Consider the following 114,041-nt stretch of genomic DNA (forward strand, 5'->3'; position numbering starts at 1 on the left):
TCGCCTCAGGGCACCCAACACCCGACCGCGTCGGCTGGCCGCCGGCCATGCCGCGCCGGCTCAGCGTGGCCAGGCGGCCAACCTGGCCCGGATCTGTCGGACCCGGGCGTCGTCGCAACCGTAGCGGGCGAACCGCTGGTCGGGGAGGCGATCCAGGTAGCGGCCGACGGCGACCACATCCTCCGGCTCGATCGCCGGGTCGTACTCCCGGGCGAGCCGGAGCAGCTCGTCGATCGGGTACCGCTCGAGCGCGGCGGCGATGTCGATGTAGTCGCGCACCTCGCGGCGGTTGATCAGCGCCGCGGTCTTGCTGGCCACCAGATCCCGGACGTGCATGACCGGACCGAGGTCCATCACCACCGGGCTGTGGTGCCGGTCCAGCCGGCCCAGGCTGAGCCGCAGCTGCCGGCCGCCCCGACTCACCAGGAAGTCCTTCATGTCCAGGGCGAACCCGTCGAAGAGATCCGCGAGGTCGGCGGAGGGGTCCTCGTCGACGACGGTGAAGCCGGCCGCCTCCAGCGCGGCCCGGACCTCCGTCGCCGCGGTGGCCGCCGCCCCGTCCACGTCGGCGAAGAGGTCGACGTCCTCGGTGGGCCGGGTGATCAGGCCGTGGGCCGCCCAGGCGATCCCGCCGCCCAGCACGAACCCGTGTTTGTCGGCGACGGAGAGCGCGACCCGGGCGACCTGCCGGTAGAAGTCGTCGAGATGGCCGGTGGTCATGCCGCCCGGCGGTCGAGTGCCGGACGGTCGCCGACGGACCCGGACGACAGCGTCGCCGTCGACGAGGCGGGCGCGCGGAGCACCGGGTGGTGCCGCTCCCAGGCGGCCCGGACGGCGCGCGGCAGGTTGAGCGCCGGCCACACCCGGCAGAGGAGCCGGCCGTTGAGGTAGCGGCGCAAATCGTCGGAGCGGGTGGTCTCCCGCAGTACGTTCTCGTACATCCACAGCAGCTGGTCCGGATCGGCCAGGTCGAAGACCCGGTCCGGACCCCACATCAGCCGCAGCGGCAGGGTCACCCGGCCGTGGGTCGGACCGGCCAGCTCGGTCAGGGTCCGGGACACCACGGCGGGTCGGCCCGGTCGGGCCAGTGGGGTCACCCCGGACGGGGCCGCTCCGGCGGGTCGCATGGGCTCAGGGTAACCCCAGCCGGGCCGCCCGGACGATCAGTACCCGATTCTGCGCGCCTGTCCGGCTCACCAGATCGGCGGACCATATCCGGAATGCCGGACCCGCCGCCTCGGTTATGCCTCCCGGTACGCCCGCGAGCCCCGCCCCCTGGACCGCGGGCGTACCTCTTTGCGCTGGGACGTCGGCTCGGCGCCTCTCCCCGGTATCGAGATCGAAAGGGCAACCATCAGATGAACCCGATCTTCGGGCGATGGCTCCCCGCCATCGCGGAGACCACCGTCACGCGGTGGCTGCCGGCCATCGCACAGAACCGGGCGGTACGGCGCATCCCTGCCGTCGCGGAGACCGTCACCGCACGGTGGCTGCCCGCCCTCACACAGAGCCGGGCGGTACGCCACCTGCCCGCCCTCGCCGAGACGCCGCTCGTCCGGCGCAGCGCGCTCGCCGTCGCGGGACTCACCTGCGCGGCCGCCTGCTCGGCCGTCGCCGGTGGGCCACCCGGCACCGTCGCGGCCGTTCCCGGCCACCTCGCGCCGGAGTCGGCGGCGTACACCCAGCAGCTGCGGGCCGACGGGTCGGCGCAGGACCGCGGGTCGGACGCGCAGCAGAACCAGAACGACACGCCGAGCCGGGAGACGCTGGTCCCGTACGGCGTGCAGGGCGCCCAGTCGCACATCGCCCTCGACGGCGACCAGTGGGACAACGCCAGGGAGATCGTCCGGGTCGCCCGCGACGAGGGCGTGGGTCCACGCGGTGCCGTGATCGGCGTGGCGACGTCGCTGCAGGAGTCGAAGCTGCGCAACCTGGGTCACCTGGGCGCGTACAACGACCACGACTCGCTGGGGCTGTTCCAACAGCGGCCGTCGTCCGGCTGGGGCGCGCCTGACCAGCTCACCGACCGGGACTATTCGGCGAGGGCGTTCTTCGAGGGGCTGAAGCGGGTCGACGGGTGGCGGGACATGCCGCTGACCGACGCCGCTCAGGCCGTGCAGGTCTCGGCGTACCCCTTCGCGTACGCGCAGTGGGAGGACCAGGCCGCGGACATCGTCCAGCAGGTGTGGTCGGACGCGCACTGATCCGGAACGGTCCGGACGTGCCCGCCCAGACCCTGGCCGAAACACCCGCGCCGTCACGGCGTACCGGCTAGGGTCTGGGTAACGTCCGCGCTGCGTCCTCGTCCCTGGTCGCCGCCGGTTCCCATGCTCCGGCGGGGGTCCGCGCGGCCGTCGCCGGGTGTCGTCATGCGCCGGACCGGAAACGGAAGGAGAGCGTCCACGTGGACCAGCCGGTCGGGTCGCCGGCGCTGGTCGGTCAGGAGGTGCCGGGATGGGGATCCGCACCTGGATCGAGGGCTGGCCGGTGTACCGGCAGCTCACCGGCACCGACCCGCTCGGTCGCGGCGCCGCGGCCCGGTCGCCCCGGTCCGCCAGGCTGACGCCGCGCACCGACACCGCGGACGCGGTGTTCCGGTCCATCTGCCCGTACTGTGCGGTCGGCTGCGGCCAGCGTGTCTACGTCTCCGAGGGCCGGGTGACCCAGATCGAGGGCGACCCGGACAGCCCGATCTCCCGCGGGCGGCTCTGTCCCAAGGGCGCGGCCAGCAAGAGCCTGGTGACCAGCCCCCTACGTCAGCAGCGGGTGCTCTACCGCCGTCCGTACGCCACCGAATGGGAAGAGCTGGACCTGGCGACCGCCATGGACATGATCGCCGACCGGGTCATCGCCGCCCGGGACGCGACCTGGGAGGACGTCGACGACCAGGGACGTCCGCTGCACCGCACCCTCGGCATCGCCGCGCTCGGCGGCGCGACCCTGGACAACGAGGAGAACTACCTCATCAAGAAGCTGTTCACCGCGATGGGTGCGATCCAGATCGAGAACCAGGCCCGGATTTGACACTCCGCCACCGTCCCCGGTCTGGGGGCCAGCTTCGGTCGCGGTGGCGCGACGACATTCCAGCAGGATCTGATCAACAGCGACTGCGTCATCATCCAGGGCTCGAACATGGCCGAGGCCCACCCGGTCGGGTTCCAGTGGGTGATGGAGGCGAAGCAGCGCGGCGCGAAGGTCATCCACATCGACCCGCGGTTCACCCGGACGAGCGCGCTGGCCACCACCTACGTGCCGATCCGGGCCGGCACCGACGTCGCCTTCCTCGGCGGCATCGTGCGCTACATCCTCGAGAACGAGCTCGACTTCCGGGAGTACGTCCTCGCCTACACCAACGCGGCGACCATCGTGAGCGACGACTTCCGGGACACCGAGGACCTGGACGGGCTCTTCTCCGGGTACGACCCGACGACCGGCACCTACGACCGCACGAGCTGGCAGTACCGGGGCCACGAGGAGGAGAGCGGCGGACACCAGACCGTCACCGAGCGGAACAGCGCGGCCGGACTGCGCCACGAGTCGCACGGTGCGCCGATCTCCGGGCGCGTGATGCGGGACGAGACGCTCCAGCATCCGAACTGCGTCTACCAGATCCTCAGGCGGCACTACGCCCGCTACACGCCGGAGATGGTCGAGCGGATCTGCGGCGTGCCGCGCGAGAGGTTCGAGGAGGTGGCACGGGCCTGGACGGAGAACTCGCGCCGGGACCGCACCACCATGCTGGTCTACTCGGTGGGCTGGACCCAGCACACGGTCGGGGTGCAGTACATCCGCACCGGGGCGATCATCCAACTGCTGCTCGGCAACATCGGCCGGCCCGGCGGAGGCATCCTCGCCCTGCGCGGACACGCCAGCATCCAGGGCTCGACCGACATCCCGACCCTGTTCAACCTGCTGCCGGGCTACCTGCCGATGCCGCATCACGCCCAGCACGCGACGTTCCGCGACTGGTACACCAGCATCCAGAACCCCGGGCAGAAGGGGTTCTGGGCCAACGCCCGGGCCTTCGCGGTGAACCTGCTGAAGGCGTACTGGGGCGCGGCGGCGCGACCGGAGAACGACTTCTGCTACGACTACCTGCCCCGGATGACCGGCGACCACGGTACCTACCAGACCGTCTTCAACATGATCGACGGCAAGGTCAAGGGCTACTTCCTGTTCGGGCAGAACCCGGCGGTGGGCTCCGCGCACGGCCGGGCGCAGCGGCTGGGCATGGCCAACCTGGACTGGCTGGTGGTCCGGGACTTCTTCCTGACCGAGAGCGCCACGTTCTGGAAGCACAGCCGCGAGGTGGAGACCGGCGAGATCGTGCCGGAACGCTGCCGTACCGAGGTGTTCTTCCTGCCGGCCGCCACACACGTCGAGAAGGAGGGGAGCTTCACCCAGACCCAGCGGCTGTTGCAGTGGCGGGAGAAGGCCGTCGATGCGCCCGGCGACGCCCGCTCGGAGCTGTGGTTCACCTACCACCTTGGCCGGATCATCCGCGACAGGCTGATGGGCTCCACCCGGCCCCGCGACCGGGCCCTGCTCGAGCTGGTCTGGGACTATCCCACGCACGGTCCGCACGCCGAACCGAGCGCCGAGGCGGTGCTGCGGGAGATCAACGGGTACGACATCGCCACGCGCCGGCCGTTGGCCAGCTTCACCGAGATGAAGGACGACGGTTCGACGCTCGGCGGCTGCTGGATCTACACCGGGGTGTTCGCGGACGGGGTCAACCAGGCCGCGCGGCGCAAACCCGGCCGGGAGCAGAGCTGGGTCGCCCCCGAGTGGGGCTGGGCCTGGCCGGCGAACCGGCGCCTGCTCTACAACCGCGCCTCCGCCGACCCGCAGGGACGGCCGTGGAGCGACCGCAAGCGGTACATCTGGTGGGACGAGGAGTCCGGGCAGTGGGTCGGCGAGGACGTCCCGGACTTCGAGAAGACGAAGCCGCCGGGGTACCGCGCGCCGCACGACGCGACCGGTGTCGCCGCCATCGACGGCATCGACCCGTTCATCATGCAGGGTGACGGGAAGGGCTGGCTGTACGCCCCGGCCGGTGCGGTGGACGGCCCGCTGCCGACCCACTACGAGCCGGCCGAGTCGCCGATCCGCAACCCGCTGTACGGGCAGCAGGCCAACCCGGTTCGCAAGCTGTACCCCCGGCCGGACAACCCGACGAACCCGGGCCCGCCGGAGTCGCACGCCGAGGTCTTCCCGTACATCGTCACCGTCAGCCGGCTCACCGAGCACCACACGGCGGGCGGGATGAGCCGCACCGTGCGGTACCTCGCGGAGTTGCAGCCGGAGATGTTCGTGGAGGTCTCGCCGGAACTGGCGGTCGAGCGGGGGTTGACCCACCTGGGCTGGGCACACGTGGTGACCAGCCGCTCCGTGATCGAGGCACGGGTCGTGGTCACCGACCGGGTGGCCCCGCTCCGGCTGGAGGGCCGGGTCGTCCACCAGATCTGGCTGCCGTACCACTTCGGCTACGAGGGACTGGTGCGGGGCGAGCCGGCCAACGACCTCTTTGGCGTCACCCTGGACCCGAACGTCCTGATCCAGGAGAGCAAGGTCGGCACCTGTGACGTCCGGCCCGGACGGCGGCCGACCGGCCCCGCCCTGGCCGACCTCGTCGCCGACTACCGGCGGCGGGCCGGACTCGACGGCCACGGGCCACCGGTGGCCACCGCCGACGCTGCCCGACCCGGCGACGACCCCGACCCCGAGGAGTGAGGATGGCCGAGAGCTGGACGGCCGCGCCGGCGAATCCCGCCGAGCGCGCCGGGTACGTCGCACCGCCGCCCCGGATGGGGTTCTTCACCGACACCAGCCTCTGCATCGGCTGCAAGGCCTGTGAGGTGGCGTGCAAGGAGTGGAACCTCATTCCCGGCAGCGGGCTGGACCTGCTCGGCATGTCGTACGACAACACCGGGGCGCTGACCGCGAACTCGTGGCGACACGTCGCCTTCGTCGAGCAGTCCCGAACGGCCGGCTGGCAGGCCGTGCCGCCGCTGGCCGGCGCCCCGACCGGAGCGGCGGCCAGCCCGACCACGGCCGAGGCGGGTGGCGCGGCATCCCCGGAGCAGGGGACGCTACCGGGGGTGGCGCCGGCGCCGGATCCGGCACCCGCGGCCCGGATGGCCGGTGGGGGCACGTCCCTCGGCATGCCCGGCGCGGACCTGCCCGGCCGGGGCGACCGGGGCGGGCGCGGCGACCTGCGCTGGCTGATGATGTCGGACGTCTGCAAGCACTGCACCGACGCGGCCTGCCTGGACGTCTGCCCGACGGGTGCGCTGTTCCGTACCGAGTTCGGCACGGTGGTGGTGCAGGAGGACATCTGCAACGGCTGCGGCTACTGCATTCCGGCCTGCCCGTACGGGGTGATCGACCAGCGCCGGGGCGACGGCCGCGCCTGGAAGTGCACGCTCTGCTACGACCGGCTCAGGGCGGGCCGGATCCCGGCCTGCGCCCAGGCCTGCCCCACCGATTCGATCCAGTACGGCGAACTCGACGAGCTGCGGGAACGGGCCCGGGTGCGGGTGGAACGCCTGCACGCCGAGGGGGTGACCGAGGCCCGCCTCTACGGGCACGACCCGGGCGACGGGGTCGGGGGCGACGGAGCCTTCTTCCTGCTCCTCGACGAGCCCGAGGTGTACGGGCTGCCGCCCGACCCGGTGGTGACCACTCGCGACCTGCCCCGGATGTGGCGCCGGGCGGGGATCGCCGCGCTCGCCGTGGCGGCGGCCACCGTGGCCGCGTTCGTCGGGGGTTCCCGGTGACCGCGCCGGGTCGGGGCCTGCCCGGCGAGCCGGCGGGGGAGCGCTTCCGGCGGCTCCGGGACCGACTCGACCATCCGAACGGCGGCGGGCTGCGCCGCGGCGTCCGCCGGGGCGGGGGACCGGGGCCGGGCCTGGTGGACGGCGAGCCGCTGCCGGTGCCGCCGGCCGCGTTCGCCTCCTACTACGGCCGGCCCATCCTGAAGGCACCGGTGTGGCGGCACGACATTCCCGCGTATCTCTTCTGCGGGGGGCTCGCCGCCGGGACGGCGCTGCTGGCCGCCGGGGGCGACCTGACCGGTCGGGTCGTGTTGCGCCGGGCCAACCGGCTGGTCGCGCTCGGCGCGGTCGGGGCGGGCGTGTACTTCCTCATCAATGATCTCGGCCGTCCCGCCCGGTTCCACCACATGCTGCGGATGGTGAAGCCGACGTCGCCGTTGTCGATCGGCACCTGGATCCTCGCCGGATTCGGCCCGGCCGCCGGTGTGGCGGCGGTGTCCGAACTCGCCCCGGTGCTGCCTCGCCACGGGATACCGGGCCTGGTCGGCCGGCTCATGCCGCCGGTCGGCCGCGCCGCCGGGCTCGTCTCCGCGGCGGCGGCACCGGCCCTGGCCACGTACACCGGGGTGCTGTTGGCCAACACCGCCGTGCCGAGCTGGCATGACGCGTACCCCCACCTGCCCGCCATGTTCGCGGGCAGCGCGTTGGTCGCCGGGGGTGGTGCCGCGTTGCTCACCGCGCCGACCGGGCAGGCCGATCCGGCCCGGCGACTGGTCGTGGCCGGTGCCGTCCTGGAGCGGCTTGCCGAGTACCGGGTCAGACGGATGGGGCTGACCGCCGAGCCGTACCGGCGGGGACCCGGGGGCCGGCTGCTCGCCGCCGGCCGGTTGCTGCTCGCCGCCGGAACCGCCGGGGCACTGCTCGGCCGGCGTAGCCGGACGGTCTCGGCACTCTCCGGGGTGGCGCTGCTCGCCGCGTCGGTGCTGACCCGGTTCGGAGTCTTCGAGGCGGGGATCGCCTCCGCCCGCGACCCGCGGTACACGGTGCTGCCACAGCGGCAGCGGTTGGCGAACCGAGGGCGTGGCGCCGGCGCCTGAGCCGCAGGCGGTGGCCGTCCGTGGCCGGGCCGGCGCGGCGGGTGGGGAGCGCCCGGCCGACCGTGGACCCGGCGGGCCGGTCCTCGCGTTCCACCGGTGCCCGGGGTGACCCCGCGGTGAGCTGCTGCGAGACCACCCGATATGGTCCGGGGCAGCCGTCGCCGCTGGTGGCGGCGGGTGAGTGGACCGGCGGCACCGGCGCGCGGGTCGTGCGCGATCGGGTCCGGACCGTCCCGGTTGTGTCGTTGCTCTCGCCCACCGCCCCGAGGATCACCTCGGGGGACTCACTGGTATGCACCCATCCCACTACTTACCGTAGTTTCGGGTTGCCTCGGGCTCGTGCCCCCGATTAACGAGCCGGACATGGCCCCGACATCTTGCGAATCATCCTCGCCTCCAATAAGTTTCACGCGGCAACAAAACTGAGTCGGCGATGACGAGCTGCCCGGAGGCAACGATGATGTTGGTGACGTGGCGCGGCCATCGGCCGCCGGACGCGTCCGGACCCCTCCGGCGCCGCGGTGACCGGGACCACACGGTTCCGGCCGTCCCGCGCCCCCGCTGGGCACCGAACCCCGGTCGACCACCGCGTGCGGTCCGGCGGACCGCACGGTCGGACGCGTGGCGTGAGCGCCGCGCGGTTCAGGTGGCCAACGGCTCACCGACCGGCCGTCCGGTGCCGCGGCGGAGCGGGGAGCGCGTGTCATGAGCGACGCGCCCGTCCTGCTGGAGATGCGGGGCATCACCAAGGAGTTTCCCGGGGTCAAGGCCCTCTCCGACGTCAACCTGGTGGTCCGCAAGGGCGAGATCCACGCGATCGCCGGGGAGAACGGGGCCGGCAAGTCGACCCTGATGAAGGTGCTCAGCGGGGTGTACCCGTACGGGAGCTACACCGGCCAGATCATCTACCAGGGCGCGGAGTGCCGGTTCTCGGACATCCGGGCCAGCGAGCAGGCCGGCATCGTGATCATCCACCAGGAACTCGCCCTGGTGCCCGGCATGTCCATCACCGAGAACATCTTCCTCGGCAACGAGCCCGGCCGGGGCGGTGTGATCGACTGGAAGGCCGCCAACCGGCAGGCGCTGGAGCTGCTGGCCCGGGTCGGGCTCCAGGAGGACCCGGACACGCTGATCAAGGACATCGGCGTCGGCAAGCAGCAGCTCGTGGAGATCGCCAAGGCCTTCGCCAAGAACGTCAAGCTGCTCATCCTCGACGAGCCGACCGCCGCGCTCAACGAGACGGACTCCCAGCACCTGCTGGACCTGCTGCGCGGCTTCAAGCAGCGCGGGGTCACCTCGATCATCATCTCCCACAAGCTCAACGAGATCGCCCAGATCGCCGACTCGATCACCATCCTCCGGGACGGCCGGACCATCGAGACCCTGGACGTCAAGGCGGACGGCGTCGACGAGGACCGGATCGTCCGCGGCATGGTCGGCCGGGAGCTGCACAGTCGGTTCCCGGACCACACTCCCACGATCGGCGAGGTCTTCTTCGAGGTTCGCGACTGGACGGTCCGGCACCCGATCTCGCCCGACCGCCTCGTCGCCAAGGGTTCCAGCTTCACCGTGCGGCGCGGCGAGATCGTCGGCTTCGCCGGACTGATGGGCGCCGGCCGGACCGAGCTGGCGATGAGTCTCTTCGGCCGTTCCTACGGGACGTACGTCTCCGGGCAGATCATCAAGGACGGCAAGGAGATCGTCCTGAGGTCGGTCTCCGACGCGATCCGGCACGGCCTGGCGTACGTCAGCGAGGACCGCAAGTCCCTCGGCCTGAACCTGCTCGACGACATCAAGACCTCGATCGTCTCCGCCAAGCTCGCCAAGGTCTCCCGGCGCGGGGTGGTGGACCCGGTCGCCGAGCACCGCGCCGCCGAAGGCTACCGGACCAGCCTGCGGATCAAGACCCCCACCGTCGACGAGGGGGTCGGCAAGCTCTCCGGCGGCAACCAGCAGAAGGTGGTGCTGGCGAAGTGGATGTTCACCGACCCTGACCTGCTCATCCTCGACGAGCCCACCCGGGGCATCGACGTGGGTGCCAAGTACGAGATCTACGGCATCATCCAGCAACTCGCCGACCAGGGGAAAGGTGTCATCGTCATCTCGTCGGAGCTGCCGGAGCTGATCGGGCTCTGCGACCGGATTTACACGGTCTTCGAGGGGACGATCACCGGCTGCGTTGAGCGGCGGGACGCCGATCCGGAACGCCTGATGAAGCAGATGACCTCAGCGAAGAAGGCATGACGCCATGAGCCGCGTGAAAGAACTCCAGAAGTCCCTGTTCGCGGGGACGACCTCCAACGCCCGGCAGTTCGGGATGATCTTCACGCTGGTGGCGATCGTCCTGCTGTTCCAGATCCTCACCGACGGTCTGACGCTGAACTCCAGCAACCTGATCTCGCTGGTGAGCCAGTACTCGTACATCCTGATCCTGGCCATCGGGATGCTGATGGTGATCGTCGCCGGCCACATCGACCTCTCGGTCGGCTCGGTCGCCGCCGTCGTCGGCATCATCGTCGCCAAGGTGATGCAGGAGTACGACCTGGCCTGGCCGCTGGCCATCGTCCTCGGCCTGCTGGTCGGTGCCGTGATCGGCGCCTGGCAGGGCTTCTGGGTGGCGTACGTCGGAGTGCCCGCGTTCATCGTCACCCTGGCCGGCATGCTGCTGTTCCGTGGCATGAACCAGTACATCGGCAGCGCCAACACCATCCCGGTGCCGGAGGGCTTCCGGGAGATCGGCGCCGGCTTCCTGCCCGAGGTGGGCCCGGACACCGGGTACAACAACCCCACCCTGCTGCTCGGCCTCCTGGTCTGTGTCGCCGTCGTGATCCGTGAGTGGCGGGCCCGGCGGACCCGCCGGGAGATGGCGGCCGAGGTGTGGCCGATGTGGATCTCCGTGATCCGGGTCGTCGTCCCGCTCATCGTGATCGTCTTCGCGACCCTGCGGTTCGCCGGCGGACGGGTCGGTACCAGCTTCCCGATCTCCGGCATCATCCTCGGCGTCCTGGTGGTGATCTACTCGTTCATCACCCGGAACACCGCGGGCGGCCGACACATCTACGCGGTCGGTGGCAACGCCCGGGCCGCCGAGCTCTCCGGCGTGAAGCTCAAGCGGGTCAACTTCCTGGTGATGCTGAACATGTCGGTCCTGGCCGCGCTGGCCGGCATGATCTTCGTCGCGCGGTCCGCAGCCTCCGGTCCGCAGGACGGCCTCAACTGGGAGCTCGACGCGATCGCCGCGGTCTTCATCGGTGGCGCCGCGGTCTCCGGCGGTCTCGGCACGATCAGCGGCTCGATCGTCGGCGGCCTGGTGATGGCCGTCCTCAACAACGGCCTGCAGCTGATGGGCGTCGGCATCGACCGGGTGCAGATGATCAAGGGTCTGGTCCTGCTGCTGGCCGTCGCGCTCGACGTCTACAACAAGAACCGCGGACACTTCTCGATCATCGGAAGCCTGATGCGGCCGTTCCGCCGGGCGGCACCCGCCGCCACGACGACCCCGATCGAGTCGGGCCAGGAGCCAGCCAAGACCCCGGTGGCCGGCTGACGGCCCCCTCGCCATCCGGGACGGACACCCTGTCCGGACCGCTCACCGTGAAAGAAGGGCTACCTGAGATGCGTAAGTACCTCGCCAGGGGTGTGGCCGCCGGTGCCATCGCCCTCCTGGCCCTGACCGCCTGCTCCGAGCGCTCGGGCTCCTCGGGCGGCGACTCGGCCGACTCCGGCAAGGGCTTCCCCGCCGACGCCCTGATCGGCGTCGCGCTGCCCGCGAAGACCTCGGAGAACTGGGTCCTCGCCGGTGACCTGTTCGTCAACGGTCTGAAGGAGGCCGGCTTCCAGTCCGACGTCCAGTACGCCGGCGCCTCCAGCACCGTCTCCGACCAGCAGAACCAGATCCAGGCGATGGTCACGAAGGGCGCCAAGGTCATCGTGATCGGCGCCACCGACGCCTCGCAGCTGAGCACCCAGGTCAAGGCCGCGAAGGACGCCGGCGCCTACGTCATCGCGTACGACCGGCTGATCAAGAACACCCCGGACGTCGACTACTACGTCGCGTACGACAACTTCAAGGTCGGTCAGCTCCAGGGCCAGGCCCTGCTGGACGGTATGAAGGCGAAGAAGCCGAACGGTCCCTACACCATCGAGCTCTTCTCCGGCTCGCCGGACGACAACAACTCGGCGGTCTTCTTCGACGGCGCGATGAGCGTCCTCAAGCCCGAGATCGACAAGGGCACCGTGGTCGTCGGCTCCGGCCAGACCGACATCAAGCAGACCGCGATCGAGGGCTGGAAGGCCGAGAACGCCCAGCGGCGGATGGACTCGCTGCTGACCTCGACCTACAGCACCGGCAAGACCCTGGACGGCGTGCTGTCGCCGAACGACACCCTCGCCCGGGCGATCATCACCTCGGTGAAGGGGGCCGGCAAGCCGCTGCCGGTGGTGACCGGCCAGGACTCCGAGGTCGAGTCGGTGAAGTCGATCATGGCGGGTGAGCAGTACTCCACCATCAACAAGGACACCCGCAACCTGGTCAAGCAGACCATCCAGATGATCAAGGACCTTCAGCAGGGCAAGGAGCCCGAGGTCAACGACACCACCTCCTACAACAACGGGGTGAAGGTCGTCCCGGCGTACCTGCTGCCGCCGCAGATCGTCACGAAGGCGAACGCGGCCGAGGCGTACGCCAACGACCCGATCCTGGCGCCGCTGACGAAGTGACCTGTCGCCCGGCGCGTGGCCGCCGGGCACGACACGGGCCCCCGGGAGACCTTCCCGGGGGCCCGTTCGGCTCTGTGGTGCCGGCGCCGCTCAGCCCCGGACCATCAGGGTCACCCCGTCCCCCGCCGCCGGCAGCAGCTCGCCGATCACCGGATGTCCCGGCAGCTCCCCGGCGAGCAGCAGCCCTCCCGAGGTCTGCGCGTCGGCGAGGAGCAGCAGCTCCTCCTCGGCCACCCCGGACGCCACCAGATGCGGCCGGACCCAGGCCAGGTTCCGCCGGGTGCCGCCGCTGACGAAACCGGCGGCCAGCGCCGCCCGGGCGCCCTCCAGGTACGGCACCGCGGCGGCGTCGACCCGGGCGGTCAGCCCCGAGGCTCGAGCCAGTTTGTGCAGGTGACCGAGGAGACCGAACCCGGTGATGTCGGTACCGCAGCGGATCCCCGCCGCCACCGCCGCGGTCGCCGCGGCCCGGTTCAGCTCCGTCATCGCCGCCACCGCCTGCGGAAAGACCTCCCCGGTCTGCTTGTGCCGGCTGTTGAGCACGCCGACACCGAGCGGCTTGGTGAGCGTCAGCGGCAGCCCGGGACGGCCGGCGTCGTTGCGGATCAGCCGCTCCGGGTCGGCGAACCCGGTGACCGCCATGCCGTACTTCGGCTCCGGGTCGTCGACGCTGTGCCCGCCGGCCACGTGCGTGCCGGCCTCCCGTGCGACGTCCAGGCCGCCGCGGAGCACCTCGGCGGCGAGCTCCAGCGGCAGCACCTCGCGCGGCCAGGCGAGAAGATTCACCCCCACCACCGGGGTGCCACCCATCGCGTACACGTCGGAGAGGGCGTTGGCGACGGCGATCCGGCCCCAGTCGTACGGGTCGTCGACCACCGGCGTGAAGAAGTCGGCGGTCGCCACCACCGCCGTACCGGACTCGAGCCGCACCACCGCGGCGTCGTCGCCGTCGTCGAGGCCGACCAGCAGCTCACCGGGACCGGCCGGAACGACACCGCCGAGCAACCCGGCCACCATCGACTCCAGCTCACCAGGGGGGATCTTGCACGCGCAGCCGCCGCCGTGCGCGTACCGGGTGAGGCGGTACCGCTCCATCGTGGTCACCCGACCACTGTCCCATCGCACACGGCGAGATCGCAGCTCCCGCGCCACCGGCGGTCGGAAGTGCGGCTTTCGCCCGGCATGTGGTGATCAGGTGTGGTTTAGTGCCGAGGTGAGGGGTACGAGGTGGTGGCGATGAACGGGGCGGTGGACCCTCGGCGGCGAGTGCCGCGCACCGACGTACTGCTCGCCGACCCCCGGCTGGCCGCCGCCGCGGCCACCGTCGGGCGCGCGCGGCTCAAGGCGGTGGTCTGCGGCGCACAGGACCGCGCCCGGCGGGGCGAGATCCCGCCCGACGAGGTGCTCGCGACCGCCCTGGCCGAACTTCCCGACACCGCCGCCGGGCTCCGCCCGGTGCTCAACGCCACCGGCGTGGTCCTACACACCAACCTCGGCCGGGCCCCACTCTCGCCGGCGGCCGTCGCGGCGGTGGTGGCGGCGGCCGGGTACACCGACGTGGAACTCGACCTGCGGACCGGGCGGCGGGCGCGTCGGGGCCGCGGGGCCCTCGCCGCCCTCGCCGCCGCGGTTCCGGCGGCCGGAGCGGTGCACGTGGTCAACAACGGCGCCGCCGCGCTCGCGCTCGTCGCCACCGCCCTCGCCGGCCGAGGCCGGGAGATCGTGATCAGCCGTGGCGAACTGGTGGAGATCGGCGACGGCTTCCGGCTGCCGGACCTGCTGGTCAGCACCGGAGCCCGGCTGCGCGAGGTCGGCACCACCAACCGCACCGTGCTCGCCGACTACGCGGCCGCGGTCGGCCCCCGGACCGCCCTGGTGCTCAAGGTCCATCCGGCCAACTTCGTGCTCCGGGGCTTCACCGCTGCGGTATCGGTCGAGGACCTGGCCACCCTCGGCGTGCCGGTGGTGGTGGACATCGGATCCGGGTTGCTGGCCCCGGATCCGCTGCTGCCCGCCGAACCGGACGCCACCTCGGCGCTGCGCGCCGGTGCCACCCTGGTCACCGCCAGCGGCGACAAACTGCTCGGCGGCCCGCAGGCCGGGCTGCTCCTCGGCGACGCCGACCTCGTCGAGCGGCTGCGCCGGCATCCACTCGCCCGGGCGCTGCGGGTGGACAAGCTGACCCTGGCCGCCCTGGAGGCGACCCTCACCGGCTCCGAGACGCCGACCTGGCGGGCCCTGCGGGCCACCCCCGCCGCGCTGCGGCTGCGTACGGAGCGGCTCCGCGACCGGCTCGCCGAGCAGGGCGTCACGGCCGAGGTGGTGACCGCCGTGGCCGTGGTCGGCGGGGGCGGGGCGCCGGACGTCACCCTGGACTCGTGGGCGCTCGCCCTTCCCGAGTCGTACGCGGCACCCCTGCGTACCGGGAACCCTCCGGTCGTCGGCCGGCTCGACCGGGGCCGGCTCCTGCTGGACCTGCGGTGCGTGCCGCCCGACCAGGACGACGTCCTGCGGGCCGCGATCCTGCGGTGCCTCGACCGTGGCGGGCGGACTGAGATGTCGCCCCGGAGCTCCGCGCCCTCCCGGGAGCCGTGACGTGCAGGTCATCGCCACCGCCGGACACGTCGACCACGGCAAGTCCACACTGGTCCGGGCGCTGACCGGGATGGAGCCCGACCGCTGGGCCGAGGAGCGCCGCCGTGGGATGACGATCGACCTCGGCTTCGCCTGGACCACGCTGCCCTCCGGCGCGGTCATCGCCTTCGTCGACGTCCCCGGGCACGAGCGGTTCGTCCCGAACATGCTCGCCGGCGTCGGTCCCGCCCCGGCCGCGCTGCTGGTGGTGGCCGCGGACGAGGGCTGGATGCCGCAGTCTGCCGAGCACCTGGCCGCGCTCGACGCCCTCGGCGTCCAACACGGTCTGCTGGTGGTGACCCGCTGCGACCTGGCGGACCCGGCCGCCGCCACCGCCGAGGCCCGGGCGGAGCTCGCCGCCACCTCGCTCGGCGCGGTCGAGGCGGTCGCGGTCAGCGCCGTCACCGGCGCCGGCCTGCCCGAGCTGCGGTCCGCGCTGGACCGGCTCGTCGCCCGGATGTCGGTGCCGGACCCGGCCGCCCCGGTACGGCTCTGGCTCGACCGGGCCTTCACCGTCCGGGGCAGCGGCACCGTGGTCACCGGCACCCTCGGCGCCGGTGAGCTGCGCACCGGTGACGAACTGGAGCTGACCGGTACCGGCGAGCGGGTCCGGATCCGGGGCCTGCAGTCGCTCGGCACGCCGGTCGCCCGGGTGACCGGCGTGGCCCGGGTGGCGGTGAACCTGCGGGGAGTGCCCCGGGAGCGGGTCGGCCGGGGCGACGCGCTGCTCACCCCCGGCCGGTTCGCGCACACCGACCTCGTCGACATCCGGCTCGCCGGCGCCCCGGTGGGCGACCTGCCCACCGAGGTGATGCTCCACATCGGCGCCGCCGCGGTCGCGGCCCGGGTCCGTCCGCTCGGCCGGGACACCGCCCGACTGCGCCTGGCCCGGCCGTTGCCGCTGCGCATCGGCGACCGGGCGCTGCTGCGGGACCCGGGACGCCGGTACGTGGCGGGCGGGGTGACCGTGCTCGACGTCGTACCGCCCCGGCTCGCCCGGCGGGGCGCGGCGGCGGTCCGGGCGTCCGTACTGGCCGAACTGGACGGCCGCCCGGACGAGCGCGGCGAGCTGCGCCGCCGGGGACTCGTCCGCCGGCGCGACCTGGAGCGGATGGGGGTCACGGTGGCGAGCGCCCCGGTCGCCGGTGACTGGCACGCCGACCCGGGACACTGGCGGGAGCTGCGGCGCCGGCTCGACGCCGAGGTGGCCCGGTGGACGCGGGCTCACCCGCTGGAGCCGGGGGTGCCGGTCGAGACCCTGCGCCAGCTGCTCGGCCTGCCGGACCGGGCGCTGGTCGAGGCCCTGGTGACGCCGCCGCTGGTCGCCCGGGGCGGTCGGATCGGGGCCGGCGGGGAGTGCGGCGGGCTGCCCGACCCGGTCGCCCGGGCCGTCCAGCGGATCGGGGCGGAGCTGGCGGAGCGGCCGTTCGCCGCCCCGGAGGCGGCCCGGCTCGCCGAGGTCGGGCTCGGGCACCGGGAGATCGGGGCGGCTGTTCGGGCCGGTGTCTTGCTGCGGCTGGCCGACAACGTCGTCCTGCTGCCCGACGCGCTGGACGAGGCGGTGCGGGTGTTGGCGGCCCTGCCACAGCCGTTCACCCTCAGCACCGCCCGGCAGGCGCTCGGGACGACCCGTCGGGTCGCCGTACCGCTGCTGGAGCTGCTCGACCGACGCGGCGTCACCCGCCGGCTGCCGGACGACGCCCGGATCATGGTCGCCCGCGGGTAGCCGGCGATCCGGCCGGTCGCGGTCCGGAGCCCGCCCGACCGTGCTCGCCCGACCCGGCCGGCTCGGCCCGATCCCGGCTCACCACCGGGAAGTCGACCACCGCCGGCCGGCGGCGCACTAGCGTGGGGGTATGGATCCGTCCGCGGTGTGGCGGGACAAGAACCGCCGCTGGCGGATCGAGGCGTACCGGGCTCCGGACCTGCGATTCGCGATCTACGCCACCAACGGCCCCACCGAGTCGGCGCCGCTGTGGCTGTTCGGCATGCCGGCGCTGGCCCGCTGGCTGATGATCCAGCGAATCGAGCTGGGTGACCTCGAGGAGGCGTGACCGCTGCGTCGGCGGTCGCGGGCCTCCGCTGTAGCTTTCCTTCTTGACCGGCCTGCTGATGCGTAGGTAACTTCCGAGCACCCGTCCCTGTCCCGGATTCCGCCCCGGAGGTCGCCGTGCACCGCAGAAGCTTCCTCACCAGCACCGCCGCCGCGAGCGCCCTGGGCGCCACGACCACCGCGCTCGCCGCGTCCCCGGCCCTGGCCCGTCCGGACGACGGCCCCACGGCGGCCGGCGGCCGGGACCGGGGACGGCGGGTCAGCACCGGGCTCGACGTCCTGGTCGCGTCCCGCTTCGCCACGCTCCGCGGGCAGCGGGTCGGGGTGCTCTCCAATCCCACCGGCGTGGACGCGCGGTACCGGCACCTGGTCGACCTGATGTACACCTCCGGCGAGGTACGGCTGGTCGCCGCCTTCGGCCCCGAGCATGGTTTCCGGGGCTCCGCGCAGGCCGGCGGCAGCGAGGGGACCGGCATCGACGCCCGCACCGGGATCACCGTCTACGACGCGTACGGTGCCTCCCAGGCGAAGTGGGCCGAGATGATCACCCGATCCAAGATCGATACCCTGGTCTTCGACATCCAGGACGTCGGTGCCCGCTTCTACACCTACATCTGGACCATGTACGACTCCATGGTCGCCGCCGCCCGGACCGGCCGCCGCTACGTGGTCCTCGACCGCCCCAACCCGATCGGCGGCCGGGCGTACGGCCCGATGATGACCCCGCCGTTCACCTCCGGGGTGGGCAAGAAGGAGATCGTCCAGCAGCACGGCATGACGGTGGGCGAGCTGGCGCGGTTCTTCAACGGCGAGTTCCTGCCGGCCGAGGCCGGTCGCCCGGTCGACCTGACCGTCATCCCGTGCCGCCACTGGCGGCGGGACCAGTTCGCCGCCACGACCGGGGTGCCCTGGGTGCTGCCCAGCCCGAACATGCCCACCCCGGATACCGCGCTGGTCTATCCCGGAACCGGGATGTTCGAGGGGGTCGCCTCGATGACCGAGGGCCGGGGCACCACCCGACCGTTCGAGCTGATCGGCGGTCTGGCCACCGACTTCGACTACCACTGGGTGGACCGGCTCTCCGCCCGGGACCTGCCGGGGGTGGAGTTCCGCGAGGCGTACTTCACGCCGACGTCGGCCGGGCAGAAGCCGGACCTGCTCAACAAGCTCTGCGCGGGGGTCGAGGTGAAGGTCGTCGACCCGGCCCGGTTCGACCCGATCCGTACGGCGGTGGCGATGCTGGTCGAGGCCCGGAAGTATCCGGCGTTCGCCTGGCGGACCGACAGCTGGGACGCGGCTCGGCCGTACTGGATCGACAAGCTGACCGGTTCGACCCGGCTCCGGACGATGATCGACGCGGGCGCCGACGTCGACGACGTCGTGGGCGCGTGGTCGGCCGAGCTGGCGGAGTTCAACCGACGCCGCCGGCGCTACCTGCTCTACTGAGCGCCCACCCCGCCGAGCCCACCCCCGGTCCGGCCTCTCGACGGGCCGGACCGGGGCCCGGATCATCCGGCCCGGCCGTTTCGGGCCCGACGTGCGGCCGGCCGCGGCGACCCCCGCCCCGGCCGGCCGCCGTTCACAGGCCGGCACACGGCTCGTCCTGGACCACACAGCGCGACGGCCGGCGCGGTCCGAGCAGGCCGTCCTGCGTCACCTCGAACCGGATCGTCACCGACCGCCCGGCGGGCAGCGGGGGGCCGGTGAAGGTCACCTCCCGCTGCTCCTGCCGGTAGTCGGCGCCCTCGGCCGCCGAGACCCGGGCAACGCCGGGCAGGGTGAGCACGACGGTCCACCCCGTGGCCGGCGCCTCGCCCTCGTTGGCGACCACCACCTCGGCCTCGTAGCCGAGCAGGCCGGGGGTGACGGTGGCGTACCGCGCGGTGAGCCGGGCCCGGCCCGGTGCGCCGGTTCGCGCGGTGGTCGTGCTCGCGTTCGGGGTGCGGGGCGGCGACGGCCGGGTCGACCTGCTCGGCTGCACCGGGGCCGCGCCCGCGACGGGGGCCCGGCCGTCGGGGGTGGTGCGGCTCGGCGTGGCCGTGGGGCTTTCGTTGGCCGCCACCGGCGCGGTGGGCGGCTGCCGGTCGTTCCGGGCGCCGACCAGACCGACCGTCACGACCACGCCTCCGACGACGAGCGCGACGACGGCGAGCAGGACGCCCAGTCGGTACCGGGACCGCCGGGCAGCCACCGGCGTGACGACGCCGACCGACCCGGTGGCCGCGGCCGGGCCGGTACCCCGGTGCGGCTTGGACGTCGCCGGGAGGTCGACCTCGCCGAAGGCCAGCCAGTCGAGGACGGCCGGAAGCCGGGTGTCGAGGAGCTGCTGGTAGCACCGCTGCCGCCGGTCCGGGTCGGCGAGATCCCAGGGCTCCTCGCCGGCGGAGTGCGTGACGGCCAGCCGGCAGCCCTCGGCCGTCGGCGTCACCTCGCACACCAGCCGGGTGGCCCGGTCGGACTCCCGCCACCGCAGCTCCATCCGGTGGGGCGGGTCGAGGTCGACCAGTTCGACGGTGACCAGTTCGTCCAGTTCGGGCAGGTCGACGGGGCGCAGGGTGAACCGGCTGATCGACGTGGGGCGCGGCTCCACCGAGGCGAACCACTTGGCCAGCAGGTCACGGTCGGTGAGGGCCTGCCAGACCCGGTCCGCGGGGTGGCGCAGGTCGACGGCGGTCCGGATTTCGGTCACCGCGAAACTGTACGACGCGCCGTGACATTTCTCGTGCCCGGTTCGACCTGTCGCCGCCCCCGACCGGGCCGACCGGCGGACGCGCCACGCGGCTCCGCCCTGCCGGCTCGGACGGGGCCGGCCGCCCGTGCGTCACCCGGACCGGGAGTGGCATCACGACCGCTCCCCGCCACGAGTTGCGGACATTAGGGTGATTCGCGTGAAAAATACGGGGTTACGGTACGTGTTGTCGATCGGTGCCGCGCTGGCGGTCATCTATTTCGGCAGCAGGCCGGAGGACGGGCGCGGGGTCACCAACGGCGTTCTGCTGCTGGCGGCTCTGGTCGGGGTCGCCGTGTGGTACCTGACCCGGCCGAGCGCGGGCAAGCCGGTGAGCTAGTCCCGGCGGCGTCAGCAGGTCACCGGCCACCTGCGGCCCGGGTCAGCGCGCCGACCGACTCCTGCCCGAGCGAGACCCGGACCAGCGCGGAGACCAGGCGGGGAAAGTCGTTCCCGCCGACCAGCCGGGCCAGCCGGTCCGGTGCCGAGGGCAGGCCGAGCCGGTCCGCCGCCCCGGCCACCCGCCGGTCCGTGTACGGGCGCAGGTCCGGCCACACCGCCTGCGCCTCGCGCAGGAAGATGTCCGCTCCGGTCGGCCCGATGCCCGGGAACTCCGTCAGCAGGTGGCGCAGCCGCGCCCGGTCACCGTCGGCCTCGCGGTGCAGCCGGCGCAGGTCACCGCCCCAGCGTTCCCGGCACCACTCGGCCGACCTGCCCAGCATCGTCGCGGTCCGCTCGTCGTAGCGCCGGTAGTGCGCCCGGCCGAGGGCGTCCACCCGGTCCTGCCAGCTCATCCTCGCGGTGTCCTGCGGCGTACGACAGCCGGCGGCGAAGAGCTCACGGGCGGCGGCGACCGCCACCCCGGCCCGGATCCGGGTGCTGAGCAGGGTGGTCAGCACCAGCAACTGGTACAGCGGCCCGGGCTGGTCGGCGAGCCGGATGCCCGCCTCCTCGGCGTACGTGCGGCCCTGTCGGTCGAGCAGCACCCGGGCCAGGGCGCGGTCACGGTCCACCCACTCGGGTTACCCCGCCGCCCCGGTCCTATCCCGGTCCGCCTCAGAGCGGGGCCCCGGGGCTCGACGGCCGCGCGCGGACCGGGCACCGGGCCGGCGGCGCATGCCGCCACCGGCCTCCGGGTATCCAGACCGGTGGCGCGCCGGAGGGGCACCGCCGGGTTCCGGCCCGTGGTTCCCCGATCCGCCAGGGCGTCCCACCCACCGGGGACGCGCGGCCGGTGCGCCGGTGGAAGGGGATGACGATGACGAACGTGCAGCAGCCGGAGATGCGGCGCAACGGGTTGAACCCGACGGTGCAGGACAGCAAGGGACCACGGCCGGGCGATCCGACCCGGTCCCGGGGCGGCCGTGGCCGCCGGGTGCCGCCGGACCAGGTCTCCCCGTACGGTCCGTCGCCGCGTCCGGTGGCGGAAAACCCGAACCGCGGAGCGGCCGGCCGGAGTGCGGCGCGGCCGATAGCCCGCGGCCCCGAGTGACGTCGCGGTCCGGCCGATCGCCCGGGCCGGGGCGCCGGGCTACGGCGGTCGGTCACCGGCGCCGCCCGCGCCCGCGAGACGCAGCCCGGTCCGGACCACCCCGCCGGGCACCCAACTGGTGCAGGGTGGCGACGGCGGCCACCCCGTACACCAGGTGCGGTACCGCGTCGGAGATCCAGTCCGTGGGGCTCCACCGGCGGGGATCGGTCACCCCGAGCGCGGTCATCACCCCGTCGGTGGCGGCCATCAGCCCGGCGCCGAACAGCCCGGCGGCCACCGGCGCGGGCAGGCGCCGTAGCCCGACGGCGGTGAACACGGCGCCGCATAGCACCCCGGTGGCGTAACCGAGGAGGGGCCCGAGGCCGGAGCGGCGGTTCGCTGCCCGGGCCTCGGGCCCCAGACCGACGTGTAGCGCCGCGGTGAGGCGGCGGGCGCTCTCCTCCGGTGTGCTGCTCGCCGGCCGGGCACGCACCGTCATGTCCAGGTACGTCGCCATGTTCAGCGCGGCGCTGCCGACGGCGCCCGCGATGGCACCGTCGGCCACGAGGTCCCCGAGACGGCCGTCCGCGGCGACGGCCCGGGGGAGGCGCCCCAGCGTCTCCGCGATCACTTCGGCTCACCCGGCCCGCGCTCGCCCTTGGGTCCCAGTCCTCGCTCACCCCGGACGAATCCCGGGCGTCCCTGCTGCTCCCGCAGGTAGCGGTTGGCCGCCCTGTCGGCCTCTCTGTCGTTGGCGCGCCCCGAGTTCTCGATGCGCTTGCGCATCCGGGCCCGCTCCACGTCGTACGCGTTGCTGCCCGGTCGTGGTCCTGGCATCAGGCCGCCTCCGTCCCCGTCGTGCCGACGCCGTACCCGCTCGGTCTACCCGCCCGGCTCCGGGGCATTCGCCCGCCGCCGGTCGGGAACATATCGATCAGAATAAGTAGTCTCGACCGCGGTGCATCGGCGAGGGCTCCATGACCCGGCGAGGGGTATGGGTGTTATGGAAGCATTTGTACCGACCGGTATCCGCGGGCGGTTTCGGGCCGGGGAAGAGAACCGGGCGACGGCGGCAGGAGGGCGGCGTGGTGAACGGTCATGCGTGACGTGCTGGACGAGCTGGAGCGCTGGTGGCGGGCGGGGGAGCCGGCGGGGCTGGCGACCGTGGTCGGCACCTGGAATTCGGCGCCCCGGAGCGCCGGGGCGACGATGGCGGTCGGCCCGGACGGCACGGTGACCGGCAGCGTCTCCGGAGGTTGCGTCGAGGGCGCCGTCTACGAGCTGGCCCGGGAGGTCGCCCACAGCGGCGTGCCGACCCTCCGGCGGTACGGCGTCAGCGACGACGACGCCTTCGCCGTCGGCCTGACCTGCGGCGGAACCCTCGACGTCTACGTCGAACGCGTCGACACGGTCGCCTTCCCCGAGTTCGGCGCCGTGGCCGCGGCGATCCGCGCCGGACGGCCGACCGCGGTGGCCACCTGCGTCGCGGTCCACGGCGCCGACCCGGCCCGTCGACTCGGCCGGCGGCTGGTCGTCTGGTCCGATCGGACCGCCGGTTCGCTCGGCGACGACCGGCTGGACGCGGCGGCGACCGACGACGTTCGCGGCCTGCTCGCCGTCGGCCGCACCGGCGTGCTCCGCTACGGCTACGACGGCCAGCGCCGCGGGGACCGGCTGCACCTCTTCGTGGCGACGTACGCCGCCCCGCCCCGGATGATCGTCTTCGGGGCGATCGACTTCGCCGCCGCCGTGGCCCGGATCGGTGTGTTTCTCGGCTACCGGGTCACCGTCTGCGACGCCCGCCCGGTCTTCACCACCGCCCGCCGGTTTCCCGAGGCACACGAGGTGGTGGTCGACTGGCCGCACCGGTACCTGCGGTCCGAGGCGGAGGCGGGGCGTCTCGACGGCCGGACCGTGGTCTGCGTCCTGACCCACGAGCCGAGGTTCGACGTGCCGGTGCTCGAGGTGGCGCTGCGGCTGCCGCTGGCGTACGTCGGCGCGATGGGTTCCCGTCGGACCCACCGGGACCGGCTCGACCGGCTGCGTGCGGCCGGGCTCACCGACGCCGAGCTGGCCCGGCTCTCCTCGCCGCTCGGTCTCGACCTGGGGGCCCGGACGCCGGAGGAGACCGCGGTCAGCATCGCCGCGGAGATCGTGGCGCGGCGGTGGGGCGGCACGGGGGACCGGCTGTCGGTGCTCGACGGCCGGATCCACCACGACACGGCGGACGGCGACGGCGCCGTCGGGCCGAGCGTCCCGGCCGCGCCGGTCGGTCCACTTCCGTCTCCCCGCTGACCGCCGGCACCGCGGGGCCGGCCACCCACCCGTGCCGGACCGTCCGGCCGTTACCTGGTCGACGCCAGCGTCCGGCCCCGGCACCCGCCCCGGCGCGCGGTGCGGCCGGCGGTCACGCGGCGGCATCGACCAGGGTGACCAGCCCCGCCACCAGCAGCACCCCGGCCCAGAGGCGGTCGAGGTTGAACCAGGCCCGGCGAAGCACCCCGACGCCGACCACCTCGTACACCAGCAGCGCGCAGCCGGTGGCGACGGCGACCATCGCGGCGGTGTGCACCCCGGCGGCGGCGAGCCCGGCCAGTGCGCCGGCCGGTGCGGCGGCCAGGTGCCCACCGTGGCCCTCCACCGCCGGTGCCGGGCCGGCGAGCAGCACCGGTACCAGCATCAGTCCCGCGCCGTGCGCGGAGGAGACGAGGAACGACCAGCCGGCCAGCTGGCCCTGGGACAGCCGCATCCCCACCCACCGGAAGTGCCGCCGCGAGAGCAACCGCCACATGCCGAAGCCGACCAGCAGCATCCCGGCGGCGACCGCGACCAGCGTGCTGGCCACCGCCGACCGGGTCGCGGCCACTAGGGCGGCGACGATCGCCACCGAGGCGGCGTGGCCGACCACGATCGGCGGCAGCGCGGCCAGCAGCGCGCGACGGCTCCCCTCCTGCAACCCCCGGCCGACCGCGAACAGCCAGCCCATCGCCGGGTTGATCCCGTGGAAGGCACCGAGCGCGACCAGGCCCGCCAGGTGTGGCCAGTTCACCGGAAGCAGTACGAGTCGGACGAGGCGTCGCCGCCCTGGAGGCGGGTCTGGTGCACCCGCCGGCCCCGGAAGTCATCGCCGTGCGGGAAGAACCTCGGGTCCGGCGCGAGCCCTCCGGTCTCCGGGTCGACGTCGAGCTTCGCCATCCAGGCCCCGACCCCCTCCGGATAGAACTGGTCGTCCCAGGCGCCGTAGAGGGAGTTGGTCAGGTAGATTCGACGCCCGTCCCGGCTCACCTCGACCATCTGCGGGCCGCCGGACAGCGGAAGGTCGGGGCGGGCCGGGTGCGCCGTCCGCCGGACGATACCGCCCAGCCGTACCGAGCCGGTCTGCACCGGGTGGAAGGGGTCGCGGACGTCGTACTGCCGGAGCTCGCCGGTGCCCCAGCAGGAGACGTAGAGGAAGCGGTCGTCGACGGAGAGGGCGATGTCGGTGACCAGCGGCGGAACCGCGCCGAAGGGCTTGAGCAGGTCGGGCAGGGCGTCCGGGTCGGCCGGCTCCGCCGGGATGTCGATGACCCGGGTGGCGGCCCACCGCTCGCCGTCGCGGTGCCAGACCCAGATCGACGCGGAGAGGTCCTCGACGCTCACCACCACCCCGACGAACCCGTACGTCTTCGCCGGATCGTGTGCCGGCCGCAGCTCCAGCGGCATCTGGTAGGCGTCGCCCAGGTCCACCGTCTGGGTGTGGCGCCGCCGCCGCAGGTCCCAGAAGTGCAGCGCGTGGCCGTACTTCCTGCCGAGCAGCAGCTCGCCGACGATGCCGTCCTCGACCATCGACGGGGTGCCCCACTCGGAGGTGACCAGGACGTCGTGGTTCAGGTGCCACCAGAAGTCGTAGGCGAGGTACTGGGGTCCTCGGTCAGCCTCCCACGCGCCGCGTACCTCGAAGGTGTCGTGGTCGAGCACGGCGATCCCGCCGGGTCCGTCGGCGCCGCCCGCCCCACCCAGGGCCGAGACGTAGATGCCGTCGGGTCCGCAGTGCACGGTGTGCGGGCGCGAGTAGCCCGCCACGTCGGCGAGTTCCTTCGCCTCCACCACCTTCACCAGTGTGGGCCGTCGGGGATCCGGCCCGGTGTCCAGCACGTGGATCCGCGACGAACGTAGTCCGGGGACGATCAGGTACCGCCGTTCGACGTGCGGGTGGGGTGCGGTGGGGCAGAGCGCGCTGCTGCACGCGTTCCAGCCGAAGTGGTGCAGCTCGTCGCCGAGGTTCGGCAGGTCGGTCCAGCCCACCACCGTGCCGTAGTCGGTGGAGTCCGGGTCGACGTCCAGGACGGCGATCGCGTCGGGACGGGTTGCGGTGCGGTCGAAGGCCGCGACGTAGGCGAGCTTCTCCGGCGGCGCGCCGAGGGCGTCCCGGGGTGAGGCGTAGAAGCTGGGGTCGGGGGTCCACCGGGTCATCTCTCCTCCTGTCCGCCACCCTCGCGCGACCGTCCCCGGTGGTCGGGTCGGGCCGCGAACCACTTGCCCAACCTATCGACATGGTCGGATGTCTGACAGTGTGGTCCCGACCGGCGGACAGCCGCATGGGCGAGGGCGCTCTAGCGGCCGGTGTCGATGGTCTGGTAAGAATTCCTTCATCGCTCCCCGGTCGTAGCAAAGAATCCTTCATACCCCCTGGAGGTCTCCGTGACCGGCACACCCCTGTCCCGCCGCACCGTCGTCCGCGGCGCGATCCTGCTCGGCGTCGGTGCCGCCACCGGCGGTCTGTCGCTCGCCCGGGGCAACCCAGCCCTGGCGGCGCCGACCGACGTCACGACGTTCGCGGTCGATCCCCCGACCATCGCCAGCTGCGCCACCTGGGGAGCCCGCACCCCCGGCTCGCTCAGCGTGATCTCCTCGAACCCTGACAAGATCCTGATCCACCACACGGCCGGGGCCAACAGCACCGACTACAGCCAGGCGCACGCGTACGCGCTGGCGCGCAGCATCCAGAACTCCCACATGGACGGCAACGGCTGGTCCGACTCCGGGCAGCACTTCACGATCAGCCGCGGCGGCTACATCATGGAGGGCCGACACCACAGCCTCTCGCGGCTGCAGGCCGGCAGTGGCATGGTGGTCGGCGCACACTGCCCCGGTCAGAACGACAAGGCGATCGGCATCGAGAACGAGGGCACCTACACCTCCGCGACCCCGCCGGCGGCCCTCTACGACCGGCTCGTGCAGCTCTGCGCGTACATCTGCGACCAGTACGGCATCGCCCCGACCCGGATCTACGGCCACCGGGACTACTACGCCACCGCCTGCCCCGGCAACGTCCTCTACGGGATGCTCCCGCAGCTGCGTGCCGACGTGGCGGACGCGCTCGACGGAGGCAGCACCCCGCCGGCGTTCAGCACCATCATCGACAACGCCACCCCCGGGCGATTCACCGCCAGCGAGAACTGGCTGACCTCGTCGTACTCCAGCGAGCGGTACGGCGCCGACTACCGCTACGCGAACCCCGCGGCAGTCAGCGACGTCGCGTACTTCAAGGCCGACATCCCGGCCGAGGGGAACTACCGGATCGACGCCTGGTACCCCGGTATCGCCGGCTACAACACCGCCACGCCGTACCTCATCCTCGCCAAGAGCGGCATGCAGACCGTCGTCGTGGACCAGAGCACCGGCGGCGGCACGTGGCGGTCGCTCGGGACCTTCACCCTCACCGCCGGGGACAAGAACGTGGTCGGGGTGAGCCGGTGGAGCGGCGCCAGCGGGTACGTCATCGCCGACGCCATCCGGATCACCCGGGTCTGACGCCTCCGCCCCGCCTCCGGGGTGCCGCGCGCATCATCGCCCGCTGCGCGGGTAACGCGTTGCGGTAGGCGGTGAGCCCGGTTCCCCGGAGGACGGAGGTGGGGGAGTGCGGTACGACGAGTTTCTGGCCAGGGTGCGGGAGCGCGGCGAGTACGCGGATCCCGCCGAGGCGGAGCGGGTGACCCACCTGGTCCTCGGCATCCTGGCCCAGCGGCTGGACCCGGACGAGGCGGAGGACCTGGCCGCCCAGCTCCCGGGACCGCTGGCCGCGACCCTGATCTCGGCCGGCCAGGGTGCGCCGGGCAGCTTCGGGGTCCAGGAGTTTCTGGGGCGGGTGGCGACCGGCGCCGGCGCGACGGCGCGGACCGCCGAGTGGGACGCCAGCGCGGTGCTGTGCACGGTCGCGGAGGCGATCTCGGGCGGAGAGCTGAACGACGTCCTGACCCAGCTACCCTCCGGGTACGCCCCGTTGTTTGGCCGCGCCAACCTGGGCTGACCGGTATCCGGGCGGCCCACCACGTCCGCCGACACTCACACCGGCGCCTTCCGACGCGGGCCCGCCCCGCGTTTGTCTCTCTCCCATCCGTTGACGGCGCTGACTCGGCGCCGAACCAGCCGGTCCTGCCCGGGCGATCCATAACCTGACACCAGTGGGCTAGCTCCTAGCATCCTAGGATGCACTACGGGATGTGCACCCGGTCACCAACCGAGAACAACACCCACACCGACACCTCACGCACCCAGCGAACAAGACCAAGAAGCCGGCTATAGTGGCTCAGCGTTGAGCGGCCACGGACCTCCCGTCGTCCGGCAACCGACCGGCGCCGGGCAGACGGCGCACCGGATCGGCCCGCCGTCGGGGAGCCCGGCCGAAGCGGGCACCGGTCCGGTGGTCGTCGGACCGTGGCACGGAGGGAGGTTCGGTGACGCGTCGGCCGGCGCGGGCGGCAGCGGCCCGACCCACCGGTGACCGCGGCGCCGGGACCACCGAGACGACCGGCCGGATCCTCACCGTCCCCAACCTGATCAGCTTCGTCCGGCTGCTCGGAGTCCCGCTCTTCCTTTATCTGTTCCTGGTGGTCCGGGCCGATGTCGCCGCGGTCGTCGTCCTCGCGGTGGGTGGCCTCAGCGACTGGGTCGACGGCTACGTCGCCCGCCGCCTGCGGCAGGTCAGCCGGCTGGGGGAGCTCCTCGACCCGGTTGCCGACCGCCTCTACATCCTGGCCACGCTGGTCGCGCTGACCGCCCGGGAGGTCGTGCCCTGGCAGTTCACCGTCGCGTTGCTGGCCCGTGAGCTGGTGCTGAGCGGCAACCTCGCGGTCCTGCGGCGGTACGGCTACCGGCCACCCCCGGTGCACTACCTGGGCAAGACCGCCACCTTCGTGCTACTGACCGCCTTCCCGGTGCTGCTCCTGGCCCACGCGGTGCCGGCCGCCGCCGCGGCGTCCGGGGCGATCGGCTGGGGACTCGCCTGGTGGGGCCTGGGCCTCTACTGGCTGGCGGGCCTGCTGTACCTGAGGCAGGGAGCCGGGTTGGTCCGGGTGGCACGGTCGGTTCGGGTGGGGGCCGGATGACCGAGCGAGGCGGGCGGCCGTACGCTCCGGACTTCCTTACGGAGCTGTTCCGCAACCCGCTCGATCCCGGTTACGCGGCCGCGGCCGAGCGGCGCCGCCGCGCGGGGTCGCCGGCCGGGTGGCGTCGGTCGGCGATGCGCGGGGTCAGCCTGGTGACGCTGGTCGCGCTCGGTTTCCTGTTGGCCGTGGCCTATCGCCAGACGCTGGCGGCGGAGCCGAGCCGGAGCAAGGCGCGCGCCGGGCTGGTGTCCCAGATCAAACAGCGGGAGGCGGAGAACGCGGCGCTGGCGGCCCGGGCGGAGCGGCTGCGGGCCGAGGTGACCCGGCAGCGGGACGCCGCGCTGTCCCAGAGCGCGGTGGCCGAGTTGCGGGAGCTGGAGGCGGCGACGGGACTGGGCCGGGTCCGGGGGGACGGTCTGGTGGTGCGGGTCGCGGACGCGCCGTCGGACAAGGACGCCGTGACGGGCGCCGGGGAGACCAACCTGGGTCGGGTGCTCGACCGCGACCTGCAGGACATCGCGAACGCGTTGTGGAGCGCCGGCGCGGAGGCGATCGCGATCAACGGGCAACGGCTCACCGCGACGTCGACGATCCGGGCCGCGGGCGAGGCGATCCTGGTGGATTTCAAACCGGTCGTGGGGCCGTACGAGGTGTCGGCGATCGGTCCGAGGCAGCTGGAGCGCCGGTTCAGGGAGAGTGCCGCGGCACGGTTGTTGCGGAGTGTGTCCGAGGAGTACGGAATGTCGTTCGACTTCCGTGAGGTCGATGACCTGACGTTGCCGGCCGCGACGGAGCCGCAGTTGCGCTTTGCCACGCCCGCTGTCGATCCCACGCCCGGATCGTCCGGGCCGTCCTCGTCCCCGTCGACGGCCGGCGGGGCGTCCCCGAGTCCGTCCGGAGGCGGCCGATGATCGCTGTGCTCGCGTTGTTCGCCGGGGTGCTCCTCGGTGTCTGGTTGGATCCGACGGTGCCGTCGGCGCTTCAGCCGTACCTGCCGATCGCGGTGGTGGCGGCGTTGGACGCGGTGTTCGGCGGGGTACGGGCGAAGCTGGACGGGATCTTCGACGACAAGCAGTTCGTGGTGTCGTTCATCTCGAATGTGTTGGTGGCGGGGATCATCGTCTATCTCGGGGATCAGCTCGGGGTGGGTGGACAGTTGTCGACGGGGGTCGTGGTGGTGCTGGGGGTGCGGATCTTCGGCAATGTGGCGGCGATCCGGCGGCACCTGTTCCGGGCGTAGGTGGGGGCGATGGCAGGCACGGCGGAGGAGGACGGCACCGGCGTACCGGTGCCGGGGAGTGCCGGCGGTCCGGGTGACGGGCGGTCGGTGGAGCGCGCGTCGGGGAATTCGGCGCGGGCCGAGGCCACCGGCGCGGCGGCGGTGCGTGGCGGGGCGGGATCGGGTCGCGCCCCTCGGCCGACGCCGGAAGCGACGTCGGTGGAGTCCGGCCCGAGCCCGGACGGTGAGCCGACGGTGCCGGTCGGCTCGGACGAGCCGACCGTGCCGATCGGGTCGGATCGCGCCGGGGTCGGGGAGACGTCGCCCAGGGGCGGTGGCCGGTCCCGGTTCACGGCGGCGAACGCGATGATCGCGGTGCTGCTGGCGTTGCTGGGCTTCACGCTCGTGGTGCAGCTGCGGACGAATTCGAGCGACGCGTCGCTGGAGTCGGCCCGGCAGGAGGATTTGGTGCGGATCCTGTCGGACCTGGACGCGCAGGAGGAGCGGGTCCGACAGGACATCGCCGGGTTGGAGGAGAGTCAGCGTCAGCTGAGTTCGGGGGCCGAGGGCCGGCAGGCGGCGTTGGAGGAGGCACGGCGCCGGGCTGACGAGCTGGGCATCCTGGCGGGGAGTCTGCCGGCGCGCGGCCCGGGTCTGACGGTGACGTTCACGGCGGTGAGCAAGCCGGTGGCGGCGTCGCGGGTGCTCGACGCGGTGCAGGAGCTGCGGGGCGCGGGCGCGGAGGCGATGCAGATCATGGGCGGCAACGGTGTGGCGGTGCGGATCGTGGCGTCGACGTACTTTCTTGATGCCGACCAGGACATCTCGGTGGATGGGCGGCGGCTGACCGGGCCGTACACGATCACGGTGATCGGCGATCCGAAGACCATGCGGACCGCGTTGAACATCCCGGGCGGGGTGGTGGCGTCGGTCAGCGGCGACGGCGGTAACGTGGCGATCCAGGAGCGGGACGTGGTCGAGGTGACGGCCGTGAGCCCGCGGAGGGACCTGCAGTATGCGCGGCCGGTGTCGTGACTGGTGCCGCGGGCCGGGTCGGGTGGTCCGACCAGGCGAGGATCGGTGTGATGGAGAGGGACGCCCTGGTGATTCCTGACGACCTGCGGTATACCGCCGAGCACGAGTGGGTGGCGGGTGACGGCAGCGGGCCGGTGCGGGTGGGTATCACCCACTTCGCGCAGGACGCATTGGGTGACATCGTGTATGTCCAGCTGCCCGAGGTGGGCGCGGCTGTCGAGGCCGGGGAGTCGTTCGGCGAGGTCGAGTCGACGAAGAGTGTGTCGGAGATCTACGCGCCGGTGGGCGGCACGGTGGTGGCGCGGAATGATCAGCTGGTTGATACTCCTGAGATAATCAACACGGACCCGTACGGGGCGGGTTGGTTGGTGGAGATTGCGCCCAGTGATCCGGCCGCGGTGGCCGGACTGTTGACCGCGGAGGCTTATCGGGAGCTGACCGGCAGTTGATGGTGGTGAGGCCGGCGGGTGGTGTGTCCGCGCGTCCGGTTGCCCTGTTTTTCGGCGCTGGCTAGGCTCGCTCAGTCGACCGAGAACCAAATAGTTGCGCGTTGCGGAAATGCCTTCCCGGGCACGGGGGAGCCAGCCGCTGGGCCAGGAGACGGCTCGGCGGCAAGACCCGTCACACCCGACGCCGACCGAACAGATCCGTGAGGTGGTCCTAATGACGCGCCCAGACGACGAGTTCCCCCCACTCGACGTCACTTCGACGCTCAATCTTGGCTCGCTCGACGAGATGCTGGAGGGCCCGGACGCCGATGTGGTGCCGAGCCGGATGTCGGGTTCGCTGCCACCGGGTATGGCGCTGCTGGTGGTGCGGCGGGGGCCGAACGCGGGTGCCCGGTTCCTGTTGGACCACGACGTGACGACGAGTGGCCGGCACCCGGACAGCGACATCTTCCTGGACGACGTGACGGTGTCGCGCCGGCATGCCGAGTTTCACCGGGACAGCGGCACGTTCACGGTGCGTGACGTGGGGAGTCTGAACGGCACGTACGTGAATCGGGAGCGGGTCGAGGCGGCGACGCTCAGCAACGGTGACGAGGTGCAGATCGGGAAGTTCCGGCTGGTGTTCATCGCCGGGCCGCGTGCGGAGGAGGGGACCTTTCGGGGGTGAGTGAGCGCGCGGTGGCGGCGGTTCCCGGGGCGGGGACGGCCGCCCGGGGTCAGCCGTTGATGAGCATCGGTGAGGTGCTGGCGCAGCTACGGGTGGAGTTTCCCGACACGACGATTTCGAAGCTGCGTTTTCTCGAGTCCGAGGGACTGGTTCGGCCGCAGCGTACGCCGGCGGGTTACCGGAAGTACAGCTGGGATGACGTGGCGCGGTTGCGATACGTGCTGACCGCGCAGCGTGACCAGTATCTTCCGCTGCGGGTGATTCGGGAGCAGTTGGCGCAGGCGGACCGGGAGGCGGCGGCGGGCCCGGAGCGCCCGCGTCCGTCGTTGGTGGCGGTTGGTCCGGATGGTGAGGTTCCGGGCCGGAAGACGCCGGTCGAGTCGGTGGAGACCCGGCTCGGCCGGGCGGAGTTGGTGTCGCGGAGCGGCATCGACGAGGGCTTGTTGGCGGAGCTGGAGCGGATGGGGCTGGTGGTGTCCCGTCCGCCGGGGTGGTATGACACGGACGCGTTGGTGATCGCGCAGGCGGTGGCGGGTTTGGCGGCGTACGGCCTGGAGCCGCGTCACCTGCGGGGCTTTCGAACGGCTGCGGACCGGGAGGTGGGGTTGTTCGCCCAGTTGCTGGCGCCGTTGGCCCGGCAGAATGATCCGGCGGCGCAGGCGCGGGCGGCGGAGGCAGCCCGGGAGCTGGCCGGACTGTCGCAGCAGTTGCACGCGGCGCTGGTACGGGTGGGGCTGCGCGGGACGCTGGGTCGCTGATCTGCCGGGTCCGGGCACGGCGGGAAAGATCTGCGGTGGTGGGCGTGGCGTAGGCTTCCCGGGGTAACCCTTGTCGGGTGCGGCGGGTGTGGGCGGCGCGCGTGGGGCGTCGTTATCCGGGTCCGTGTACCGTGCAGGCAGGGGCATGCCGGCGGACGGTGGTGAACTGTCGCCGTATCGTCGGTGGTGGGAAGAAGACGACGACACGGAGGCGGCGGTGCGCGAGCTGAGCGTGGTCGGGGTTCGGGTGGAGCTGCCCACCAACCAGCCGATCGTGTTGCTCAGAGAGGTCGAGGGCGAGCGTTACCTGCCGATTTGGATCGGCGCGGTGGAGGCTACCGCGATCGCGTACGAGCAGCAGGGGGTCAAGCCGGCCCGCCCGTTGACGCATGATCTGCTGCGGGACATTCTCGCCGCCCTGCGGGCACCGTTGCGGGCGGTGGAGATTGTCGAGCTGAAGGAGAACGTCTTCTACGCGGATCTGTTGATCGGCGACGGGGTGCGGGTGTCGGCCCGGCCGAGTGATTCGATTGCCCTGGCGTTGCGGGTGGGTGCGCCGATCCGTTGTTCGGAGCAGGTGTTGTCGGAGGCCGGCATCATCATTCCGGACGAGCAGGAGGACGAGGTGGAGAAGTTCCGGGAGTTCCTGGAACAGGTCCGTCCGGAGGACTTCGCCGGGTAACGGGTGATCGCCCGCGGGGGCGGGGCGGTTGTCGGGCCGGCCGTGACGGTGGTGCGATGCGCCGCCGGTGCGCGGGGTGACGGCCGGGGTGCGGCGTGTCGCGGCTTTTTCTGCGAGGTAACCCTCCAGCTGGGCTATAGGGTTGGCCCTGTCGAGGGGTGCACGTCCCGGAAACGATGTGGCACCCACGGGCGGGGAGGTTGTCCGATGCATGAGTCGCAGGCCCCTGATCCGGGTACATCCGATCATCAGCGTCAGGTCGAGAGCCTCCGCGGGGCGGCGGGGGAGGAGGTCGCCGCCGGGTCGGCGGACGATGGTGGGGTCGGCTATCGGGGTGTGACGGCCTGTCACGCCGTGGGCATCAGTTACCGGCAGCTGGACTACTGGGCGCGTACCGGGTTGGTGGTGCCGAGTGTCCGGGACGCCTCGGGTTCGGGGACGCAGCGGCTGTACTCGTTCCGGGACCTGGTGGTGCTCAAGGTCGTGAAGCGGCTTCTCGACGCGGGCGTGTCGTTACAGAACATCCGGCGGGCGATCGAGACGCTGCGGTCCCGGGGGGTGGGGGATCTGGCCGGGATCACGCTGATCTCCGACGGTACGACGGTGTACGAGTGCCGTTCGCCGGAGGAGGTGGTCGACCTTCTGCAGGGCGGGCAGGGGGTGTTCGGGATCGCGATCGGCGGGGCGTTCAAGGAGATCGAGGGATCGTTGTCGCATCTGCCGGCGGAACCGGCCGGGGCGTCACCGGCGGGTGAGCCGGCGGCGGTGCCGGTGGCCGGGGTGGACCCGCAGGACGAGTTGGCGGCGCGTCGGGCGCGCCGTCGGGCAGGCTGACGTGGGCGGGTGGCCCGGTTCGTGATCGTTGAGGTGTGACGGGCGTACGCCCGGACGACGCGGTTTCGGGTGGCGGCTCGATCGGGGTGTGGTGCCGCCGTTGGTGGCGGTCTACCACCGCCGCGTTGGGGGTCGAGGGTCAACACGGTGGGTCGGGGACGACGGTGTTCGCGGGCCCGGTAACGCACCACTGTGGATCTTGGATGGTGCGGAAGACCCGATTCGGGTTGGGATGACACAGAACGGGTGGGCGCGGTAGTGTCCCGACGCGGTGCCGCCCGACGGTGACTGCCGTCCGGCCGGACACCTGTACCACGCCCCCCGACGCCGCGCGACCTGCCCCCTCGCGCCGGAAGGAAGACCGTGACGGAACCACAGGACCATGCCGTGTCGTACCCCGCGACCGGCGTCCCCTCTCCCCGCGGCGGTGTCGCCCCCCGACCGTTCGTGGCCGAGGTCGGTGCGCGCCGGATGCTGCTGCCCGAGAAGGGCCGGAAACTGCCGGCCCGGAGCCAGGCGGGCGGGTGACGGTGGACGCGGCACGGCTGAAGCACAGTTGGCAGGTGGTGGCCGGATACGGCGACCAGGTGCCGCTCTACTTCTACTCGACGCTCTTTCTCGCCTATCCGGAGACCCGCCAGATGTTCCCGACGAACATGGCGGGTCAGCGGGACCGGCTGCTGACCGCGTTGGGCCACATCGTGTCGCACGTGGACCAGGCGGAGCAGCTGGTCGGCTTCCTGCAGTCGCTCGGTGCCGACCACCGCAAGTTCGCGGTCCGGCCGGAGCACTATCCGGCGGTCGGTGAGGCGCTGCTGGCGACGTTGCGGCACTTCCTCGGCGAACAGTGGACCGAGGAGCTGGCGCAGGACTGGTCGGCGGCGTACGGGCTGATCGCGAAGGTGATGATGGACGGCGCCACGGCCGCGGAGAACGTCAGTCCGCCGTGGTGGGTCGGCGAGGTGGTGGCGCACGAGCCGCGGACGTTCGACGTGGCGGTGCTGACGCTACGTCCGCAGTACCTGCTGCCGTTCGAGGCGGGCCAGTCGATCGGGGTGTCGAGTCCGGCGACCCGGACGTGGCGGTACTACTCGCCGGCGAACGCGCCGCGCACGGACGGCACGATCGAGCTGCACGTGCGGGCGGTTCCGGGTGGGACGGTGAGTTCCCGGCTGGTGTACGGCACGAGCGTCGGCGACTACGTGCATCTGGCGGCCCCGGTGGGGGAGCGGTTGACGCTGCGGCAGGCCGGCGGCGGTGACCTGCTCCTGATCGCCGGTGGGACGGGTTGGGCGCCGATCAAGGCGCTGGTGGAGCAGGTGGCGACGGAGGGTGGCGGGCGGCGTGTCGACCTGTTCGTCGGGGCCCGGTCCCGGACCGAGTTCTACGACGTCGACGCGATCGAGAAGTTGGCGGCGTCGTACCCGTGGCTGCGGGTGACGTACGTGGTGACGACGGATCCGGCGCGGCCGGGTGAGGTCATGCCGGTGGTCGACCGGGTGCTGGCCGAGGGTGACTGGCGGGGCCGGCACGTGTTCCTCTGCGGGTCGGATCCGATGGTGTCGAGCGCGGTCAGCGGGTTGGTGCGGGCGGGCTACCACGCCGGTCAGTTGCACTACGAGGCCCCGGGTGGGCAGTGGTACGCGTCCGGGCGGCGGGTTGGTGCCGTGCCGGAGCAGTGGACGGCAGACGGAGGTGCGCGGTGAGCGCCAGCCCGATCAGCAAGTACGACCGTGCGACCGCGGCCTCCGGTGCCGGCCCGCGGGTCCGGTTGACCGCCGACCGGGTACGGCGGTGGGAGTTCGCGTCGTCATCGTTCACCCGTCGGGGTTTCGACGAGCGGGACGTGGATCGATTCCGGCACCAGGTGGCCGAGGAGCTGGACCTGCTGGCGTCGCAGTTGGCGGATCTGCGGGCGGAGAACCAACGGCTGCAGGACCGGGTCGAGCTGCACCGGCACGGGGTGTTGCCGAGCGCCAGCGGGGTGGCGCAGCTGCCGGGGCCGAAGGAGGTCAACCTGCTGTCGGCGGCGCAGCGGGAGGCGGAGCAGATCATCGCCCAGGCGCACGACTACGCGCGACGGGTGGCGGAGTATGCCCGGGCGCAGTACGAGCACTACCTGCGGGCCGCCGCGGAGGACGCCCGCAGGGAGGCCGAGCGGGTGGTGCAGGAGTACCGGGCGTCGGCAGGGGCGGGTTTCGACGACACGGTGGCGACCCGGGAGGCGCTGCGGATCTTCGGCGAGATGATGATCTCGCACATGCAGGCGGCGGCCCGGCATCTGAACGAGGGAAGCGAGCAGTTGGCCCGGACGATGGACCGGATCGCGCGGGAGACGGGTCCGGGGGTCGCGGCGGGGGCGGGACGGCCGGCGCTGACGCCGCGTCCGGACGACGCGCGGTGAGGGTGCCGTGGGGCGGCCTGGGACCGCCCCACGGCGGTGGTCAGCGCCGTTTCCGCGCGATGCCACCCCGGCCGCGGTGGCGGAAGGTAGCCGCGCAGGCCGGTGCCGCGCCCGGCCCGCGGGTCGACGGTGCGGTCGCCGTCCGGGGTGGCGTCCAGCCCGGCGCGAGGCCCGCCGCCGGCTCGGCCGCGGGCCCGGTCAACCACCCGGCCCGACCGGCGTGTCGCGGTTCGGTCGGGCCGGGGCCGCGGGGGAGCCTCAGGCCGCGGCCAGGTGGCGCTCGATCTCGGCGAGTTCGGCGTCGTCGAGGGTCAGGTTCTGCAGGGCGGCGACGTTGGCCTCCAGTTGGGCGACGCTGCTGGCCCCGATGATCAGGCTGGTCATCCGGGTGTCCCGGAGCGCCCAGGCCAACGCCAGCTGGGCCAGCGACTGGCCGCGGCGGGCGGCGACGCCGTGCAGGGCCCGTACCTTCGTCATCGTGGCCTCGTCAAGCGCGCTCTCGTCGAGGAAGACGCTGGTCCGGATCCGGGAGTCGGCGGGGATGCCGTTGAGGTAGCGGCCGGTGAGCAGCCCCTGGGCGAGCGGGCTGTAGGCGATGCAGCCGGCGCCGACCCGCTCCAGGGTGTCGAGGAGCCCGTCGGACTCGATCCAGCGGTTGAGCATCGAGTACGACGGCTGGTGGATCAGCAGGGGGGTGCCGAGGTCGGCGAGGATCGCGGCGGCCCGCGCGGTCTGTTCCGAGTTGTAGTTGGAGAGGCCGACGTAGAGGGCCTTGCCGGACCGGACGGCGGTGTCGAGGGCGCTCATGGTCTCCTCGAGCGGCGTGTCCGGGTCTGGCCGGTGGTGGTAGAAGATGTCGACGTAGTCCAGACCCATCCGGCGCAGCGACTGGTCGAGCGAGGCGATCAGGTACTTCCGCGATCCCCATTCGCCGTAGGGGCCGGGCCACATCCGGTGGCCGGCCTTGGTCGAGATGATCAGCTCGTCGCGGTAGGGGGCGAGGTCGGCGGCGAGGATGCGACCGAAGTTCGACTCGGCGGAGCCGTGCGGCGGGCCGTAGTTGTTGGCCAGGTCGAAGTGGGTGACGCCGAGGTCGAAGGCGCGGCGGCAGATCTCCCGCTGGGTATGCCACGGGCGCTCGTCGCCGAAGTTGTGCCACAGGCCGAGCGAGATCGCGGGCAGGTGCAGCCCGCTGCGGCCGGCCCGGCGGTAGGTCATCGTGTCGTAGCGGTCGTCCGCGGCAACGTAGGTCACGATCCACAGACTATGCCGGTGACGCCGGTCGACCCGCGGGGACCGCGGGACGCGCCGGGGTGACGGGGTGGGATGCGGTGTCGTGGGGCTCGCCGACCGGCCCGGCGTTCCCGGGCCCGGCCGTGATCTGATCGGGGGGCGCAGCAGGTCGCCGACGCCGTCGACCCCCACCGCCACCTCGCCGCGAGAAGGGACGTCATGGCATATCTCGACGATCGACCCACCACTCCGGCCGACGCGCTCGCCACGCTGCTCGCCGGCAACGAGCGGTTCGTCACCGGCACCCGGATCCACCCACACCAGGATGCCGAGCACCGCGCAGCGGTCGCCGCCGCGCAACGACCGTTCGCGGTCATCTTCGGCTGTTCCGACTCCCGGCTCGCTGCCGAGATCATCTTCGACCGGGGGCTCGGCGACCTGTTCGTGGTCCGGACCGCGGGGCACATCATCGGCGTGGAGGTGACCGCGAGCATCGAGTACGGCGTCGCCGTGCTCGGCGCGCCGCTGGTCGTCGTCCTCGGCCACGACTCCTGCGGGGCGATCCAGGCCACCCACGCCGCCATGGGCGGCGCCCGGCCGCCGGGTCGGGAACTCGGGACGATCGCCGAGCGGGTGGCGCCGAGCATCTGGCGGGCGAACGCCGAGCAGGTCACCGACGAGGACGAGGTCGGCCGGATCCACGTCCGGCGGACGGTCGAGACGCTGACCCGGCCCGGCACCGGGCTGGGTGAGGCGGTGGCCGCCGGCCGCTGCGACGTCGTCGGCATGGTCTACCGGCTGGCCGAGGGCCGGGTCAGCGTCCTGGCCGCCGAGGCCGTCCGGGAGTAGCCGGGCGGCCGGTCGGCGAGCCGCCTCCGGCCCCCGGCCGGCCGACACCGACGATCACCGCCTGCCGGGCGGAACCCGGTCACTGGTACCGTTGCCAGCGCCGACAACCTCGCGAGCGAGAGACCGCCGGGTGCACACCGGGCGGCGCCGAAGGGGCAAACCCTCCCCGGAACCTCTCAGGCAAAAGGAGCTCGCGAGCTGGCGACTGTGGAGCGCCCTGCGACGCCGCACGGGCGCGACAGAGGGGGAGGTTGTGCCCCGCCGACCTCGCCCGGGAGTGTCACCCATGACCACATCACGCTTCGCCGACCGTCACATCGGCCCGGACGCCGCCGCCGAACGGCACATGCTCGACACCGTCGGGTACGACACCGTCGACGACCTGATGGACGCCGCGATTCCCGAGGTGATCCGCTGGACCGGCAGCCTCGACCTGCCGCCGGCGGCGACCGAGGACGAGGTGATCGCCGAACTGCGGGCGGTCGCCGCCCGGAACACCGTCGCCGTCTCCATGATCGGCCTCGGCTACTACGGCACCCACACCCCGGCGGTGATCCGCCGCAACGTGCTGGAGAACCCCGCCTGGTACACCGCCTACACCCCGTACCAGCCGGAGATCAGCCAGGGTCGCCTCGAGGCGCTGCTGAACTTCCAGACCATGGTCACCGACCTGACCGGCCTGGCCACCGCGAACGCCTCCCTGCTCGACGAGGCGACCGCCGCGGCCGAGGCGATGACCCTGGCCCGGCGCGCCACCGGCGGCGCCGGGGAGGTGTACGTCGTCGACGCCGACACCCTGCCGCAGACGATCGCGGTGCTGACCACCCGCGCGGAACCGCTCGGCATCGAGGTGCGGGTGGTCGACCTGGACCGCGACCCGCTGCCGGAGCGCTTCTTCGGCCTGCACCTGTCGTACCCGGGCGCCTCCGGGGCGGTACGGGACCACGCCGGCCTGGTCGAGGCGGCGCACGCCGCCGGGGCCCTGGTCACCGTCGCCGCCGACCTGCTGGCGCTGACCCTGCTCCGCCCGCCGGGCGCGATCGGCGCCGACATCGCCGCCGGCACCACCCAGCGGTTCGGGGTCCCGATGGGCTTCGGCGGTCCACACGCCGGCTACCTGGCGGTCCGGTCCGGGCTGGAGCGGATGCTGCCCGGCCGGCTGGTCGGGGTCTCCCGCGACGCCGCCGGCGACCCCGCCTACCGGCTTGCGTTGCAGACCCGCGAACAGCACATCCGCCGGGAGAAGGCGACCAGCAACATCTGCACCGCCCAGGTCCTGCTGGCCGTGATGGCCGGCATGTACGCCGTCTACCACGGCCCGGACGGGCTGCGGGCGATCGCCACCCGGGTCCACGAACGGGCCGTGACCCTGGCGGCCGGGCTGCGGGCCGCTGGGGTCGATGTCGTCCACGACGCGTACTTCGACACCGTGCTGGCCCGGGTCCCCGGCCGGGCCGCCGAGGTCGTCGCCGCCGCGCGGCAGCGCGGGATCAACCTGCGGCGGGTCGACGCCGACCACGTCGGGATCAGCTGCGACGAGACCACAACCGAGCGGCACGTCGAGGTCGTCTGGGACGCCTTCGGCGCGGGCGCCGACTACCGGCGTACCGCGGAATCGGCGCCCGCCGCCCTGCCGGCGGCGCTGCGCCGCCACGGCGACATCCTGACCCACCCCGTGTTCCGCAGCCACCACTCCGAGACCGCGATGCTGCGCTACCTGCGCCGCCTCGCCGACGCCGACTACGCGCTGGACCGGGGCATGATCCCGCTCGGCTCCTGCACGATGAAGCTGAACGCGACCACCGAGATGGAGCCGATCAGCTGGCCCGAGTTCGCCCACCTGCACCCGTTCGCCCCGGCCGACCAGACCACCGGCTACCGCGACCTGGTCGCGGACCTGGAACGCTGGCTCGCCGAGGTGACCGGCTACGACGCGGTCAGCGTCCAGCCCAACGCCGGCTCACAGGGTGAACTCGCCGGCCTGCTCGCCATCCGCGCCTACCACCGCGACCGGGGCGAGGGACACCGGGACGTCTGTCTGATCCCGTCGTCGGCGCACGGCACCAACGCGGCCAGCGCGGTGATGGCCGGCATGCGGGTCGTCGTCGTCGCCTGCGACAACGACGGCGACGTCGACCTCGCCGACCTCGACCGCAAGATCGAGGCCCACCGGGACCGCCTCGCGGCGATCATGGTCACCTACCCGTCCACCCACGGCGTGTACGAGGGCGGCATCGCCGCGCTCTGTGCCAAGGTCCACGACGCCGGCGGCCAGGTGTACGTCGACGGCGCCAACCTCAACGCGCTGGTCGGCTTCGCCAAGCCGGGCAGGTTCGGGGCGGACGTGTCGCACCTGAACCTGCACAAGACGTTCTGCATCCCGCACGGCGGTGGCGGGCCGGGCGTCGGCCCGGTCGCCGTCCGGGCACACCTGGCGCCGTACCTGCCGGGCGACCCGCTGGATCCCGACGGTCGGCCCGTGGTGTCGGCGGCCCGCTACGGCTCGGCCGGGATCCTGCCGATCCCGTGGGTGTACCTGCGGCTGATGGGCCCGGACGGGCTGCGCCGGGCCACCGGGGCGGCGGTGCTGGCCGCCAACTACGTGGCGGCCCGGCTGCGCCCCCACTACCCGGTGCTCTACACCGGCAACAAGGGCCTGGTCGCCCACGAGTGCATCCTCGACCTGCGGCCGCTGACGAAGGCGACCGGGGTGACCGTCGACGACGTCGCCAAGCGGCTGATCGACTACGGCTTCCACGCCCCGACGATGTCGTTCCCCGTCGCCGGGACCCTCATGGTGGAGCCGACCGAGAGTGAGGACCTCGCCGAACTCGACCGGTTCTGCGACGCGATGATCGCGATCCGGGCCGAGATCGACAGGGTCGGATCGGGGGAGTGGCCGAAGGACGACAACCCGCTCACCAACGCCCCGCACACGGCGGCGATGGTCGGCGGCGACGAGTGGCCGCACCCGTACCCGAGGTCGGTCGCGGCCTACCCGGCCGGGGTGCACCGGCGGGCGAAGTACTGGCCGCCGGTACGCCGTGTCGACGGCGCGTACGGCGACCGGAACCTGGTCTGCGCCTGCCCGCCGCCGGAGGCGTTCGCCCGGTGACCGGTGCCTGCCCGCCGGTGTTCGGCCGGCGGGCAGGCACCGCAACGCCTAGCCGACCAGAGCGTGCCGGGCCGGACCGCGGTGCGGCGCGATCGTGCTCCCGTCGGGCAGCAGCTCGCCGGTGTCGTCGAAGACGATGACGCCATTGCAGAGCAGGCTCCACCCCTGCTCACGGAAGCTGGCGACGACCCGGGCGGCTTCCCGGTCGGGGGCCTCGGCAGGAGGGCAGGTGGGCTCGTGCTGACACATCGAGTTCTCCGGGGACTGAGGCACTGTGCCATGGTTCACATGACCAGTGACGGACGGTACCAACGCGTTCGTCGCGATGACGAGCAGGTTTCAGACCATCGGGGGAGAATCCACTTTTCGGATGAGGCAGATCGAACCAGTCGTCGTGGGACCGCTCCCAACCGGGTCGTCCCCGCACATCCCGGGCATGCCGGCCCGGTGCCGCGCCGCCACCGTCGCACACGCCCGCCTGCAGTGGTGGCACGCCGACAGCGGTGACCCCGCCCAACTGCTGGAGGACTTCCTGGCCCGCCACGGACTACCGGTCCGAGACCTCGCCCGGCCGCCAGCCCGCGACGCCGACCAGCACCGCCCCGGCAGCGTCTGCGGAGCCGCCCTGTTCGTCTCCGCCGCCGCCGGCGCCGCCATGATCGGGGCACCCACCGGCGCCCCCAGCCCAGCCCTCGCCGTACCGGACCTGGCCGCCGTCGTGTACCGGCACACCGACCCGGTCGAGACCGTCGACCCCGACCCGGACGGTGGCACCCCGGGATGGTCCCTCGGACCCTGGCGGGACAGCTGGAGCACCGCCGCGCACGCCGCCGCCGTCGACCACGCCCGCGCCGCCATCGGCCGCGGCGACGTCTACCAGGTCAACGTCGTCGGCCACGCCTCGGCCCGTTACACCGGCGACCCCCGACCCGCCCTCGCCCGGATCGCCCGGCTCCCCGGCGCCCGCTACGGCGGCGTACTGGCCGGGCCGGGCTGGGCCATCGGCTGCGCCTCCCCGGAGACACTGGTCGCGGTCGCCGGCGGCCGGGTGACCACCCGCCCCATCAAGGGCACCCGCCCGGCCACCCCCGACGGCCGGCGCGACCTGCTCGCCTCGCCGAAGGAACGGGCCGAACACGTGATGATCGTCGACCTGGCGCGCAACGACCTCGCCCGGATCGCCCGCACCGGCTCGGTCCGGGTCGACGACCTCTACGCCATCCGCCGCTGGTCCGGCCTGTGGCAGGCCGAGTCGACGGTCTCCGCCCAGATCGCCGCCGGATGCGGACTCGCCGACCTGCTCCGGGCGGTCTGCCCCGGTGGCTCGGTAACCGGGGCGCCGAAGCTCGCCGCGCTGGCCCAGATCGCCGCCCTCGAACCCGTCGGCCGGGGCGCCGCCATGGGCGGATTCGGCTGGCTCGACGCCGCAGGCCTGGACCTGGGGCTGACGATCCGCACCGTCGCCGTGGACGCCGAGCGGGTGCACCTGTGGGCCGGCGGCGGCATCACCTGGGACAGCGACCCGGCGGCGGAGGTCGCCGAGGCCGCCGCCAAGGCCGCACCGCTGCGCGCCGCCCTCGCGCCCCGCCCGGACCGGTAGCCCACACCACCCACCGCGGCACCGGACCCCGACCGGAGCAGGTAACGATCCGATAGGGTTCCGGTCATGACAATGCGGCCCATCCGGATCATCGGCGACCCCGTACTCCGCACCCCGTGCGAACCCGTCACCAGCTTCGACGCCGAACTCCGGGCCCTCGTCACCGACCTCATGGACACCCTGCTCGGCGCCCCTGGACGCGCCGGCGTCGCCGCACCCCAGATCGGCATCAGCGCCCAGGTCTTCGTCTACGACGCCGACGGCCACCGCGGTCACCTCGTCAACCCCACCCTCGAACTCTCCACCGAGACCCAGCTCGACGACGAAGGCTGCCTCTCCATCCCGGGCCTCTACTTCCCAACCCCCCGCGCCCTCCACGTCACCGCCCACGGCTTCGACCAGTACGGCGAACCCCGCACCATCACCGGCAGCGGCTTCCTCGCCCGCGCGCTCCAACACGAGACCGACCACCTGGCCGGCCGCCTCTACGTCGACACCCTCCGCGGCGACACCCGCCGGCAAGCCCTCCGCGAGATCCGCGCCGGCCGCTTCGCCACCCCCAACCGGTAACCGCGCCCATCACCGCCCCCGCCACCGTCGCAACCCCAGACCCACCGTCGCCAGCAGGACGAACAACACCGCCGAACACAGCAGCGCTTTGACAAGCACCCGGAAACCATCCCACATCACGCCGTAAGGTGCAGAGGTGCGCCTGGCAACCTTCAACCTGCTCCACGGCAGGTCACCACAGGACGGCCTCGTCGACGAGACCCGCCTCGCCACCACCGTCGCCGCCATCGACGCCGACATCCTCGCCCTGCAGGAGGTCGACCGCGACCAGTCCCGCAGCAACCACCTCGACCTCACCACCATCGCCGCCCGGGCGATGAACGCCCCCCACCACCGGTTCGCCGCCGCCGTCGTCGGCACCCCCGGCGAACGCTTCCGCCCCCTCACCCACGACGACGACGGACACGGCGAACCCCTCTACGGCATCGGACTCATCAGCCGATACCCCGTCCGATCCTGGCAGGTCACCCGACTCACCGCCCTCCCGGTTCGCTCCCCGGTCCTCGTCTCCGGCCCCGACGGCGGCATCACCCTGCTCCGCGACGAACCCCGCGTCGTCCTCGTCGCCACCCTCGACACCCCCTACGGCCCCATCACCGCCGCCGCCACCCACCTCTCCTTCGTCCCCGGCTGGAACATCCGTCAACTCCGCCAGGTCGTCCGCGCCCTGCGCGCCCTGCCCCCACCCCGCATCCTCCTCGGCGACCTGAACCTCCCCGCGCGCCTGGCCACCCTCGTCTCCGGCTGGCGATCCCTCGCCCACCGCCCGACCTACCCCGCCACCCACCCCCGCGTCCAACTCGACCACATCCTCGCCGACCCCCGCGGCAGCCACCCCCTGCCCGCCGTCACCGCCGTCGCCACCCCCGCCGCCACCATCTCCGACCACCGCCCACTCGTCGTCGACCTCGCCTGACCCGCCCCACACCCCATCCACCGACCGACGCACCTGACGACCGTCCGGTACGCGGGACCACGACGGGACCGGCCCGCGGGGGAGCCCGCCTCGGCGCCGGTCAGCCGAGGCCGACCAGCCGTCCCAACACCCGGTTCGTACGGTTCGCCCGCACCGCCGCCCGCTGCTGCGCCGCCGTCACCTCGATGTAGTGCTGACTCGTCGCCAGACTCGCATGCCCCAACAGCCGCATGATCTCCGACGCGCTCGCCCCGTCCTCGGCCAGCCGCGTCGCGAACGTGTGCCGCAACGCGTGCAACTGCGCGCCCCGCGGCACCCGATCGGTGATCCCGGCCCGCCGGTAGCACGACCACACCAGATACTGCAGGCCGCCGCGACGCAGCGGAGCGCCGGATCGGTCCACCAGCAGCGGCGAGTCCGGCCCGACCGTCCGCGCCCCGAACCGGCGCCGCCGGCTCTCCAGGTACGCCTCGAGGACCGCGTCGAGTTCCGGCTCGATCGGGATCGTCCGGGCCCGACCTCCCTTGCCCGCCACGTCCACCCGGCGCTCGCCCGCCCGGCCCGCCAGCGAACCCACCCGCAACGCCAGGAGCTCGGACAGTCGCAGGCCGGCACAGAGCCCCAACGCCAGTACCGCCAGGTCGCGCTCCGGCCACGGATCACGCTGGCGCCGGTCCACCCGGGACACCGCCTCCAGCAGTTCCTCCGGCGTCCGCTCGCCCCGCAGCGGCTTCGGCGGCGGCGTGGGCACGACCGGCTTGTCGACCGCGGACATCGGGTTGCCGGCCACGACGCCGTCCGCGACGAGGAAGGTGAAGAAGCTGTTCCAGGTGGACCAGGCCCGGTGGATGGAGGCCGGGGCGCGGCCGGCCGCGAACCGGGCGAAGGCGGACCGCAGCGTACGGGGGGTCAGGGCGCTGAGCGGCAGGTCGGCGAGGGGGAGGGGAGTGGCCGGATCCTCGGCGACCAGGCGTGCCACGGCCAGGAGGTCTCGCCGGTAGGCGGCCAGGGTGTGGGGGGAGGGTTTGCGGGTCGCCCGAGCGGTCAGGAACTCCTCGACGAGGGAGAGAAGCAGATGATCCGATTTGTCCTGCATAACGAATATTATTCATGAATGGGACTCGCGTTCAATATCTGACCAACTTCCATATCCGCCGGGAGCCCGGCAGGCGTCGACCGCCAGCCCGGCCGGGCGGGCCCGAAACCCGCGATACGCCGCCCGCCCGGCCGGACGCCGGCACCGGGCCGCCGACCGGCGGAGAGGGGCGGATCGACCGCGCCAGGACGAATACCGACCGCGCCGACCGCGGCAGGTCGTACGGTCCGCGCCGTCCACGTCGGTCGGGGTACGCGGCGGTGCGGCCGGCGGACCGCGGGCGCGGCAGCGGGGACCGGAGCGTCGGATCCGGGTTGGTGAACAGGCCCCTTGAGGGCGGGACCGCCCACCGGACGACCGGCAACTTTACATAATGTCAATTATCGACTCGACGGAAGCCCGGCGGACGCCGGAGCGGACTCGTCGCGCGGGGTGTCCACCCGGGATGCCGAGGTCCGGTCATCCGGGAGTAACGGTGCAGCGAGACGCCACCAGCGCGCGGGCGGGTTCGGGCCCGCGGCGGTCCGGGCGCCGGCGTGGCGGAGAAGAACGATGGTCACCCGCGTGAAAGGCGCCGCGGCCGGGCCCGGTACGGCGGCGCCGGGTCAGAGGCCGCCGGAGACCCGAAGCACGGCCCCGGTGGTGTAGGCGGCGGCGGGGCTGAGCAACCAGACGATGGCGGCCGCGACCTCGGCCGGCTGGCCGGCCCGGCCCAGCGGGATCCGCCCGGCGGCCCGCCGTGCCCGGTCCGGTACGCCGGAGACGGTGTGGATCTCCGTGTCGATGATCCCGGGCGCGACCGCGTTGACCCGGATGCCGCGGGGGCCGAGTTCCTTGGCGAGGCCGAGGGTGAGCGTGTCGGTGGCGGCCTTGACGGCGGCGTAGTGCACGTACTCGCCGGGACTGCCGAGGGTGGCGGCGGCCGAGGAGACGTTGACGATCGCACCGCCGGTGGTGAACCGGCGGGCGGCCTGCTGGGCGCAGAGGACGTAGCCGACGAGGTTGACGTCGACGACGTGTCGCAGGTCGTCGACGGTCAGCTCGGTGAAGGGTCCGATCCGGCTGGTGGTGCCGGCGTTGTTGACCAGGCCGGTGGGTTGTCCCAGGTCGGCGGCGGCGTCGAAGAGGCGCGCGACCTGGTCGGGGTCGGTGGTGTCGGCACGGACGGCGATGCCGCGCCGGCCGGTGGCGTGGACGTCGCGGAGCACGTCGGCCGCGGCGGCGGCGTCGCGCCGGTAGCAGAAGACGACGTCGTGTCCGGCGGCGGCGAGCTGGCGTACGGTCGCGGCGCCGATTCCCCGGCTGCCGCCGGTCACCACGGTGAGCGGGTGCATGCCCCTCCCCTTCGCGCCGCCTCTTCCCTCTGGTGCGGAGATCCTGCCAGGGGCGGGTCGGATCGGCCAGCGGCGATGGTGTGATCTTCGTCGGTGTGTCCGTCTCGACGTTGTCGGGTGGGACTGGTAGTAAGGCAGGAATCAAACAGGTGTACGGAAGAGGGATCCGATGGCTGCCGCGCGTACCGATGAACAGGGGTTGTCAACCGAGGAGTTGGAGCAGATCCGGGACGCGTTGGCGAACGGTCGCCGGCCGAAGGTGGTGTTCACCGAGGCGGCGGGACAGATCGCCGGTCAACTCGGCCAGGTGGTCGAGCTGACCGATCCGGCGGTGTCCGACGAGTGGGTGGTGGTCCGGTTTGGTCGGGACGAGCTGCCCTTCTCCCCCGCCGATCTGGCGGTGGCGCCGAAGGGCGCGGCGGCACGGCGGGCGAAGGCGGAGCCGGAGCCCTCGGTGGAGCCTGTTCCGGAGCCGGAGTTCAAAGTGGTGCGGGAGCCGGTTCCGGCTCCGCGCGAGGAGGCGAGAGTGACCGCAGTGGAGACTACCCCGGCGAGCGCGGCCGAGGCGGGGCCCAAGCCGGCGAAGCGGGCGGCAAAGGCAGCCCGGCCGAAGGGGCCGGCGGGGTTGACGGTGACGTTGTCGTACGCGGACGGTGAGTGGACGCTGGCGGCGACGCAGGGGACGAAGGCGCTGGCGAAGCCGTACGTGATCAAGCCGGCGGAGGCGTTGAAGATGGTGGCGCTGGTCGACGTGCCGGGCGTGCAGGAGGCGGTGGAGCAGATCCTGGAGGCGGAGCGCCGGGAGGCCGAGCAGCAGGCGGAGCGGTTGCGCGCGGAGTTGGCGGAGGTCGAGGCGCGGCTGGCGGAGCTGCGCGACGCGGGCTGAGCCGGTCGGTGCGGCGCACCGGGCGTGCGGACGCGGTCGGTGCGGTGGGACGTGAGCGATGGTCGGGGCCGGGTCGGGTTGGACCCGGCCCCGGGTCGTGATGGGGATGGGCCCACCGTCGGGCGGCGGCCTCGTCGGGTGACGTGTGCCGGGTGTGGATGGTCGCGGCCGGCGGTGGGCGGCCGGGCCAGGTCGGCCCCCGCGTCCGCCGGCTCGCGCTGCGGGCAGCCGACCCCACCGCCGGCGGCCGCCGGGTGGTTCAGTCCGGCGGGATGTGGGCCACGCTGATCCGCTTGCGGAACACCCAGTAGGTCCAGCCCTGGTAGAGGAGGACGACCGGGGTGAAGAAGGCGGCCACCCAGGTCATGATCGTGAGGGTGTAGGGGGCGGAGGCGGCGTTGCTGACGGTGAGGGTGCCGGCGGGGTCGGCGGTGGAGGGCAGCACGGTCGGGAAGAGGGCGGCGAACAGGGTCGCCACGGTGAGCCCGATGGCGGCGGCGGTGCCGGCGAAGGCCCAGCCCTCCCGGCGTACCCGGGCGGCGGCGATGGCGACGGCGAGCGTGGCCGCGGCGGCGATGGCGAGCCCGACGGCGGCCGGGGTGCGCCGGATCGCGAGGGTGCTGGCGAGGAAGGCCACGGTGAGCGCGGCGGTGGCGGCGGCGGTGTGGATGGCGAGCCGGCCGGCGCGGGCCCGGATGTCGCCGGCGGTCTTGAGGGCGAGGAAGACGGCGCCGTGGGTGATGAAGAGCGCCGTCGTGGTCAGGCCGCCGAGGAGGGCGTACGGGTTGAGCAGGTCCGCGAGTCCGCCGGTGTAGTCGTGGTCGGCGGCCAGGGGTACGCCGCGGAGGATGTTGGCGAAGACGATTCCCCATCCGACGGCGGGCAGGAGGGAGCCGGCGACGATGGCGGTGTCCCAGCGGGCCTTCCACGCGGCGTCGGGGCGCTTGTGCCGGTACTCGAACGCGACGCCGCGGAAGATCAGGGCGAGCAGGATCAGCAGCATCGGCAGGTAGAAGCCGGAGAAGAGACTGGCGTACCAGCCGGGGAAGGCGGCGAAGAGGGCGCCGGCGGCGGTGATGAGCCAGACCTCGTTGCCGTCCCAGACCGGGCCGATGGTGTTGATCAGGACGCGTCGCTCGCGGTCGTCGCGGCCGAGGACGGGGAGCAGGATGCCGACGCCGAAGTCGAAGCCTTCCAGGATGAAGTAGCCGGTGAAGAGGACGGCGATGAGCAGGAACCAGAGGGTGGTCAGTTCCATGGTGGGCTCCGTGGGTTGGTGACGGCGTCGGGTCGGTGGTGGTCGTTGCTGGTGGTGGGTGGCCGGGGCTGGTGCGCCGGGCCGGGTCGGTGGGCGAGGGTCAGTAGGCGAAGGCGAGCGGTCGGTCCTCGTCGTCGGCGGTCGGGTCGGTGCGGGTGGGGGTCGGGTCGAGTCGGGGAAGTCCGGCGCGGGCGTACCGGATGAGGAGCCGGACCTCGACGACGGCGAGGATGGCGTAGACGAGGGTGAAGGCGGTGAAGGAGGTGAGGACCTCGGTCAGGGAGACGCTGCGGGAGACGCCGTCGCGGGTGAGCATCTCGCCGAAGACGACCCAGGGTTGCCGGCCCATCTCGGTGAAGATCCAGCCGAAGCAGTTGGCGGCGAGCGGCAGGATGGGCATGATCAGGCCGGCGCGGACGAGCCAACGGGAGTTCGGGGTACGACCACGCCGGTGGGTCCAGAGGACGAGGGCGGCGATGGCGGCGGCGACCAGGCCGAAGCCGATCATGAAGCGGAAGCTCCAGTAGGTGACCGGGATGATCGGGGTGTAGCCGCCGGGACCGTACTGGGCGACGTACTGGGCCTGGAGGTCGTTGATGCCCTGGACCTGTCCGTTCGGGTCGCCGGTGCCGAGAAACGAGAGCAGGTACGGGATCTTGATGGCGAACAGTTCCCGGCTGCCGTCGAGGCTGCCGACGGTGAGGACGGAGAACGCGGCGGGCTGTTCGGTCTGGTAGAGGGCTTCGGCGGCGGCCATCTTCATCGGCTGCACCTGAGTCATGATCTTGCCTTGGAAGTCACCGCTGATCACGACGGCGACGGCGGCGGCGAGGGCGACCCAGGATCCGAAGCGGGCGGCGTACCGGAAGGCCGCGCGGTCGTCGGCGGCCCGGGCGGCGGCCTCGGGGTCGGCGTGGTCGGGGGTCGGTCGGTGGAGGTGCCAGAGCGCGATGGCGACGATCAGGGCACCGGCGACGAGGAGGCAGCCGGCGATGGTGTGGGGGAAGGTGGCGAGGGTGACCTTGTTGGTGAGGACGGCGACGATGTCGGTGAGTTCGGCGCGGCCGGTGTCGGGGTTGATCCGGTAGCCGACGGGGTTCTGCATCCACGAGTTGGCGGCCAGGATGAAGTAGGCGCTGAGGGTGGAGCCGAGGGCGGCGGCCCAGATGGCGGCGAGGTGGACGCGTTTCGGCAGCCGGTCCCATCCGAAGATCCACAGGCCGATGAAGGTGGATTCGAGGAAGAAGGCGAGCAGCGCCTCGAGTGCCAGTGGCGCGCCGAAGACGTCGCCGACGAAGCGGGAGTAGTCACTCCAGTTCATTCCGAACTGGAACTCCTGAACGATGCCGGTGACCACGCCCATGGCGAAGTTGATCAGAAAGATCTTGCCGTAGAACTTGGTCAGGCGTAGGTATCGGGGGTCGCCGGTGCGGTGCCAGCGGGTCTGGAGGATGGCGACGAGCAGGGACAGCCCGATGGTGAGGGGCACGAAGAGGAAGTGGTAGACGGTGGTGACCCCGAACTGCCAGCGGGCGACGTCGAGCGCGTCCACACGAACCCCCTAGATCTGTACTACGAGACGTAGTAAATACTACTCGTCGTCGTAGGAGGTGGGGTGGAGGGATGCGTCACTCCCCGGCGCGGCGGATTCCCCGCTCCCCCTGGGCCATCGCGCCGTGCGACGATCGGGCGCTGATGGACACCACCACCACGCCGTGGCGCCCCCCGCGCTTCTGGCTCCTCCTGCAGGTTCTCGCCCGGGGCGTCGTTGGGCTGGTCGCCCGGCTGCGGGTCACCGGCGACGTACCGGACGGGCTGCGGAACGGGCCGCTGATCCTGGCCGCCAACCACGTCAACCCGTTCGACCCGATCGTGCTGACCGCCGCCTGCCGGGTACGCCGGATCGCGCCTCGGATCATGGCCACCGGCGGGGTGTTCCGGGCCCCGGTTGTCGGCGCCGCCATGCGGGCCAGCGGACACATCCGGGTCGACCGGCGCAGCCCCACCGTCGGTCTGGCCCTGGAACACGCGACGGCGGCCGTCGCGCAGGGCTCCGTCGTGCTGGTCTACCCGGAGGGGCGGATGGGGCTCGACCCCGGGATGTGGCCCGAGCGGGGCAAGACCGGCACCGCTCGGCTCGCCTTCGCCAGCGGCGCCACCGTCGTGCCGGTGGCGCAGTGGGGCGCGCACGAGATCCTGCCGTACGCCGCGCCACGCGGAATGATCTCGGCGCTGGGGCGGGCCCTGCTGCGCCGCCCCGTGGTCCGGGTGCACTTCGGTCCGCCGGTCGACCTGGGCGGCATCGACCCCGCCGGGCCTGGCGCCGCCATCCGGGCCACCGACGCCATCATCGACGCGATCACCGCCGCCCTCGCGCCGCTGCGTCCCGACGAACCGGACCGGCCCCGGCACGTCGACCCGACCCGGCCGACCGAGACCCGCCGCCAGCACCGGCGCCGCCCCGCCTCCGGCTGATCCCCTCGGGTACGGCGACCGACCGGGCGCCGAGCGTCACGGCGGCACCGGCAGCCCGCCACCGGGTGCCCACTCGACGGTGGTACCGGGCAGGCCGTCCGTCCACCCCTGCACCGCCCGGGCGAGCCCCGCCGCGTCCGGTGGCGTCTGACCGAGCCCGACCGCGTACCGCAGCAGCCCGGGGCCGGTCTGAAGCGGGTGAGGCCAGGCGTGCCCGTCCGGTACCCCGGCGCGCTCCAGGGCGGTGAGCAGGGCACGGACCCGCCCCCCGTACCCGGCCGGCCGTCGTGGCGAACGCCTCACCCGGCACCGCCCGGATGGTCAGCACCGCCCACGCGGCGTGCCGGCGGTGCAGCGGCGGCGGGGCCAGCAGCGCCGGCCACGGGTCGCCGCCGGACGTGGTCGCCGCCTCGACGACCTCCCACGCGGTGTAGAGCTCCTCGGTCAGCAGATCCTGTCCCCCGACGCTGACCTGGCCGCTGCAGCAGCGGACCGGGGCGGTCGGGGTCAGGATCCGCACCGGCGCGGCCTCGTCGACGTCACCGGCCACACCGGTGCCCGGCACACCCGCGGCCCCGGTGGTGCCGGTCCCATCCACCGACCGCGGGTCCAGCGCGACCGGCCGGCGCCAGTCCCAGGCCGCCCAGTCGGCGAAGAAGCTTCCGAGCAACGCCATCGGTGCCGATCCGCCCCTGGGCGTGGGCGCTGCGGGCCTCGGCCCAGCACCGGTCGGCGGCGTCCCGGTCGAGCCCCGCCAACGCCGACCGCAGGCCGGCCCGCAGCGGTTCCAGCGGCGCCTCGCCGAGCACGTCGGTCCGGACGTGGTCGCGGCGGACCCACTTCGCGACCCGGTACGGGAACTCGGCGCGGGTGAACCCGGCGACGGTCCGGACGACGTACCCCTCCTGGCGGGACAGGTCCAGCCGCAGCCGGCGTAGGGCGCGCGGGTCGAAGGTTCCCCGCCACAGCACCGGCGGGACCGGAACCCCCAGCCGCCGGGTGAACCGTACGGTGGCGTCCCAGTCCGGGCAGCGGTCGCCAGCCCACACCGAGAACGCGTAGTACCAGCTCTCCAGATCCGAGCAGGCGATCGAGTGTCGGGCGTGGAGGGGTTCTCCCCGCACACCCGCCAGCCGGCCGGGATCGCGTCGCCGATCCGGCCGTGCAGCGCCTTCACCCAGGCGCGGGACGGGTGGTGGCCCGAGTCCGCTGAGCGGGCGTGCAGCCCGTCCCGGTACAGGGTGGTGTTCTCCCCGTCGAGCTTCCCGGTGACCACCACAGCGCGGCCCTCCAGCCCGGACAGTCCGGTGATCCGCACGTCGTCCGGCCCCGCGCCGGGCGACCAGGGCAGGTGCGGGGTGCGGGGATAGCGGATACGCATGGTCCGTTCGGGAAGCGGGCGACGAGGCGGCGATCGACGACGGTACGCAGCACACCCGTGCCGGGCCAGCCAATTTCCCGTGCCCCTCGACCAGCGGTGCGGGGCGACCGCGTGCCCGTACCCGGCGGTGGGGCGCACCGCCGGTCACTCCGCGCGGCGTCGCTGCCGCAGGTAGGCCAGGACCGCCTCCCGGGTGGTACGGACCCCGAGCGCCTGGCGGGCCTGGGCGATGCGGCGGTTGGCGGTCCGCAGGGACAGGAACTCGGCGGCCGCCGCGGAGGCGATCGTCTCGCCGTCGGCGAGCCGCTCCAGCAGGGCGCGCTGTTCGGGGACGAGCCGAGCCAGCACCGACTCGGGATCCGGCTCGGGTTCCCGGTCCGGGTCCTGGCGCACCGGCCCGAGCCGGGCCAGGTCGTCGACCAGGGCCCGGCCGACGTCGCCGGTCGGGTCGACGATCGCCACCACCCCGGCTCCCCGGGCCGCGGCGAGCACCGCCAGCCGCACCGTCTCCGCGTCCGGTACCCGGCCGAACAGGACGAGCCGGGCGTCCATCAGGTCCCAGCCGGGCTCGGTGACGGCGAACCCCTCCCGGGTTCGCCACCCGGCGCGAGCCAGTCGGCGCAGCACGGCGGCCGCGTCCGTCATGGACGGCAGGACGTAGCGGGGCGGGTCACTCATGGCGGCACCTCCGGTCGGTCACAGCGTCTCCAGGGCGCGCGCCGCCGCTTCGGTGCGGGTCCGGGCGCCGAGCTTGCGCATTCCCGAGCGGACGTGGGTCTCCACCGTCTCGCCGGAGATGCCCAGCCGTCCGGCGATGCGGCGGGTCGGCTCCCCGGCCGCGACCAGCCGGAGCACCTCGCGTTCCCGGTCGGTGAGCTCCCCGTCGGCCCGGCCGCCGCGCCGGTCGCGGCGGACCGCGTGTCGGCGTAGCGCCCGCCGGGTCCGGCCGAGCAGCACGACCAGGCCGGCCTCCTCGGCCCGCTGCTCGGCGGCGAGCAGCGTCGCGACGCCGCGGGTCGGGTCCGGCTCGTGCAAGCCGGCCGCGAGCAGGCACCGGACCTCCTCCCGCACGGCCAGGTCACGCCAGTCGGCGGCGGCCTGGGTGAAGCCGGCCGGGTCGCCGCCGGGGGTGTCCCAGGCGGCCAGCGTCCGCGACACGGGTGGCGGCCGGCCGGTGGCCCCGCCCGGCGCCGCCGCGGTCCCGTCCGTGCGGCCGTTGGCCGCGGCATCCCGCCCGGCGTCGTACGCCGCCCACCGGGCGGTGATCTGGCGCAGCCCGTCGACCAGGGTCGGCCCCGCCGGCGGCGGCGCGATGGCCCGCTCGGGTTGGCCGTCGAGCCAGGCCGCCTCCCGGTCCACCCAGTCCAGCACCGGGTCGGCGGTGGCCTCCGGGGTCCGGGCCAGTCGGGCCCGGGCCGGGCCGAGCAGCCCGCCGTCGGCCTCGACGAGGCTCGCGGCGGCCACGGCGTAGCCGCGGGCCGGTCTCGGCACCGTGCGGTCGAGGAGGTCGTTGGCCCGGCGTACGGCCTCGTCGGGCGGGAGCGCCGGCAGCCCGCCGCGCAGGGCCGCGCACCACAGCCGGGCCGCGAGGAAGCGGGTCTGCCAGCTGTAGGCGAGGTCGGCGGCGCAGGTCCGCTCGGCCGCCTCGGCGGCCTGCCCGGCCTCGACCAGCCGTCCGTCGGCGATCAGGGACTCGACCAGCAGCCAGGCGCTCCACCGGGCGGTCAGCGGGTCGCCGGCCGTCCCGGCGGTCGCGGCGGCGGAGGCCAGCGCGGCCTCCCAGCCCGGCTCGCGGTCGGCGGCGCGGACCGCGGCCAGCGCGGCCCGTAGCCCCGGGTGCGCGGGCTCCGGGCCGTACCGGGCGGCGAGCCGGGCCGCCATCCCGCTCGCGGCAGCGGGGTCGGTGCCGAGCTGGGCGAGGAGCAGGATCCGGTCCCGGGTGGCGAGCTGCTCCGCGTCCGCCGCGTCCGGGACCCGGACCGCCACGGCGCGGGCGGCGGCGAGGTCGCCGAGTTGGAGCAGTGCCTCGGCACGCAGCAGGTCCGGCTCGATTCCGAGTGGCTCGGGGGTGGTCAGTACCCGGACCGCCGCACCAGGACGACCGCAGGCCAGCGCGGCGCGGGCGGCGGCGACGCGGACCGCCGGCTCCGGCTCGACGCCGGGTAGCGCGCAGGCGGTGAGCAGCAGGTCGGCGCGGGCGCCGGTGGACCCGGCGGCCGGGGCGGCGGCCAGGGCCCGCCGGTACGCCGCCGGCGCGTCGCCGGCCGCGGCGAGGTGCCGGACCGCCTCGGTGTGCGGGACGAGGTCGGCCAGCCGCCGGTGCAGCGCCCGTCGGCCGGCGTCATCGAGCAGGCCGGCGGCGATCTCGGCGACGTACGGCGAGACCGGCGCGACGACCGGCTCGTCGGTGGCGACGGTCACCAGGCCGGCGTCGACGAGCTCGTCGACGCCGGTGCCGAGGACGGCGGCGGGGGCGGGACGGCCGAGCAGCCCCAGTGCGGCCATCGCGGTCCGGGCCGGCCGGGTCAGGTCGGCGAGCGCGGTCGCGACGGCGTACCCGACCTGCTCGGCGTCCCGGCCCGGTGGCGCCGGCGGGTCAGACCCGACCCGCCGGCCGGCCGCGGCCTGACGGGCCAGGGTCACCACCGCCAGCGGCGCTCCGCCGGCACGCCGGACCACGTCGGCCAGCGCCGCCGGCGGCAGTCCCGGGGCGACCCGACCGGCCAGCGCCGCCGCGGCGTCGGCGTCCAGCGGCGGCACCGCGAGCCATCCGGCCGCGGCCGACCGCAGCGCGGCGACGGCCGGGGCCGGCAGCCGGTGCGGGGTGCGCAGTGCGACCGCCACCCGGCAGTGCGCCGCCAGCGGCACCAGGGCGGCGAGGGTGGCCGGATCGGCCCACTGGAGGTCGTCCAGTAGCAGCAGGCCGGCCCGGACCCGGGAGCGGACCGCCTCGGCGAGCAGCGCCGGGTCGTGGGCGGGCAGCCGTACCCGGACCGCCCGGGCCAGGGCGAACCCGGGCTCGGCCGGAAGGCTGGCCAGCCCGCCGCCGGCGAAGACCGGCCCCCGGAACGCCGCGCCGAGCCGGGCCAGGGCGGTGCTGCGTCCGCCGCCCGGCCCGCTGTGCAGGACGACCAGTCCCGGGGACGCCAGCAGGGCCGACGCGGCCGCGACGACGTCGCGGGGCGCGTCGGCCGCGGCCTCGGGTTCGTCGTGGGGCCGGTACTGGTCGGGCAGGTCGCCGACCGAGGCGTGCCGCACTGGTCCTCCCCGCCGGGAAGCGACGCCACCGCCGGGATGGACGGTGGCACGAACATGGGATCCTGCGCCGGCAGGATATTCGTAGTGTGGTTCCGGCAGGGGCGGCCCGCCCCTGCCGTCGTGTTGCGGAAGGACAGCAGACGAGATGAGCGCACGCCACCACCGAGTACCTCCCATTCTCGCTGACGGCACCGCCGGCTGACGAGCATGAGCGCAGGTCCGCTCAGTGTCCGGGTCGCCCGACTCTGTGACGAGGTGGGTCCCCGGCTCGACACCGGTACCGCCGGCCAGGTGCGGGAGATCCGGCGCCGGCTCGACGAGCCGCTGCGGGTGGCGATCGCGGGCCGGCTCAAGGCCGGCAAGTCGACGCTGGTGAACGCGTTGATCGGCCGGCGGGTCGCGCCGACCGAGGTCGGCGAGTGCACCCGGATCGTCACCCAGTTCCGCTACGGCACGGTGGACCGGGTCGACGTGGTCCGTCGCGACGGCAGCCGGGTCAGCCTGCCCCTGGACGACGCCGGCATGATCCCGCAACGGCTCGGGGTGCCGCGCCCCGAGATCGGGTACGTCGACGTGACGTTGACCAGCGACCACCTGCGGGACCTGACCGTGCTGGACACGCCCGGGCTGGCGTCGACGAACACCTCGGTCAGCGCCGGCGCCCGCCGGTTCCTGTTCGAGTCGGCGGGCGCGCCGTTCGACGACAACATCGACGACGACTCGGCCGGGGCGATCGCCGGCGCCGAGGCGATCATCTACGTCTTCACCCAGTCGGTCCGGGACGACGACGTGGCGGCGCTGGAGGCGTTCCGGTCGGTCTCGGCCCGGCTGGCCAGCAACCCGATCAACTCCCTGGGGCTGTTCAACAAGGTGGACAAGCTGGTCGGCGGGGCGGCCGACCCGTGGCCGGTGGCGGGTCCGCTCGCCGCCGACCAGAGCGCGGTGCTGCGCCGGGTGGTGTCCGAGGTGGTGCCGGTGGTGGGGCTGCTCGCCGAGACCACCGAGGCCGGCCGGCTGACCGCCGCCGACTGCGAGGCGCTGCGGACCCTCGCCCGGCTCCCGGAGCACGAACGGCTGGTGCTGCTCGCCTCGGTCGACCTGTTCACCTCCCGGGACTGCCCGGTGCCACGGGAGCAGCGGGAACGGCTGCTGCGGCTGCTGGACCTGTACGGCATCGGGTTCTCCATCGCCCAGTTCGCCGCCCAGCCGCAGCTGTCCAGCGGCGACCTGGTCCGGTTGCTGTTCCAGGCGTCCGGGTTCCCCCGGCTGCGTCACACTTTGGACCAGGCGTTCCGGTGGCGGACCGACGCGATCAAGGCGGGGTGGGCGTTGTCGGCGCTGGAGAAGCTGGCCAGCCACGCGCCGCAGCAGCAGGACCGGGAACTGCTGCGAGACGCGATCGAGCAGGTGCTGCAGCAGCCGGAGTACCACCGGCTGCGGCTGCTGGAGGTCGCCCAGCTGGTCAGCAGCGGCTCGGTGGAACTGCCGGAGCCGATGGAGCAGGAGCTGACCCGACTGGCGCTCTCCACCGACCCACGGTGGATCCTCAGCCTGCCCAGCGCCACCCCGGAACAGCTGGCCCGGGCGGCGTTGGACGCCGCCACCCGGTGGCGGGTCTACGCGGTGGCCGGGGCGAACCCGGCGCAGTCCCGGGTGGCGCAGGTGGCGCACCGCGGCTTCTTCCTGCTGTCGCAGCGGGTCCGGGCCGAGGGGAGCGTACGGTGAGCACGACCACCGGTGGTCCGGCGGCGTCGGCCACCCGCACCGGCGGGGGCGACCCGGACGCGGCGCTGGGTGCCGCCCTCCGCACGGCGATCGACACCGGCCTGGCGTACCTGCGGAAGGTGGCCCCGGACGCGGCGGCCGAGGTCGACCAGCTGCGGCGCCGGGTCGTCACCCGCCCGTCGATCGTGGTGGTCGGTGAGACGAAACGGGGCAAGAGCTCCCTGGTCAACGCCCTGATCGGGGTGCCGAATCTCTCCCCGGTCGACGTCGCGGTCGCCACCGCCTGCTACCTGGAGTTCGTGCCCGGTGCGCAGGTTGGGGCGAAGGCCTGGCTGCCGGGCCGCGCCGAGCCGGTACCGCTGGAGGTGTCGCAGCTGCGGGACTGGGCCACCCCGCTGGGCCGGCTCCCCGACGACCAGCGGCCGCCCCGGCACATCGAGGTCACCCATCCGGCGCCGCTGCTGCAGTACCTGAGTCTGGTCGACACCCCGGGCACCGGGGGCCTCGACCCGGCCCACGCCCAGATCGCGCTCGAGGCGGCGGCCCAGGCCACCGCGCTGCTCTTCGTCGTCGACGCGGCGGCCCCGTTCACGCAGCCGGAACTGGAGTTCCTGATCGAGGCGAGCAAGCGGGTCAACCTGGTGGTGTTCGCGCTGACCAAGACGGACGCCTACCCTGGGTGGCGGACCATCCTGGCCGACAACCGGGGGCAGTTGCAGGCGCACGCGCCCCGCTTCGGGTCCGCGCCGTGGTTCCCGGTCTCGGCCCGGCTGGCCGAACTGGCGCGGACGATGCCCGCGGAGGTGGCCGGCGAGCTGGTCCGCGAGTCCCGCGTCACGGCGCTGCAGCACGCCCTGGTGGGGCTCGCCGGCCGTGGGCACCTGCTGCGGCAGGCGAATGTGCTGCGGACGGTCCGCAGCGAGCTGGTCAGCGTCGACCTGGAGCTCGGCGAGCGGCTGCGGGCGACCGACCCCGATCCGGCCGACCTGGCCCGGGTCAAGCAGGAGCGGGCGGCGGTGGCGGCGCGTAAACGGACCGAGTCGCGGCAGTGGTCGCTGGCGTTGAACACCGAGACCCAGCGGGCGCGGGTGGAGGCGACCGGGCTGCTGCGCAGCTACGTCGGCGCCCTGCAGGAGGACTTCCTGAACCGGATCGACTTCGCGCGCGGTGACGACCTGCGCACGCTGCCGCAGCAGGTCGACGAGGCGTTGCACGCGCTGTCGGTCCGGCTGTCGGCGGACCTTGAGGTGCGGTTCCGGCAGGTCGGGGAACGGGTGCTGGCCGAGGTCTTCCAGCCCGACGAGCTGCAGTTCGTGCTGGGCCGGCTGAACGCGACGCTGCGGCACGCGCTGGCCAGCAAGCCGCGCCGCGACGCCGGGACGGACAACATGATGATCGCCCTGTCGGCGGGCGGGATGGCGTTCATGGCCGGTCGGGGCGCGATGGCCGGTGCCTCCGCGCTCGGTGCCGGGGCGCTGGTCGGCGGTGGCCTGCTGATCCCGTTCGCCGGCCTCGGGCTGGGACTGGCCGCCGGCGGGTTCATCCTGTACCGGCGGCGGGTGCAGAGCGACCGGCAGCAGGCCCGGACCTGGCTGCGGGAGGTGGTCGCCGACGCCCGGGCCGCGCTGTCGGACGAGATCACGCACCGGTTCACCGACCTGCAGTACGCGTTGACGCTCGCCCTGGACGACGCGATCGAACGACGGCTGCGCCAGCTCGACGCCCGGATCGCCGAGATCGACGCGGCGGTGGCGGAGGACCAGGCCAGCCGGGCTCGACGGCGGGCCGCGACCCAGGCCGAGCGGGACGCCGTCCGGGCCAGGATCAAGCAGGTCGACGAGGTGCTGCAGCGGGCTCGGGCACTCGCCCCGAGGCCGGCGGCCACCGAGGGACGGGCCGGGACGTGACCGGGCAGAGCCGGGCCCCTGACCGGGGCGGGCGTCCGGACCGGCACGGCGGCGTACGCGGCGGGGAGGCACGATGACGGAACACTGGGGCGGCTGGCCGCAGGACCAGCCGGACTTCGAGGGACCGGATGCCGGCGACCCGGTCGACGACGGCCTCCACCACCCGGACGACGCCACGGTCGACCCGGCGGGGACGGGTGCCGACTATCCCGTCGAGGGATTCGGCGACGCCGACCTCGACCCGTACGGCGAGGATCCGGCCGGCTACCCGCCGGCGGACGGCGTCGGTGACGACCCCTACGCCGGGGTCGACCCGTGGGTCGCGGACGCCCCGTGGGGCGAGGAGGCGCTTCCCGACGGCGAGGTCGGCTTCGGGCCGGCGGACGGCCTGCCGGAGTCGGGGACGGAGGTGCCCGCCGAGGTCGGCTTCGGCCCAGCGGACCCGCCGGTCGGCGCCGACCCCGACCTCGACCCGTACGGCGACCCGGCGCAGTGGCCCCCGACCGACCCCGGACCGGTCGAGGGGTTCGGGCCCGCGCCCGAGCCCGTTGACGGGTTCCCCTGGGCCGACCCGGACCTGCTCGGACCGCCCGGCGACGGTCCGGCGCCGGACCCGTCGGTGGTGACCGGGGGCACACCGCGGCCGGACGAGCTCGCCGAGTACGCCGCGGCGGACCTGCCGGACGACGGTGACCCCTGGTCGGCGCTGGCGGCCTCGGACGACCCGGCGACCAGCGCCCTGGCCCGCTTCTGGGGGCCGGCCGAGGACCGGTAGGCCGGCGAGGCGCGGGAGTCACCGGCTGGTGTGCCGCGGACAGCGGTGCCCCCGCCCGCGTCGACCATCAGGTGGCCCGGTCATCCAGGCCACCTGCGGTGCTGTTTGCCCGACGGGTCCCGGAACCGACCCGGATACTGGAGTCCGGCCCCCATTCCGGCGGCCGGTCGCGGCGGCGATCCGCCAACGGAGGTACCCGTTGGTCCGGGTCGACCAGCGCGACATCCGCGGCGGAGACGGACGTGAGCTGATGACGGAGACGACACGCGACCGCCCGGCGGCAACGGCCCAGATCGGGGTGACCGGGCTGGCGGTGATGGGTCGCAACCTCGCCCGCAACCTTGCCCGACACGGGTTCCGGGTGGCCGTGCACAACCGGTCGCCGGAGCGGACCCGCAGTCTCGTCGCCGAGCACGGCCACGAGGGGACCTTCGTGCCGAGCGAGTCGATGGCCGACTTCGTGGCGTCGCTGACGCGGCCCCGGGCCGTCATCGTGATGGTGAAGGCGGGTGGGCCCACCGATGCCGTCATCGACGAGCTCGTCCCGCTGCTGGAGCCCGGCGACATCGTCGTCGACTGCGGCAACGCGCACTTCGCCGACACGCAGCGGCGCGAGGCCGCGCTCCGCGCGCACGGGCTGCACTTCGTCGGCACCGGCGTCTCTGGCGGCGAGGAGGGGGCGCTGCGCGGGCCGAGCATCATGCCCGGCGGCTCGGCCGAGGCGTACCGCACGCTCGGGCCGATCCTCGAGTCGATCGCGGCCCGGGTCGACGACGTACCCTGCTGCGTCCACATCGGCCCGGGCGGCGCCGGCCACTTCGTCAAGATGGTCCACAACGGGATCGAGTACGCCGACATGCAGCTCATCGCCGAGGCGTACGACCTGCTGCGGGAGCGGCTCGGCGCCACCCCGGCCGAGATCGGCGACATCTTCGCCGACTGGAACACCGGCGACCTGGAGTCCTTCCTCATCGAGATCACCGCCGACGTGCTGCGGCACGTCGACGCCCGTACCGGACGCCCGTTCGTCGACGTGGTGCTCGACCAGGCCGGGCAGAAGGGCACCGGCCGGTGGACGGTGCAGAGCGCGCTCGACCTCGGCGTACCGATCACCGCGATCGCCGAGGCGACCTTCGCCCGCTCCCTCTCCGGACACCCGGGGCAGCGGGCCGCGGCGGCCCGCGCCTACCGCGACGCGGCCGGGACGGCCCCGGGCGGAGCCGTGGACCGGGACGCCTTCGTCGAGGACGTCCGGCGGGCCCTCTACGCATCCAAGATCGTCGCGTACGCCCAGGGCTTCGACCAGATCCGGGCCGGCAGCGAGGAGTACGGCTGGGGTATCAACCTGGCCGCCCTGGCAACGATCTGGCGCGGCGGCTGCATCATCCGGGCCCGCTTCCTCAACCGGATCCGTGAGGCGTACGAGGCCGATCCCGACCTGCCGACGCTGCTGGTGGCGCCGTACTTCGTGCCGCGGGTCGCCGAGAGCGTCGCCAGTTGGCGCCGGGTCGTCGGGTACGCGGCACAGGCCGGCGTCCCGGCTCCCGCCTTCGCCTCCTCGCTCGCCTACGTCGACGGGCTGCGCCGCGACCGGCTGCCCGCCGCGCTGATCCAGGGCCTGCGGGACAACTTCGGCGCCCACACCTACCGCCGGGTCGACGCCGAGGGCAGCTTCCACACCCGGTGGTCCGGCGACCGGACCGAGATACCCGCCTGACCCGGCCCGACCGGGTGGCCGTCCACCCGCATGTGGGCGGGGGCACCCGGGGTCCGGCCAACCCGCCGCGGCGGCCGGCGGAGCGGATCGGGCAAGTCCCGCACCGGTCGACGGCGCACGACCGACCACCGGCCATACTCGCCGGGTGCTCCGGGACTTCGCCTACCTCGACGCGCCGACCCCGCTGGCCTTCGCGCACCGGGGCGGCGCCGCCCGCGGCGACGAGAACACGGTCGAGGCGTTCGCCCGCGCGGTCGCGCTCGGCTACCGGTACGTCGAGACCGACGTACACGCCACCGCCGACGGCGTACCGGTGGTCTTCCACGACGCGACCCTGACGCGGATGACCGGCGCACGGGGCCGGATCGCCCAGCTACGCTGGGCCGACCTGCGGAGCATCCGGGTCGGCGGGGCCGCCGCGATCCCCCGACTCGACGATATCCTCGCGGCCTGGCCGCAGATCCGGTTCAACGTCGACGTCAAGGCCGACGACGCGGTCGACCCGACGGTGGCGACGATCGAGCGGTGCGGCGCCGGCGAGCGGGTCCTGCTCGCGTCGTTCAGTGACGCCCGGCTGGCCCGGCTACGCCGCGCCGCCGGGCCGAAGGTGGCCACCTCGCTCGGCCTGCGCGGGGTCGCCCGGCTCCGGCTGGCATCGCTGGCGGGCCGTCGTCTGGCGCTGCCGCCGTCGGTGGTCGCCGCCCAGGTGCCGGTCCGCTACCGCGGGGTCCGCGTCGTCGACCGGCGCTTCGTCGACCACGTGCACCGGCTCGGCCTGCAGGTGCACGTCTGGACCATCGACGATCCTGCCGAGATGCACGAGTTACTGGATCTGGGTGTGGATGGCATCATGACCGATCACGTCGACGTGCTGCGCGCGGCGTACCTCAGCCGCGGCCACTGGCCCACCGACCGGTAGGTCGGCCTGGGACCGGGCCGCCCGAGCCTTGCCGAAGGACGACCATGGCCGAGACCATTCCCGCGACGGCGGCCGAGAGCACGCCGCCGAGCACCCGCCGCGAGCGGGTCGGCTGGTACTTCTACGACTGGGCCAACTCGGCGTTCCAGACCACCGTCATCACGGTCTTTCTCGGCCCGTACCTGACGTCGGTCGCGAAGGCGGCCGCCGGCTGCGCCGCCGACGACCCGTGCCGCGGAGAGCGGATCAGCCTGGTCGGGATCGACATCGCCCCCGGTTCGCTGTTCCCGTACATGGTGTCGCTGTCGGTGTTCCTCACCGTCTTCGTGTTGCCCGTGGTCGGCGCGGTCGCCGACCGGTCGCCGCGGAAGAAGGAGATGCTGGCGCTGTTCGCCTACATCGGCGCGGCGGCCACCATCGGGCTGCTGTTCCTGACCGGGGAGCGGTACCTGCTCGGCGCCGCGCTGTTCCTGGTGGCGAACATCGCGTACGGGGCGAGCATCGTCGTCTACCACTCGTTCCTGCCGCAGATCGCCGGCCCCGAGGAGCGGGACACCGTCTCCAGCGTCGGCTGGGCCATCGGCTACATCGGCGGGGGCCTGCTGCTGGCCATCAACGTGGCGGCCGTGCTGTTCAAGGGCTCCCTCGGCCTGGACACCGGCGACGTCGCCCGCTACAGCATCGTCTCCGCCGGCGTCTGGTGGGCGGCGTTCACCACGATCCCGCTGGTCTGGCTCCGCAACCGGCCACCGGTGGCCGGCCCGGCCCAGGGACCGCTGCTGCTCGACGGGTTCCGCCAGCTCTGGCACACGCTGCGCAGCCTCAGGGCGTACCCGCTGACGCTGTTCTTCCTGGTCGCGTACCTGGTCTACAACGACGGCATCCAGACGGTGATCTCGCTGTCCGCGACGTACGCCACCGAGGAGTTGGCGCTCTCCGACGACGTGCTGGTGCCGACGATCCTGATGGTGCAGTTCCTCGCCTTCTTCGGAGCGCTCGGGATGGGCGCGCTGGCGAAACGGATCGGCGCCTGGAAGACGATCCTGGTCAGCCTGGTGCTCTGGACGACGGTGCTGGCGATCGCGTTCCGGCTGCCGGCCGGCCAGGCGGTGCCGTTCGTGCTGCTCGGCGGCGGGATCGGCATCGTCCTCGGCGGCAGCCAGGCGCTGAGCCGGTCGCTGTTCAGCCAGCTGATCCCGAAGGGGCAGGAGGCCGAGTACTTCGGCCTGTACGAGATCTCCGACAAGGGCACGAGCTGGCTCGGCCCGCTGCTGTTCGGGCTGGCGTACGGAATGACGGAGAGCTACCGGGCGGCGATCATCTCCCTGCTGACGTTCTTCGTCGTCGGGTTCGTGCTGCTGCTCGCCGTACCGATCCGCCGGGCGATCGTCGCCGCCGGCAACGTACCGCCGGCCCGGCTGTAGTCCCCCCCCGCACGGCCGCCGGGCCGCGGGTCGTTGCCGACAGCGGGGGGCATCGGGCCGCCGTTCCGGCCGGGCGCGGCATGGGTGGTCCCAGGCCAGGTGACGATCGGCACGGCGGATCGAACGGAGAACCCCGGTTGCCCTAGGCTCCCCGACCGTGACCGACGACATCCACCGCCGCCATCCCCTGCCCGCCGTGGACCCCGCCGCGTCCGCCGTCTGCTCGGTCGCCGGCGACGGGCGGTTGCGCCACGGCGCCGCGCTGAGGTTCTTCTGGGGGCCCATGGACTGTGGCAAATCGACGATGGCCCTGCAGATGAACTACAACCACGCCCGGCAGGGCCGGCGCGGGCTCGTGTTGACCCGCATCGACCGTTCGCTCGGCCCGCAGATCACCACCCGGATCGGGCTGGTACACGAGGCGATCGAGGTCACCGACGACCTGGACCTGTGCGACCTGGTGCGCAGCCGGCTCGCCGAGGGCGCCCGGATCGACTACCTGATCTGCGACGAGGCCTGCTTCTACACGGTGCAGCACGTCGAGCAGATGGCGGAGCTGGTCGACTGTTACGACATCGACGTGTTCGCGTTCGGGCTGGCGACCGACTTCCGGTCCTTCCTGTTCCCGGCCGCCAAGCGGCTGTTCGAACTCGCCGACGAGGTGACCCGTATCCAGGTCGAGGTGCTCTGCTGGTGTGGCCGGCCGGGCCTGCTCAACGCCCGGGTGGTGGACGGCGCGGTCGCCCGGGAGGGGGAACAGGTCCTCATCGGGGACACCGCCGACGGGGCCGAGGTGCGGTACCAGGTGCTGTGCCGACAGCACTACCGCAGCGGCGACCTGGGGCGACGCTAGACCGACCGGCGCCCGGCGGGGCCAGCCTCCTCGCCGACCCGGTCGGGCGCCCACGGAACTCGTCAGCGTGGTGCCGGGTCAGAACGGGTCGCCGCAGACCCGCCACTGGTCGTCCTCCTTCACCAGCGGAATCTCCCGCCGGTCCACGACTCCGGAGCGGCGGGTCAGCTTCGCCACCACGGTGCCCCGTAGCTGTCCCTGGTCGCTGGCGACCTGCACGTCCTCGATGTCGTACCTCGTGATCGTCGGTGGCACGGAAAGCTGGCGGACGAAGTCCTCCCGGCTCCACCGCTCGCGGGTGTCGACGCAGAGCCGGTCGTAGGCGCCGTCCGCGTCGTCGTCGACCACGTCCCGCAGGAACGCCTCGGCCGACTCGCGGGCCTCCCCGGACGACTGCCGGACGTGCTGGTAGTTCCAGGCACCGAGCCCGGCGGCGCCCACGCAGCACACGAAGAGCCCGGCGGCGGCCAGCGACAGCAGGCCGCGCATCCGCCGCGGCCGCCGGCCCGGGCGGCGCCACAGCGGCTCGCTCCCCATGGCACCGACGGTAGATACGGTCCGGCGCCCGGCGCAGCGCGTTTCGGCGTGTCCGACCGGCGGTGGACGGTGTGGTGCCGACGGCCCCGCCGTCGTCTACCGTCGAGATCACCCCAGCCCCTCCGGGCCGGGCACCCCGGCCCATGACCCGCGAGGACCAGACCATGGCGCGTTACGTGCAGACGGTGCCCGCCCCACCCGACCCCTACTTCGGTGACCGGCTCCTCCGGTCCTGGCTCGACCGTCGGCTCGGCCCGGATGGGCACGCCGCCGCCGCGCCTCGGCTGGCCGCACTCGCCACCGACGTCACCGGGCCGCTGCGCGCCGCGCACGCCGACGCCGAGGCGCATCCGCCGACCCTGGTCCGGTACGACGGCTGGGGCGCCCGGATCGACCGGATCGAGACCTCGGCCGGCTGGCGGACGCAGCGCGCGGCCGCCGCCCGGCACGCGGTCGTCGCCCTGCCGTACCTGCCGCAGGCCCGGGCCACCTGGGGTGCCGCGGCCCGGGTCGTCCAACACGCGCTGCTACACCTCTACGGCCCCGAGTCGGCGACCTTCTCCTGTCCGGTGGCGATGACCGACGGCGCCGCCGCGCTGCTGACCCGTCCCGAGGTCGACCCGGCGGTCCGCGACCAGTGGCTGCCCCGGCTGACCAGCACCGACCCGGAGCGGGTGGTGTTCAGCGGGCAGTGGATGACCGAGTCGCAGGGCGGCTCCGACCTGTCCCGGTCCAGCACGGTGGCCCGGCCGGCCGCCGACGGGTCCTGGCGGCTGACCGGCGAGAAGTGGTTCTGCTCGGCGGCCGACTCCGCACTCGCGGTGGCGCTGGCCCGGCCGGAGGGGGCCGGGCCGGGCAGCCGGGTCCTCGCCCCGTTCCTGGTGCCGCGCTACGCCGCCGACTCGCCGCTGGCCGGGCCGGGCGCCGATCCGGTCGCCCCGGCGCCCGGCATCACCCTGCACCGGCTCAAGGACAAGCTCGGCACCCGGGCGCTGCCGACGGCGGAGATCGGGCTGCGGGACGCGTACGCCTGGCCGCTGGGCGACCCGGCACAGCCGGGCCTGGCGCGGGCGATGACGCTGGTGGTGGTGACCCGGCTGCACAATGCGGCGGCGGCCGCGGCGGGGATGCGCCGGGGCCTGGCGTACGCGCGGGCGTACGCCGACGCCCGGCAGGTTGCCGGCGGCCGGCTGAGCGGCGCGCCGCTGCACCGGGCCACGCTGGGCAGTCTCGCGGTCGACACGGCCGGGGCGTTCGTCCTGGCCGGGCACGCGTTCGGGCTACTCGGCCAGGTCGACGTCGGTGCCGACCCGGCGGCCGCCCTCGAACTGCGGATCGTGGCCCCGCTGGCGAAGCTCGCGACCGGGCGGCTGGCGGTCGCGGCGGCCAGCGAACTCGTGGAGTGCTTCGGCGGCGCCGGCTACGTCGAGGACACCGGGATACCCCGGCTCCTGCGCGACGCGCAGGTGCTGCCGATCTGGGAGGGCACCACGAACGTGCTCGCCCTGGACGTGCTCCGGGCCATCATCCGCGACGACGCCGCCGTACCGCTGCTGGGCCGGCTCGACGCGGCGACCGACGCCGCCCGCCCGCTGCACCCGGGACTCGCCGACACCCTCGCCTCCGGCACGGCCGAACTGCGGGCCGCGCTCGCCGAGGTCACCGCGACGCCGGAGGCGGACGGGGTGGTCGCCGGGGCCCGGGGCCTCGCCCTGCGGATGGCGTACCTGCTGGCCGGCGCGCTCCTGGTCGAGCAGGCGGCCTGGGGAGACGAGGCGGCGGAGGTGGCCGCCCGGCTCTGGGCGCGCCGCCGGCTGCGCGGCGGCGACATCGCGGCGGACGCGCACCACGAGCTCGACCTGCTCTGCTGACCGGGGGCCGCCGCGTCGCCGTCCTGACCACCGGTGGCGCGCCTCCCCCGGCTTCGGCGGGGCCGACACTCATCCGGCGAGAAGCGTGGCGACGTCGGGGGCGTAGACGGTCATCCAGTGCGGGTGCAGCCGGTAGTAGACCACCTCGTTGTCCCAGTCGAAGGCGTCCTCGCCGTAAAAGTCCTTGAGGTACGCCAGCAGCTCCGGCCAGTCCGCGGCCGGCTCGCCGTGCGGCGGATTGAGGATCTCGACCGTGCCGTGGGTGAACACGCCGAGGTTCTCACCGCGCAGGTGCGCGACGCTGGCGGCGGGACGGGCGGCGAGGTGGCGGGCCTTGGCGGCGGTGCGGGTGGTGCCGAAGTGCCACCTGCCGTGCAGGAAGTGCCCGTCCACGCCGCTGATCCGCGGCTCGCCCTTCGCCGTCACCGTGGACAGCGCGAGCGTGCACATGCCGGTCAGGATCCGGGTGAGCTGCGCCGCGGTCACCGTACGCCCGGTGACGATCGCCCGCAGGTGGGCGGTGGAGCGGGCCAGGGAGGCGTCGAGCAGGGCCTGAAGCTCGGCGAGTTCCTCGGGTGTCTCACGCATCAGGCCAGCCTAGTGCGCCGGCCGTTGTCCAAGATCCCGCTCGGGCCGGGGGCGCCGGCCGCCGGCCCATCAGCCGCGGCGGCGAGCCCGGGCGGCCCAGATGGCGTACGCCGGATCGCGGTCGAGGTTGTGTCGGTCGCGGTCGTAGCGGCGGGTGGTTCGGGGGTCGGCGTGGCCCATCGCGTCCTGGACGTCCTCCAGGGGTACTCCCTCGGCTCGGGCGGCGGTGGCGAACGCGTGCCGCAGCGAGTGCGGCGACAGCTTCGCCCAGGCGGGAATGCCGGCCTCCCGGGCGAGCCGCCGCACCAGCCGGAACACCGCGTGCCGGTCCAGCCGCGCCCCGGACGCGGTGACCAGCAGCGGGCCGGTCAACTCCGACACGCTCAGGCCCTGGGCGGCGGCCCGGGCGGCCAGGTAGGTGTCGACCGCGTGCGCGGCGCCGGGGGTGAGGGCGCGGCGCCGCACCTTGCCGCCCTTGCCGACGAAGCGGATGCTGCGATGCCCGCGCTCGGTGCCGAGGTCGGCCACATTCAGTGAGATCAACTCGCCGACCCGCAGCCCCAGGTCGGCCAGCAGGGCGATGGTGGCCCGGTTCCGCGCGGCCGTCGGGCCGGTGTCGGCCTCGGCCGCGGCCAGCAGCGCGTCGACCTCCTGCGGGGTCAGCCCGACGGTCGCGGAGTGGTCCCGGTCGACCCGGGGCCGGTCGGCGGCGGCCACCGGATTGGTGTCGATCGCGCGCAGCTTGACCAGGAAGTCGTACCAGCTGGACAGGGCGGACAGCCGGCGGGCGACGGTGGCCGGGCTGAGGGGACGGCCGCCGCGGGCGGTCGGTGTCCCCTCCAGGTGCCGGGCGTAGGCGTTGACGTCGAGGAACGTGGCTCGCAGCGGGTCGAGGTCCCGGCCCGCGCACCAGGTCAGCCAGTCGGTGATGTCCCGCCGGTACGCGTCGCGGGTGTGCGCCGACAGCCGCCGGTTGGTCAACCAGGCCTCGGTGAATTCGGCCGACCCGGCGGCTGGCAGCGCAGGACGGCCCGGCTCGCGGAGCATGACCTCGAGACTCGGCATGTGAGGAAGATTCTCAGGTGGTACGCGGATTCGCACCCAGGCGCGCCCACAACGTGGGTCACCGCGGTACCGATGCATCCAAGGTAGTCGTTGTCCTGCCGGCGTACTCTCCCAGGTCAGGGGCTTGTCCCGCCGCGTCACGGAGGAGACGCCTCGGGTACCACCCCGAGCGGGACGTCGGCCACGTCCGCGGGGTGCCGGACTGTGTCGCGGCGACCCGTCTGCGCCAGGTCGGCTGCGGAGAACGGCGGAGCCCGAAGCAGCGGTCGCGGTGCCGCAACGGACACGACCGGGAGGAGGCACCTCCAGGGGCCTGGTGGGCCGGTCTGGGCTCGGCGGCCGCGGGGCAGCCTGGCGTCGTCGAGCCCGTCCCGGCGGGCGATGAGGACACCGAGCTCGTACCGGCTGAGGTCGTCGGCGCCGGCGACGTGATGGATCTCCGAGTACGGCGAACGGCAGAGCTCCAGTAGCGCGGACGCGAGATCGGCGACGTGTACGGGGCAGCGGATGTCGTCCGTGAACAGGACCCCTGTCGCGGTACCGGACGCGAGCGAGTGGACGTGTTTCTCGTGTGGAGAGTGGCCGTACCCGATGATCAGCGAGGTGCGGGCGATGACGGCGCCTGGGTCGAGGCGTCTGACCGCCGTTTCCGCGGCGGCCTTGGCCGCGCCGTACGGGGTGATGGGCTCGGGAGGGCAGGTCTCGTCGTAGCGGGCGGCTGACCCGGCGAACACCACGTCACTGGACACGTGCACCAGGCGCGATCCGGCCACGACCACCGCCGCGGCCACGTGCGTCGCGCCGTCGGCGGTGGTCGCCCAGTCACTCTGCCGGTAGGCGGCGTTGACGATCGCGACGGGTCGGAGTTGCTGGATCAGGGCGGTCACCTCGTGACGGTTCCTGATGTCGAGCTGCCGCCACTGCACGCCGGAGATGGTCGGGCGCCGGCGGTGGAACGTCGCCAGGACTCTCGCGCCCTGACGTTGCGCCTGCCGGGTGACCTCCCGGCCGAGGAGCCCGCTGCCCCCGATCACGAGAAGGTTCGGCGCGGTCATGTCAGGGTCTCCGGAGCTGCTCGGTTGTCGAGGTGCCACCGCCCTCAAGCCCGGGACGTGCGGTGGTGCGACCGGACGCCGTCCACCAACCCGAGCCAGAAACACCATAACTGTCATTATGGTGTATCGCTTTCCCGCGGTCGCGCCACGCCGATCACCGCCCGATGAGCCGATTACTGAAATATCAGTAACAGTAATCCGATAATTGGGGTCGGTCTCGGCTCGGCCGTGAACGCCTGATCTCGCCGGGGATGGCCCGGTCCGAAGCGGAGACCGTCGCGGATCGACGGTGCACGGCCCCGCGCGTGGAGAGCTGTTCCAGCCCGCTGGTCTGGACGGGCACATCCTCGCCCCGCACGAGCCGTACCGGGCGGCGGAGCATCCTGAGTGCCTGCAGGTCGTCGAACAGTGGAACTCGAACGTCGCCATCCACTACGGCCGCGAACCCGAGCTGCCCGGCGCCGACCGCGAGGCCCAGGAGATCTCCATGCTCACCCTGCACCTGCTCCGGTCCGCGCTCGTGCTGGTCAACACCCGCGTGGTCGACCGGGTTCTCGACAGCCCGGACCGGGCGGCCCGGCTCACTGCGCACGATCTGCGCGGCCCGACCCGCTTTTCTGGTCCAACCTGGCCCTGCACGGCACGTTCCAGCTCGATCTCGACCAACGCATCGACGACGAGCGGGGCGCCGACGGAGGAACAGCGACGACCCGCCCCAATCGGTCAGTGAATACGCGCTCAACTCTCGGTCGTTGGGCCGGCTGGCAGCCCTGGCTGTTGGTCCAGCGCCACGTTGCGCATGAGCCCCCTTACCGGCCTGGATCGGGAAATGGCGTGCGGCCGTGGCGGTGGCGACGCTGGCGGCTGGTCTGGTGGTTGTGGCGCTGACGCCCGCGTCGGCTCACTTCCTCGGCTAAGACTCCGTAGACGGCGGCGAGATCGCCTGGGAGGACCAGACGACGTGGGACGACGCTCGTACACACGCCGTACGGGTAGCTACCCACACGGCCGCTCAGCCCGGACCGCAGCGCATGCCCGCCGCCCGGGGAACCGCCGCATGCAGGATCGGCCGTAGCCGGTCGATCTCCGCGCCGAAGAACCCCGGGGTCGGATCACCGTTGGAGAACTCCTGCACCAAGACCCGCTCACCAACCGGCCAGGCGGGCGCCCCGACGTGGGCCGCGGGATCGTCCACCGTCACGGTCACAGAGCCGCTGGCGTCGGCCGGCTTGAGCGACTCCCCAACCATGATGCTGACCTGCAGCTCACCGACACCAGCCGGACGTACCGCAGTGATCCGGCCGATCGCGATGAGGCGTGAACAGGCGACACTGCCCTCCGCCGTCCGGCTGCCGGTCTGGCCGTCCGGGGTGCGCTGCTGGAACGGCCACCAACCCACGCTGACGCCCACGAGGACAACGGCCACCAGGACCGCCACACCCGCCACCGGCACCATCCACCAGCCCCGTCGAGCGCGGACGGCGACGTCCCGCCCCAGCTCTCCGGGCGGGTCCAGGATCGTTGTCGATATCAGCGCCAGCCCTCGCCCGAGCCGATCAAGATCGACCGCCTCGCTCCGGCGCTTCTCTTCCTCCGCCACGTCAGCCCACCTCCATCCGGCGCAGCCCCTCGCGCAACATGCCGACCGCTGTGTGCAACCGGCTTGACCGTCCCTTCCGGTATCCGCAGAGCCGTCGCGACCTGCTTCACTGAAAGCAAACCTGCTGCACGCCATCAACAAGGCCGTCCACCGGCATCCCGGACAGCCGAAGAACCGCCCGTACCCGCCACTCGTCGCCGAAATCCGCCAGCCGGTCGGTGGTGGTGTCGCGGCCGATCAGCCGCCTCACCACACCCAGAGTCGTCCACTCCCATCGAGACTTCGACGCTGGACGTAGCTAAGACGTTCAGATCAACCGCAACCGGCTTAGTACCGCAACGGCACTGTCAGGGGTAGCCGTGTTGTCGGTAGTGGCAGAGTCGGGCTTGGTGTTGGCGTCGGCGGCGCCAGCCACGGCGGCGGCGATCACCTCGACGGCCGCGATCGGGTCGGCACGGACAGGCGACCCACGCCTGGGCGGGTAGTGCGGCGATCAGTTCGTCGGCTGCAGGGGCCGGGCGTCAGCGGCAACAACCGGAACCGAATCAAAGTCAAGTATTCGTGGTCCTGGGACAGCTACCCAAGCGCGAGGCCTTCGTCATCCCAGCCGCCGCAACCCTGGTCATCTGCCCGTGGTGCGTGACAGCCCAGCCCGGACCGGTGGTCGTCGCCGACCCCGGATGTGACAGGCCGCAACGAACCACCTCAATCGCGCTCAACCTCAGCCTCGGGTGGCGCAAGCCACCGGGTCACCGCGTCGGTCAGGACCACCTCGTACGGAAGGCCGCGCAGGTCTTCCGCGGTCACGTCCAGGCCGCGAGCCCGGGCCAGCTCGGCCAGCCACGGCCACGGGTGCTCCTCTGTGCATTCGTCGTCGTCGGGAAGCACGACGGTCAACACCGTTTGGGTGATGGTGTCCCGTGTCTCGTTGACCGGGGCACCACCAGAATGTGGCTCACCGGTTGATCTCCAGCCGATGGTGAAGCCACGATCCTCATGCAGGAGGACACGCCGGCCGTTCTCGAGCGTGGCGAACTCACTCACCGAAAAGCTCTGGGAGCCGGTACCGCCGGGGTGCTGTGGCCCGAGATCGCAGATGGCGCCAAGACCTACGACACGGCCGGGTTCGACGGCGTCCGAGTGCGATCGCCAACCGCCTTCCGCACCGTTCACGTGTCCGCTCCGATCTCTTGGTGGTCGCCGCTGCCGCTCCTCGGGCGGGCGGCGCCACCCGGGCCCTTCAGTATCGGCGTAACCTGCCGCGCATTCGCGGTTCGCTCGATGAGCGAGTACGTTACCCGACACGGGTCTCGCCGCCCGGCGGTGTGAACCGGTCGTGGGACGTCATGGGCTGCGGCTCTCCTGCTGAGACGCCTGCCCCCGGTGGATCCGCACCACTGCCCCACCGGCCCCCCCCGCGGCCACCGGAATGCGCCAGGGTACCGCTCAGCGGTCGGGGCCGGCGACGCCGCCCGTCGTGACGGCGGCCGCCATCCGGCTGCGACCACGGGGGATGCCGCCGAGGAGCCGACGAGCCGTCGCCGCCTGACCTCGATCACGCCGTCGGCCACCAGCTTTGCCGCGTGGGGACGTCCTTGACGAACACGATCGCGTCGTTGCTGGCCAGGTGGGCCGGATCCAACGGGATGTAGCCGAACCAGGGGGACACCCGGGGAGCGGGTGTCACGTCGCCGAGGAGAGCGGCCAGTCGGCGGGCGTCGACGACGTACCGGTCCTCCGGAAGCGCGTACAGGAGGCCTTCGATGGTCTCCGGGGGTGGGGTATCCACACCGTGGTGGCGGATCGTGCCGAGGGCCGTGGCCAGAAAGGCGTACGCCTCGCCGAGGTGGGCGCTGACGAGCGCTCCGGCGCTCCACCATTCCAGCGGCAGGTCGCCCATCTGCATCCGGCTTCGGTTCCGCTGGAGATGCCCGTTGTGGGCGAACACCAGCGCCGGGCCCCGGGCGGCGATGGCCAGCAGGTTGGCCGCCATCATCGACGCGCGCTGGCCCAGCAGGCGCGCCATCCGGCCCGGTGACGTGTCGGCCATCCAGTAGTGGTACCGCAGCAGCCCGGTGGCGGTGCGCCCGTACAGGCAGGCCCGTTCCCAGTCGTCCCGGGAGGACACCGCGAGCAGGTGTGGTGTCTGCGTGTCGAGCAGGGCTACCAGGTCGTCGGCGAGCAGCCGCAGCCGTGTGGCGTCGGGGGTCCGTCCCACGGACCGGGACGGGTCCCGCATGGCGGAGGGGTTGGTCCAGCGGTCGTCGGCGCCGAGCAGACTGTCGAGCGCCTCCACGGTGCAGGGAAGCAGGTCGGCGTCCACCCGGGCGGCGAGGTAGGCGTGGAGCGCGGTGAGGGCCTCCCGAGGGCTCGCGGCGCCGGTGATCTCCAGCGGGCCGTCGAAGCCGACGAACCGGACCTGCTCGGACGCCGGCCGGCCGTCGTTGTACGCGCGCATCCAGCGCACCAGCTCCCGGTTGGCCGGGGAGGCGCCGAAACCGTGGCTGAAGCCCCGCGCCATCACCTCGTCGAGGGTGCCGGCACCCGACGTGACGTAGTCGTCCACGAGCAGACCCATGAGGCAGTCGCTCTCGATCGCGATCGTCCGGTAGCCCTCCTGTTCGACCAGGTGCCGGAAGAGATCGTTACGCAGGTCGAGCAGGACGTCCTCGCCGTGGGTGGGCTCGCCCAGGGCGAGGAGCCGCGGCCGGGTCGGCAGCAGCCCCAGCACGGTGGCGGCGTCGACGGGGTGGGCGGCATCGGTAACAGCAGCAGTCATATCCTCAACCGTATCGTTGAACCAACGGTTGAGACTTTCCCCCGAGGCGTCGATATCAGTGCGACAGAACTTTAAAAGCAGCGGACGGCTCAGGCCGGTTGACCTGGCACGTCCGCACGGCCTGTCCACCCAGGCGGTCCGGAACTATGAGGCGGCCGGGATCCTGCCCGCCGCCGACCGCACCCCGCACGGCTACCGCACCTACACCGTGCGGCACGCGTACGCGCTGCGCGCGTTCCTCGCCCTCGTGCCCGGACACGGTCACCAGACGGCCAGCTCGATCATGCGGGCCATCAACCGTGGCGCGATCGACGACGCGCTCCGACTCATCGACGAGAGTCACGCCCAGCTCCTCGACGACCGTCGCACCCTCCAGGCCGTCGAAGCCGCGCTTGGCGACCTCGATCCCGTACCGCAGGAACACGGCGACACGTTCGTCGGCCCCCTGGCCAGAAGGCTTGGCATCCGCCCCGCCACCCTGCGCAAGTGGGAGCGCGCCGGCCTGGTCCAGCCACGCCGCGACCCGCGGACCGGCTACCGGGTCTACCGCGCGGCCGACGTCCGCGACGCCCTCCTCGTCCACCAGCTCAGACGGGGCGGCTACCTGCTGGAGCAGATCGCCCCGCTGATCGCCCAGGTCCGCTCCGCCGGCGGCGTCGCGCCCCTCGAGTCGATGCTGCGCGACTGGCGGGCCCGGCTCTCCGCCCGCGGCCGCGCCATGCTCACCGGCGCTGCCGCCCTGGAGGCCTACCTCGGCTGCCGGCCGGACCCCGCCCAGAGCCGGGCCGGGTGACGCCGTCGCCCCGACCCGCGGGTGCCCGCCCGCGGCATGGTGGGTGACAGCCGCGGCGGGCGACGTGCGCCGCCGCCCGCCCGAACCCGGCCCGGGCCGGACACTAGACTTCCCCGGCGATGGATCCGCAGCCCTCCAGCCCGGACACCGCCACCGAGACCCGGCCGTGTGCCCACTGTGGACGGCCGGTGCCGCAGCGGGCCGCCGCCGGACGGCCGTTCCGGTACTGCCGCGACAACGACGGCGCCTGCCAGCGCGCCGCCCGGAACCAGCGGATGCGCCAACGCAACGCGCCCGGACTCGCCGGCCAGGTGGCCCGCAGCTGGGAACTGGTCGACCGGCTCGAACAAATCGCCGGCACCCTCGCCGAGGCACTACACGCCGAACTGTCCCCGGCGGGAGTCGAACGCCAGCTCGCCGAGGTCCGGGCCGAGGCCGCCGCCCAGATCGCGGCCGCCCAGACAGAGCGGGACGAGGCGCGCCGCGAGGCCGAGCTGGCTGCGGTGGCGCTGCGCCAGGCGCAGCAGGCGGCTGAGGCCGCCGCCGCCGACCAGGCGGCCGCGCGGGAGGAATCGGCGCGGGCCACCGCACTCGCCGCCGACGCCCGGGCCGAGGCCGACGCCGCACGTGCCGCCCGCGACGCGGCCCAGCAGGCGGAGACGGCGGCGGTGGCGCTGCGTACCCAGGCCGAACGGGACCGGGACGCGGCCCGGCGGGAGCTCGCGGCCCTGCGCGCCGAGGCCGACGCCGACCGTCGGCGGCTGGCCGAGCTGGCCCGGGAACGAGACCTCGCCCGGGCCGCGGCCGAGCAGGCCGAACACACGGCCGCCGAGGCCCGGACCCGGGCGGATGAGGCGCGCGCCGCCGCCGACGCGGCCCGCGCCGAGGCAGCCGAGGCCCGCGACCAGGCCGCCGAGTTTCGGCGTGCCGCCGAAACCGCCGCCCGGGAGGCGGAGACAGCCCGCGCCGACGCCGAGACGGTGGCGGCCGCGGCCGCCGAGGCCCGGGCCGCCGCGGAGGAGGCCGCCCAGGAGCGGGACCGGCTCCGGGCCGAACTGACGCGGCTCCGCGACGGCGTGGCCGCCGCCGAGGCCCGGATAGCCGACCTGACGGCACGGCTGGCCGCCGCGGAGGCGGACCGGAACGCCGCCCGCGACAACGCCGCCCGGCTCAGCACCCAGGTCAGCGACCTCGCCGCCGCCCTGGCGAGCCTGAGCGCACGCCCAGCCCCGGCCGCTCCCGCCGTCCCGCCACCCAGCGGCGGGTGACCCGCCGCCGCGCAGGCGACGGTCCGGGGGACGAGGTCGGTCGAGCGGCACCGAAGCCGGCACGAAACCCCACAAAGCCACTCGGGGTCGGTATGACCCTGATCACCGTACTGGTGATCCGGATACGCTTCCAGCGTTCAACGACACGGAGGTTTCTCTCGTCGGGCGGGAATCGCCCACCCGGCGCATGTCGTTACAACGATAAGAACCAGCACCACGACCGAGGGGAAAGCCGATCATGGGCGAGCGCATGCTGCGCGGGAGCCGTCTGGGAGCAGTCAGCTACGAGTCCGACCGCAACACCGAGCTTGCCCCGCGCCAGTCCCGAGAGTACCTGTGCCCCAAGGGCCACCGGTTCGAGGTACCGTTCGCCGTCGACGCCGAGGTGCCGACCACCTGGGAGTGCCGGTTCGACGGCAACGTCGCCCGGCTGGTCGACGGCAGCGAGCCCGAGCAGAAGAAGGCCAAGCCGCCGCGTACCCACTGGGACATGCTGCTCGAGCGTCGGTCGATCGCCGAACTGGAGACCATCCTCGCCGAACGGCTCGAGGAGGTCCGGGCCCGACGCGGACGGTCCTGAACGCGCGGCCCCCAGCTCCCGCCGCCCCCACCGGTAGCCGCCGGTGGGGGCGGCGCTGTCTACGGCGCCCCACCCGTACGGTCAGGGCGCGGGACGCTCCACGACCTCGCCCTCGATCGCCGGCCCTGGGCGGTTCACCGGTACGTCGTCGTGCGTCGGACGGGACTGGCCCCGCCACACCCGCACCCGACGCGGACCAAACAGGTCACCGGCGACCACGGCGGAAACCCGCCGCTCCGCCGCCCGCTGCACCCGCCGGCGCGCCAGCCGTCGCAGCGGCGGCACCACCAGCAGCAGCCCGGCAGCCCCGGTGACCAGCCCCGGGACCGCGAGCAGCAGCCCGGCGGCGAGCCCGACCAGCCCGTCGGTCACCTGCTCCCCCGGCGGCCGGCCGGCCTCGACGGCACCCCGGAACCCGCGCCAGGCCCGCACCCCCTCCCGGCGCAACAGCGCCAGCCCGGTCAGCGAGGCCGCCAACACCAGCAGCACCGCCCACCCGAACCCGACACCCCGGCCGAGCAGTACGAACACCGCGATCTCCACGATCCCGGTCAGCAGCAGTGCCAGCGGCACGAACCTCAGTCCTCGACGCATGTCACCCCATCCCGGACACCGGGTCGCACGTCCCCGCCGGTCCAGCATGACACGCGCCGGTCACGGCCACCGCTGCCGCGGGTCGCGGCCACGACCGGCCGCCGCCCGTCGGTCGAACACCGACCAGAGCGTCACCCGCCACAACGCCTCACCGATGATCACGGGGCTCATCTTGCTCGTCCCACGTTCCCGCTCGACGAACGTGATCGGCACCTCCACCGTCCGCAGACCCGCTCGGTGCGCCCGCCACGACAGCTCGACCTGGAAGGCGTACCCCTGGGAGGCGACCGAGTCGAGGTCGAGCCGACGCAGCGCCGGCACCCGGTACACCCGGAACCCGCCGGTCGCGTCCGACAGCGGCATCCCCAGCGCCAGCCGCGCGTACAGGTTTCCGCCCCGGGACAGCAGCTGTCGGCGCAGCGGCCAGTTCACCACCCGCCCCCCGGCCATCCAGCGGGATCCGATCACCACGTCGGCGTCCCGGGCCGCGTCCAGCAGCCGCGGCAACTCCTCCGGAGCGTGCGAGCCGTCGGCGTCCATCTCCACCACCGCGGCGTAGCCGCGCTCGGCGGCCCAGCCGAACCCCGCCACGTACGCCGCGCCGAGCCCCTGCTTGCCCTCCCGGTGCAGCACGTGGATCCGGCCGTCGGCCTCCGCCATCCGGTCGGCGAGCACCCCGGTGCCGTCCGGGCTGGCGTCGTCCACCACGAGGATCTCCACCTCCGGCACGGCGTGCAGGATCCGGTCGACGATCACCCGGATGTTGTCGGCCTCGTTGTAGGTCGGCACCACCACCAGGACCCGGCCCACCCCCGGCCAGCCCGCCGCCCGCTCTGTCGCCCCGAACGCCTCATTCACCGCTCCTCCGCATCCGCCGGGTCGCCGGCCGTCGCCGTACCATCCCCGGGGAGCGGCCGGCGACGGAGCACCACCGCCGTCACGAGGGCCGCCACGGCCACCGCCACCAGCGCCACTTCGGGCCAGACGCCGACCCGGGTGGCGACCGTACGGGCATCCCCGAGGTGCATCTCGCGGGTCACCACCTCCTGGGTGTTGAACCCGGTCGCCCCGGTTACCCGCCCATCAGCCCCGACGAACCCGGACACCCCGACGGTCGAGGCCATCAACCCCTCCCGGCCGTGCTCCACCGCCCGCAGCCGTACCATCGCCAGCTGCTGCAACGCCTCGGCCTCGTTGAACGTGGCGTTGTTGGTCTGCACCGCCAGAAGCTGCGCCCCACCGGTGACGGTGTCCCGCACCACCGAGTCGTACGCCACCTCGAAGCAGATCACGTCCCCCAGCGACACCCCGCCGACCCGCAGCACTCCCGGCTCCGTACCGGCGACGAAGTCGTTGCGGACCCGGTCAACCTCCTTGCTGACCCTCCGGGCGATCGACCGCAACGGGACGTACTCGGCGAACGGCACCGGATGCCGCTTGACGTACACCTGGTCGGAGTCCCACCCGCTGCCCGGCATCCACACCAGCCCCGCGTTGCGCACCTGCCCCTCGCCCGGGCCGAGCAGCACCGCGCCGACCAGGATCGGCGCGCCGACCGCGTCGGCCGCCTCGGAGATCCGGGCCGCCGCCCGCGGTTCCCGGGTCGGATCGATGTCGCTGGCGTTCTCCGGCCACACCACCAGGTCCGGCCGCGGCGCCGCACCCGCCGCCACCCGCCGGGCGAGCGCGATCGTCGCGTCGGCGTGGTTGTTCAGCACCGCCTGCCGCTGCGCGTTGAAGTCAAGCCCCAACCGGGGCACGTTGCCCTGCACGATCGCCACCGTCACCGTCCCGGCCCCGGAGCCGACCCCGACCGGGACGAGCAGCCCCGCCGCGACGACCGCGACCGCCCCGGCGACCAGGGCCACCGCCCGTCCACCGCCGGCCACCGTGACCCGCCGCCACGGCCGCCACACCGCCACCGTGAGCAGCCCGCCGACGAACGCCACCCCGAAGGTCACCAGCGGGGCGCCCCCCAATGCGGCCAGCCGCAGCAGCGGCGAGTCCCCCTGGCTGAACGCCAGCCGTCCCCACGGGAACCCGCCGAACGGGGTCCGGTCCCGCAGCGCCTCCTGCGCCACCCACAGCACCCCGGTCACCAGCGGCCACGACCAGCGGGCCCGGTCGACCAGGGCGCTGGTGACCGCCACCGCCGCCCCCAACAGCCCCAGGTAGCCCGCCTGCAACCCGGACAGCAGCAGCCACGGCAGCTTCCCCGTGTGCAGGTTCGTCCAGGTCAGCATCGGCGCGAAGAACGCCAGCCCGGCCAGCGCCCCCAGCCCGAACCCGGCGCGCAGCCGACGGCGGTGCACCGCCAGCGTGAACAGCAGCACACCCAGCGGCGCCGACCACCACCACCCGTACGGTGGGAACGCCAGCAACAGCGCCACCCCCGCTGCCGGCGCCGCCAGCAGCGCCGCGGCCCGCGGCAGCGGCCGCCCGACCGCCCGGCGCCGCGCACCCCCCGGCTCACCCCGCGGCCCGTCGCCCTCCGTCACCGCCGCCCCGGCCGTCTCCATCATCGTCACGCGTGCCTCACCGTCATGCCGATGCCGCCGCAACCGGCGCGGCGGCGAGGGATCCGTCCGCGGAAGGCTACCGGCCCGGACACGAAAATCGGGGCGCGACCGACGGCCGCGCCCCGATGCTCCCAGGCCCTTCCCGGCCGGTGCGGTAGGGCGAAGCACCACGACCTTCGGACCGACCTGACGCAAACTGGCTGTTCCCGTCGGGCCGTTGTCTACTGGCCGCTCGCACCACCCTGCCCAGACACCGGTAACCGCGGCCGGTTCGCGCCGCCCCGCCGACCCCCGCCCGCTGGACCTGGCCGCCGCGACGAAATCGGTACGTGTCGCTCGGCCAGCGGACGAAGGGACGAAGCGAACAACAGCCGCTTCCCGTTGTAGGACTCAAAGACGGTACGTGGTCCCCCCCGGGCTCTGTCAACCGTCCTCGGCCAGTCGCGCAGCTCGATCCGGCGTGTCGTGCCCGGCGGGGCGCCGTCCCGGCCACCGGGCCGGGGCGGCGTCGCCGGCCAGGTGGCGGTGCAGCAACGCCGCCGCCGCCGTCGGGTGCGGCTCCGCCAGCAGACCGGCCGCCGCCAGCACGTAGGCGACGTCGACGACCGGCCGGGCCGCCCGTGGCACCGGCCACCCGCCGGCGTGATCGGCCAGCACCGCCGCCAGCACCTCCGCCGCGCCGGCAGGGCCGGCGTGCCGCAGCACCCCACCCGAGCCGACCAGCAGCCGGACGTCCCGCAGGTTCCGGGCCGGCGTCCCGGCCACCCCGCGCGCATGCCGGCGGAACGCGATCACCGCGGCGAGCGCCGCCAGCCGACGCTCCACCGCCTGACCCGCCCGGTCACCGACCACCGCGGCCGGATCCGCCGCCAGCCGACGCGCCGCCGCCGCCAGCGGCTCCTCTTCCCCCGGGGCCAACAACCGCTCGCCAGCCGCCGCCTCGACCACCCCCGGGGCGCTCCACCGCATCCCCAGGTCCCCCTCGACCGTCCGGGCCCGCCACAGCAGCCCCGCCGCCGGTGCGTCCGGCCCCCCGGCCCGCTCGTCCGGCACCAACACCGAGTACACGTCGGTGGTCGCCCCACCCACGTCCACCACCGCCAGATCCCCACCGACCAGCTCGGCCAGCAGCGCCACCCCCGTCAGCACCGCGTCCGGGGTGGCGGCCCGGACCAGCCGCGCGAACCGGGGCCCCCGGGACAACCGCTTGCCACCGATCACGTGCCGCAGGAAGACGTCCCGGATCGCCGCCCGGGCCGGGCCAGGGACCAGAACCCCGATCGACGGCAACACGTTCGCCGACACCGTCACCGGCACACCCCGCCCGGCGAGCAGCTCCGCCGCCGCCGGCGCCGCCGCGCCGTTCCCGGCCACCACCACCGGAACCCGCCACCGGGCCCGCGCCAGCCGCCCCGCGTTGTGCAGCAGCACCTCCGCGTCGCCGCCGTCGGTCCCACCGACCAGCAGCAGCACGTCCGGCCGCGCCGCACGCAGCGCCGCGAGCCCGGACGTGTCGAGCCGGCCCGCCCCCACGTGCACCACCCGGGCACCGGCGGACAACCCCACCTGGTGACCCGCCCGGGCGGTGATCAGCCGCTCGTAGCCGAGCACCGCCAGGCGCAGCCCGCCCCCCGCCGAGGAGCAGACGTACCACGAGGTCGCGGCGGTCGTCGGCAGCCCAGTGGTGGCGTCGGCAACCGCCGCGTCCAGGCCGTGCAGCACGTCGGTGGCGGCCGTCGTCGGCCGGGCCGCCGTCGCCACCAGCGCCCCGTCGGCGAGATCCACCACCGCCACCTTCGTCCAGGTGGAGCCGACATCGGCGCAGATCGCGTACGACGCCGTCACCGCGGCCCGGCGTCCCGCGTCGCCCCGGCCGACGACGACGGCGCGTCCAGGCCGGTCGCCGGCGGCACCACCACGGTCCCGACCGCGGTCACCGCCAGCAACGGCGGATCAAGCACCTCCGCCGCCGACGGACCCCGGTCCGGCCGGCCCCGGCACACCACCCGGCAGGCGAACTCCAGCGTCCGGCTCCGGTTACCGACCCGGGTCACCGTCGCCTCCACCTCCAGCACATCCCCCGCCCGGACCGGCTCCCGGAACCGCACCTCCGCGTAGCCGGCGAACAGCCCCTCGTCCGCGTCGGTCCGGATACACACCTCGGTCGCCACGTCCCCGAACAACCCCAGGACGTACGCCCCGTCGATTAGGTTCCCCGCGTAGTGGGCATGCCCGTACGGCACGTACCGGCGATGCGTCACCGACAGCCCCAGCCGCGGATCCGCCGCCGTCCCGCCGTCCCGCCGGTCGCTCATCCGCTCACCCCCACCCGCGCCGCCGACCGCGCCCCCGTCGCCTCCCCGTCACCGGTGCCGGCCGGTGCCACCAGCCGGTGCACCAGGTAACTCGCCACCTCCCGCGGCGTCGTCCCCCGCCCGAAGATGCGGTCCACGCCGAGCTCCTCGGCCATCGTCTCGTCGAACCGCGGGCCGCCGACCACCAGCAGCGGCCGTCGGCCCGCCGGCATCGCCTCCCGGAACGCCGCCGACATCTCCCGCACGTTGTGCAGGTGCGCGTCCCGCTGCGTCACCACCTGCGACACCAGCACCGCGTCCGCCCGCGCCGCCCGGGCCGCCGCCACCAGGTCCGGCACGCTCACCTGCGACCCCAGGTTCGTCACCGCCATCTCCCGGTAGTACTCCAGCCCCTTCTCCCCGGCGATCCCCTTGACGTTCAGGATCGCGTCGATCCCCACCGTGTGCGCGTCCGTGCCGATGCACGCCCCCACCACCGACAACTTCCGCCGCAGCCGCCGCCGGATCAGCGCGTTGATCTCCTTCGCCGACAGCAGCGGGAAGTCCCGCTCCACCACCCGCACCGCCGACAGATCCACCAGATGGTTCACCCGCCCGTAGATGACGAAGAACGTGAACCGATCCCCCATCTGCCGGGCGTGCACCAGCATCGCGGGATCCATCCCCATCTTCGCCGCCAGCTGCAGCGCCGCCCCCTCCGCCCGCTTGTCGTGCGGCACCGGCAGGGTGAACGACACCTGCACCATCCCGTCCCCGGTGCTGTCCCCGTACGGCCGCACCACCGGCCCGCCCGTCACGACGCATCACCTCCGGTCCGCGACCCGGCCTCCAACAGCTCCGTCGCCGGGTTGTAGTAGCCGTCCGCCCGCGCCACCACGCCCTCCAGGCCCCGTCCCCGGTCCGCGGGCCGCCGGGTGATCCCGAACGTGCCGGCCCCGATCGCCGTCAGCAGCCCCTCGTCGACAATCCGCTCCAGCAGGGTCACCGCCTCGGCCAGCACCGTGTGCGCCCGACGCTGGATGAACCCGCCCGGCGCCGGCACGAAGTCCTCGTGCAGCCCCCCGGCCGCCCCCAGCACGTACCGGACGTTCTGCAACGCGATGTCCCGGTCCGACAACCACGGCGTCATCACCGCCTCGGTCATCATCCCCACCAGCAGGATCCCCTGCCCCGTCAGCGTCCCCGCCAGGTTGAAGAACCCGTCGAGCAGGTTGCCCCGGAACACGTCCCCGGTCATGTGCCGGGTCGGCGGCATCCACTTCAACGGCGCGTTCGGAAACAACTCCCGGGCCAGCAACGCGTGCGCCAACTCCAGCCGGAACGACTCCGGCAGATCCGGGTCGATCTCGAACGCGTGGCCCAGCCCCAACTGCCAGTCCGCCAGCCCCGCCTCGTGCGCGAAGTACTCGTTCAACAGCTGCGACACCGTCACCGTGTGCGCGTCCGCCACCGCGTCCGCCGTCGTCAGGTAGTTGTCCTCCCCGGTGTTGATGATGATCCCCGCCCGGGCGTGCACCTGCCGCGAGAACCGCTGGTCGACGAAGGTCCGAATTGGATTGATGTCCCGGAACAGGATCCCGTACATCGAGTCGTTCAGCATCATGTCCAGCCGCTCCAGGCCGGCCAGCACCGCCATCTCCGGCATGCACAACCCGGACGCGTAGTTCGTCAACCGCACGTACCGGCCCAGCTCCCGCGACGACTCGTCCAACGCCGCCCGCATCAACCGGAAGTTCTCCTGCGTCGCGTACGTCCCCGCGAACCCCTCCCGGGTCGCCCCCTCCGGCACGTAGTCCAACAACGACTGACCCGTCGACCGGATCACCGCGATCACGTCCGCGCCCGCGCGAGCCGCCGTCTGCGCCTGCGGAATGTCCTCGTAGATGTCCCCCGTCGCCACGATCAGATAGATCCACGGACGGCGCGGCGGATCCCCGTAGCGGCGCACCATCCGCTCCCGCTCCGCCCGGCGCCGGTCGATACGCCGCAGCCCCGCCCCGACCGCCCGCCGGGCCGCCGCCCGGGCCGACCGGGCCGCCCGACCCGACGGCACCTCGAACCGCACCGACCCCGCCGCCGCCTTCTGCGCCAGCAACGTCACCGCCGCACCCAGGTCCCCCGACCTGCCGGCCGCGGGCCCGAACTCCCGCACCACGGCGTCGAAGACCGGCAGCGCCACCCCGTACGCCAGGCCCACGTCGGCGGCCACCGCGTCCACCAGCCGGTTCACCCACGGAATCCCGTCCGGATCCGCCCCCGACACCCCGGCCAGCCGCAACACCGCCCGCTCCACCGACACCGTCGTGTGACGCCGGGCCAACTCGACCACCGGCTCACCGGCCCGGCGCGCCAACTCCCGCGCCCGCCGCACCAGCACCGGGTCCAACCCCAGCTTCCCGCCCGGCCGCACACCGTCACCGTCGGACACCGGCGACCACCCCCACCCGTGTACTCACCCGACACCCTCCTCGAAGATCACCGACCCGCGCAGCACCGTCCGCCGGCACACCGGCAACGGCGTCGGATCCCCCGGCCCCCGCGGCTCCGGATCCGCCGACACCAGCACCGGCAGGCCACCGTCCACCCCCGCCGGCGTCGACCACACCGCGAACGTCGCCGCCGCACCCGGCGCCAACACCCCCTCCGCCGGCCGCCCAGCCACCACCCCCGACCCGTCCCACCCCTCCGGCAGCGCCCGCCACCCGCCCCGGGTGTGCGCCGCGAACGCCGCCCGCACGGTCAACCGCTGCGCCGGGTTGAAGTGCGCCACCGCCGCCCGCACCGACCCCCACGGATCCAGCGGCGTCACCGGCGAATCCGACCCGAACGCCAACGTCACCCCCGTGGCGTGCATCGCCCCCAGCGGATTCGACGCCAACGACCGCTCCACCCCCAGCCGCGCCGCGTACATCCCCCGGTCGCCACCCCACAACCGGTCGAACGCCGGCTGCATGCTCGCCACGATCCCGAACTCCACGAACCCGGCGATCAACCGCTTGTCCATGAGCTCGGCGTGCTCCACCCGGTGCCGTGCCGCCCGCACCCGGTCCACCCCGAGCCGCTCCGCCGCCGCCGCGAACCCCGCCAACACCGTCCCGAGCGCCGCGTCCCCGATCGCGTGGAACCCGCCCTGCACCCCCTGCTCCGCACAGTCCAGCAGATGGTCCCGGACCTCCTCCGCCGACAGGTACCCGTGCCCACACGCCCCCGGCTCGCCATCCGCGTACGGCTCCGACAGGTGGGCCGTCCGCGCCCCCAACGCCCCGTCGGCGAACAGGTCACCCCCGGCACCCACCGCACCCAGCTCCCGGGCCCGCGTCGCCCCCCGCAACTCGCCCCAGTAGCCGTACACCTCCGGCAACCCGTCCCCCGACCGGGACAGCACGGCGACGAAATCCTCCTCGCCGGAGATCTCCGGGCCACCGCACTCGTGCACCGCCGCGATCCCCAACGACGCCGCGCGCCGCAACGCCACCTCCTGCGCCGCCCGCCGCTGCGCCGCCGTCACCGAGCCCAGCGCCACCTCCCGTACCAGGTGGTGCGCCTCCCGCCGCACCCACCCCGACGGGTCGTACCCCGGCGCCCGCACCACCTGCGGCGCCGCCGCCAACAGCGCCGAGGAACACAGAGCCGAATGGATCGACGCCTGCGACAGATAGACCCGCCGGCCCCCAGCCGCCCGGTCCAGCTCCGCCGCGTCCGGCACCCGCCGGTCCGCCCACCCCGACTCGTCCCAGCCGTGCCCCAGCACCACCGCGTCCGCCGGCAACGTCGCCGCGGACGCCGCCACCGCCGCCAGCAGCTCCCCCGCCGACCGCACCCCCGACAGGTCCAACCCCGACAACGCCAGACCGGTGTCCGTCGTGTGCACGTGCGCGTCCACGAACGCCGGCGTCACCAGGGCGCCGTCCAGCTCCACCACCCGGTCCGCGCGGGGCGCGTCCGCATCGGCGCCGACCCAGGCGATCCGCCCGCCCCGGACCAGCAACGCCGTCGCCCGCGGCTCGGCCGGACAGTACAACCGCCCACCCCGGTACAGCGTCGAAGGCTCCGCCGAGGAATCCGTCACCAGCGCCGAAGGGTTCGTCATGGCCTCAGTCTGCCGCCAGCCGGTCCTCGAACAGCGCGCGCACCCCCGGGACCTGCCGTACCAGACCCAGCGCGTACTCCGCGTGACCAGGAACGTACCCGTTGCCGATCAGCATCGTCACGTCCGCCGCCAACCCCTCCGCCCCCAACGCGGCGGCGGCGAAACTCGTCGCCATCGAGAAGAAGATCACCGTTCCGCCGTCCGCCGTCGCCAGCACCGCCCCGTGCTCGCACCCCGGCACGTCGACACAGACCACCGTGATGTCCGCCGGACCCCCCAGCGCCCCGGTCACCGCCGCCGCCAGGCCCACCGGATCGCGCGCGTCGGCCACCACCACCTCCGACGCCAGCCCGGCGGCGACCAGACGGTCCCGCTCCGCCGTGTCCCGCACCACCCCGACCGTTCGGGCGGCTCCCGCTGCCCGGGCCGCCGCCAACGACAGCGACCCGCTCTTGCCCGCGCCCCCGAGCACCGCCACCGTCGGTGTCCCGTGCCTACGGACCGTCCGGGCGGTCAACGCCGGTGCCCCGCAGACGTCCAGCACCGCCAGGCTGAGCCGGGGATCCAGATCGTCCGGCAGCACCGCCACGATCGATCGGGCGAACAGGATCGCGTGCCCCGCGCACGGCACCTGTTCGCCACGGCCGTCCCACCGGGACAGGTCGTCGGTGATCGCCAGCGGCGTCAACGTCAGCGACACCAGCGTCGCGACCCGGTCGCCGGGCGTGACCGGTAGCGGCGATTCCGGCCCCACCTCGTCGACGACACCGACCAGCATCCCACCCGAGCCGGTGACCGGATTGTGCATCTTGCCGCGGGTGGCGATGATGTCGCGCACCTCCGCCCGGACCGCCGCCCCGTCCCCGCCGTGCTTCTCCGACAACTGCCGGAAGCTCGCCGCGTCCAGGTTCAGCCGCTCCACCGTCACCCGGACCTCGTCGGGCCAGATCTCCGGGCGCGCATCCAGCCGGTACGCCGCCTGCGGCAACACCCCGACCGGCTCCACCACCCGGTGCAGCCCCACCGGCGAGGAGGTCGACCACTCTCGCGCCATGGCACACACCCCTTACCGCCGGTACACCCCCGGGCCGGCACCCCGCGATCCAACACCACAATCTGACGGAAAACTTCCGGCAGGATATTTCCTTAGCCGGAAATTCTCCAGTAGCGTTCGCGGTGAGGCTGCCATCCGCCCGACAGTTCAGGAGGCCCCGTGACCCAGATCCAGGAACCCGCCGCCACGGTCCTCACCACCCGCCGCGCACCCACCCCGCCCCGCGCCGGCACCCCCGGGCAGCCGTACGAGTACCGCCGCCGCCCCCTCGTCGAACCCGACTGGACCCGCTTCCCGGGCTGGCGCCAGGTCACCCGAGACCAGTGGGAATCCGCCCAGTGGCAGCGCGCCAACTGCATCAAGAACGTCCGGCAGCTCCACGCCGTCCTCGGCGACACCATCGACGAGGACTGCTACGCCGAACTCACCGCCGACCAGGCCCGGTACGCCACGATGTCGATGCTCGTGCCGCCACAGATGATCAACACGATGATGCCGGACGGGCCGCCCACCACCGACGTCTTCCGCGCCGACCCGATCCGGCGCTACATGCTGCCCCTGGCCAGCGACCGTCGCACCGACTGGCCCTCACACCCCTACGCCACCCGCGACTCGCTCCACGAGCACGACATGTGGGTCGCCGAGGGCCTCACCCACCGCTACCCGACCAAGGTCCTCGCCGAACTCCTCGCCACCTGCCCGCAGTACTGCGGGCACTGCACCCGAATGGACCTGGTCGGCAACTCCACCCCGACCGTCGACAAGCTCCGGCTCAGCCTCAAGCCCCTCGACCGGTACGACGCCCACATCGCCTACCTCCGCGCCCACCCCGAGGTACGCGACGTCGTCGTCTCCGGGGGCGACGTCGCCAACGTCCCCTGGCGGCACCTGGAGTCGTACCTGATGCGACTCCTGGCGATCGAGACCGTCCGGGACATCCGCCTCGCCACCAAGGCGCTCGCCGCCCTGCCCCAGCACTGGCTCCAGCCCGAGGTGGTGGAGGGTCTGGAACGCGTCGCCCGTACCGCCGCCCGGCGCGGTGTCAACCTCGCCATCCACACCCACGTCAACCACGTCCAGTCGCTCACGCCACTGGTCGCCCGGGCCGCCCAGACCGCTCTCGAGGTCGGCGTACGCGACGTCCGCAACCAGGGGGTGCTGCTGCGGGGGGTGAACGCCACCGCCTCCGACCTGCTCGACCTCTGCTTCGCGCTCCAGGGCGAGGCCGGGATACTCCCGTACTACTTCTACATGTGCGACATGATCCCCAACGCGGAACACTGGCGCATCCCGGTCTGGCACGCCCAGCAACTGCAGCACGACATGATGGGCTACCTGCCCGGCTACGCCACCCCGCGGATCGTCTGCGACGTGCCGTTCGTCGGCAAACGCTGGGTCCACATGGTCACCGAGTACGACCGCGAGCGCGGCATCTCGTACTGGACCAAGAACTACCGTACGTCGCTCGAGGCCGGGGACGAGAGCGCATTGGACCGGCGCTACGCCTACTACGACCCGATCGACACCCTGCCCGAGGCCGGCCGGGCCTGGTGGGCCCGGCACGGCGCTCAGCAGGTCCACTAGGGAGCGACGTCACCGGTCGAACGTCTGCGTGACGTCCCGCCCCGCCTCCTTGACGTTCTGTCCGGCCTGCTTCGCCTTGGCCTGCGACTGTTCCATCGCGCCCTCGGCCCGCTTCTGCTCGTTGTCGGTCCGGTCGCCGATCCGCTCCTTCGCGGCGCCCTTCAGCTGCTGGGCCTTGTTCTTCATCTTGTCCATGGCACTCATGGCGCGTCCGCTCCTCACTCCGGCAACCCACTCGGGCCGGCCGGTCCCCCGTGAGGTTGCCCTCTGGCCGACGGCTGAAACCCGGCCACTCGCGTCATAGGCGACCGAAGCAGGGTGTTCGTGACCTGGTGTCGGAGCGGGTGTTTTGTTGGTTGTCGGGGAGCTCACGTTGTCTCATGCATCCTAGGATGCTAGTGCGGATGTCGGGGTTGGAGCTGACGGGGCACGGTGGACGGGTAATACGGGTTCCGCGGACATTCGCGGGACGCTACCCGGGCGGGCCCGACGAAACCGCAACCGCACCGACGGCAGGTGGTTGACTGGCGAGATGGGAGAGATCGTTCTCGTCCGGCACGGGGAGACCACCTGGAGCGCCAGCCACCGGCACACGTCGTACACGGATCTGGAGCTGACGGCGGACGGTGAGCGGCAGGCCCGGGAGATCGCCGCGGAACTCGCCGACCGGCGGTTCGCCGCCGTCCTCTCCAGCCCGCGGCGCCGGGCGCGGCGCACCGCGGAGCTGGCCGGCCTCACCGTGACGGAGACGGTCGAGGACCTCACGGAGTGGCACTACGGGTCGTACGAGGGGCTGACCACCGCACAGATCCGGCACCGAGCCCCGGGGTGGCAGCTCTGGACCGACGGCTGCCCCGGCGGCGAGTCACCGGAGCAGGTCGCCGAACGGCTGGACCGGGTGCTCGCCCGGGCGAGGGCCCGGCTGGAGGTCGGGGACGTCGCCCTGGTCGGACACGGACACAGCCTGCGGGTCGCCGGTGCCCGGTGGATCGGGCTGCCCGCCAGCGCCGGCGGCCTGCTGCGGCTGGACACCGCCACTGTCTCCGTCCTCGGCCACGAGCACGGACGTCCGGTCATCCTGCGCTGGAACTCGCCGGTGGGTCGCCCGGCAGGACGCGCGACCGGGAGCCCTCCCGAGCCGAGGTGACGATCTTCGGTGGACGGCCCTCGTACGGCGTGGAGAGGACGACGGTGGTCCGGGTGGTGACGTTGGCCGCGGTCCGGATCTCCTGTAGCAGCCGTTCCAGGTCGACCGGGCTCGCCACCCGGACCAGCAGCAGGTAGAAGTCCTCCCCCGCCACCGAGTAGCAGGAGTCGATCTCCGGCAGGTGGGCCAGGCGTTCGGGGGCGTCGTCCGGCTGCGACGGGTCCAGCGGCCGGATCGCGACGAAGGCGGTCAGCGGCAGGCCCAGGGCCTCGTAGGAGACCCGGGCCCGATATCCCTTGATCACCCCGCGCTGCTCCAGCCGCCGGACGCGCTGGTGCACCGCGGAGACCGACAGCCCCACCCGCTCCGCCAGATCGGTATACGACAGCCGGCCGTCGGCGGTCAGCGCCGCGACAATGGCCCGATCGATCTCCTCCACGACGTGCAACCTACCGGGCCGGCCCGCCCGGCGGCGATCCGCCGTGGGGCGCGTCGCCGTCCTCGGCGCAACGTGCGGCGGGGCTGGCGGCGGTCCGCGCGTCACCCCGCCCCGCGCGCGTCGCCGGCCGGGTCGCCGGGGCGACCCGGCCGGCGCGCGACGGCGCTGGTGGGGCGACCGGGGTCAGCGGGCGAGCGAGCGGGCGATGACCAGGCGTTGGATCTGGTTGGTCCCCTCCACGATCTGCAGCACCTTCGCCTCGCGGAAGTAGCGCTCGACCGGGTGGTCCACCACGTAGCCCGCGCCGCCGAGGACCTGGACCGCCTCGGTGGTGACCCGCATCGCGGTGTCGGTGGCGAAGAGCTTCGCCTTGGCCGCTTCCGCGGAGTACGGACGGCCCGCGTCCCGCAGCCGGGCGGCGGCCAGCGTCATCGCCCGGGCCGCCGCCACCTGGGTGGCGAGGTCGGCGAGGAGGAACCCGAGCCCCTGGAACTCGATGATCGGCCGGCCGAACTGCTCCCGCTGCCGTGCGTAGGTGACCGCGTAGTCGAGAGCCGCCTGCGCCAGCCCCACCGCGCAGGCGGCGATCCCGAGCCGGCCGGCGTCGAGCGCCGTCATGGCGATCCGGAAGCCGGCGCCCTCCGCACCCACCAGGCGGTCGGCCGGGACCCGGGCGCCGTCGAAGGCGATCTGCGCGATCGGAGAGGAGCGCAGCCCCATGGTGCGCTCCGGCTTCTGCGGCACGATGCCGGGGGTGGCGGCGTCCGCGAGCAGACAGGAGATGCCGCCGGGTCCGGGGCCGCCGGTGCGGCAGAAGACAGTGTAGAAGTCGGCGACGCCGGCGTGGGTGATCCAGGCCTTGGTACCGGAGACGACGTACTCGTCGCCGTCCCGGACCGCCCGGGTGGCCAGGGCTGCCGCGTCCGAACCGCCCTGGGGCTCCGAGAGGCAGTACGCGCCGAGCAGGTCGCCGCCGATCATGTCCGGAAGCAGCTTGCGCACCTGCTCGCCGCCGTAGGTGGCCGCCGGGTAGCAGGCGAGGGTGTGCACGCTGACCGCCTCGGCCACCGCCAGCCAGCGGCTCGCCAGGATCTCCAGCACCTGGAGGTAGACCTCGTACGGCTGGGCCGCGCCGCCGTACTCCTCCGGGTAGGGCAGGCCCAGCAGACCGGCCCCGCCGAGCCGGCGGAGCACCTCGCGGGGGAAGACCCCGCGGGCCTCGAAGTCGGCCACCTGCGGGGCGAGTTCCCCGTCGGCGATCTCGGTGACGAGGCCGAGGAGCTCGTACGCCTCCTCGGTGGGCAGAACACGTTCGACGTTCACAGCTGGACCAGCTCCCTGGAGGTGGTGTTGAGCCGCTCCACCCCGTCCGGGGTGCAGACCACGATGTCCTCGATCCGGGCGCCGTGCCGCCCGGCGAGGTAGATGCCGGGCTCGATCGAGAACGCCATCCCGGGCTCGAGCGGCAGCGCGTTTCCGGCGACCAGGTACGGGTCCTCGTGTCCGTCCAGCCCGATGCCGTGGCCGGTGCGGTGCAGGAACGCCGCCCCGTACCCGGCCTCGGTGATGACCTCACGCGCAACCGCGTCCACCGCCTCGGCGGTGACGCCGGGGCGGACCGCCGCGACGGCGGCGCGCTGGGCCTCGTGCAGGACCCGGTAGTGGTCGACGAACTCCGGCGGCGGGGTGCCGAGCACGTAGCAGCGGGTCGAGTCGGAGCAGTACCCGGAGGGCATGGTCCCACCGATGTCGACCACGACCGGCTCGCCCACCCCGATCGGCCGGTCCGAGCTGTCGTGGTGCGGACTGGCCGCGTGCGGGCCGGCGGCGACGATGGCGAAGTCCGCACGGGCGTGCCCGACCTCCCGGATCGCCCCCGCGATGTCGGCCGCGACCTCGGCCTCGGTGCGGCCGGGGCGTAGCCACTCGGCCATCCGGGCGTGCACCGCGTCAATCGCCGCCCCGGCCTCGCGGAGCGCGGCCACCTCGGCCGGCGATTTCCGCAGTCGCAGCGCGCGGAGCACGTCGCCGGCGAGCCGCTGGGTGGCGTCGGGCAGGGCCGCGCGCAGCGCGAGGACCTGCTCGGCCCACATCCGGTTGCCGAGGCCGACGGTCCGAACCGGTCCGGCCAGGGCCCGCGCCACCAGCGGGTACGGGTCGGTACCGTCCGGATAGTCGACGATCCGAACCCCGGTACGGGACGCCGGCGACGCCTCGGCGGCGGGTCGCTCCAGGGTGGGGACGATGAGGGTGGGTTCGCCCTGGGCGGGCAGGACCAGCAGGGTGAGCCGTTCCTGCGCGTGGGCGTGGTAGCCGGTCAGGTAGCGCAGATCGGATCCGGGCGAGATGAGCAGGGCGTCCAGGCCGGCCTCGGCGGCGGCCCGCTGCGCGGTCGCGAGCCGCTGCGGCGGATAGAGATCGTCGTAACCCACGTCACTAGCTTAACGGTCGTTTGGGAAGGTGGAACCGCCCCCGCCGCGGATCTGATCACCCCTGGCGGACGCGTGGCCCCTGGGCGGCGCGACACCGGGATGGCCGCCGCGGGCCGCCCTGTGCCAGGCTGTCCGGGTGAGTCACCGCCCGCTGCTCCTCGTCGACGCCCCCAGCCTCTACTTCCGGGCCTACTTCGGCGTTCCCGAGTCCGCCGCCACCGCGCCCGACGGCAGCCCGGTGAACGCCGTCCGCGGCTTCCTGGACATGCTCGCCACCCTGGTACGCAGTCGCCGACCGGACCGGCTGGTCTGCGCCCTCGACCACGACTGGCGCCCGGCCTGGCGGGTGGCGCTGCTGCCGTCGTACAAGGCACACCGGCTCGCCCCCGACGGCGGCGAGGTGGTGCCCGAGACCCTCGCCCCGCAGGTGCCGCTCCTGCTCGACCTGCTCGCGGCGTTCGGCATCCCGGCCGTTGGCGCCACCGGTTACGAGGCCGACGACGTCCTCGGCACCCTCGCCACCCGTGAGCCGGCGCCGGTCGAGGTCGTCTCCGGCGACCGGGACCTGTTCCAGCTCGTCGACGACACCCGCCCGGTCCGGCTGCTCTACTGCGGCCGGGGCGTGACGAAGCTGGACGACTGCGACGAGAGCGCCGTCCGGGCCCGGTACGGCGTTCCGGCCGCCGCGTACGCCGACTTCGCCACGCTGCGCGGCGACCCCAGCGACGGCCTGCCCGGGGTCCCCGGCGTCGGGGAGAAGACCGCCGCCCGGCTGGTCGACCGCTACGGCGGCCTGGACGGCATCCTGGCGGCGCTGGACGACCCGGCCTCCGGCCTCGCGCCGGGACTGCGGGCCCGGCTCGCCGCCGCCCGCGACTACCTGGCGGTCGCGCCGACGGTGGTGCGGGTGGCCCGGGACGTCCCGCTGCCCCCGCTGGAGACCGCCCTGCCGGCGGTGCCCGCCGACGCCGACCAGCTGTTCGCGCTCGCCGAGAAGTGGAACCTGGCCGGTCCGTGTCGTCGTCTGGTCGACGCCCTGGCGGCGGCGTCCACTTCGGACGCGTAGGCCCGCGTCAAAGACGGTGGAACCGACATCCGCGCATCGGTCCGGCTGATTCCCGGCGGCAGATCCGGCGCGCTCCGGTCGGCCGCCCGCTCTCTCGTCGCCGGTCAGGGCACACGATGCCGGCCCGCCACCTCACACCGCGCCGGCGTACGCGAGAACGCCCCGGTTGATCGCCGTGATCGCCTGCCGCGCGGTACCCCGCAGCTCAACCGAGGCCCCGGCGGAGTCGGCGATCTGCCCCAGCAGGTCCGCCACCTGGCGGGCCCACCGGACGAAGTCGCCGGCGGGCATGTCGCCGTCCAGGTCGTGGCCGCTGGCCAGCACCTTCGCCAGCGCCTCGCCCCGCGCCCAGCGGTAGATCGGCCAGACGAACCCGAGATCCGGCTCGCGGGTCACCTCCAGGCCCCGGGCCGCCTCGTCGGCCTCCAACTCGGCCCAGAGCTTCAGCGTCGCGTCCACCGCCGTCTGGACGGCGCCCCGGGGAACCGAGGCCCGCTCGTCGGTGTCTCGCCGTGCGTCGTACACCACCACCGAGACGGCGGCGGCCAGTTCGGCCGGGGACAGCCCGTCCCAGACGCCCCGCCGCAGGCACTCCGCGACCAGCAGGTCGGCCTCGGTCCAGATCCGGGCGAGCATCCGTCCCGCCTCGGTGACCTCCCCGGTCGGGGAGAGGTAGCCGCGGGCGGTGAGGATTCCGCAGACCCGGTCGAAGGTGCGGGTCAGTGATCCGGTCCGGCCGGCCACCCGCTGGCGCAGCTCCGCGGTGTCCTGCTCCAGCCGCCGACGCCGCTCCGCCCAGCGGGCGTGCTCCTCCCGCTCCGGGCAGGCGTGGCAGGGGTGCCGGCGCAGCTCGGCACGGAGCTGGGCGAGCCGCTCATCCTCGACACCGCCTCGGGACCGGCCGCGGCGCCGGCCCGCGTGTCGGTCGAGGCCGGTGCTGGTCACCGCGGCCGCCAGATCTCGACGGGCCGCGGGCGAGCGGTGGTTGAAGTGCTTCGGCACCCGGATCCGGGCCAGCACCTCGGCCGGGGTCGTGAAGTCGCCGGAGGTGATCCGCCCGGCCCAGCGGTCCTGGGTCAGCACCAGCGGACGGGGCTCCCCGAAGCCTCCGACGCCGGGATCGAGCACCACGGCTAGGCCGGCCCGGCGGCCGGACGGCACCCTGATCACGTCACCGACCCGCAGCCGCTCCAGCGAGGCCACCGCCGCGGCCCGGCGCTGGGCCTGCCCCTGCCGGGCCAGGGCCCGCTCCCGGTCGGCGATCGCCACCCGCAGCGCGAAGTACTCGTCAAAGTCGCCGCGGTGGCAGCGCACCTCGGCGTCGTACTGCGCGATGGTCTCGACGTTGCGCTGCACCTGCCGGGCCAGCCCGACCACCGACCGGTCCGCCTGGAACTGGGCGAACGACGACTCCAGCAGCTGACGGGCGGGTGCGGCGCCGACCGAGCCGACCAGGTTCACCGCCATGTTGTACGACGGTCGGAAGCTGGACCGGAGCGGATACGTCCGGGTGGAGGCGAGCCCGGCGACGTGTCGCGGGTCGACCTCCGGCGACCAGACGACGACCGCGTGCCCCTCCACGTCGATGCCCCGGCGGCCGGCCCGGCCGGTCAGCTGGGTGTACTCCCCCGGGGTCAGGTCGACGTGCGCCTCGCCGTTGAACTTCACCAGCCGTTCCAGCACCACGCACCGGGCCGGCATGTTGATCCCGAGCGCCAGCGTCTCGGTGGCGAAGACCGCCTTCACGAGGCCGCGGACGAAGAGTTCCTCGACGACCTCCTTGAACGCCGGCAGCATGCCCGCGTGGTGCGCGGCCAGCCCGCGTTCGAGGCCGTCGAGCCACTCCCAGTAGCCGAGCACCGCCAGGTCCTCGCCCGGGACACTGGTGATCCGGCTCTCCACGATCCGCCGGATCTCGGCGCGCTCCTCCGGCGTGGTCAACCGCAGGCCGGCGGCCAGGCACTGCTGGACGGCGGTGTCGCAGCCGGCCCGGCTGAAGATGAACAGGATCGCCGGCAGCAACCCCTCCCGGTCCAGCCGCTCGACGATCTCGTGCCGCAGCGGGCCACGCCAGCGTGGCCTCCGGGCGGGCCGGCCCCAGCCCGGGCCACCGGAGGCCCGATCCCCCAGCTCCAGCCGGCGCAGCAGCTCCCGGGTGTAACGCAGCAGCTCCGGATGCACGTCGTGCTTGCGGGCCGCGTCGGCGTCGTGGAACAGGTCGAACATCCGCCGGTTGACCAGCATGTGCTGCCAGAGCGGCACCGGCCGGTGCTCGCTGACCACCACCGCGGTCTCGCCGCGTACGGTGACCAGCCAGTCGGCGAACTCCTCGGCGTTGGAGACCGTGGCGGAGAGCGAGACCAGCGTCACCGACTGCGGGAGGTGGATGATCACTTCCTCCCAGACCCCACCTCGGAACCGGTCGGCGAGGTAGTGCACCTCGTCCATCACCACGTAGGCGAGGCCGTCCAGGCTCGACGAGCCGGCGTAGAGCATGTTCCGCAGCACCTCGGTGGTCATCACCACCACCGGTGCGTCCCCGTTGATCGCGTTGTCCCCGGTCAGCAGGCCGACCCGGTGCGAGCCGTACCGGTCCACCAGGTCGTGGTACTTCTGGTTCGACAACGCCTTGATCGGCGTGGTGTAGAAGCACTTCCGGACCGGGGCGGCGCCCGACGACGCGCCGGCGTCGTCCACAGACGCGGCCCGGGTGGCGGGACCACCGCGGAGCGCCAGGTGGACGGCGAACTCCCCGACCACCGTCTTGCCGGCACCGGTCGGGGCGCAGACCAGGACGCCACTGCCCCGCTCCAGCGCCTGGCACGCCTCGCGTTGGAAGTCGTCGAGCTCGAACCCGAGCTGCTGGGCGAACTCGGTAAGCGCGGGAAACATGGAGGCCTGCGCGGCCCGGCGGCGCGCCGCGGCGTACCGCTCGGCGGGGCTCGACATACCGCCAAGATTAATGCGTACCGGGTGGTCGCACCGGGGCAGGCCGTCAAGCGAGCCCCCGAGGGGCGGTCGGTAGGGTGCACGTCGTGCCGGACCATGCCGAACCGCCCAAGCCTCGTACCTCGAGCGGAATCCCCGACGCCACCGCCCCGAAGCCGCCCCGGCGGCCGATCGACGCGGTGCTCCTCGACTTCCACGGCACTCTCGCCCAGGTGGAGGACCCGGTCGCCTGGGTCATGGCCGCGGCAGCGACGTGCGGGACGGCGCTGGACCGTGCCCGGGCCACCGCGCTGGCCGACCGGTTGGTCGCCGCCGGGCGCCCCGGTGGCCCGCCCCCCGCCCGGGTGCCGCCACACCTGGCCGAGGTGTGGGCGGAACGGGACCTGTACCCGCCCGCCCACCGCGCCGCGTACGTCGGCCTGGCCGCCACCGTGAACAGCGGGGTGGACGGGCTCCCGGAGGCCCTCTACGAGCGGGTGCTCCGCCCGGAGGGCTGGCTGCCGTACCCGGAGACCGCGGCGACCCTGCAGGCGCTCCGGGCGGCCCGGGTCCCGGTCGCGGTGGTCAGCAACATCGGATTCGACCTCCGGCCCCACTTCGACGCCTGGGGTCTCACCGACCTGGTCGACGCCTTCGTTCTGTCGTACGAGGTCGGCCGCTGCAAGCCCGACCCGGCGATCTTCTACCGGGCCTGCGGGATGCTCGGCGTGGACCCGGAACGGACGCTGATGGTCGGCGACATGTCGGCCGACGCCGGTGCGGTCCGGGTCGGCTGCGCCGCACTGATCCTCCCGACCGCCGAGGCGGGCCAGAGCAACGGTCTCGCCGCCGTTCTCGACCTGGTCCTCCCCCACCACACCTGATCCGGGACAGGATCGGCGGGCGGGCCAGCGACACGTCCCACGCGGGCCCGGGGCACCCGGCGCCGGGATCGGAGGCGCGGCCCCGGGGTCGCGGGCGGGAGCCGGCGGACCGCACCGCGGTCGCCGGGACGACCCGTGCGGGCCGGACCGGTCAGCGGAGCAGGCGGAGCGCGCCGGGAACCGCCGTCACGGTCACCGGCAGCGGCAGGGAGCGCTCGCCGTCGGCGTATCCCACGATCCCCTCGGCCGAGAGTTCCACCGTCCGGGCCCGGTGGTGGTGCACCATCGGGTGTGCCAGGTGGGTGCCCCGGTAGACCCGCGGCGCGATCCGGGCCAGCGTGGCCCGGCCGACCGGTCCGGCGTACACCACGTCGAGCAGTCCGTCGGTCGGGTCGGCGTCGGGGCAGATGCGCATCCCGCCGCCGTAGCTCGGGCAGTTGCCCACCGCGACGAGCACCCCGTCGAACTCGTGGGGCACACCGTCCAGCCGCAGCGCGTAGTACCGGGGCCGAAGCCGGGCCAGCTCGACCAGGATCGCGAGGTCGTACCGCCGGGGTCCGCGCGGCCAGGACATCCGGTTGGCCCGCTCGTTGACCAGCGCGTCGAAACCGGCGGCCAGCACCGCGCCGAACCAGCGGGAGCCGCCGTCGGGATCGGTCGACCGGGCCAGGTCCACCGGCCGGGTCCGGCCGGCGGCCACGGCGGCGGCGATCACCTCGACGGCCGCGATCGGGTCGGCGGGGAAGCCGGTGCCGGCGGCGAAGTCGTTGCCGGTGCCGGCCGGGACCGGCGCGAACGCCACGCCGGTGGCGGCGACCGCCTGGAGCGCCAGGTGGACCGTACCGTCGCCGCCGACCGTGACCAGGGCGGCGGCCCCGTCGACGACCGCGGCGCGGCAGGCGGCCGCGGCCTGGGCGGCGGTGTCGGCGGCGAGCAGCTCGACCGGCCGGCCCGCCGCGGCGAGCCGGTCGAGGACGACCGGGAGAAGTCCCCGGTACCGGCCCCGGCCGGCGCCGGGGTTGGCCAGCACCGCCAGGTGGCCCTCGGCCAACCCGCCTTCGGTGGCGGCTCCCTGATCATGGACGGTCACGGCGAGCACGGTACCGGCCGTTCGGGCAACAGCGACAGAGCCGACCCGGGCGACGGCCCGGGTCGGCTCACGCGTCGTCAGCGATCGGTCAGGTGACGTCGTCGTAGCCCCGGTCGATCGGCTTCGGCGCGGCGACGGGCTCCGGCGGGGCGATCCGCTCCCCGGCGGTGACCGGTTCCGGGGTGAGGTCGAGTGGCGACGCCTCGTCGTCGGCCAGGCCGGCGTAGATCTCCCGGCCCCGGCCTCGGCGGCGGTCGTTGACGAAGGCCACCCCCACCGCGGCGAAGTAGAGCGCGCAGAGGCAGAGCGCCAGCGCGGTCATCCCGAACGGGTCGGGGGTCGGCGTGACGATCGCCGCGAAGAGGAAGAAGAGGAAGACCGCGACCCGCCACCAGCCGAGCAGTCGCCGGGCGCTGGCGATGCCGACGAAGTTGAGCATCAGCACGATCAGCGGGAACTCGAACGCCACCCCGAACATCAGGATCATGTTCGTGACGAACGAGATGTAGCGGGTGATCTCCAGGGTGTTGGTGACGTCCTCACCCGCGAGCCCGACCAGGAAGCCGAGGCCCTTCGCGATCACGAAGTAGGCGAGGACCGCACCCGCGACGAAGAGCGGCGCCGCCAGGGCGGTGAAGATGTAGGCGTAGCGCCGCTCGTGCTTGTGCAGACCCGGGGCGATGAAGGCCCAGAGCTGGTAGAGCCAGATCGGGGCGGCCAGGATCAGCCCGACCCAGAGCGCGATCTTCAGATTGAGCAGGAAGAGGTCGGCGGGGCCGAGCTGGGTGAACTGGCATCTGCCGTTCGGGGCCGAGCCGGGCAGCTCGCAGTACGGCTGTTGGAGCAGCCGTCGGACCGGCGAGGCCAGCCAGATGCCGAACCCGAAGCCGACCACGATGGCCAGCGACGCCCGAAACAGGCGGGTGCGGAGCTCCCGAAGGTGCTCGACCAGGGTCATGGAGCCGTCGGCGGCCCGCTGGAAGTTGCTCGGACCACGCCGACGGCGGCGCAGTGCGAAGGCCACGGTGCCGGGCCCGGATCAGTTGTCGCGGACGCGCTGCACTGGGTCGTTCGCCGACGCCGCGGGCGGCTGGTGGATGCTGGTCGGCTGCACGGGCGAGTCTCCGGGAAGCGGGCGCCGGGCCACCTGGGCGTCGGCCTTCTCGGCCAGGTCCCGGTCGTCGTCGGCGAGGCTCTTGGTCTCGGCCTTGATGATGCGCAGCGAACGGCCGAGCGAGCGGGCCGCGTCAGGGAGCCGCTTCGCACCGAACAGCAGGACGAGCACCGCCACGAGTACGAAGATGTGCCACGGCTTCAGGGCGCCCATGGAGACTCCAGTTCGAATGTGTCCAACAGAGGGGTGTCTCGGCCCATCGTACGTGCGTCGACGGCGAGCGCCACCCGCCAGGTTGGTGACTTTCCGGCGCGATGGGTGAAGTTTTGACCAACGACGGGTACGCGTCCGCCAGGGACGTCACCGCGGCCCGGGGCGGGCGCCACGGCGGGCGCGGATCAGGTCGACCCGCCGCTGGGCGGTCGCGATCCGGTCCTGGAGTTCCTCGGCGCGCCGTTGCAGCGCGGTCGCCGCCTCCCGCAGGTGGACGGCCTGGTCCTGCCGCTCCTGAAGCGCCAGCGCGGCACGCTGCAGCCCCGGCAGCCGGGTCAGCACCCGCCGACACGCCACCGCGAGCACCAGCAGGCCGACCAGGAGCGCCCCGAGCACGATCCACCTCGCCACGCCGGACAGCCTAGTGGCTCGCGGCTCCGGCCGGCGGGACGGCGTACGCGTCGAGTGCCGCCGCGGCCCGGTCGCGGACCTGTTCGACGAGGTCGGGCGGGGAGACGACGGTGACCTCCGGACCGAGGCCGAGCACGAACCGGCGGGCCCAGTCCAGGTCGGTCACCCGCAGCGAGACCAGCCACTCCCGGCCGGTCGCCCCGGTGGCGTCCGGGTCGGGTTCGACCCGTTCACACGGGTAGTACTCGGTGATCCACCGGGCGGACCGCCCCACCCGGAGGGTGACCAGCGGCAGGTCCGCCGAGGGTCGGAAGATGCCGTCGCTGAGGTCGGGTAGTTCGGCCTGCGGCGGGGGCGCGGCCGGCTCGTCCAGTTCGACGAGGGCGTCGATCCGGTCGGCCCGGAACATCCGCACCGACTCCGCCCGGCGGCACCACGCCTCCAGGTAGGCGTGGCCATCGATGATCGACACCCGGATCGGGTCGACGATCCGTTCGGTGGTCTCGTCCCGGGTCGCCGTGTAGTAGGTGATCCGCAGCGCCCGCCGGCGCCGCACCGCGCCGCGCAGCGCCTCCACCCGCTCGCTGTCGCCGGGGAGCCGGACCGCGACCGGGGCGTCGGCGTGCTCCCCGGCGGCGTTCTCGATCTTCGCCAGCGCCCGCTCGACCGCGTCCCGGTTCGCCACGCCGGGGGTCTCGGCGAGCATCCGCAGCGCGACCACCAGGGCGAGCGCCTCGTCGGGGGTGAGCCGCAGCGGGCGGTCGATGCCGGCGTCGTAGGTGATGGTGACCCGGTCGCCGTCGAAGGCCATGTCGATCAGGTCGCCCGGCCCGTACCCCGGCAGTCCGCAGACCCAGAGCAGCTCCAGGTCCTCCCTAAGCTGCCGCTCGGTCACCCCGAGGTCGGCCGCCGCCTCGGCCAGGGCGATGCCGGGCCGGGCCAGCAGGTACGGCACCAGGTTGAGCAGCCGGCCGAGCCGGTCCGCCGAGGCCCGGGATCCACCGGACCGTTGCGCCGGGCGAGTCACACCGACACCTCCTCTGGTCAGTCTCGGGGCGGGAGCCGACGCCGCCGGGCTCAGGCCGACAGCCGGGCGGCGACCACCTCGTCGTGCCGGGCGACGATCTCCTTCAGCCGCTGGATCACGGCCTCCCGGACCTCCGGCGGGTCGAGCACCCGGACATCGGGACCGTAGCCGACGAGCCGACCGGCGAGGGACTCGGCGTCGGCGTACGCCAGGACCAGCCGGTCGCCGTCGGGGCCGCTGGTCACCTCGCGGGCCCACCGGCGCAGCCCGGCCGCCCGACCGGGCCGGACCAGCACGGTGGCCCGACCGGACCGCTCCACCGGGCCGGACCAGGCGGCAACGTGGCTGATCAGATCGACGTCGGCGGGCGGTTCGAAGGCGCCCGGCCGGCCGACCGGGCGGACCGCCCCGCCGACGATCCGGGACAACCGGAAGCACCGGGGCGCCTCGCGGTCGAGGTCGTGGCCGACCACGTACCACCGGCCGCGCCAACAGACCACCCCCCAGGGCTGCAACCGGCGGCTCGCCGGGGCGTCGTGCTCCGGCGCGCGGTAGTCGAAGGTGACCGTCCGGCGCTCCCGGGCCGCGGCCGTGAGCGGTGCGAAGGCGGGGTCGACGGTGACCACGGGCTCCACGTCGAGGGTCGCCCGGGGATCGACGTCGATACCGCCGGCGCGCAGCTTCGCCAGTCCGGAGGAGGCGGCGGCGGCGAGCCCGGCGTGCCGCCAGAGCCGGGCGGCGATCCCGACCGCGGCCGCCTCGTCGGGCTCCAGCGGAATCTCCGGCAGCGCGTACTCCCGGTGAGCGATCCGGTAGCCCGGCTCGGTGTCGAAGGCGCTGGCGGTGCCGGTTTCCAGCGGCACGCCCAGCTCCCGCAGTTCGGCCTTGTCCCGCTCGAACTTGCGCTGGAAGGCCTCGTGGTCCCGCGGGTCGTCAGGATCATGCTCGTAACCCGGTACGGTCGCGGCGATCTGCGCGGCGGTCAGGAACCGTCGCGTGGAGAGCAGACAGATCACCAGGTTGACCAGGCGTTCGGTACGGCTCCGCGACACGCTACAGACGCTAGCAGTGTCGCCGGCGGGGCGCGGACGCCCCACGCGCCGGACGAGCCACTTCCGCCGGGCGCGGGCTACTCGGTTGGCCGTGTCGCCTCGTCGCCGCTGCCCCGCGGTCCGGTTTGTCGTCCTCGGTGCGCCCCACGGCCCGCCGCGGGAGCCGCTCCGGTTACCCTGCCGGCCATGGTGCGATGGCGGTCCGGCACGGTCACGGCGGTACGGCGGCAGTGGCACGGCGCGGTCGAACTCGACGTCACCCAGAGCGACGGCACCGAGGTCCGCGCACTCGCCTACCCGGCGCTGGTCGGTACGCCCCGCCCCGGCGACCGGGTCTTGCTCAACGTCGGTGCGCTGGTGATGGGGCTCGGGACCGGGGGCTACGCGCTGGTGGTGGCGTTGCCGGACCGGCTGCCGGCCGACCCGCCCACCCCGGGTGAGAGCCGCGACGGCGGGCACCTGGTCAAGGCGCGGTACACGCCGTTGCAGCCGATCGTGCTCGGCGCGGACGAGGAGGCGTCACCGTACCGGGAGGTGCTCGCCGACGCCGACGACCTGGCGGGGCTGCCGGTGGTCACCGCCGACCTGCACTCGGCCCTGCCGGCGATCGTGGCGGGCATCCGGGCGGACGCCCCGGACGTCCGGATCGCCTACGTGATGACCGACGGCGGCGCGCTTCCGGCCTGGTTCTCCCGGACACTCGACGGGCTGCGCGACGAGCTGGTCGGGACGGTGACGGTGGGCCAGGCGTTCGGCGGCGACCTCGAGGCCACCAACGTGTACAGCGGGCTCCTCGCCGCGCGGCACGCGCTGGGCGCGGAGGTGGCGGTGGTGACGCAGGGACCGGGCAACCTCGGCACCGGCACCCGATGGGGGTTCTCCGGTGTGGCGGTCGGTGAGGCGGTCAACGCGGTGGCGGCCCTGGGTGGGCGGCCGATCGGCTCGCTGCGGATCTCTGACGCCGACCCGCGGGTCCGGCACCGCGGCGTCTCCCACCACAGCCTCACCGCCTACGGCCGGGTGGCTCTGGCCCGCGCGGACCTCGTGGTCCCGGACGGACTGCCGCCGGAGCTGGCGACGGTGGTGGACGCCGCCCTCGCGCCGCTGGCCGCGCGGCACCGCGTCGTCCGGGTGGACGTCGCGGGACTCGACGCGGCGCTGCGGTCGACCGCGGTTCCGCTCTCGACGATGGGGCGTGGTCTCGACGCCGACCACGCCTACTTCCTCGCCGCGGCGGCCGCCGGCCGGCACGCCGCCGCGCTGCGCGCGGGGTCACCGGCGGGCGGGATCACCGCCGACTGACCTGCCGCCGCCAAGGCGGGTCGGCATGGCGCCCTGGGCGACGACGCGCGGAGTCGCGGGCACCGGGATGCGACGTGGGCGTCCTGGGAGCGTGGCGCCACGGGGCCGCGACGGGCTCAGCTGAGGAAGATCAGCGCGAGCCAGCCGGCGACCAGGAGGACGAGGATCGCCGTCAACACCCAGGTCGGTACCCGGTACTCACCGCGGCGGTTCCGCTCGATCTCCTCCCGGATCCGGGCACGGCGACGCTCGAGACGGTTCAGCCGTACCTGCTCGGGACGACGCTCCTCGGGCTCCCGGCCCGCACCTGGCTCTGTCATGGCGGGCCCAGCCTAACCAACCGAACCGCCCGGCGTGGGCGCCACCTCGCCTCGGCGCCCACGCGGCTACATGCTGGCGATGAGCCGCTCGACCCGCTCGTCGTACGCCCGGAAGGGGTCCTTGCAGAGCACGGTGCGCTGGGCCTGGTCGTTCAGCTTGAGGTGCACCCAGTCGACGGTGAAGTCCCGGCGCCTCTCCTGGGCGTGCCGGATGAACTCGCCGCGCAACCGGGCCCGGGTGGTCTGCGGCGGGGTCTCCTTGGCCTCGAAGATCTCCGGGTCGGTGGCGACCCGGTCCACCTGGCCGCGCCGCTCCAGCAGTCCGTACAGGCCCCGCCCCCGACGCAGGTCGTGGTAGGCGAGGTCCATCTGGGCGATTCTCGGGTGCGACAGCGGCAGGTCGTTCTTGCGCTGGTACCGCTCGATGAGCTGGAGCTTCGTCACCCAGTCGATCTCCCGGGCCACCGGGTCGAGGTCGCCGGTCTCGACGGCCCGCAACACCCGTCCCCAGAGCTCGACCACCCGCTTCGCGGTCTGGTCGCCGCCCCGCCGCTCGACGAACTCCGTCGCCTTGGCCAGGTACTCCTGCTGGATCTCGAGGGCGCTGATCTCCTTGTTGGAGGCGAGGCGAACCTTGCGACGGCCGGTGATGTCGTGGGAGACCTCCCGGATCGCCCGGATCGGGTTCTCCAGCGACAGGTCCCGCATCACGACCCCGGCCTCGATCATCCGCAGCACGATGTCGGCGCTGCCCACCTTCAGCAGCGTGGTGACCTCGTTCATGTTGGAGTCGCCGACGATGACGTGCAGCCGGCGGTACCGCTCCGCGTCGGCGTGGGGCTCGTCCCGGGTGTTGATGATGGGACGGCTCCGGGTGGTCGCGGAGGAGACCCCCTCCCAGATGTGCTCGGCGCGCTGGGAGAGGCAGTAGACCGCCCCCCGCGGCGTCTGCAGCACCTTCCCGGCACCGCAGATCAACTGTCGCGTCACCAGGAACGGGATCAGGACGTCGGCGAGGCGGCCGAACTCGCCGTGCCGGGAGACGAGGTAGTTCTCGTGGCAGCCGTACGAGTTGCCGGCGGAGTCGGTGTTGTTTTTGAACAGGTAGATCTCGCCGGCGATGCCCTCGTCGTGCAGGCGCTTTTCCGCGTCGACGAGCAGCCCTTCGAGGATCCGCTCACCCGCTCGGTCGTGGGTGACCAGGTCGGTGACCGAGTCGCACTCCGGGGTGGCGTACTCCGGGTGCGAACCGACATCGAGGTAGAGCCGAGCGCCGTTGCGCAGGAAGACGTTGCTCGATCGCCCCCAGGACACCACCCGGCGGAAGAGATACCGGGCGACCTCGTCCGGAGACAGGCGCCGCTGGCCGCGGTAGGTGCAGGTGACGCCGTACTCGGTTTCGAGACCGAAGATTCGCCGCTCCATGGTTGGAGATTAGTCGCCCGAGGGGCCGGTTAGTCACTGTCGGAGGTCGGGCGTTGCGCGGGACGGCGTGCCGGGCCGGAACGGGCCCGCGCCGGCGGGTTCCCGGCCGGCCCGGGGCGGGCGCCACCTCGGGTACGGGCGGTCGCGACCGCCAGCACCGCGCTCAGCGTCCCGGGTCCTCGAGGATCCCGTAGAGGTATTCGCCGTACCCGCTCCTGACCAGTGGCGCCGCCAGGTCCCGGAGCTGCTCGTCGCTGATCAGTCCGCTGCGCCACACCACCTCCTCGATGCAGCCGACCTTCAGCCCCTGCCGCTCCTCGATCACCCGGACGAACTCGCCGGCCTGCATAAGGGAGGTGAAGGTGCCGGTGTCCAGCCACGCCGTGCCACGGTCCAGGGCCGTCACCTGGAGCCGACCCTGGCGCAGGTACGTCTGATTCACGTCGGTGATCTCCAACTCGCCCCGCGCGCTCGGGGTGAGCCCTTTCGCGATCTCCACAACGTCGTTGGCGTAAAAGTACAGGCCCGGCACCGCATAGCGTGACTTCGGTTTCTCCGGCTTCTCCTCGATCGACAACGCCGTGCCATCCTCGTCGAACTCGACGATTCCGTAACCCTCGCAGTTCGCCACGGGATAGGCGAAGATCCGGCCGCCCTCCGGTGGTTCCTGCTGGGCCAGACTCCGCCCCAGTCCCCCGCCGTAGAAGATGTTGTCACCGAGGATCAGGGCGACGGAGTCGCCGGCCAGGAAATCCTCGCCGATGAGGAACGCCTGGGCGATGCCGTCCGGGCTCGGCTGCACCGCGTACTGCAGACACAGCCCCCACTGGGACCCGTCGCCCAGGAGACGCCGGAACTGCGGCTGGTCCTCCGGCGTGGTAATGATGAGGATTTCTCGCACTCCCGCCATGACCAAGGTGGACAACGGGTAATAGATCATGGGTTTGTCGAAAACCGGCATGAGTTGCTTCGAAACAGCCTGCGTGATCGGCCAGAGCCGCGAGCCGGTGCCTCCGGCCAACAGGATTCCGCGCATTCGCGCAGGCTACCAACGACAGCACCGGTTTACCGTCGCATCGCCGACGAAATCCGACCCGGATTTCCGCCCACGACGTAGACTCCCCGGATCATGAGGATCCTCGTCACCGGTGGAGCCGGATTCATCGGATCTGAATACGTTCGCATGCTGCTCACCGGGACCGGACCGCAGCTGGCCCCCGACGCGGTCACCGTCCTCGACAAGCTGACCTACTCCGGCAACCTCGCGAACCTCGACCCGGTGCGCGACGACCCCCGGCTCACCGTCGTGGTGGGGGACATCTGCGACCCGGTCGTGGTCGACGAGGTGGTCGCCGGGCACGACGTCGTGGTGCACTTCGCCGCCGAGTCGCACGTCGACCGCTCCATCGCCCGCGCGGCGCCGTTCGTCACCACCAACGTGCTGGGCACCCAGACCCTGCTCGACGCCGCGCTCCGGCACGGCACCGGGCGGTTCGTGCACGTCTCCACCGACGAGGTCTACGGGTCGATCGACTCGGGATCCTGGACCGAGTCCGCCCCGCTGGCGCCGAACTCGCCGTACGCGGCGACCAAGGCCAGCTCCGACCTGCTCGCGCTGGCCTACCACCGGACGTACGGGCTGGACGTGGTGCTGACCCGCTGCTCCAACAACTATGGGCCGTACCAGTTCCCGGAGAAGATCATCCCGCTCTTCGTCACCAACCTGCTCGACGGCGGCACGGTGCCGCTCTACGGCGACGGTGGCAACGTCCGCGACTGGCTGCACGTCCACGACCACTGCGTCGGCGTCGCGCTGGTCCAGGACAAGGGCCGGCCGGGCGAGGTGTACCACATCGGCGGCGGCACCGAGTTGACCAACCGGGAGCTGACGGCCCGGCTGCTCGCGGCCTGCGGCGCGGGCTGGGACCGGGTTCGGCCGGTTCCCGACCGCAAGGGCCACGACCGCCGGTACTCGCTGGACATCACGAAGATCACCGAGGAGCTCGGGTACGCACCGCGGATCGACCTCGACCGCGGGCTCGCCGAGACGATCGCCTGGTACCGGGACAACCGGGCCTGGTGGGAGCCGCTCAAGGCCCGGCTCGGGCCGGAGCTCCAGGCGTGACCGGGAACGGGCGGGCCGGCCTCACCGGGCCGCCGCGATGGCTGGTCACCGGCGCGGGCGGGATGCTCGGGCGGGACCTGCTGGCCGTCCTGGCCGGCCGGCCCGCCGAACAGGTCACCGCCGCCACCCGGACCGACCTCGACGTCACCGACCCGGCGGCGGTCCGGGCCGGCGTCGCCGGGCACGACATCGTGGTGAACGCGGCCGGCTGGACCGACGTCGACGCGGCGGAGGAGCACGAGGCGGAGGCGACCGCGGTCAACGGGGACGGGGTGGCCCACCTGGCCCGGGCCTGCGCCGCGCACGGCGCCCGGCTGCTGCACGTCTCGACCGACTACGTCTTCGCGGGCGACGCCACCACCCCCTACCCGGAGGAGGCCGCGACCGCACCGGTCAACGCGTACGGCCGGAGCAAGCTCGCGGGCGAGCAAGCGGTGCGACGACTGCTGCCGGAGACCGGGTACGTGGTCCGGACCGCGTGGCTGTACGGAGCCCACGGCCCCAACTTCGTCGCCACGATGCTGCGGCTGGCGGCGCAGCGCCCGTACGTCGAGGTGGTCGACGACCAGCACGGCCAGCCGACCTGGTCGTACGCGCTCGCCGAGCGCCTGGTCGAGTTGGGCGAGGCGGCGGTACGCGGAACCGCCCCGGCCGGGACCTACCACGGCACCGCCGCCGGGCAGACCACCTGGTACGGCCTGGCCCGCGAGGTCTTCCGGCTGGTCGGGCTGGATCCGGGACGGGTCCGGCCCACCACCAGCGACCGCTTCCCGCGCCCGGCCCGACGACCGGGGTTCAGCGTGCTGGGGCATGCCGGCTGGGGCCGGGCCGGGCTGCCACCGCTGCCGGAATGGCGGGTGCAGCTGGCTGCGGCGCTCGGGCCGGACGGCCCGCTGCGGGCGCTGGCCGGCTCGCCGGCACCGCGGTCGCCGCGGCCGGTGGGTCGCTGAGCGCCGCTGCGTGGCGCTCGCCTGGTAGGCGAGAAAGCCCAGGACGTCCGCCGGCAGGGCCGGCCGGCGCGGGTCCACGGCCCGCCGCCGGCGTGCCGTTGGCCGGAGCCGGCCGGACGAGCGGGGACGGGCCCCGGGGGCCGCCGCGGCGCCGCCCGTTACGCGTCCTTCCCCTCGCCCTGGTCGGTGCGGGCGGGCGGCTCGCCCGAGGTCTCCAGGTCGGCGGAGGCGGCGGACTCGGCCGGCTTGTCCGGACCCGGGCCCGGGGTCTTCGGCTCCGACTGCAGCCCGTCGCCGCCGTCGGCCTGGGTCGGGGTCCCGTCGAGCAGCGCGGCCAGGGCGGCGCCCGTGATCCGCCGGAAGGTGCGGCCCACCCGGCGCCGGTCCAGGATCGCCACCTCGAGCTGGGTCGCCGCGATGGTGCGGGGCGCCCCGCCCTCCCCACCGACGCTGCCCAGGGCCCGAACCGCCAGCCGGACCGCGTCGCCGAGCGACATGTCGGGCCGGTGGTCCGACCGGAGCGCCCCGGCGACCGCCTCCGCCTGGCCACCCATCGCCATCCGGCCGGGCTCGTCGTTGACCGAACCGTCGTAGGTGATCCGGTACAGCTCGTCGTCGTCCGGGGTGGCACCCACCTCGGCGACGCAGATCTCCACCTCGAACGGCTTCGACTGCTCGGTGAAGATCGCCCCGAGGGTCTGGGCGTACGCGTTCGCCAGCGCCCGGCCGGTCACGTCGCGCCGGTCGAAGCTGAGCCCGGTGGCGTCGGCCATCCGGACGCCCGCCCGGCGAAGGTTCTCGAACTCGTTGTACCGGCCGACCGCGGCGAAGGCGATCCGGTCGTAGATCTCACTGACCTTGTGCAGGGCGGTGGAGATGTTCTCCGCCACGAAGAGCACTCCACCCTCGTAGCTGAGCGTCACGGCGCTACGACCCCGGGCGATGCCCTTGCGGGCCAGCTCGGAGCGATCACGCATGATCTGCTCGGGGGAGGCGTAGAACTGCATGGCCACGGCGGCGATTCTCCTTACCGGTTACGCGGACGGCGGGTAACGGACTGCGGTGGCGGCGTCAGCCGCCCGGGTTCTCCATCCGGGCAGCGACCACCGCCTCGGCGACCGACGCCGCCTCGTCGTCGGTGAGCCGTCTGGTCCCCTCTGCGGTGGCCGTCATCACCACCGGGTAGATCCGCCGGGTCAGATCGGGACCGCCGGTGGCGCTGTCGTCGTCGGCGGCATCGTAGAGCGCCTCGACGGCGACCCGGATCGCCTCCTCGGTGCTGAGGCCGGGCCGGTACCGCTTCTTTAGCGCGGCCTTGGCGAACAGCGCCCCGGAGCCGATGCCGTCGAACCCGGTCTCCTCGTAAGGCCCACCGGCCACGTCGAAACTGAAGATCCTCCCGGCCCGGGCCGGGTCGGTGGCGGCGAGGTCGTACCCGGCGAAGAGCGGAATCACCGCGAGCCCTTGCATCGCCGCGCCGAGGTTGCCGCGGATCATCGCGGCCAGCCGGTTCGCCTTACCGTCGAGGGAGAGCATCGTCCCCTCGATCTTCTCGTAGTGTTCGAGTTCCACCTGGAAGAGCCGCACCATCTCCAGGGCGATACCGGCCGTGCCGGCGAAGCCGACCAGCGAGTACGCGTCGGCGGGGTGCACCTTCCGGATGTCGCGGCTGGAGATGATGTTTCCCATCGTGCCGCGCCGGTCGCCGGCCATCACCACGCCCTCGGCGGTGGTCAGCGCGACGATGGTGGTGGCGTGCGGAGCCATGTCGGCGGCCGATCCGGGCGGCAGCGGGCGACGACCCGGCAGCAGGTCGGGCGCCGCCACGCTGAGGAACTGGGTGAACGAGGACGTGCCCACGTTGAGGAACACGTCTGGTAGACGCCCGGTGGGATCAAAAGCCGCTGCCACGTGCTTCCTCTCAGGTCTGTCATCGCGTCGTCCCGGCACGCGACCTCGGCGCGGTCCGGCCGGGGCGACCGTTGCGGTTGAAGCAGACTATCGTCCTGGTCCACCCGGTGCGATGATCTCCGTCCCCGTGTTGCCGGCGACCGGGTGGTCGGGCGACGGCACGGCCGACGGGCGGACCCGGCCGGGCCGTCGGGTGGCTGCGTCACGGCGTCGCCCCGGCACGCCAGCGGCGCCGAGCGGGCCGGGGAGCACGCCCGGCCGACGGGTGCGAGGACACCGCCGGTCGGGGTCGGTCACGGGCCGGCCCCGACGCACCGGCACCGCGGCTATTGTCCGCCCTTCTGGACGTAGCCTCGGACGAACTCCTCCGCGTTCTCCTCCAGCACCGAGTCGATCTCGTCCAGCAGGTCGTCGACGTCCTCGGTGATCTCGGCGTGCCGCTCGGCGACCTCCGGGTTCGCCTGGGCGGTGACCTCGTCGATCTCCTCGTCCCGGCGGGCCCGGCCCGACTGGGACTGGCCGCCGGTGTCACGGGTAGCCATGCTGCCTCCTCCACGATCGCCTGGAAGAAACTTACCTCGGATGCGCGACGAAACCTGCCCGTCGCGGCCGGCCGGGTCGATCTCCGGAGGGCCGGCCGACGCCGTCAGCCGCCGGTGATCGTCTCCAACAGGTCCTTCGCGCTCGCGCAGCGGTCGAAGAGCGCGCCGACGTGCTTGCGCGTCCCCCGCTCGGGCTCCATCATCGGCACCCGGACCAGCGACTCCCGGCCGACGTCGAAGATGACCGAGTCCCAGCTCGCCGCCACCACCTCCGAGGCGTACTGCGCCAGGCACCGGCCGCGGAAGTAGGCGCGGGTGTCCTCGGGCGGCTCGGTCATCGCCGAGCGGGTCAGCTCCTCCGGCAGGAGTGTCGCCATCGCACCCCGGCTCACCAGCCGGTGGTAAAGGCCCTTCTCCGGCCGTACGTCGGAGTACTGGAGGTCGACCAGTTGCAGCTTGTGCGACGCCCAGCCGAGCTTCTCCCGCTCCCGGTAGCCCTCCAGCAGCCGCAGCTTCGCCACCCAGTCGAGCTCGCCGGCGCAGAGCATGATGTCGCGGCCCAGCCGGTCCAGCACGCTCTCCCAGCGGTCCAGCACGTCGGCGGTGTCCGGGTCGACGTCGTCGCCGTACCGCTGGTCCACAAAGGAGCGGGCCCGTTCGAAGTAGGCCCACTGGAGGTCCAGGGCGGTCAGCCGGCGTCCGTCGCGCAGCCGCATCAGGTGGGTCAGCGAGGGGTCGTGGCTGACCGCCTTCAGCTCGCCGACCGGGTCCGCGATGGACAGGTCCGGACTGAGCGCCTTCTCCTCGATCATCGTCAGCACCAGCGCCGTCGTGCCGACCTTGAGGTACGTCGAGATCTCCGACAGGTTCGCGTCGCCGATGATGACGTGCAGCCGACGGTACTTGTCGGCGTCGGCGTGCGGCTCGTCCCGGGTGTTGATGATCGGCCGCTTCAGCGTCGTCTCCAGCCCGACCTCGACCTCGAAGAAGTCGGCCCGCTGGGAGATCTGGAACCCCGGCTGGGAGCCGTCCTGTCCGATGCCGACCCGACCCGCGCCGCAGATGATCTGCCGGGTCACGAAGAACGGCGTCAGGTACGTCACGATGTCCGCGAACGGCGTCTGCCGGCGCATCAGGTAGTTCTCGTGCGCGCCGTAGCTGGCACCCTTGTTGTCGGTGTTGTTCTT

107 protein-coding genes, 2 pseudogenes and 1 riboswitch (1 of these 110 running past the window's edge) are annotated in these 114,041 nt (G+C 73.5%); of the genes and pseudogenes, 54 read left to right on the forward strand and 55 right to left on the reverse strand.

The genetic code is table 11. From position 1 onward, the window contains the following. Window positions 1–60: 60 nt before the first annotated feature. Both EF879_RS17720 and EF879_RS17725 read right to left on the reverse strand, forming a co-directional pair. Complete coding sequence (locus tag EF879_RS17720; RefSeq protein ID WP_123560058.1) at window positions 61–720, reverse strand: nucleotidyl transferase AbiEii/AbiGii toxin family protein; 660 nt, start codon at window positions 718–720, stop codon at window positions 61–63. Beyond that, entirely contained in the window at window positions 717–1,127 is a 411-nt protein-coding gene (locus EF879_RS17725; protein ID WP_233604552.1) for a hypothetical protein, read from the reverse strand. The genes EF879_RS17720 and EF879_RS17725 overlap by 4 nt, the downstream gene beginning before the upstream one ends. 231 nt (window positions 1,128–1,358) lie before the next feature. Between EF879_RS17725 and EF879_RS17730 the strand changes: the two genes are divergently transcribed. The 7 genes from EF879_RS17730 (at window position 1,359) to EF879_RS17765 (ending at window position 12,592) form a co-directional block, all read left to right on the forward strand. Beyond that, window positions 1,359–2,204 carry a hypothetical protein gene (locus EF879_RS17730; RefSeq protein WP_123560060.1) on the forward strand — a complete coding sequence of 282 codons (846 nt, stop codon included), beginning with the start codon at window positions 1,359–1,361 and terminating at the stop codon, window positions 2,202–2,204. 250 nt (window positions 2,205–2,454) lie between these two features. Beyond that, window positions 2,455–5,733: a formate dehydrogenase gene (fdh, locus tag EF879_RS17740; RefSeq protein ID WP_255420921.1), complete on the forward strand. Its 3,279-nt coding sequence runs from the start codon at window positions 2,455–2,457 to the stop codon at window positions 5,731–5,733. A gap of 2 nt (window positions 5,734–5,735) precedes the next feature. Beyond that, a complete protein-coding gene (locus EF879_RS17745; protein WP_123560067.1) occupies window positions 5,736–6,779 on the forward strand; it encodes a 4Fe-4S dicluster domain-containing protein in 1,044 nt (347 codons plus the stop codon). After that, window positions 6,776–7,873 (forward strand): NrfD/PsrC family molybdoenzyme membrane anchor subunit, encoded by a 1,098-nt coding sequence (gene nrfD, locus EF879_RS17750; RefSeq protein WP_123560069.1) that lies wholly within the window; start codon window positions 6,776–6,778, stop codon window positions 7,871–7,873. The genes EF879_RS17745 and nrfD overlap by 4 nt, the downstream gene beginning before the upstream one ends. A 705-nt stretch (window positions 7,874–8,578) precedes the next feature. Continuing rightward, window positions 8,579–10,117: a multiple monosaccharide ABC transporter ATP-binding protein gene (gene mmsA, locus EF879_RS17755; RefSeq protein ID WP_123560071.1), complete on the forward strand. Its 1,539-nt coding sequence runs from the start codon at window positions 8,579–8,581 to the stop codon at window positions 10,115–10,117. A gap of 4 nt (window positions 10,118–10,121) precedes the next feature. Next, window positions 10,122–11,420 (forward strand): multiple monosaccharide ABC transporter permease, encoded by a 1,299-nt coding sequence (gene mmsB / locus EF879_RS17760; protein WP_123560073.1) that lies wholly within the window; start codon window positions 10,122–10,124, stop codon window positions 11,418–11,420. 68 nt (window positions 11,421–11,488) lie between these two features. After that, the gene (locus EF879_RS17765) at window positions 11,489–12,592 is read left to right on the forward strand and encodes a sugar-binding protein (RefSeq protein ID WP_123560075.1); all 1,104 of its coding nucleotides are present in this window, start codon (window positions 11,489–11,491) and stop codon (window positions 12,590–12,592) included. 90 nt (window positions 12,593–12,682) lie between these two features. Here EF879_RS17765 and selD read toward each other — a convergent pair whose 3' ends face one another. Then, on the reverse strand, window positions 12,683–13,687 hold the full coding sequence (gene selD, locus EF879_RS17770) for a selenide, water dikinase SelD (protein ID WP_123560678.1): 1,005 nt from the start codon (window positions 13,685–13,687) through the stop codon (window positions 12,683–12,685). A 141-nt stretch (window positions 13,688–13,828) separates the two neighbouring features. On the opposite strand from selD, the gene selA reads away from it, so the two are divergent. From selA to EF879_RS17790, 4 genes are all read left to right on the forward strand, one after another. After that, window positions 13,829–15,187, forward strand: a complete 1,359-nt coding sequence (gene selA / locus EF879_RS17775; protein WP_123560680.1) for an L-seryl-tRNA(Sec) selenium transferase — start codon at window positions 13,829–13,831, stop codon at window positions 15,185–15,187. Window position 15,188: 1 nt separating this feature from the next. Further along, window positions 15,189–16,952 carry a selenocysteine-specific translation elongation factor gene (gene selB / locus EF879_RS17780; RefSeq protein ID WP_123560077.1) on the forward strand — a complete coding sequence of 588 codons (1,764 nt, stop codon included), beginning with the start codon at window positions 15,189–15,191 and terminating at the stop codon, window positions 16,950–16,952. 130 nt (window positions 16,953–17,082) lie between these two features. Further along, a complete protein-coding gene (locus tag EF879_RS17785) occupies window positions 17,083–17,280 on the forward strand; it encodes a hypothetical protein (protein ID WP_123560079.1) in 198 nt (65 codons plus the stop codon). Between the two features lie 116 nt (window positions 17,281–17,396). Next, window positions 17,397–18,725 (forward strand): exo-beta-N-acetylmuramidase NamZ domain-containing protein, encoded by a 1,329-nt coding sequence (locus EF879_RS17790; RefSeq protein WP_123560081.1) that lies wholly within the window; start codon window positions 17,397–17,399, stop codon window positions 18,723–18,725. Between the two features lie 133 nt (window positions 18,726–18,858). Here the strand turns inward: EF879_RS17790 and EF879_RS17795 are convergent, their stop codons facing one another. Then, window positions 18,859–19,968, reverse strand: coding sequence for an SRPBCC domain-containing protein (locus EF879_RS17795; protein WP_123560083.1), 1,110 nt, complete (start codon window positions 19,966–19,968; stop codon window positions 18,859–18,861). A 223-nt stretch (window positions 19,969–20,191) separates the two neighbouring features. On the opposite strand from EF879_RS17795, the gene EF879_RS17800 reads away from it, so the two are divergent. After that, window positions 20,192–20,347 (forward strand): amidophosphoribosyltransferase, encoded by a 156-nt coding sequence (locus tag EF879_RS17800; protein WP_233604553.1) that lies wholly within the window; start codon window positions 20,192–20,194, stop codon window positions 20,345–20,347. Window positions 20,348–20,366: 19 nt separating this feature from the next. Here the strand turns inward: EF879_RS17800 and EF879_RS17805 are convergent, their stop codons facing one another. Continuing rightward, window positions 20,367–21,020 carry a hypothetical protein gene (locus EF879_RS17805; RefSeq protein ID WP_123560085.1) on the reverse strand — a complete coding sequence of 218 codons (654 nt, stop codon included), beginning with the start codon at window positions 21,018–21,020 and terminating at the stop codon, window positions 20,367–20,369. Between the two features lie 245 nt (window positions 21,021–21,265). On the opposite strand from EF879_RS17805, the gene EF879_RS17810 reads away from it, so the two are divergent. After that, window positions 21,266–21,499: a hypothetical protein gene (locus tag EF879_RS17810; RefSeq protein WP_123560684.1), complete on the forward strand. Its 234-nt coding sequence runs from the start codon at window positions 21,266–21,268 to the stop codon at window positions 21,497–21,499. Window positions 21,500–21,551: 52 nt separating this feature from the next. On the opposite strand, the gene EF879_RS17815 is transcribed toward EF879_RS17810, so the two are convergent. After that, window positions 21,552–22,094 (reverse strand): hypothetical protein, encoded by a 543-nt coding sequence (locus EF879_RS17815; protein ID WP_199736516.1) that lies wholly within the window; start codon window positions 22,092–22,094, stop codon window positions 21,552–21,554. An 11-nt stretch (window positions 22,095–22,105) separates the two neighbouring features. Beyond that, window positions 22,106–22,315, reverse strand: a complete 210-nt coding sequence (locus tag EF879_RS17820) for a phosphatidylethanolamine-binding protein (RefSeq protein WP_123560087.1) — start codon at window positions 22,313–22,315, stop codon at window positions 22,106–22,108. Between the two features lie 261 nt (window positions 22,316–22,576). Between EF879_RS17820 and EF879_RS17825 the strand changes: the two genes are divergently transcribed. Next, the gene (locus tag EF879_RS17825) at window positions 22,577–23,773 is read left to right on the forward strand and encodes an XdhC/CoxI family protein (RefSeq protein ID WP_123560089.1); all 1,197 of its coding nucleotides are present in this window, start codon (window positions 22,577–22,579) and stop codon (window positions 23,771–23,773) included. 112 nt (window positions 23,774–23,885) lie between these two features. Here the strand turns inward: EF879_RS17825 and EF879_RS17830 are convergent, their stop codons facing one another. Both EF879_RS17830 and EF879_RS17835 read right to left on the reverse strand, forming a co-directional pair. Further along, on the reverse strand, window positions 23,886–24,527 hold the full coding sequence (locus EF879_RS17830) for a hypothetical protein (RefSeq protein ID WP_123560092.1): 642 nt from the start codon (window positions 24,525–24,527) through the stop codon (window positions 23,886–23,888). Beyond that, entirely contained in the window at window positions 24,524–25,930 is a 1,407-nt protein-coding gene (locus EF879_RS17835; protein ID WP_123560093.1) for a selenium-binding protein SBP56-related protein, read from the reverse strand. The genes EF879_RS17830 and EF879_RS17835 overlap by 4 nt, the downstream gene beginning before the upstream one ends. A 228-nt stretch (window positions 25,931–26,158) precedes the next feature. On the opposite strand from EF879_RS17835, the gene EF879_RS17840 reads away from it, so the two are divergent. The 14 genes from EF879_RS17840 (at window position 26,159) to EF879_RS17905 (ending at window position 36,893) form a co-directional block, all read left to right on the forward strand. Then, window positions 26,159–27,271: an N-acetylmuramoyl-L-alanine amidase gene (locus EF879_RS17840; RefSeq protein ID WP_233604554.1), complete on the forward strand. Its 1,113-nt coding sequence runs from the start codon at window positions 26,159–26,161 to the stop codon at window positions 27,269–27,271. A 106-nt stretch (window positions 27,272–27,377) separates the two neighbouring features. Then, window positions 27,378–27,767: a DUF2267 domain-containing protein gene (locus tag EF879_RS17845; protein ID WP_123560095.1), complete on the forward strand. Its 390-nt coding sequence runs from the start codon at window positions 27,378–27,380 to the stop codon at window positions 27,765–27,767. A gap of 427 nt (window positions 27,768–28,194) precedes the next feature. Next, window positions 28,195–28,845: a CDP-alcohol phosphatidyltransferase family protein gene (locus EF879_RS17855; protein ID WP_123560099.1), complete on the forward strand. Its 651-nt coding sequence runs from the start codon at window positions 28,195–28,197 to the stop codon at window positions 28,843–28,845. Then, entirely contained in the window at window positions 28,842–29,756 is a 915-nt protein-coding gene (locus EF879_RS17860) for a DUF881 domain-containing protein (protein WP_123560102.1), read from the forward strand. The genes EF879_RS17855 and EF879_RS17860 overlap by 4 nt, the downstream gene beginning before the upstream one ends. After that, window positions 29,753–30,085, forward strand: a complete 333-nt coding sequence (locus tag EF879_RS17865; RefSeq protein WP_123560104.1) for a small basic family protein — start codon at window positions 29,753–29,755, stop codon at window positions 30,083–30,085. The genes EF879_RS17860 and EF879_RS17865 overlap by 4 nt, the downstream gene beginning before the upstream one ends. Before the next feature lie 9 nt (window positions 30,086–30,094). Beyond that, window positions 30,095–31,099, forward strand: a complete 1,005-nt coding sequence (locus EF879_RS17870; protein ID WP_123560690.1) for a DUF881 domain-containing protein — start codon at window positions 30,095–30,097, stop codon at window positions 31,097–31,099. Between the two features lie 68 nt (window positions 31,100–31,167). Further along, entirely contained in the window at window positions 31,168–31,548 is a 381-nt protein-coding gene (gene gcvH, locus EF879_RS17875; RefSeq protein ID WP_123560692.1) for a glycine cleavage system protein GcvH, read from the forward strand. Window positions 31,549–31,762: 214 nt separating this feature from the next. Then, window positions 31,763–32,215 carry an FHA domain-containing protein gene (locus EF879_RS17880; protein ID WP_123560106.1) on the forward strand — a complete coding sequence of 151 codons (453 nt, stop codon included), beginning with the start codon at window positions 31,763–31,765 and terminating at the stop codon, window positions 32,213–32,215. A gap of 59 nt (window positions 32,216–32,274) precedes the next feature. After that, window positions 32,275–32,973 (forward strand): MerR family transcriptional regulator, encoded by a 699-nt coding sequence (locus tag EF879_RS17885; protein WP_123560694.1) that lies wholly within the window; start codon window positions 32,275–32,277, stop codon window positions 32,971–32,973. Window positions 32,974–33,190: 217 nt separating this feature from the next. Further along, entirely contained in the window at window positions 33,191–33,655 is a 465-nt protein-coding gene (locus EF879_RS17890) for a bifunctional nuclease family protein (protein WP_123560696.1), read from the forward strand. A 207-nt stretch (window positions 33,656–33,862) separates the two neighbouring features. Continuing rightward, window positions 33,863–34,489, forward strand: a complete 627-nt coding sequence (locus tag EF879_RS17895) for a MerR family transcriptional regulator (protein ID WP_123560108.1) — start codon at window positions 33,863–33,865, stop codon at window positions 34,487–34,489. A 363-nt stretch (window positions 34,490–34,852) separates the two neighbouring features. Next, window positions 34,853–35,017, forward strand: coding sequence for a hypothetical protein (locus tag EF879_RS27300; protein WP_158624200.1), 165 nt, complete (start codon window positions 34,853–34,855; stop codon window positions 35,015–35,017). Further along, window positions 35,014–36,195 carry a globin domain-containing protein gene (locus EF879_RS17900; protein ID WP_233604556.1) on the forward strand — a complete coding sequence of 394 codons (1,182 nt, stop codon included), beginning with the start codon at window positions 35,014–35,016 and terminating at the stop codon, window positions 36,193–36,195. The genes EF879_RS27300 and EF879_RS17900 overlap by 4 nt, the downstream gene beginning before the upstream one ends. After that, on the forward strand, window positions 36,192–36,893 hold the full coding sequence (locus tag EF879_RS17905; protein WP_123560110.1) for a DivIVA domain-containing protein: 702 nt from the start codon (window positions 36,192–36,194) through the stop codon (window positions 36,891–36,893). Before EF879_RS17900 ends, EF879_RS17905 begins: the two co-directional genes overlap by 4 nt. Before the next feature lie 258 nt (window positions 36,894–37,151). On the opposite strand, the gene mgrA is transcribed toward EF879_RS17905, so the two are convergent. Continuing rightward, window positions 37,152–38,147: an L-glyceraldehyde 3-phosphate reductase gene (gene mgrA, locus EF879_RS17910; RefSeq protein ID WP_123560112.1), complete on the reverse strand. Its 996-nt coding sequence runs from the start codon at window positions 38,145–38,147 to the stop codon at window positions 37,152–37,154. Between the two features lie 198 nt (window positions 38,148–38,345). Between mgrA and EF879_RS17915 the strand changes: the two genes are divergently transcribed. Continuing rightward, window positions 38,346–38,975 (forward strand): carbonic anhydrase, encoded by a 630-nt coding sequence (locus EF879_RS17915; RefSeq protein WP_123560114.1) that lies wholly within the window; start codon window positions 38,346–38,348, stop codon window positions 38,973–38,975. A 104-nt stretch (window positions 38,976–39,079) separates the two neighbouring features. Further along, window positions 39,080–39,177, forward strand: a riboswitch (glycine riboswitch). An 84-nt stretch (window positions 39,178–39,261) separates the two neighbouring features. Next, window positions 39,262–42,090: an aminomethyl-transferring glycine dehydrogenase gene (gene gcvP / locus EF879_RS17920; RefSeq protein ID WP_123560116.1), complete on the forward strand. Its 2,829-nt coding sequence runs from the start codon at window positions 39,262–39,264 to the stop codon at window positions 42,088–42,090. A 48-nt stretch (window positions 42,091–42,138) separates the two neighbouring features. Here the strand turns inward: gcvP and EF879_RS17925 are convergent, their stop codons facing one another. Next, on the reverse strand, window positions 42,139–42,339 hold the full coding sequence (locus EF879_RS17925; protein ID WP_123560700.1) for a DUF5999 family protein: 201 nt from the start codon (window positions 42,337–42,339) through the stop codon (window positions 42,139–42,141). A 121-nt stretch (window positions 42,340–42,460) separates the two neighbouring features. Here EF879_RS17925 and EF879_RS17930 point away from each other — a divergent pair, with 121 nt between their 5' ends. The 3 genes from EF879_RS17930 to EF879_RS17940 all read left to right on the forward strand — a co-directional run bounded on the left by EF879_RS17930 (window position 42,461) and on the right by EF879_RS17940 (window position 45,176). After that, window positions 42,461–43,690, forward strand: a complete 1,230-nt coding sequence (locus EF879_RS17930) for a chorismate-binding protein (RefSeq protein WP_123560118.1) — start codon at window positions 42,461–42,463, stop codon at window positions 43,688–43,690. Between the two features lie 66 nt (window positions 43,691–43,756). Continuing rightward, window positions 43,757–44,260, forward strand: coding sequence for a peptide deformylase (gene def / locus EF879_RS17935; RefSeq protein WP_123560120.1), 504 nt, complete (start codon window positions 43,757–43,759; stop codon window positions 44,258–44,260). A gap of 136 nt (window positions 44,261–44,396) precedes the next feature. Beyond that, window positions 44,397–45,176 carry an endonuclease/exonuclease/phosphatase family protein gene (locus EF879_RS17940; RefSeq protein WP_123560122.1) on the forward strand — a complete coding sequence of 260 codons (780 nt, stop codon included), beginning with the start codon at window positions 44,397–44,399 and terminating at the stop codon, window positions 45,174–45,176. Between the two features lie 100 nt (window positions 45,177–45,276). On the opposite strand, the gene EF879_RS17945 is transcribed toward EF879_RS17940, so the two are convergent. Together EF879_RS17945 and EF879_RS17950 are read right to left on the reverse strand one after the other, a co-directional pair. Then, window positions 45,277–46,272 (reverse strand): tyrosine-type recombinase/integrase, encoded by a 996-nt coding sequence (locus EF879_RS17945; protein WP_123560124.1) that lies wholly within the window; start codon window positions 46,270–46,272, stop codon window positions 45,277–45,279. A 605-nt stretch (window positions 46,273–46,877) separates the two neighbouring features. After that, window positions 46,878–47,606: an SDR family NAD(P)-dependent oxidoreductase gene (locus tag EF879_RS17950; RefSeq protein WP_123560126.1), complete on the reverse strand. Its 729-nt coding sequence runs from the start codon at window positions 47,604–47,606 to the stop codon at window positions 46,878–46,880. A gap of 169 nt (window positions 47,607–47,775) precedes the next feature. Here EF879_RS17950 and EF879_RS17955 point away from each other — a divergent pair, with 169 nt between their 5' ends. Beyond that, a complete protein-coding gene (locus EF879_RS17955; RefSeq protein WP_123560128.1) occupies window positions 47,776–48,492 on the forward strand; it encodes a hypothetical protein in 717 nt (238 codons plus the stop codon). 259 nt (window positions 48,493–48,751) lie between these two features. Here EF879_RS17955 and cydB read toward each other — a convergent pair whose 3' ends face one another. Together cydB and EF879_RS17965 are read right to left on the reverse strand one after the other, a co-directional pair. Further along, window positions 48,752–49,750, reverse strand: a complete 999-nt coding sequence (cydB, locus tag EF879_RS17960; RefSeq protein WP_123560130.1) for a cytochrome d ubiquinol oxidase subunit II — start codon at window positions 49,748–49,750, stop codon at window positions 48,752–48,754. A gap of 100 nt (window positions 49,751–49,850) precedes the next feature. Continuing rightward, window positions 49,851–51,302, reverse strand: coding sequence for a cytochrome ubiquinol oxidase subunit I (locus EF879_RS17965; protein WP_123560132.1), 1,452 nt, complete (start codon window positions 51,300–51,302; stop codon window positions 49,851–49,853). A gap of 143 nt (window positions 51,303–51,445) precedes the next feature. Between EF879_RS17965 and EF879_RS17970 the strand changes: the two genes are divergently transcribed. Continuing rightward, window positions 51,446–52,225, forward strand: coding sequence for a 1-acyl-sn-glycerol-3-phosphate acyltransferase (locus tag EF879_RS17970; protein ID WP_123560134.1), 780 nt, complete (start codon window positions 51,446–51,448; stop codon window positions 52,223–52,225). A gap of 36 nt (window positions 52,226–52,261) precedes the next feature. Here EF879_RS17970 and EF879_RS27705 read toward each other — a convergent pair whose 3' ends face one another. From EF879_RS27705 to EF879_RS17990, 5 genes and pseudogenes are all read right to left on the reverse strand, one after another. After that, window positions 52,262–52,528, reverse strand: coding sequence for a hypothetical protein (locus tag EF879_RS27705; protein ID WP_199736529.1), 267 nt, complete (start codon window positions 52,526–52,528; stop codon window positions 52,262–52,264). Window positions 52,529–52,764: 236 nt separating this feature from the next. Beyond that, window positions 52,765–53,349, reverse strand: coding sequence for an RNA ligase family protein (locus EF879_RS27710; RefSeq protein ID WP_199736497.1), 585 nt, complete (start codon window positions 53,347–53,349; stop codon window positions 52,765–52,767). Window positions 53,350–53,396: 47 nt separating this feature from the next. After that, window positions 53,397–53,606, reverse strand: a pseudogene (locus EF879_RS28845) (hypothetical protein); the annotation flags it as partial. Between the two features lie 144 nt (window positions 53,607–53,750). After that, the gene (locus EF879_RS17985; RefSeq protein ID WP_123560136.1) at window positions 53,751–54,284 is read right to left on the reverse strand and encodes a LuxR family transcriptional regulator; all 534 of its coding nucleotides are present in this window, start codon (window positions 54,282–54,284) and stop codon (window positions 53,751–53,753) included. Between the two features lie 18 nt (window positions 54,285–54,302). Further along, window positions 54,303–56,864, reverse strand: a complete 2,562-nt coding sequence (locus EF879_RS17990) for a LuxR C-terminal-related transcriptional regulator (RefSeq protein WP_233604557.1) — start codon at window positions 56,862–56,864, stop codon at window positions 54,303–54,305. Between the two features lie 207 nt (window positions 56,865–57,071). On the opposite strand from EF879_RS17990, the gene EF879_RS17995 reads away from it, so the two are divergent. From EF879_RS17995 to EF879_RS18025, 7 genes are all read left to right on the forward strand, one after another. Then, entirely contained in the window at window positions 57,072–58,589 is a 1,518-nt protein-coding gene (locus tag EF879_RS17995) for a dynamin family protein (protein WP_123560140.1), read from the forward strand. Further along, entirely contained in the window at window positions 58,586–60,496 is a 1,911-nt protein-coding gene (locus EF879_RS18000; RefSeq protein ID WP_233604558.1) for a dynamin family protein, read from the forward strand. Before EF879_RS17995 ends, EF879_RS18000 begins: the two co-directional genes overlap by 4 nt. A gap of 73 nt (window positions 60,497–60,569) precedes the next feature. Then, window positions 60,570–61,271, forward strand: coding sequence for a hypothetical protein (locus EF879_RS18005; RefSeq protein WP_123560142.1), 702 nt, complete (start codon window positions 60,570–60,572; stop codon window positions 61,269–61,271). A gap of 250 nt (window positions 61,272–61,521) precedes the next feature. Further along, window positions 61,522–62,988, forward strand: coding sequence for an NADP-dependent phosphogluconate dehydrogenase (gndA, locus tag EF879_RS18010; protein WP_123560704.1), 1,467 nt, complete (start codon window positions 61,522–61,524; stop codon window positions 62,986–62,988). Window positions 62,989–63,133: 145 nt separating this feature from the next. Then, on the forward strand, window positions 63,134–63,907 hold the full coding sequence (locus EF879_RS18015; protein ID WP_123560144.1) for a glycerophosphodiester phosphodiesterase: 774 nt from the start codon (window positions 63,134–63,136) through the stop codon (window positions 63,905–63,907). 44 nt (window positions 63,908–63,951) lie between these two features. After that, window positions 63,952–65,331, forward strand: a complete 1,380-nt coding sequence (locus tag EF879_RS18020; protein WP_123560156.1) for an MFS transporter — start codon at window positions 63,952–63,954, stop codon at window positions 65,329–65,331. A gap of 187 nt (window positions 65,332–65,518) precedes the next feature. Next, complete coding sequence (locus EF879_RS18025) at window positions 65,519–66,184, forward strand: thymidine kinase (protein ID WP_370375529.1); 666 nt, start codon at window positions 65,519–65,521, stop codon at window positions 66,182–66,184. A 78-nt stretch (window positions 66,185–66,262) separates the two neighbouring features. On the opposite strand, the gene EF879_RS18030 is transcribed toward EF879_RS18025, so the two are convergent. Then, window positions 66,263–66,721 carry a DUF4878 domain-containing protein gene (locus tag EF879_RS18030; RefSeq protein ID WP_123560157.1) on the reverse strand — a complete coding sequence of 153 codons (459 nt, stop codon included), beginning with the start codon at window positions 66,719–66,721 and terminating at the stop codon, window positions 66,263–66,265. A 164-nt stretch (window positions 66,722–66,885) separates the two neighbouring features. Here EF879_RS18030 and EF879_RS18035 point away from each other — a divergent pair, with 164 nt between their 5' ends. Then, on the forward strand, window positions 66,886–68,592 hold the full coding sequence (locus EF879_RS18035; RefSeq protein ID WP_158624201.1) for an acyl-CoA dehydrogenase family protein: 1,707 nt from the start codon (window positions 66,886–66,888) through the stop codon (window positions 68,590–68,592). A 69-nt stretch (window positions 68,593–68,661) separates the two neighbouring features. Here EF879_RS18035 and EF879_RS18040 read toward each other — a convergent pair whose 3' ends face one another. From EF879_RS18040 to EF879_RS18050, 3 genes and pseudogenes are all read right to left on the reverse strand, one after another. After that, the gene (locus tag EF879_RS18040; RefSeq protein ID WP_123560161.1) at window positions 68,662–69,180 is read right to left on the reverse strand and encodes a pyridoxamine 5'-phosphate oxidase family protein; all 519 of its coding nucleotides are present in this window, start codon (window positions 69,178–69,180) and stop codon (window positions 68,662–68,664) included. Between the two features lie 69 nt (window positions 69,181–69,249). After that, on the reverse strand, window positions 69,250–70,245 hold the full coding sequence (locus tag EF879_RS18045; protein ID WP_123560163.1) for a tyrosine-type recombinase/integrase: 996 nt from the start codon (window positions 70,243–70,245) through the stop codon (window positions 69,250–69,252). 266 nt (window positions 70,246–70,511) lie between these two features. Next, window positions 70,512–71,300: pseudogene (locus tag EF879_RS18050) on the reverse strand (NAD(P)-dependent oxidoreductase); the annotation flags it as partial. Between the two features lie 289 nt (window positions 71,301–71,589). Between EF879_RS18050 and EF879_RS18055 the strand changes: the two are divergent. Continuing rightward, window positions 71,590–72,030 (forward strand): Tn3 family transposase, encoded by a 441-nt coding sequence (locus EF879_RS18055; RefSeq protein ID WP_123560167.1) that lies wholly within the window; start codon window positions 71,590–71,592, stop codon window positions 72,028–72,030. Window positions 72,031–72,312: 282 nt separating this feature from the next. Here EF879_RS18055 and EF879_RS18060 read toward each other — a convergent pair whose 3' ends face one another. The 4 genes from EF879_RS18060 to EF879_RS18070 form a co-directional block, all read right to left on the reverse strand. After that, window positions 72,313–72,900, reverse strand: a complete 588-nt coding sequence (locus EF879_RS18060; RefSeq protein WP_148086474.1) for a hypothetical protein — start codon at window positions 72,898–72,900, stop codon at window positions 72,313–72,315. Window positions 72,901–73,006: 106 nt separating this feature from the next. Continuing rightward, window positions 73,007–73,150 carry a hypothetical protein gene (locus EF879_RS27305; RefSeq protein ID WP_158624202.1) on the reverse strand — a complete coding sequence of 48 codons (144 nt, stop codon included), beginning with the start codon at window positions 73,148–73,150 and terminating at the stop codon, window positions 73,007–73,009. Window positions 73,151–73,605: 455 nt separating this feature from the next. Further along, entirely contained in the window at window positions 73,606–73,944 is a 339-nt protein-coding gene (locus tag EF879_RS18065; RefSeq protein ID WP_123560171.1) for a hypothetical protein, read from the reverse strand. 511 nt (window positions 73,945–74,455) lie between these two features. Then, window positions 74,456–75,679 (reverse strand): erythromycin esterase family protein, encoded by a 1,224-nt coding sequence (locus tag EF879_RS18070; RefSeq protein ID WP_123560173.1) that lies wholly within the window; start codon window positions 75,677–75,679, stop codon window positions 74,456–74,458. A gap of 58 nt (window positions 75,680–75,737) precedes the next feature. On the opposite strand from EF879_RS18070, the gene EF879_RS18075 reads away from it, so the two are divergent. The 3 genes from EF879_RS18075 to EF879_RS18085 all read left to right on the forward strand — a co-directional run bounded on the left by EF879_RS18075 (window position 75,738) and on the right by EF879_RS18085 (window position 78,320). Further along, window positions 75,738–76,472 (forward strand): TioE family transcriptional regulator, encoded by a 735-nt coding sequence (locus EF879_RS18075; RefSeq protein ID WP_123560175.1) that lies wholly within the window; start codon window positions 75,738–75,740, stop codon window positions 76,470–76,472. 119 nt (window positions 76,473–76,591) lie between these two features. Next, window positions 76,592–77,740, forward strand: coding sequence for a hypothetical protein (locus EF879_RS18080; protein ID WP_123560177.1), 1,149 nt, complete (start codon window positions 76,592–76,594; stop codon window positions 77,738–77,740). A 238-nt stretch (window positions 77,741–77,978) separates the two neighbouring features. Then, window positions 77,979–78,320 (forward strand): RNA polymerase-binding protein RbpA, encoded by a 342-nt coding sequence (locus EF879_RS18085; RefSeq protein ID WP_123560179.1) that lies wholly within the window; start codon window positions 77,979–77,981, stop codon window positions 78,318–78,320. Between the two features lie 81 nt (window positions 78,321–78,401). Here the strand turns inward: EF879_RS18085 and EF879_RS18090 are convergent, their stop codons facing one another. The 9 genes from EF879_RS18090 to EF879_RS18130 form a co-directional block, all read right to left on the reverse strand. After that, window positions 78,402–78,914: an FxsA family protein gene (locus EF879_RS18090; protein ID WP_123560181.1), complete on the reverse strand. Its 513-nt coding sequence runs from the start codon at window positions 78,912–78,914 to the stop codon at window positions 78,402–78,404. A gap of 60 nt (window positions 78,915–78,974) precedes the next feature. Beyond that, window positions 78,975–79,772, reverse strand: a complete 798-nt coding sequence (locus tag EF879_RS18095) for a polyprenol monophosphomannose synthase (RefSeq protein ID WP_233604559.1) — start codon at window positions 79,770–79,772, stop codon at window positions 78,975–78,977. Further along, window positions 79,769–81,433: an apolipoprotein N-acyltransferase gene (gene lnt, locus EF879_RS18100; protein ID WP_370375530.1), complete on the reverse strand. Its 1,665-nt coding sequence runs from the start codon at window positions 81,431–81,433 to the stop codon at window positions 79,769–79,771. Before lnt ends, EF879_RS18095 begins: the two co-directional genes overlap by 4 nt. A 423-nt stretch (window positions 81,434–81,856) precedes the next feature. Next, window positions 81,857–83,278: a glutamate mutase L gene (locus tag EF879_RS18105; RefSeq protein WP_123560183.1), complete on the reverse strand. Its 1,422-nt coding sequence runs from the start codon at window positions 83,276–83,278 to the stop codon at window positions 81,857–81,859. Then, on the reverse strand, window positions 83,275–83,748 hold the full coding sequence (locus tag EF879_RS18110; RefSeq protein WP_123560185.1) for a hotdog domain-containing protein: 474 nt from the start codon (window positions 83,746–83,748) through the stop codon (window positions 83,275–83,277). Before EF879_RS18110 ends, EF879_RS18105 begins: the two co-directional genes overlap by 4 nt. Then, complete coding sequence (locus tag EF879_RS18115; protein ID WP_123560187.1) at window positions 83,745–84,545, reverse strand: OAM dimerization domain-containing protein; 801 nt, start codon at window positions 84,543–84,545, stop codon at window positions 83,745–83,747. The genes EF879_RS18110 and EF879_RS18115 overlap by 4 nt, the downstream gene beginning before the upstream one ends. Continuing rightward, window positions 84,542–86,158 carry a lysine 5,6-aminomutase subunit alpha gene (locus EF879_RS18120; RefSeq protein WP_123560711.1) on the reverse strand — a complete coding sequence of 539 codons (1,617 nt, stop codon included), beginning with the start codon at window positions 86,156–86,158 and terminating at the stop codon, window positions 84,542–84,544. Before EF879_RS18120 ends, EF879_RS18115 begins: the two co-directional genes overlap by 4 nt. A 42-nt stretch (window positions 86,159–86,200) precedes the next feature. Further along, window positions 86,201–87,838 carry an amidohydrolase gene (locus EF879_RS18125; RefSeq protein WP_123560189.1) on the reverse strand — a complete coding sequence of 546 codons (1,638 nt, stop codon included), beginning with the start codon at window positions 87,836–87,838 and terminating at the stop codon, window positions 86,201–86,203. A 4-nt stretch (window positions 87,839–87,842) separates the two neighbouring features. Continuing rightward, window positions 87,843–88,892, reverse strand: a complete 1,050-nt coding sequence (locus EF879_RS18130; RefSeq protein ID WP_123560191.1) for a hypothetical protein — start codon at window positions 88,890–88,892, stop codon at window positions 87,843–87,845. A 159-nt stretch (window positions 88,893–89,051) separates the two neighbouring features. Between EF879_RS18130 and EF879_RS18135 the strand changes: the two genes are divergently transcribed. Next, the gene (locus EF879_RS18135; protein WP_123560193.1) at window positions 89,052–90,476 is read left to right on the forward strand and encodes a KamA family radical SAM protein; all 1,425 of its coding nucleotides are present in this window, start codon (window positions 89,052–89,054) and stop codon (window positions 90,474–90,476) included. 9 nt (window positions 90,477–90,485) lie between these two features. Here EF879_RS18135 and EF879_RS18140 read toward each other — a convergent pair whose 3' ends face one another. Continuing rightward, window positions 90,486–90,680, reverse strand: a complete 195-nt coding sequence (locus EF879_RS18140; RefSeq protein ID WP_123560195.1) for a CsbD family protein — start codon at window positions 90,678–90,680, stop codon at window positions 90,486–90,488. Between the two features lie 328 nt (window positions 90,681–91,008). Between EF879_RS18140 and EF879_RS18145 the strand changes: the two genes are divergently transcribed. Beyond that, the gene (locus tag EF879_RS18145) at window positions 91,009–91,623 is read left to right on the forward strand and encodes a histidine phosphatase family protein (protein WP_123560197.1); all 615 of its coding nucleotides are present in this window, start codon (window positions 91,009–91,011) and stop codon (window positions 91,621–91,623) included. Here the strand turns inward: EF879_RS18145 and EF879_RS18150 are convergent. From EF879_RS18150 to EF879_RS18160, 3 genes are all read right to left on the reverse strand, one after another. Further along, the gene (locus EF879_RS18150) at window positions 91,550–92,062 is read right to left on the reverse strand and encodes an Lrp/AsnC family transcriptional regulator (protein WP_123560199.1); all 513 of its coding nucleotides are present in this window, start codon (window positions 92,060–92,062) and stop codon (window positions 91,550–91,552) included. The two genes, EF879_RS18145 and EF879_RS18150, sit on opposite strands and share 74 nt — an antisense overlap. Before the next feature lie 183 nt (window positions 92,063–92,245). Continuing rightward, a complete protein-coding gene (locus tag EF879_RS18155) occupies window positions 92,246–93,385 on the reverse strand; it encodes an acyl-CoA dehydrogenase family protein (RefSeq protein ID WP_123560201.1) in 1,140 nt (379 codons plus the stop codon). Next, the gene (locus tag EF879_RS18160; RefSeq protein WP_123560203.1) at window positions 93,382–94,494 is read right to left on the reverse strand and encodes a Xaa-Pro peptidase family protein; all 1,113 of its coding nucleotides are present in this window, start codon (window positions 94,492–94,494) and stop codon (window positions 93,382–93,384) included. The genes EF879_RS18155 and EF879_RS18160 overlap by 4 nt, the downstream gene beginning before the upstream one ends. Before the next feature lie 136 nt (window positions 94,495–94,630). On the opposite strand from EF879_RS18160, the gene EF879_RS18165 reads away from it, so the two are divergent. Next, entirely contained in the window at window positions 94,631–95,560 is a 930-nt protein-coding gene (locus EF879_RS18165; protein ID WP_123560205.1) for a 5'-3' exonuclease, read from the forward strand. 132 nt (window positions 95,561–95,692) lie between these two features. Here EF879_RS18165 and EF879_RS18170 read toward each other — a convergent pair whose 3' ends face one another. After that, on the reverse strand, window positions 95,693–98,509 hold the full coding sequence (locus tag EF879_RS18170) for an RNA helicase (protein ID WP_123560207.1): 2,817 nt from the start codon (window positions 98,507–98,509) through the stop codon (window positions 95,693–95,695). An 86-nt stretch (window positions 98,510–98,595) separates the two neighbouring features. Between EF879_RS18170 and EF879_RS18175 the strand changes: the two genes are divergently transcribed. Continuing rightward, on the forward strand, window positions 98,596–99,372 hold the full coding sequence (locus EF879_RS18175) for an HAD family hydrolase (RefSeq protein ID WP_370375522.1): 777 nt from the start codon (window positions 98,596–98,598) through the stop codon (window positions 99,370–99,372). A 151-nt stretch (window positions 99,373–99,523) separates the two neighbouring features. Here EF879_RS18175 and EF879_RS18180 read toward each other — a convergent pair whose 3' ends face one another. From EF879_RS18180 to EF879_RS18205, 6 genes are all read right to left on the reverse strand, one after another. Further along, complete coding sequence (locus EF879_RS18180; protein WP_233604560.1) at window positions 99,524–100,462, reverse strand: diacylglycerol kinase family protein; 939 nt, start codon at window positions 100,460–100,462, stop codon at window positions 99,524–99,526. A gap of 88 nt (window positions 100,463–100,550) precedes the next feature. Then, entirely contained in the window at window positions 100,551–101,486 is a 936-nt protein-coding gene (gene tatC, locus EF879_RS18185; RefSeq protein ID WP_123560209.1) for a twin-arginine translocase subunit TatC, read from the reverse strand. Window positions 101,487–101,501: 15 nt separating this feature from the next. Then, complete coding sequence (tatA, locus tag EF879_RS18190; RefSeq protein ID WP_255420922.1) at window positions 101,502–101,789, reverse strand: Sec-independent protein translocase subunit TatA; 288 nt, start codon at window positions 101,787–101,789, stop codon at window positions 101,502–101,504. A gap of 147 nt (window positions 101,790–101,936) precedes the next feature. Beyond that, the gene (locus EF879_RS18195) at window positions 101,937–102,200 is read right to left on the reverse strand and encodes a hypothetical protein (protein WP_123560211.1); all 264 of its coding nucleotides are present in this window, start codon (window positions 102,198–102,200) and stop codon (window positions 101,937–101,939) included. Between the two features lie 10 nt (window positions 102,201–102,210). Beyond that, window positions 102,211–103,227 carry a YafY family protein gene (locus EF879_RS18200; RefSeq protein WP_123560212.1) on the reverse strand — a complete coding sequence of 339 codons (1,017 nt, stop codon included), beginning with the start codon at window positions 103,225–103,227 and terminating at the stop codon, window positions 102,211–102,213. A 50-nt stretch (window positions 103,228–103,277) separates the two neighbouring features. Beyond that, window positions 103,278–104,279 carry a YafY family protein gene (locus EF879_RS18205; protein ID WP_123560214.1) on the reverse strand — a complete coding sequence of 334 codons (1,002 nt, stop codon included), beginning with the start codon at window positions 104,277–104,279 and terminating at the stop codon, window positions 103,278–103,280. 186 nt (window positions 104,280–104,465) lie between these two features. Here EF879_RS18205 and EF879_RS18210 point away from each other — a divergent pair, with 186 nt between their 5' ends. Then, window positions 104,466–105,581, forward strand: coding sequence for a DUF3866 family protein (locus EF879_RS18210; RefSeq protein WP_123560216.1), 1,116 nt, complete (start codon window positions 104,466–104,468; stop codon window positions 105,579–105,581). A gap of 116 nt (window positions 105,582–105,697) precedes the next feature. On the opposite strand, the gene EF879_RS18215 is transcribed toward EF879_RS18210, so the two are convergent. The 3 genes from EF879_RS18215 to rfbA form a co-directional block, all read right to left on the reverse strand. Beyond that, complete coding sequence (locus EF879_RS18215) at window positions 105,698–105,901, reverse strand: hypothetical protein (protein WP_123560218.1); 204 nt, start codon at window positions 105,899–105,901, stop codon at window positions 105,698–105,700. Window positions 105,902–105,967: 66 nt separating this feature from the next. Continuing rightward, window positions 105,968–107,326 (reverse strand): Pup--protein ligase, encoded by a 1,359-nt coding sequence (gene pafA, locus EF879_RS18220; RefSeq protein ID WP_123560220.1) that lies wholly within the window; start codon window positions 107,324–107,326, stop codon window positions 105,968–105,970. Between the two features lie 163 nt (window positions 107,327–107,489). Then, window positions 107,490–108,362, reverse strand: a complete 873-nt coding sequence (gene rfbA / locus EF879_RS18225) for a glucose-1-phosphate thymidylyltransferase RfbA (protein WP_123560221.1) — start codon at window positions 108,360–108,362, stop codon at window positions 107,490–107,492. 93 nt (window positions 108,363–108,455) lie between these two features. Between rfbA and rfbB the strand changes: the two genes are divergently transcribed. Both rfbB and rfbD read left to right on the forward strand, forming a co-directional pair. Further along, window positions 108,456–109,451, forward strand: coding sequence for a dTDP-glucose 4,6-dehydratase (rfbB, locus tag EF879_RS18230; protein WP_123560222.1), 996 nt, complete (start codon window positions 108,456–108,458; stop codon window positions 109,449–109,451). Continuing rightward, complete coding sequence (gene rfbD / locus EF879_RS18235; RefSeq protein ID WP_255420923.1) at window positions 109,448–110,401, forward strand: dTDP-4-dehydrorhamnose reductase; 954 nt, start codon at window positions 109,448–109,450, stop codon at window positions 110,399–110,401. Before rfbB ends, rfbD begins: the two co-directional genes overlap by 4 nt. A 158-nt stretch (window positions 110,402–110,559) precedes the next feature. On the opposite strand, the gene prcA is transcribed toward rfbD, so the two are convergent. The 4 genes from prcA to dop all read right to left on the reverse strand — a co-directional run. Next, a complete protein-coding gene (gene prcA / locus EF879_RS18240; RefSeq protein ID WP_123560223.1) occupies window positions 110,560–111,414 on the reverse strand; it encodes a proteasome subunit alpha in 855 nt (284 codons plus the stop codon). Between the two features lie 58 nt (window positions 111,415–111,472). Beyond that, window positions 111,473–112,312: a proteasome subunit beta gene (gene prcB / locus EF879_RS18245; protein ID WP_123560224.1), complete on the reverse strand. Its 840-nt coding sequence runs from the start codon at window positions 112,310–112,312 to the stop codon at window positions 111,473–111,475. 326 nt (window positions 112,313–112,638) lie between these two features. Beyond that, window positions 112,639–112,854: a ubiquitin-like protein Pup gene (locus EF879_RS18250; protein ID WP_123560225.1), complete on the reverse strand. Its 216-nt coding sequence runs from the start codon at window positions 112,852–112,854 to the stop codon at window positions 112,639–112,641. A 104-nt stretch (window positions 112,855–112,958) separates the two neighbouring features. After that, window positions 112,959–114,041, reverse strand: the 3' portion of a protein-coding gene (dop, locus tag EF879_RS18255; protein ID WP_123560226.1) for a depupylase/deamidase Dop. It continues 435 nt past the right edge of the window; the window shows 1,083 of its 1,518 coding nt (coding positions 436–1,518); the start codon falls outside the window, past its right edge; the stop codon is at window positions 112,959–112,961.

The sequence above is a fragment of the Micromonospora sp. HM5-17 genome (assembly GCF_003762835.1).
Classification (GTDB): domain Bacteria; phylum Actinomycetota; class Actinomycetes; order Mycobacteriales; family Micromonosporaceae; genus Plantactinospora.

Excerpts from the sequence above, each read along its gene's own strand:
- EF879_RS17880 (WP_123560106.1), top strand. The coding sequence starts at position 31,763 with ATGACGCGCCCAGACGACGAGTTCCCCCCACTCGACGTCACTTCGACG.
- EF879_RS17835 (WP_123560093.1), bottom strand. The coding sequence starts at position 25,930 with ATGACCCGGTGGACCCCCGACCCCAGCTTCTACGCCTCACCCCGGGAC.
- EF879_RS17720 (WP_123560058.1), bottom strand. The coding sequence starts at position 720 with ATGACCACCGGCCATCTCGACGACTTCTACCGGCAGGTCGCCCGGGTC.
- EF879_RS17865 (WP_123560104.1), top strand. The coding sequence starts at position 29,753 with ATGATCGCTGTGCTCGCGTTGTTCGCCGGGGTGCTCCTCGGTGTCTGG.
- EF879_RS17745 (WP_123560067.1), top strand. The coding sequence starts at position 5,736 with ATGGCCGAGAGCTGGACGGCCGCGCCGGCGAATCCCGCCGAGCGCGCC.
- EF879_RS18040 (WP_123560161.1), bottom strand. The coding sequence starts at position 69,180 with ATGCGTGAGACACCCGAGGAACTCGCCGAGCTTCAGGCCCTGCTCGAC.
- gcvP (WP_123560116.1), top strand. The coding sequence starts at position 39,262 with ATGACCACATCACGCTTCGCCGACCGTCACATCGGCCCGGACGCCGCC.
- EF879_RS18045 (WP_123560163.1), bottom strand. The coding sequence starts at position 70,245 with ATGCCGAGTCTCGAGGTCATGCTCCGCGAGCCGGGCCGTCCTGCGCTG.
- EF879_RS18170 (WP_123560207.1), bottom strand. The coding sequence starts at position 98,509 with ATGTCGAGCCCCGCCGAGCGGTACGCCGCGGCGCGCCGCCGGGCCGCG.
- EF879_RS17955 (WP_123560128.1), top strand. The coding sequence starts at position 47,776 with ATGGCTGCCGCGCGTACCGATGAACAGGGGTTGTCAACCGAGGAGTTG.
- EF879_RS17915 (WP_123560114.1), top strand. The coding sequence starts at position 38,346 with ATGGCATATCTCGACGATCGACCCACCACTCCGGCCGACGCGCTCGCC.
- EF879_RS17825 (WP_123560089.1), top strand. The coding sequence starts at position 22,577 with ATGCGTGACGTGCTGGACGAGCTGGAGCGCTGGTGGCGGGCGGGGGAG.
- EF879_RS18210 (WP_123560216.1), top strand. The coding sequence starts at position 104,466 with ATGGTGCGATGGCGGTCCGGCACGGTCACGGCGGTACGGCGGCAGTGG.
- EF879_RS18030 (WP_123560157.1), bottom strand. The coding sequence starts at position 66,721 with ATGGGGAGCGAGCCGCTGTGGCGCCGCCCGGGCCGGCGGCCGCGGCGG.
- tatA (WP_255420922.1), bottom strand. The coding sequence starts at position 101,789 with ATGGGCGCCCTGAAGCCGTGGCACATCTTCGTACTCGTGGCGGTGCTC.
- EF879_RS17810 (WP_123560684.1), top strand. The coding sequence starts at position 21,266 with ATGACGAACGTGCAGCAGCCGGAGATGCGGCGCAACGGGTTGAACCCG.
- EF879_RS17995 (WP_123560140.1), top strand. The coding sequence starts at position 57,072 with ATGAGCGCAGGTCCGCTCAGTGTCCGGGTCGCCCGACTCTGTGACGAG.
- EF879_RS18250 (WP_123560225.1), bottom strand. The coding sequence starts at position 112,854 with ATGGCTACCCGTGACACCGGCGGCCAGTCCCAGTCGGGCCGGGCCCGC.
- EF879_RS17970 (WP_123560134.1), top strand. The coding sequence starts at position 51,446 with ATGGACACCACCACCACGCCGTGGCGCCCCCCGCGCTTCTGGCTCCTC.
- EF879_RS18130 (WP_123560191.1), bottom strand. The coding sequence starts at position 88,892 with ATGGCGCGAGAGTGGTCGACCTCCTCGCCGGTGGGGCTGCACCGGGTG.
- cydB (WP_123560130.1), bottom strand. The coding sequence starts at position 49,750 with ATGGAACTGACCACCCTCTGGTTCCTGCTCATCGCCGTCCTCTTCACC.
- EF879_RS18110 (WP_123560185.1), bottom strand. The coding sequence starts at position 83,748 with ATGAGCGACCGGCGGGACGGCGGGACGGCGGCGGATCCGCGGCTGGGG.
- gndA (WP_123560704.1), top strand. The coding sequence starts at position 61,522 with ATGACGGAGACGACACGCGACCGCCCGGCGGCAACGGCCCAGATCGGG.
- mmsB (WP_123560073.1), top strand. The coding sequence starts at position 10,122 with ATGAGCCGCGTGAAAGAACTCCAGAAGTCCCTGTTCGCGGGGACGACC.
- EF879_RS17725 (WP_233604552.1), bottom strand. The coding sequence starts at position 1,127 with ATGCGACCCGCCGGAGCGGCCCCGTCCGGGGTGACCCCACTGGCCCGA.
- EF879_RS17820 (WP_123560087.1), bottom strand. The coding sequence starts at position 22,315 with ATGCCAGGACCACGACCGGGCAGCAACGCGTACGACGTGGAGCGGGCC.
- EF879_RS17945 (WP_123560124.1), bottom strand. The coding sequence starts at position 46,272 with ATGCAGGACAAATCGGATCATCTGCTTCTCTCCCTCGTCGAGGAGTTC.
- EF879_RS17885 (WP_123560694.1), top strand. The coding sequence starts at position 32,275 with ATGAGCATCGGTGAGGTGCTGGCGCAGCTACGGGTGGAGTTTCCCGAC.
- EF879_RS17730 (WP_123560060.1), top strand. The coding sequence starts at position 1,359 with ATGAACCCGATCTTCGGGCGATGGCTCCCCGCCATCGCGGAGACCACC.
- EF879_RS18215 (WP_123560218.1), bottom strand. The coding sequence starts at position 105,901 with ATGACAGAGCCAGGTGCGGGCCGGGAGCCCGAGGAGCGTCGTCCCGAG.
- EF879_RS18035 (WP_158624201.1), top strand. The coding sequence starts at position 66,886 with ATGGCGCGTTACGTGCAGACGGTGCCCGCCCCACCCGACCCCTACTTC.
- selD (WP_123560678.1), bottom strand. The coding sequence starts at position 13,687 with ATGGAGCGGTACCGCCTCACCCGGTACGCGCACGGCGGCGGCTGCGCG.
- pafA (WP_123560220.1), bottom strand. The coding sequence starts at position 107,326 with ATGGAGCGGCGAATCTTCGGTCTCGAAACCGAGTACGGCGTCACCTGC.
- EF879_RS17895 (WP_123560108.1), top strand. The coding sequence starts at position 33,863 with ATGCATGAGTCGCAGGCCCCTGATCCGGGTACATCCGATCATCAGCGT.
- EF879_RS17930 (WP_123560118.1), top strand. The coding sequence starts at position 42,461 with ATGAGGCAGATCGAACCAGTCGTCGTGGGACCGCTCCCAACCGGGTCG.
- selA (WP_123560680.1), top strand. The coding sequence starts at position 13,829 with ATGAACGGGGCGGTGGACCCTCGGCGGCGAGTGCCGCGCACCGACGTA.
- EF879_RS18070 (WP_123560173.1), bottom strand. The coding sequence starts at position 75,679 with ATGACTGCTGCTGTTACCGATGCCGCCCACCCCGTCGACGCCGCCACC.
- def (WP_123560120.1), top strand. The coding sequence starts at position 43,757 with ATGACAATGCGGCCCATCCGGATCATCGGCGACCCCGTACTCCGCACC.
- EF879_RS18085 (WP_123560179.1), top strand. The coding sequence starts at position 77,979 with ATGGGCGAGCGCATGCTGCGCGGGAGCCGTCTGGGAGCAGTCAGCTAC.
- EF879_RS17985 (WP_123560136.1), bottom strand. The coding sequence starts at position 54,284 with ATGAGTGACCCGCCCCGCTACGTCCTGCCGTCCATGACGGACGCGGCC.
- rfbA (WP_123560221.1), bottom strand. The coding sequence starts at position 108,362 with ATGCGCGGAATCCTGTTGGCCGGAGGCACCGGCTCGCGGCTCTGGCCG.
- lnt (WP_370375530.1), bottom strand. The coding sequence starts at position 81,433 with ATGGAGACGGCCGGGGCGGCGGTGACGGAGGGCGACGGGCCGCGGGGT.
- EF879_RS18005 (WP_123560142.1), top strand. The coding sequence starts at position 60,570 with ATGACGGAACACTGGGGCGGCTGGCCGCAGGACCAGCCGGACTTCGAG.
- EF879_RS18140 (WP_123560195.1), bottom strand. The coding sequence starts at position 90,680 with ATGAGTGCCATGGACAAGATGAAGAACAAGGCCCAGCAGCTGAAGGGC.
- EF879_RS18020 (WP_123560156.1), top strand. The coding sequence starts at position 63,952 with ATGGCCGAGACCATTCCCGCGACGGCGGCCGAGAGCACGCCGCCGAGC.
- mmsA (WP_123560071.1), top strand. The coding sequence starts at position 8,579 with ATGAGCGACGCGCCCGTCCTGCTGGAGATGCGGGGCATCACCAAGGAG.
- EF879_RS17765 (WP_123560075.1), top strand. The coding sequence starts at position 11,489 with ATGCGTAAGTACCTCGCCAGGGGTGTGGCCGCCGGTGCCATCGCCCTC.
- EF879_RS18080 (WP_123560177.1), top strand. The coding sequence starts at position 76,592 with ATGGATCCGCAGCCCTCCAGCCCGGACACCGCCACCGAGACCCGGCCG.
- EF879_RS17925 (WP_123560700.1), bottom strand. The coding sequence starts at position 42,339 with ATGTGTCAGCACGAGCCCACCTGCCCTCCTGCCGAGGCCCCCGACCGG.
- EF879_RS17860 (WP_123560102.1), top strand. The coding sequence starts at position 28,842 with ATGACCGAGCGAGGCGGGCGGCCGTACGCTCCGGACTTCCTTACGGAG.
- EF879_RS18090 (WP_123560181.1), bottom strand. The coding sequence starts at position 78,914 with ATGCGTCGAGGACTGAGGTTCGTGCCGCTGGCACTGCTGCTGACCGGG.
- EF879_RS17785 (WP_123560079.1), top strand. The coding sequence starts at position 17,083 with ATGGATCCGTCCGCGGTGTGGCGGGACAAGAACCGCCGCTGGCGGATC.
- EF879_RS18145 (WP_123560197.1), top strand. The coding sequence starts at position 91,009 with ATGGGAGAGATCGTTCTCGTCCGGCACGGGGAGACCACCTGGAGCGCC.
- EF879_RS17950 (WP_123560126.1), bottom strand. The coding sequence starts at position 47,606 with ATGCACCCGCTCACCGTGGTGACCGGCGGCAGCCGGGGAATCGGCGCC.
- EF879_RS17870 (WP_123560690.1), top strand. The coding sequence starts at position 30,095 with ATGGCAGGCACGGCGGAGGAGGACGGCACCGGCGTACCGGTGCCGGGG.
- EF879_RS18125 (WP_123560189.1), bottom strand. The coding sequence starts at position 87,838 with ATGACGAACCCTTCGGCGCTGGTGACGGATTCCTCGGCGGAGCCTTCG.
- rfbB (WP_123560222.1), top strand. The coding sequence starts at position 108,456 with ATGAGGATCCTCGTCACCGGTGGAGCCGGATTCATCGGATCTGAATAC.